This is a genomic window from Candidatus Amarobacter glycogenicus (assembly GCF_016704105.1).
GTDB classification, from domain to species: Bacteria; Chloroflexota; Dehalococcoidia; order Tepidiformales; family Tepidiformaceae; genus Amarobacter; species Amarobacter glycogenicus.
The window spans coordinates 1-115343 of record NZ_JADJAT010000001.1 but is presented as its reverse complement, the minus strand read 5'-3'; the positions used below and the strand labels follow the sequence as shown (position 1 = coordinate 115343).

Here is a 115343-nt window from a genome sequence, read left to right as displayed (position 1 = left end):
GACGGCGATCGCCGGTTGGACCGCCGCGAAGAACCATGACGCAGTTGTTTTGGAACCGTGGTGCGGCACCTTCAGGACGTCCGCAGGGAGATCCCCGGAATCGCGCAGTGCAGCGTGGACGGGTTCCTCGGAATCCCCCGTGAACAGGATCGAGCGGTTGCGATAGGTCACCCGGATGACCAGGGACGTGTCGTTGAGTTCTTCGGCGATGAACCCCGCCGGCGGCCAGAGTACCTCGAACCGGACTCCGTCGAACTCGAGTACGTCACCCTGCCCGAGCAGACCAGCCCCGGGCGCTTGGGCGGCGAGTGCCTGGTAGCTTGCCGTGGCGTTGGTCCGGCCGTTGCCGTACGCGTTACCGACCCGGAACCGCGAGTAAGCGGCCGGCAATCCCGCGATGTGGTCCTCCTGTGGGTGTGTCGCGATGACGGCATCGATCGTCCGGTCCCAATGCGGCATGACCTGGCCGAGCTCGCGGGCCAGCTCCGTCCCGCTCGGGCCGCCGTCGATCAGGATTTGTCGGCCGTTGGGCGTGGTCACCAGGGCGGCATCGCCCTGCCCCACATCCAGGAAGGTGACAACCAGGGCGCCCGGCCCGCCTTGCGGCAGTATCGAGATAGGGATCACTGCAACGGCCGTGACTCCAATCGCGCCGCCGATGGAGAACCGTGACCAGCGGGCACGCCTGCGTGTAACCGCCAGCGGTTCCACCCCGCCGGGCGGTCGGTAGCGGTAGGCCGCCATGGCGGCCGTTCCCAGCGCCGCATAGGCCGCCAGGGCGGCCGGCGCACCCCATGATGGAGAGTCCGCTGCGGCCCAGCGCGGGCTGCCCAGCGCCTCCGCCGACGTCGTGATGAACGCAAGCGGGTAGTACGCCACGGTTCCTGAGATCTCACCGAGGTCCCGCGAGACGATCCCGAGTACCGAGGTCACCATGCTCGCCCAGAACGCGAGGGCGAAGGCCGGCTGGACGATGGCGTTGGCGACGGGCGAGACGATCGAGAAGCGGTCGAACGTCACCCACATCACCGGTGCCGTCGCCAGACTTGCGGCAACCGTGAGCGCAAGGGACTCGCAAAGCCAGTGTGGAAGCGCAAGCCAGCTCGGCCTTCCGGTGGCGCGAAGCAGCCAGTGCGAGAGCCACGGTGAGAAGGTGAGGAGCCCTGCTGTGGCGGTGGCGCTGAGCTGGAAGCCCGCTTCGTAAGCAAGTGCTGGGGCGACCGCCGTCATGCAAATGATGGCCGCGAAGAGGGCCGGTAACCCGCTCTGCGGTCGTCCGACGACGCTCCCGCCGAGCAGAACCCCGGCCATGATGCCCGAACGCATGACACTCGCCGAAAGTCCGGCCGCCCCGAGATACGCGGCGAGTGTCAACGCCGCCGGGAGCCATGCCCAGCGCCGGCCGATGGTCGGAATCGCCACTGCGTATGTGAGTGCAACCACGAGAGACACGTTCGAGCCGGAAACGGCGACGAGGTGGCGGAGCCCGGAGCGGTTGAACTGCTCCTTCGCCTCGCGCGAGAGGCCATCGTCCCGCCCGAAGGCGATCCCGGCAGCGAGCGAAGCTTCTGGTTCCGGCAGTGATCTCTGCAGCGACCGGTCGAGCCGGAGCCGCTGCGCCGTGAGCCAGCGCCCGACGGAGGGTTCGCCGCCCTCCTGCTTCAGCAGGCGGGGCCGGAACATGGTCGCTGAAATGCCGCGTTGCGCGAGATACGCGCGGTAGTCGAAGCCCTCGAAGACCGGGGGCTCGCCTACTGCTCCTTCGACGGTGATGGTGTCGCCGGGAAGGAGCTCGGTGTACTGCGAGAGGTAGACCAGCACGCGGCCCCCGGCCGGGAGGACCTCGCCCTCCAACTCCACGGAGGCCACGCTGACCACGTAGGCCGTGGTTGTCTCGCCCCGGTCCGGTTCCGAATGGACGACCCCCGTGAGCACGACCTCATGCTCGATGCCCTCCAGCCACGAAGTGGCGGGCTCGTTGGTGCTTCCGAGCCGCCAGCCGGCCGTCAGGGCCGCCACGACACATGCCGCCACAAGGAGATATCGCCCCTTCAAAGGCCCGGCGAGTACCAGCGCGGGCGCGGCCGCAATCGTCCAGGCGCCGCCCGTCCACCATGGGCCGCCCAGTGCCGCGCCCGCAGCCAGTCCGGCCACCCATGCGATCCCGACAACGATCAGCGCCACGGCTGCGGACGCTACCAGAATCCTGGCGACAAACGGAAAAGGGGCGGGACCATAGTCCCACCCCTCGCCTGGTTGAATGGCCCGGCGCGCTCTACGCCTTGATCTTCTGGATGATCCCCTGGATATCCGTGAACTGGTCCGCGGCGTTGCGCAGGTTCACCGCCGTGCTGGAACCCACCGCAATGATCTCTACCCGGACGCCCTTCGCCTGGATGACTTCGACCAGGCGCTGGAAGTCGCCGTCGCCGGAAGCGAGGCAGACCACGTCGAGGCGATCGAGCATCTCGATGATGTCGCACGCCATTTCGATATCGACATTCGCTTTGATCGTCCCGTCGGCGAAGCGCTTCAGGGGTTTCGTGACGACCTTGTAACCCTTCCCAAGGAACGGTTCCGCGAAGCGTTGGGTTTCGATGCTCACGCCCGGGTCATCGTGGACCGGGGAGTATGCGATCGCACGGACGACGGTCCGTCCTTCACTGACGAGGTTCAGTACCTTCCGCCAGTCCACGCGGGTTCGGAGCCGGTCGATCGCAAGTTCGACGTTGGCGGCATCCACAAAGATGCCGACGCGGGCCATGGCCGCAACGGGCGAAGAGGGCCCACGCCGTGCGAGTTCTTCTTGGGCACGGACAAGAGACTCAATCTGCTTGCCCTGTGCCTCGACAACCTTGATGAGCGCGGCAAGGTCCGCCGGCGCGGCGGGTGCCGCCGGTGCCGCCGGTTCGCTCCTCCGGCTCGTCGTTCGCCTGGGCGCTTCGACCGGGACCGGCACTTCTTCCGCTGCCGCAGCTGCGGCTTCGGGCTTGGGGGTGCGCGTCCGTCGAGCGGCCGGCGCCTTCGGCTTGGGGGCCTCGGGCTCGGCGGCTTCAGTCGTGTCGGCTGCCTCGCTCGATACTTCGGTCAGTTCGCCGGCCGGCTTGCGCCGGCCACGGCCGCCGCGGGTACCGCGGCGGGCCGTCTTCTTGACGCCGTCGAGCGCCTCGATGGAGGGTTCGGGCAGAGTGGGTTCAGGTTCGGGGGCGGTTTCGGCTGCTGCCTTCTCCCGCCGGGGAAAAATGTTTAAGACCATGATTTGGGTTTACCTACCCATCCTTTGTAAAACGCTGATACGGGCTGCGACGTTCTTCGCGATCCGGTCGATGGCTTTTGCCGATTCCGAATCCGGGGCGCCATAGACGACCGGGATCCCCCGGTCGGCGCCTTCCCGGACGGCTGGCTCGATAGGGATCTCTCCGAGGAAGTCGATGCCCAGTTCGTCGGCGGCTTTGGCAGCCCCGCCGTGGCCGAAGATGTCGTAGCGCGTCCCGGTGTCCGGCGCCACGAAATAGCTGAAGTTCTCGACCATGCCGAAGACTGGCACGTCGAGCTTTTCGAACATCGCTACTGCCTTCATCGCGTCTTCCACAGAGACGTCCTGGGGGCTTGAAACGATGACGACCCCCGCGATCGGAGCCTCCTGCGCCATGCTCATGGCGGCATCGCTGGTCCCGGGTGGGAGGTCGATAATGAGGTAGTCCAGGTCGCCCCAGGGTACATCGTGGAGGAGCTGGCGGACGGCACTGCCGATCATCGGACCTCGCCAGACGACCGGCGTCCCCTTCGGCAGCAGGAACCCGATGGAGACCACTTTCACGCCGTACCGCTCGACCGGGCGAAGTCCCTCGCTGGACCCGGCCTGGAGCCCCTGCGGCAGGCCGAACATCGTCGGAAGGTTCGGGCCAGTGATGTCTGCATCCACGAGCCCGACGCTCGCGCCCGTTTTCGCCAGGGCCACGGCGATGTTCGATGCGAGCGTGGATTTGCCGACGCCGCCCTTGTTGCTGGCGACCGCGATGATGTTCCGGACGCCTTCCACGGCCTTCTGTCCCTCTTTCGGGTTGGAAGACCGAACGTTGGCGCCCCAGGTGAGCACGACCTCATCCGTGCCGGCCATCCCCGCCAGCGCCGCGCGGATGTCAGCCTCGATCGTCTCCTTCAGCGGGCATGCCGGCGTTGTGAGTTCGACTGTGATAGCCACGCGGTTCTCTTCCACGGCGATGTCTTTGATCATGCCGAGGCGGACGATGGAGGCGTGCAATTCCGGGTCTTGCACGCCATCCAGGGCAGCGAGAATCTCATCGCGGTTAGCGGTCGAAACAGGCGTCATGGAGAGCAAGTGCCTTCCTGGCAACGAATACCACGCTCCGCGCAGAGTCTCGCGGGCGCGAATGCCGCCGGGACGTGGCCCCGGTAAAGCGATCGTAGCGCCTCTACCACCGCCCGGGCAAACCGTTTACCCCGGTTTTCGGTACCGCCCCCTACGGTGGGATGAGCCACACATCGCTGTGATAGACTGGTTTACCGTACGGTAAGTTTCCAAAGGAGTTCGAATGACAGAAACGAAAGCGCGTGAGGCGATCGCTTCGACGCTCTGCCACCACCACTGGGTTATCGAGACGCCGAACGGCGCTGTGAGCAGCGGACGCTGTAAGCGCTGCGGGCTTGGCAAGGAGTTCCGAAACTCTTCCGAAGACCCGATGTGGGACAACGACAGCTTCAGCCTCAACGGCTCGCGGTATCGGGGCCGCCGCGCTTCTTCGGATTCCTGAGGTTCGATCGCGGATGGAACAACTCGCTCGCCGGCCCGTCAGGGCCGGTGTCGTTTGTGGGGCAGCGAGCGGGTAGGATTAGCCTCCAGTGATGCCAAACCTCACGGTCGATATCGCTCCGGGGCGGAAGAATAGCCTTGTCCTGAAGAACCCCGTCATGCCGGCGAGCGGTACGTTCAGCTGGGGTATCGAGTTCGCCCGTCACTTCGAGATCGAAGCCCTCGGCGCAGTCGTTTCCAAGGGTGTGACAATGGCTCCCCGCGGCGGAAACCAGCAACCGCGTGTCGCCGAGACACCGGCGGGAATGCTGAACTCCATCGGCCTGCAAAACATCGGTATCGAGGCCTGCATCTCCGAGATGGCTCCGCTATGGGCTCGCTGGGATGTCCCGGTCCTGGTCAACATCGCCGCCGATACAGTCGAGGAATTCGGCGAGATGGCACGAATGCTCGATGGAGTCCCCGGCATTTCCGGGCTCGAGCTGAACATCAGCTGCCCGAACGTGGACCAGGGTGGCATCGAAATCGGGCAGGATGTCGGCGCCTCGGCCAGGGCCACCCGGGCCGCCGTGCGTAACACGGACCTCCCGGTCATCGTCAAGATCACCCCGAACGTCACGGATCCCGTCGCCCTCGCGCTCGCCTGCGAATCGGAAGGCGCCGCCGCCATTTGCGCGATCAACACCGTCCTCGGGCTGGCGATCGATTCTCGCCGCCGGAAGGCCATCCTGCCGCGCGCCCGCGGAGGACTGAGCGGCCCCGCGATCAAGCCGATCGCGCTCAGGATCGTTTACGACATCGCGAAGGCCGTCCGTGTGCCGGTCATCGGCTGTGGCGGCATCAGCAGCGGCGAGGATGCGGTTGAGTTCCTCATGGCCGGGGCGACCGCCGTCCAGGTCGGCACCGCGACATTCGCCAACCCGCGGGCCTTGCTCGATACCATCGAGGGACTTGAGGCATGGCTCCGGGCCAACGGTGTTGCCGACGTGAACGAGATCGTCGGGTGCGCCCTTCCGGCGCCCACCGTCGCCGGTACCGCCTGACCTTGCAGCCCTGCCGCGAAGACTCCCGGTCCGTCGCCCGGGACGCAGGTTGGTTGTACGCTGGCACTCCTCGGGGTGTAGCTCAGCCTGGTCAGAGTGCTTGCTTTGGGAGCAAGAGGTCCCGCGTTCGAATCGCGGCACCCCGACCATCCGCTCCAGTGTCTTTGCCCACGTTCGGGGCCTGACCTACCATGCATCCATAACGTGGTGTCGCACGCACGGGTAAGTCCCCAATGAGTGAAGAATTCGGCATTGACCTGGATCAAGTGTTCAAGGTCATCGACTCAGCCGATGTCCTCGTCGTCCGTTTCCATCTCATCGACAAGCGGCTGCTCGTCGATTTCCGGATCTCGCAGAACTCGGGGCCGTTCATCGGCGTCGTTGCCCGCGCGGAATCCCTTGAAGACCGGTTTCGATCGATCAAGCGCATCAGGCCCGACTTCCCGGTGCCCGAGCGCGTGCAGCACTTCCCCTGGCCAAGGTCCGTGCCAGTCCTCCTGAACGCCGGCGTGTGGCAACGGATCGTCGACCGCGTTTCCGCCCTGGGCGACGACGAAACCACAGACGCCTGCGGACGCGTCATGGAGGAACTCCTGTTGCTCGAACGGACCGAAGTCGTTGGCGCTATTCGCGGCGCGGACCACTACCAGACGCTCTGGGAGCGTCAGCGGGCATGACACGGGTCATCGATCTGCGAAGCGATACGGTCACGAGACCGTCAGAAGGTATGCGCCAGGCTATGGCAGCGGCCGAGGTTGGCGACGACGTCTTCGGCGACGACCCGACCGTCATCGAGCTCGAACGGCGAGCGGCTGGGCTATCCGGCAAGGCGGCCGCTCTCTTCCTCCCCAGCGGCACAATGGCGAACCTCGTCGCCGTCATGTCGCACACCCGGCCGGGCGACGAGATTCTTCTCGGCGATCAGTCCCACATCTTCCAGTACGAACTCGGCGGCGCAGCTCGGCTCGCAGGGACGATGACGAGGACGTTGACAAACTTCGACGATGGTTCGTTGGACCCGGATCAGGTGCTTGCAGCAGCACGGACGGAAAACCTGCATTCCCCGGGGTCGACGCTCCTTTGCCTCGAGAACACCCATAACCGCTGCGGCGGAGCCGCCGTCTCGAAGAAGGCCACCGACTCGCTGGCTGAAGCGGCGCACAGCAGAGGATTGTCGGTGCACCTCGATGGCGCCCGCATTTTCAACGCCGCGGCCGCGCTCGGCATTTCTGCCGCGGCGCTCGCCGAGAACTGCGACAGCGTCTCGTTTTGCCTGTCCAAGGGTCTCGGATGTCCGGTCGGATCGGTGCTCTGCGGGTCGCCGGAATTCATCTCCATCGCGCGGCGTAACCGGAAGATGCTTGGCGGAGGGATGCGCCAGGCAGGGATTCTGGCCGCCGCGGGCATCTACGCCATCGACCGAAACCTCCAGCGCCTCGCAGCCGACCACGAGAACGCCCGCCTGCTGGCGGATGGCCTCCGGGAACTGGGGCCTTTCCGGCCGAACACGCCGCAGACCAACATTGTGGTCGCCGACGTAGTGGCGGGGAGGCTGAACGACTGGCTCGCCGCCTTCGAGCGCGAAGGAATCCTGGCAGTGGCGTTTGGTCCCCAGCGGATGCGCCTCGTGACTCACCTGGATGTCGCGCGAGCGGATATCGACGAGGCGCTCAGTCGCATCCAGCGAATGATTGGAGCAGTGCCGGTTTGAGCCGAATAGTCCTGATCCTGGCTTCGGCCGTCTTGTTCGCCGGGGCAGTCGCTGGCTGTGGCGGCGGCGAGGACAAGGTGCTCACGAAGGTGTTCGTCGCCCCCCCGTGGGCCACCGACGAGACGAATGAGTACAACCTGGTCATCGAAGACGGCAGCGTCTATGGGACCTGTGTGCTTGAGACCAGGTTGAAGTCCGACGGGACAAACACCCGCCTGAACAAGTTGTGCGGCGATGGCGAGAACCGGGATGACGGGACCGTCCTTGTGGACCCGGCTACCTTGCGGCCGCTCTCCGCCAACCGGAGCCAGGTCCAACCGGAAAAGGACCAGCGCCTCTCTTTCAGCAGCTTCTACGAATTCCCCATCGTGAAGTTCGTCGCCGACGAGAACGGCAAGCAACGGGAAACCACACGCGAACTTCCTCAGCCCGACGACACGAGCCCTGACCCGGGTTACTACGATGACGAGTCGCTGTTGTGGCTTGTCAGAGGAATCGACCTGAGGGAAGGTTACGAAGCGTCCTACCAGAACGTGAGCGCGGGGACGGGCCAGACCTTCACGGTCGACATTCTTGTCGAAGGGCAGGAACAGGTCCGCGTCCCGTTGGGAGAGTTCGCAGCCTGGAAGGTCCGTATCCATACCGCTTCGGTGACGCAGTACGTCTGGATCGAGACCGAAGGCGCCCACCGGCTCATCCAGGCGCGCATCAAGGGCATCCAGGACGTGACCTACAAAATGACGCGCTCGGAGTAGTCCTCCGGCAACCCCGACCATGGCGGTCCATTTGCACGAAGGCCACGCCCCCGGCCGATTTCGTGGCCCGTTCCGCCTCCTGTGCATGCCGTCCACGGCAAACTTCACGTGCTTATGTTTCGAGGGGGCCCCGAAATTGCTTGACACCGTTCGCCCACGTCACGAAGATCCCACAACGCTTCGCCCCACACCGATCTCCGGACGTGAAATGACATCCGTTTTCGTTATCAGTCGAGAACCACGAATGCGGGCTACAGTGACGGAGTACCTCCGAGACCGGGGGTACGACACCGCGACGGCGGGGACGTACGATGCTGCCATCGCACATCTCTCCGATTACCGTCACGACGCCATTGTGACCGACGTTCAGGGTCTTCCCCGTGGGGAAGAGGGCGCCAACTTCGCCCAGTTCAACCAGTGGGTAGCGACCGCCTACCGCTCGAGCGCGCCGGCCATGGTCTACCTGCTGCACAAGGGAGCGCGCCGCCCCCACTTCCGTCTCGAAGGCGCCGTTATCAAAAAGCCGTTCCCGATCGAAGCTCTTGGCGAGGCCCTGCGCGAACGCATTGGCCACCCCCGGCGCGAAGGCCGTGAGCCCGGAATCGACCTGGACCTCTCGTCGAACACCCTCCGCTCGGGTCTCAAGGAAGCTCACCTGACGAATATCGAGGCGACGCTCCTCGCTTACCTCATGGAGCACGAAGGTGAGATCCTGCATCCGCGGGACCTCCTCGTCGATGTGTGGCAGTACCACGACGCGGCCGGGGCGAGCACCCTGGTGCGTGCCCACGTCAGCAACCTTCGGCGTAAACTTCGAGACGTGCTGGGAACCTCGGATCAGATTCAGACGATCCGCGGCAAGGGCTACCGGTTTTCCGCCTAGTCCTAAACACAACAGCTAAGGGACCGTCTCAAATGAAACTCGCAACCGGCATCGGCTATTCGGGTGCCTCCATGCGCATCGATATGGACTTCGTCCTCGATGTGGAACGCCTCGGCTACGACTCGATCTGGACTGCCGAAGCTTACGGCTCCGATGCGGTCACCCCGCTCGCCTACATCGCGGCCCTGACGACCACGATCAAGCTCGGGACAAGCATCATGCAGATTCCCGGGCGCACGCCCGCCATGTGCGCGATGACGATGTCGACGCTCGATGCCATCTCCGGTGGCCGGGCGCTGGTCGGTCTCGGACTCAGCGGGCCGCAGGTGGTTGAAGGCTGGCACGGGGTGCCTTACGGCAAACCCGCCGCCAGGACGCGCGAATACGTCGAGATCTTGCGGAAGATCTGGGCTCGGGAAGAGCCAGTGAGCTACCACGGCCAGGAGTACCAGCTCCCCTACATGGGCCCAGGCGCCACCGGCCTCGGCAAACCACTGAAAAGCATCCTCCACGGGCGCCAGCTGCCGGTTTACCTGGCCACGATGGGGCCGATCAACATCCGCAACACCGCCGAACTCGCCGATGGCTGGCTGCCGATCTGGTTTTCGCCGCAGCGCATCGGCCTGTTTCGCCCGTCATTGGAAGAGGGGTTCCGTCGCGCGGGGAACGGGAAGTCCTACAAGGACTTCGACATCGCCGCCGGATGTACCGTCGCCATCGGCGATGACGTCAAGGCGTTGCTCGCCATGCAGAAGCCCAACCTCGCGCTCTACATGGGCGGCATGGGCGCGAAAGAGAAGAACTTCCACAACGAGATGGCCGTCAAGTACGGTTACGGCGAAGCCGCCGCGAAGATCCAGGAACTCTACCTCTCCGGCCGGAAGCAAGAGGCGACGGATGCCGTGCCCGACGAACTCGTGGATGAGATGTCGCTGGTTGGTCCGGTGGCGCGAATCAAAGAGCGCTACCGGGCATGGGAAGATGCGGGCGTCACTACGCTCATGGTGCAGACTCGCCAGCGCGCAGCGCTCGAGCTCCTGGCAGACATGACAGGCGCGAGCAAGGGCGCCTAGCACTCCTGCCTACGGGTCGAACACGTGCTTCTTGAACCAGTTCCATGGCTGAGCTTCGGCGAAGTGGAGCAGGTACTCCTGCCCCATCTTCGGAACGAGCAGGACGCCCATCGGTACCGCCACGCCGATCCAGCTGTGCGGCGTCCATGACGGCTTCCAGCGGCGCACCGCGACGATGTAGAGCCACCAGTTCTCGAACATGTTGGGGAACAGGAAGAGCACAATCCGCCGTTCGGTCAGCTCGAAGAGCACGACACCGAGGATGCGGAAACCGAACAGGAGCAGCGCAGGCAGCCGTTCGTACTGGTTCTTCCATCCGAAGGCGATCCACGCCTCTATGCTGAGGTAGTAGGTGTCGAGGACCTTGTCTATCTGGTGGTAGTGCCCGCTGAAGCCCCCCATCTTCAGGAAGTCGATGAGGATCACGTCCGCCCCATCCAGCAGCATCGCGATGATGCCGCCGGTCAGGTTCTTCTTGAAGATCAGCAAGGGCACAAGGATCCTGAGCGCGATCACAATCGCCGCACCAGTCGTCATTGGAGGGTCTGGTGCCCCGGAGAAGACTCCCAGAGCGGTGGGAGTTGGTGGTAGCCGCCCCCCGCCGTCCAGCCTCCATCGACGTAGAGGATGTGCCCGGTGACGAACCGGCTCGCATCGCTCGCAAGGTAGACGATGGCGCCCTCCAGGTCCTCTGGCTGGCCAAGCCGACCCATTGGAGTGCGCGAAATGCTGTGCTCGCGGGTGGCCGGGTTCGCCGCGAAGACTTTGTCCATAAGCTCTGTGCCATCGAAGTAGGACGGCGCGATGGCGTTTACACGGATGCCTTCCCGGGCGTACTCCAGTGCCAGGACTCGCGTGAGAGCGTCCACCCCACCCTTCGCCGCGTGGTAGCTTGCCGCCCGGTACTCGCTGCCGACGCGCCCCAGGATCGAACTCACGTTAATCATGACTCCACCGGTCCCCTGCGAGAGCATCTGCTGGCCCGCCAGCCTGCACCCGTTGATGGTGGCGAGCAGGTCGAGTTCCACGATCGAGCGCATCCGCTTGAAGCTGCCCAGGTCGTGCCGAAGTCCCGAGCGGTCGGTGTAGCCCGCGTTGTTGACGAGAATATCCAGCTTGCCGAACTCCTCCACGGTGCGAGCGAAGACTCCTTCGATCTGGGCTTCGTCAGTGATGTCGGCGGAGAGGGCCAGTGCCTTTCCTCCGTAAGATCGAACCATGTCGGCCGTCTGGTCGATCAATTCCTGGCGTCGGGCGGTGACCACCACATTGGCGCCCGCACGAGCGAGACCCCGCGTGAAAGCCACCCCGAGCCCACTCGAAGCGCCGGTTACGAGGGCAACCTTGTCCTTCAGGCTGAAGAGTTCGACCAGGCTCGGGTCCATCCGAATCCCCAGAAGTGATTGGCGGGAATCCTACAGGGGAGGCTGAATAGCTGCCTAACCGATGAGCCGGGCGGCGGGTCGCGACGGGTTGCGCCGCTCGCGTTCGATGATCCCTTCGATCTCCCGCACTGCCTCTGCAAGTTCACCGTGACGGTTGTAGACGATGTAGTCGTTGTTCTCGATGTCGTCGAGTTCCGCTTCGAGTTCGGCGATCCGCCGCTCGATCGACACACTGTCTTCGCTTCCTCGGCCGATGAGGCGGGCGCGGAGTGCTTCGCGGTCTTCCGCCATCAGAAACACGAAGATGGCGCCCTCCAGCCGCTTCCGCCAGGTTTGGGCGCCCTGGACATCCGTCCGGATGATGACGTCCTCGCCGCGCGCGAGCGGCCCTTCGAGTTCGGCTCGTTCAAGGCCCTTGTAATCGCTGTAAACCTTCGCCCACTCGGCGAACGCGCCGGCGTTGATCTTGCGTTCGAATTCGATAGCGGAAAGGAAGTGGTAGTGGTTGCCGTCGCGTTCGTTCTCGCGCGGCCGCCGGCTCGTCGAACTCGTGGCCCGGTGTATCCCGGTGCGTTCCCGCAGCAGGTCGATCACCGAGTCCTTCCCAACGCCGGAGGGCCCATGAAGGACGATGACCAGGGGGCGGGTTTTCACGCCTTGATCATCCCGCCCTCCGCGGCCCGCGCAAGATCCTGCCAGAAGTTGGGGTAGGAGACACCGACCGCGTCGTTCTCTATCCGCGTTTCACCTTCGGCCAACGCCCCCGCGATCGCGCCGAGCATGCCAATCCGATGGTCGCTGTGGCCGTCGACTCGCGCCCCGTGCAGGCGAGCTGGACCGTGGACAACGAATCCATCCGGACGGGGCGTGATCCGCGCGCCCATGCGGGTCAGCAGGTCGACGGTGGACTGCACGCGGTCGGACTCTTTGACCACGAGCTCCTGGGCGTCCTTGACCACGGTTTCGCCTTCAGCGAAGCAGGCGAGTACCGCCACCAGCGGAAGCTCGTCGATTGCGCGCGGCACGAGGCTCCCGGACACAACCGTTCCTCGCAGTTGGGATGAGCGCACCACGAGGTCGGCTGCAGGTTCGCCGCCGCTCGTCCGCTCCTCCAGCCGTTCCACCGAAGCCCCCATCTGCCGGAGGATGTCGAGCAGGCCGGTTCGTGTGGGATTGACGTTGACTCCCTCGAGCAGGAGTTCGGCGTCTGGGTGAGCCGCGGCGAGGACAAGCCACGGCGCCGCGCTCGAAATATCGCCCGGCACGCGCAACGAGAGCGGGCTCAGCCGGCTGGCCGGGCGGATGCGAGTGATGGCTCCATCCTCCGCGATCTCCGCGCCCATGGCGCTGAGCATGCGCTCCGTGTGGTCTCGGCTCTTGTCGGGCTCGATCACGGAACTGGGACCGTTGGCGTAAAGGCCCGCGAGCATGATGGCGGACTTCACCTGGGCGCTGGCCATCGGGCTCTCGTAGTCGATGGCCCTGAGTGAACCACCCCGCACGACGACGGGCGCCAGCGTATCGCCCTTCCGGGCGCTGATCTGTGCTCCCATTGACCGAAGCGGCCCGATCACGCGCGCCATAGGGCGAGAGCGGAGCGAGGCATCGCCCGTCAGGATTGAAAGGATCGGATGCCCCGCCAGCAGACCGAGCAGGAGCCGCATGCTGGTGCCGCTGTTGCCGCAATCCAGCGTGTCGTCGGCCTCAAAGAGCGAGTGCATGCCGTTCCCGCGGATGTGGGCCACCGGTGCACCGCTCGGCCAGTCGATTTCGACCCCGAGGGCGGAAAGGCACGCGGCGGTAGATCGGACATCTTCCGAATCGAGAATTCGCTCGACTGTCGCCGGCCCGTCGGCAATGGCGTTGAAGATGAGCGAACGGTGGGAAATAGACTTATCGGAGGGGATCTCGATGCGGGCGCGAATGCGGCCCGCCGAGTTGACGATCACAGCCGATCGTCGATGCCGAGCTCGCGCTTCAGCTTGGCTTCATCGGGCTTCGGCGGATTCGCCGAGAGGCGGTCCGTCGCCTCCTTAAGCTTGTCATAAAGACCCCCGACGAAGAGCCGGCCCATGGCATCCTGGGCAGAAGGCGGTGCCACACCCTCGGGGACCCTTCGTTCGGGTGGATTCGCGATGAAGGTATCGCGGTCGAACTGCGTGCTCCGGAAGAGGTCGTACACCGGTTCGTGACCGGTCTGGATAGCTTCCTTAATCGTGGTCAACTCGGTCTGCAGCCGGGTTATCCAGTGCAGCACCGCCTCGCGGTTCGTGATCATGATGTCCCGTGACATCGTCGGGTCGCCGCTTGCGAGCCGCGTGAGGTCGCGGAAGCCCGGCCCCGCGAGCAGCGAAGCGTCTTCCCAACCCTGGCTATCGCGAACCATGCGGAAGAGCGCGACCGACACCACGAGCGGAAGATGGCTCACCGCCGCGGCGTACTGGTCGTGTTCCGAAGGATCGATGTAGAGGGCGGTCGCGCCGAGCGATTCGATCAGCCCAAGGACGACGCCTACGGCACGCTCATCCGCTCGCGGCGAGGGCGTCATCGCCCAGGTCGCCCCCTTGAACAGGTCCGGCGTGGCGGCATCAGGGCCGCTCTTCTCCTTGCCTGCCATCGGGTGTCCACCGATGAAGTTCACGTTCTCCGGCAGAAACTCCTGGGCCCACCGCATGATGTCGGCTTTGGTGCTGCAAACATCGGTAATGACGACGCCTGCAGCGAAGTACTTCGCCGCATCCTGCAGGATCTGGCGGGCAGCCATGACCGGAGTCGCGAGGATGACCAGGCCCGCGCCTTCGACCGCTTCCTCGAGCGAACCGACTTCCTTGTCGATAGCGCCCAGCTTCTTCGCGGTCTTCGCGGAGCTGCGGTCGCGGTCGGCGCCGATGATCTCGTACTGGCGTCCTTCGCGTTTCGCGAGGCCAAGGCCGATGGACGTGCCGATGAGCCCGGTGCCGATGATGGTGATGCGCGATTGAGCCATGGAGTCCCCTGGGGCGAAGGCCCGGAACGTCGATTACCTTCATTTAGGCTAGCACACGTCACGTTCAGACGATGAAGTCGAAGATGTCGTCGTAAACGAAACCGATGATCCAGCGAAGCGGGCTGAGCGCTGGGTTCACCATGCCAATGACGAGTAACGTCATGAGGATGCCAGGCCCATAAGGAGCGAGCTTCTCGAGGTTCTGCGCCAGTTCGCGGGGCAGCAATCCGGTCGCCACCTTGAACCCATCGAGGGGCGGCAGAGGGATGAGATTGAAGATCCCCAGCAGGATATTCAGGCTGATGACGAAGAACAGGAAGAGAAACACGTACTCTTCACCGCTGCCGAAGCGGATCACTGCCTCGATGTTGGTGCCAAAGCGCGATTCGACAAGGCCAGTCCTGATAGGAATCGCCGCCAGGGCGGCGAAGAAGAAGTTCGATGCTGGTCCGGCAAAGGCAACGATCGCGTTGCCACGGCGCGGACCGTTCTTGAGCCGCCATGGGTTGACCGGCGTGGGCTTCGCCCACCCAAAGCCGAACAACAGGAGAAGCACGGACCCCACCGGGTCCAGGTGTGCCAGTGGATTCAGGGTGAGTCTGCCCTGGCGGGCGGCGGTGTCGTCGCCAAGCTCGTTCGCCGTCCAGGCATGGCTAAATTCGTGGAACGCCAGGCCGGTCAGGATTGCGGTCATGAATGCTGCGAGATAAACGAGGAATACGACGGGGTGCTCTGCCAGGCTGTCGAGGTACCAGACCATAGAGCGAAAATGTTAGCACAGGTGCGCGATTTGCCGGCGAAAGCCCGCCGAGAGCGGTTAATCACGATTGACGCAAACCACCACCCGGGTTACGGTCGCCTGCAGCGCGGAGGGTTCGCTCCCCGTGCTGGCTGCTTGGTGGCAGCCTTCGGTACTGCGGGGGTACCGGCATCTTCGATGCGGCCAAGGGCGCGAGCGGGCGTCAGACCAGGGTAGGGAAGCCTGCCCAAAGCGCGAGGTAGCCGAGTGGTTTTCCCCGGTGTTGGCCGGCTTTCGCTCCATGTGCCTCATGCATTCGTGCCTTTCGGCCTTGCCGTCTGTGCCATCTTGCTCACGCTCTTCGGCTGGGTGCTGCTTGCCCCCGCCAACGTCGGCACCGATGTCGTCATCGATGGGCCCGACATCACTTCGATTCGCTCCATTGCTTACACCATCCCCGGCGAACAGTTCGACGAGATCGTCGTTCGCCCCGCGTCCGGCGCGACTTCGCCCCGAGTGATCGCTTCCTTCCCCAGTGGCGGCCCCACCGGTTTCCATGCGCGCGGCTCAGCATCCCCCCTTGGGGACCGCATCGCGGTCTTGTGGCTTCCGCCGTTCGTGACGACGTCGAACCTTTCCATACTCGATGTGGCCTCCGGCCAGGTGCGCGATGTCGAACGATCATTTGACTCGCTGTCGGCACTGGCGTGGTCGCCTGATGGCTCCCGCATCACCGCGACGGCAACCACCGAGCTTGACGGAGTGAAGCGCACCGAGGTCGTCGAAGTCGACATCGTGTCGATGCAGGCGCGGCCAGTCGCCGAATTCGAGAGCGCGATCGAGGTCGTGCCGGTTGGCTACAGCTTCGATAGTTCGAGGCTGTTTATCGTCGTTGTCGACGCGCGGGGCACCAACCTGCTTGTCGAACGCGGCGGGAAGACGCAGCCAGTCGCCGAACTGAGCCCGGGCAGGACTCGAGACTGGGCGCTCAGCCCCGACGGCTCGCGCCTCGCGTACGTTGATGTCCTGAGCGGTGGGTCGCGCACGTATGTGGGCCGCTCGCTGATGATTGCCACGGGCGCGATAACAACCTTGCCCGCGGGCAAGAACCAGCTCGGCGCCAGCTGGATGCCCGGGTCACCCATTCCTGCCTTCGGCGGGCCCGGGGGCGAATGGCAACTGACAGACCCCGCCTCTGCCTACCTCGTCCCGGAGGACTGGTCGCCCGACGGTGCCTTCCTCGTCGCCACCGTGCACTCCGCCGGTAACGAGAAGTCGACCCGGCCCACGACCGCGCTTGAACTGATCTCGCGCCAGACCAGCACAACCCAGTCCAGCCGCTTACGCATCTCCGAGGCCGTCGGGGCTGCGTTCCTTGGCTGGGTACACGACCTGACCTGACCCGTAACCAACCCCAAGGAGCCATCATGGCCGTTTCCAGCCGACACATGACTCGCCACCACGACTATTCGCGGCTCTTCATTGCCCTCGGCGTGATCGCCGGAGTGATGGCGCTCGCCCCGATTGTCGCCGCTATCGCAGGATTGAGCGGTACGGGTGTCGGGCCGCGCACGGCCTTCGCCAGCGCGCCTTCAGGCGAGTACGTCGTCTTCGGCCGGAACGAAGGCGCCGTTGATGTCATTTCGGTCGCCCGGCCGGAAGACCCCGGTGCCCTGACCGAAATCACGCGCGTCCCCCACATCGATGGCTTCACCTCGACGGGTGCGGTCTCCCCCGATGGAAGGCGCCTGGCGCTGATTTCTGTCGACGGTGGGACAGCCTCCCATCCGGTGGCCTCGTTGAACGTCATCGACATGGAGACCGGCCGGATCACCCGTGCGGCCGCCAACGTGACTCCGGGCCAGGTCCCGCTGTGGTCGCCGGATGGCGACGATCTCGTGTTCACGCGGATGCCTTCCGGCAACGAGGTCCAGGGCCCGATCCACTTGCTCCGTGTCTCACGCAACGGCGACGACGGGCGCACCCTGAGAGAGTTCGCCAACGTTCTAGGGGTGTATCCCTCGGGTTACGACTTCGAGGGCCGGCTCGTGACCGTCGTGCTCGATGGCTCGGGCAGCGCTGTCGACCGCGACGGAGTGGGCAGGACCGCACTCTCCTCTAGCCTCACCCGCGACTGGAAGGTGAGCCCCGACGGCCGCCAGATCGCCTTTGTGGAGGTCCAAACAGCAAGTGGAGTCGCCTACCTCGCCCGGACCGCCCGTCTCGATGGCCGAGCCGTCGAAGCACTCTCCGCCGCGGTTTCGGCGTTGGGGACGGCGTGGGACCCGGCGACGAACAGCGCCAGTTTCGGTGTCGAACCGGCGGGCGCGGACCCGACGGGCCGGATCCAGTCGCTAACGGCGCCTGGGTTCGATGTTCCGCTTGGGTATTCGGCCAGCGGCAAAGCACTCATCGTCAACCACTGGAGTGGTGCGTCATTCGCTGAGCCGGGCCGGCCGCAACTCCAGGTCCTTGCTGGCGGCGGCCGCGAGACCTACGAAGATCAGACGAGGTTTTACGGTTGGGCCTCAAGATAGAGCGAATCATCCTCGCGCTCGCGATAGGCGCGTTCGCGCTGGCGGCGGCACTCGCTGGCCCGGGGTCCGCGCGCGCTGATCACTATGCCTGCCACCCGCCCGCAGCCGGCTGGGGTTTCGATACTTACGAGTACGAGGACTATGTCGGCAAGTACAACACGGCGATCGACCTGGCCGTGCGGGGTTGGGCGGTGCCAGGGGCTTACGCCGTCGGCGATGAAACCGTGAACGTCAGCTACCAGGGAGTCGAAACGGGCTCCAGGGCCGCGAGGACGGTCGCCTCGCCGGCCAATGGCATTCCTCCCACCGTCTACAAGGCGATCGCACACATCGAAGCCGATTGGTCGAACGCTGCCAGCCAGGTTCCCTACGGCGGAGTCGGTCCGACATTGCTCTCGATGGACTGCGGATATGGGATTGGCCAGATCACGAGCGGGATGGGCCACCTCGGCGGTGGAGCTCTCGAACCCGGCGTGGCAGCGGCCCGCCAGGCCGTGATCGGCACGCACCCGCTCTTCAACATCGCCGAAGGCGTGCGGATCCTCGCGGACAAGTGGAACAGCGCACCGAATTACCGGCCGATCGCCGGCGTAGGCGACCCCGCGGCCATCGAAGATTGGTACTACGCGATCTGGAGCTACAACGGGTTCGCCTTCGTGAACCACCCACTGAACCCCACGAAAGACCCGTTGCGTGGAAGCGTCTGGAATTGTGGAGACCCGCACGCTCCCGGGTATGGCGTGTTCAACCGCGGTGACTACACCTACGTGGAGGACGTCTACGGTTGCGTGCGCTTCCCGCCGATGCCGAAGGGCGTGCCCTACCCGCCACCCCTGGCAGGGAACGGTACGCCGCCGCCGCCCCCCCCGAACCCGGGTGGCGCGAAGTTCGCCGCTGGCGACGAGGTCGTTGTCTTCGGCACCGGGTCGGGTCTCAACATCCGCCCCGTTCCGGCCGGCGACCCTCCGCTCACCGTCGTGCCCGATGGCACCCACCTGACGATCCTGGGCGGTCCACAGACGGCGAACGGGCTTACCTGGTGGAACGTCCAGCTCGGTGCGATCTCCGGGTGGGCCGCGGAACAGTACTTGTCGGCGCCCCAGGCCGAGCCGGCGCCGGACGCGCCCGTGAACCCTGCTGGTCGAATGTGGCCGCCCCAGGCCTTCTCAATGCCGAACCCCGCCTCGCCTGAGGTGGCTTCTGCCTTCACGGTCGCGGCATTCAGCACCTGCGAAGATGCCGGTTTTGCCGGCGGATGCCCGCTGATGGACTTCCCTACCACGCCGCATTACGACTCATCGCTGCCGCCGAATCCGTCCGATGCAGCCTATTTCCTCGGGGCGCCGGTCCTCCAAATCGTCGGAGAAACGAACGTGAAGCTGAGCGCCGGCGCCACTTCTGCTTCGTCTTCGCCGTTGACCATAAAGAACCTCGGCAGCGCCCTCGCGCCCTTCCGGATTCGCACGTCGGCCGGCTGGCTCGTCGTGAAACACCCGGTCGAATCGCGACGCCTGGACGGTGGCATCGCAATAGGTGCGAACTATCAGGTCGTCGACCAGAAGTCGCCGCGAATCGCCACAGCCGGCCGTGATAGCTCGCTCATCATTACGGTCGACCCAACCTATCTGACGGCCGGGACCCACACCGGGACGGTCACGATAGACTCGCTCCTCGGCCCCGCAACGAAGACGGTCTTCACCGTGACCGTCGTTTCCACCGGCGGCAGCGGCGGGACCGGGGCCGGCTCCGGTTCGCCTTCTCCCGTCCCCCAGCCCACTCCGTACTACCGTGCGATAGTGCCCAACCTCACCGCGGACCAGTAGGAGCGCAACCCCTACCGGTCCGCAGCAGCGTATCAGTGTGCGGCGTGGGCCTCTTCCACTGCCTTCTTGTGTTCTTCGATGACTTTCTGGGCGAGCTGGTGAGGGACCTCACCGTAGTGATCGAAGTCCAGTTCGAACGCCCCACGCCCTTGGGTGATCGAACGCAGGTCCGCCGCGTAACGCTGCACCTCCGCGAGCGGCACTTCAGCTTCCACAACGCTCATGCCGCCGTCCGGATTGATGCCGTGGATCTTGGCCCGCTTGGTGTTCAAGTCGCTCACCACGTCACCCGCATGTGCTTCCGGAGCGAACACCCGGATCGTCATAACTGGCTCCAGAAGCGTCCCGCCTGAGCCGTGGATGGCCTCCTTGAGGGCCTGCGCTGCCGCGAGCTTGAAGGCCATCTCGCTCGAGTCGACCGGGTGGTGTTTTCCGTCGAGGAGGGTGACCTGGCAGTCGGTCAACTCGTAGCCAGCGAGCACGCCATGGACTGCGGTCTCGTGGACTCCCTTCTCGACGGCGGGGATGAACTCCTTGGGCACCGAGCCGCCGACGACCTTCTCGCCAAAGACCAGTCCCGCCCCACGAGGCAGCGGCTCGACGTCGAGGATGACCCTCGCATACTGGCCGTGGCCCCCGGTCTGTTTCTTGTGGGTGTAATCCGCATGGGCCTTCTTCGAAACCGTTTCACGGTAGGGGACGCGCGGCAGGGTCAGTTCGACGTCGATGTTGAACTTGCGCTTCAACCGCTCCATGGTCACTTCCAGGTGCGCTTCGCCGAGACCTGCAAGGATGATCTCGCCGGAAGACTGGTCGCGGCTGAGCCGCAGGCCGGGGTCCTCTTCGACAAGGCGCTGGAGGCTCGTCCCGAGCTTGTCGACGGCGCCCTTGGAAGTAGGGTGGACTGCCATGCTGAACACCGGACTTGGGAACTGGATCGGCTCGAAGCGGGCGCCAAGTTCCTTCGCGCAAAGCGTGTCGCCCGTTTCGGTGTGGGCCAGCTTGGCCACAACACCGATGTCGCCCGCCTGGAGTTCCGGCGTCGCGGTCTGTTCCTTCCCTCGCTGGACGTAGATGGTGCCCAGGCGTTCGTCCGCCTCCCGGTTCGCATTCCAAAGGTGGCTGTCGCCCTTCACCACGCCGGTGACGACTCGCATGTACGTCAGGCGCCCGACGTACGGGTCCGCCGAGGTCTTGAAAACGCGTGCCGCTGGAGCCCCCTTGGGGTCCGCCGAGAGCGACTTCTCTCCAGCCGCGATGGGGTCGCGGTCCAGCGGTGATGGGCCGCTGAACGCGATGTTGTGGAGGGCCTGGCGCACGCCGATGAGCTTCGTCGCCGAGGCGCAGATCACCGGAATAATCAGATTGTGGTCGAGCCCGCCGTGGAGGACTTTTCGAAGTTCGTCCTCGGTCAGTTCCTCATCGGCGAAGTACTTCGTCATCAGCTCTTCATCGGTTTCGACGATGCCTTCGATGAGTTGGGCGCGCAGCGTCGCCGCCTGCTCGGCGAGGTCCGCGGGGACCTCGGTCTCTTCGGCCTCTTCGCCCGTGTAGGCGCGCATGTGCAGGAGATCCACGATCCCCCGGAATGAATCGTGCGCACCGATGGGGAGTTGGAGCGGCATCACCCGGTGGCCCCAGCGCGCCTGTAGCTGCGCCAGCACATTGCCGAAATCGGCGTTCTCCCGGTCCATCCGGTTGATCACGATCATCTTGGGCAGGCCGAGTTTCTCGGTGATGCTCCAGGTGCGGTCGGTGCCCACTTCCGGGCCCGAGACGGCATCCACCACAACGAGGGCCAGGTCGGCGGCGTTTGCTCCGCAAATCACCTCGGAGATGAAGTCGGCATAGCCGGGCGTGTCGATCAGATTGATCTTCCGGCCCTCCCACTCCACCGGGACGATGGAGAGGTTGAGACTGAACTTCCGTTTGTGTTCGTCTTCGTCGTAGTCGCTGACGGTGTTTTGGTCCTGGATGGTCCCGAGACGGGTAGAGCCCCCACTTTCGTAAAGGGCTGCTTCGGCGAACATCGTCTTACCGACGCTGCCGTGGCCAACCAGGACCACATTACGGATGTCTTCGGTGGCATACACCTTCATAGATCCGAACCTCCACAGCTATAGATGAAACCAGGGTCTGGCCGGGATTCTACCCGCGCCGCGCCACGGCTCTCAATCTCCGTCCCGGTGCGCTGACGCGGCGCCGGAAGCCGACATCTGAAGTCGGGTTTGGCGGACGGTATCGCTCACGACCTCCACCCGCCGTAGACTGGGATAGACCCGCACGAATGTTCGCATTATGACTTCTACCTACGTCGCACTTGACCTGGAAACGACGGGGCTCGACCCCGAGCGCGACCGAATTATCGAAGTTGGCGCAGTGCGTTTCGACCCCGATGGGAACGAACTCGATACCCTTTCGTACATAGTCAACCCGGGCCGCGAGGTCCCCGCATTCATCGAACGCTTCACCGGCGTAACCAACGAGATGACTATCCGAGCGCCGAAACTGGCATCCATCCGGCTCGACATCGAGCGGTTCGTCGGCGATGCAGTGGTCGTCGGACATAACATCGGGTTCGACCTTCACTTCCTCGCCCGAGAAGGAATCCGTGTATCCCCCAAGGCGGTCGACACGGCCGGATTGGCGCGATACCTGCTTCCGGCGCTCCAGGGGCACGGGCTGATGGAGGTCGCCGGCGCCCTCGGAGTCGAGGCCGGAGACCACCATCGGGCGCTGAACGATGCCCGTACCGCGGCCGCCGTATTCGTCGGCCTGCTGCGGAACGCCGAGGGCCTCCCCGAGTCGCAGCGGTTCCAGCTCGCCCGTTTCGTCTCGATGCACGAACCCCTTCTGGCCCAGGTCATCGCGGGGGATGAGTGGGACAAGCGCTCCGGCGGCGGCCATATCCCGGTCCTTCGCCCGGCCCGCGAGCATCCCCCGCTCGAGCCCCGGGAGCCACGTATCCCCATCCTGGTGGAAGACCTGCGCCGGGCTTTCGAAGCGGCGCCAGCAGGCTTCGAACGGTTCGAGCAGCGCCCCGAACAGCTTGAGATGGCCGAAGCAGTGCGGTCGGCCTTCCATCGCGGCGGGCACTGGCTCATCGAGGCGGGCACGGGCGTCGGCAAGTCGTTGGCCTATCTCCTCCCGGCTGCGCTCCACGCGATCCAGAACGGCGAGCGGGTCGTCATTTCGACCAATACCATCGCGCTCCAGGAACAGTTGCTCTCGAAGGACATTCCCGCACTCCGCGAGGTACTCTTGAGCGCCGGAGCCATCAAGGCGCCGGATGAGTTCCGCGCAGCGCTCCTGAAGGGACGCTCCAACTATCTCTGCATGAAGCGGTGGGTCGGAAACTACGCTGCTGGCCTTGGCGACCCCGACTTCGCCCGCCTCAGTTCGGCAATGCTGGTGTGGCTTTCGGAAACCGAAACCGGCGATCGTTCGGAACTAAACCTCGATCCGTCCGAGTGGGTGACCTGGCAGCGGTTTTCGGCCCAGGACACCGACTGCCTCGCCCGCCAGGACCGCCACGTGCGCGAAGGCAACTGTTTTCTCCTCCGCGCCCGCCAGGCGGCGGAATCGGCGCACATCCTGGTGGTCAACCACGCGCTCCTGCTCGCCGATCTCGTCGCCGGGGGAAGCGCAATCCCGGACTTCGATCACCTCATCATCGACGAGGCCCACAACCTGGAGGACGCCGCCACGAACCAGTTCGGTGGCAGCGTCAGCATGCGCAAGACGGTCGACGTGCTTGACGGCATCTACCGCCGGCCAAGCCGTGACCACCGCGAAGGCGGGGTCGTCACGCTGGTCCGAGCCCTTCCAGAGGCAGCGTTCGGCCCGGTCGCCAAGTCGCTGGAGGAGGCCGTCGCCCGCTGCACCGAAAAGGCCCGGCCGTTCTTCGATGCGCTTGCCATGCTGCTCCCGCCGACGGGAGAGGATGACCGCGTCCTGATTACCGGAGGCATTCGCCACAGCGACGTCTGGGGCAGAGTCGAGTCGGCGTGGCATGATTTCGAGATCGGTCTCCGCGATGTTGAAGCACGTGTGTCCACCGCCCGAAAACTCATCTCCGAGGCCGCCATCGAGAGTGCCGAAGTGCTCGCCGGCGAGGTCGATTCCGCCCTCCGCAAAGTCTCGGACCTCCACCTTCAGGCCGCCCAGCTCCTCGGGGCGACCGCGGACGATCTTATCCTCTGGGCCGGCCGGGACCGTGACACGACGGGCACGCTCAACGTCGCTCCGCTGGAAGTTGGCCCGCGGCTCTGGGAGGAATTGCTCTCCAGGCGACGCGTCGTCGTGGCGACGAGCGCCACGCTGAGTGCCAACAACGACATGAGCTTCGCCTCGAAGCGCCTCGGTTTCGAAGACCCCCAGGTACTCCAGCTCGGTTCCCCCTTCGATTACCCCAACGCGACGCTTCTCTGCGCGGTCGAAGACGTGCCCGATCCCTCTGAGCGCGGGTACCTTGAGGGCGTTGCCCGCGCCGTCGTGGAACTCACCCTTGCTTCCGACGGCCGGGCGCTGGCGCTGTTCACGTCGAACGCGGCCCTCCGGCGAGTAGCGGACCTCGTCCGCCCGGAACTTGAGGCCGCGGGCATCATCGCCCTTGCCCAGGGCGTCGACGGCTCGCCCAAGCAGCTCACCGACCAGTTGCGGAACAACCCGCGGACGCTCGTCCTTGGCACTTCGAGCTTCTGGGAAGGCGTGGACATCCGCGGCGACGCGCTCTCGATGCTCATGATCGCGCGCCTGCCCTTCGGTGTGCCGAGCGACCCCGTCTTCAAGGCCCGTTCCGAACAGTACGACGACCCTTTCGGGCAATACTCGCTCCCGGCGGCCATTCTGAAGTTCCGCCAGGGCTTCGGGCGCCTCATCCGCGACAAGGACGACCGCGGTGTCGTCGCCCTCCTCGACCGTCGAATCTGGGAGAAGCGCTACGGCAAGCAGTTCGTCGACTCGCTGCCGGACTGCACACGCCTGAAAGCGCCGATGGACGTCGTCGCCCGCCACGCGATGGAGTGGCTCGAACGGTGAGGGTCGACGATCTGCCGCTACCGATCATCGGCGAACGGTTCCGCCTGGAGAACAGGGGAGACGAGATGACGATTGTGAGGCTCGCCGATGGCGCGGAAGTGGGTCGAATCAGAATCGAGGGCACGGAGGGTGCCGTGCTGGTCCGCTCACTCTGCATCGACGAACCGCACCGCAGCTACGGTGCCGGCTCCGAAGCCGCCCGCCTCTTCAACCAGGCCTGCCAAGCCGCCAAAGTCCCACTCGTCCGCACCTGGGCGCCGCGAGACCTCGGGCTCTCCGTGTACTTCTGGATCCGCATGGGCTACAGCCCGGTCCCCGGTGAAGGGCCGGACGGTGGCATCTGGTTCGAGCGGAGGCTGGAGTAAGGGAAGGTGAGTTCGTGTCGCAATTCACCGCAGCGCGCCTGGCCTCCCGGTGCCGGACTCCGGTCGACGTCACCCTGACGGACCAATGACTAATCCGGTTGGGCCAGGAATTCCCTGTGCCCCTCTCCCGCCGCGGCGGGAGAGGGATCGGCCTTAGCCCTACCAGGCAGCCATCTTCTTTTGCAGGTTGCGGTCGAGCGCATCAAGGAAGTCCTCGGTGCTCAGCCACGGCGCATCCGGGGCAACGAGCAGCGAAAGGTCCTTCGTCATCTGCCCGCTTTCTACGGTTTCGACGCAGACCCTCTCCAGTGTTTCGGCGAACTTGCCGACCTCCGGCGTCCCATCGAGCTTGGCACGGAACGAGAGGCCCTGGGTCCAGGCGAAGATCGATGCGATCGGGTTCGTCGAGGTTTTCTCGCCACGCTGGTGCGCCCGGTAGTGCCGGGTGACGGTGCCGTGGGCCGCTTCCGCTTCGCAGGTCTTCCCATCGGGAGTCAGGAGGACTGACGTCATGAGTCCGAGAGAGCCGTACCCCTGGGCGACCGTGTCTGACTGGACGTCTCCATCGTAGTTCTTGCACGCCCAGACATAACCGCCCTCCCACTTCATTGCCGCAGCCACCATGTCGTCGATGAGCCGGTGCTCGTAGGTCAGCCCGTTCGCCTTGAAGTCGGCCGCGAACTCCGCATCGAAGACTTCCTGGAAGATGTCCTTAAATCGGCCGTCGTAAGCCTTGAGGATGGTGTTCTTCGTCGAGAGGTACACCGGGTACTTGCGATCCAGGCCGTAGCGGAGGGAGGCGCGAGCGAAATCGCGGATCGAGTCATCGAAGTTGTACATGCCCATGGCAATGCCCGGGCCCGTGAACTTTGCGACCTCGAGGTTAATCGGCGCACCGCCGCCCTCTGGGACGTAGTTGATGGTCACCGTCCCCGGTCCGGGGACGCGGAAGTCGGTGGCCTTGTACTGGTCGCCGTGGGCGTGACGCCCGATCACAATCGGCTTCGTCCATCCGGGGACCAGCCGGGGGATGTTCGAGCAGATGATCGGCTCGCGGAAGACAACTCCGCCGAGGATGTTCCGGACGGTCCCGTTCGGGGATTTCCACATCTGCTTGAGCTTGAACTCTTCCACGCGGGCTTCATCGGGGGTGATCGTCGCGCACTTCACCCCGACTCCGTGCTTCTTGATGGCATTGGCGGCGTCGATCGTCACCTGGTCGTTGGTTTGATCGCGGTACTCGATGCCGAGGTCGTAGTACAGCAGTTCGACATCGAGGTAAGGGAGGATCAGCTTGTCCTTGATGAACTGCCAGATGATGCGCGTCATTTCATCGCCATCGAGTTCGACAACCGGGTTGGTGACCTTGATCTTCGCCATGAGTACGTGCTCCTGCTTCGGGTGAATGGTCAGGGGCGGACTTCCCACCCCTGCTTGGTGGTTCCGGTTACTCGGCACTCGCCAGTTGGCGGAGGACGAACTGGAGGATGCCGCCGTGCTTGTAGTAGTCGAGCTCGACGGGGGTATCGATGCGGCAAACAACTTCGAACGCCGTCGTCGCGCCGTCATCCGCTCTCGCAGTGACCGCCAGCCTCTTGCCCGGCGCGAGGTCAGCCGCCACCCCTTCGATGGCGTAACTTTCGCGCCCGCTCAGGCCGAGGGAGTCGCGGGTCTGTCCGGGGAGGTATTGCAGCGGCAAGACGCCCATGCCGACGAGGTTGCTGCGGTGGATTCGCTCGTAGCTCTCCGCGATGGCTGCTTTCACGCCGAGGAGGTTCACTCCCTTGGCCGCCCAGTCGCGCGATGAGCCCGTGCCGTACTCCTTGCCCGCGAGGATGATGAGCGGCACGCCTTCCGACCGGTAACGGACGGAGGCGTCGAATATGGGCATCTCGTCGCCGTCGGGCAGGTGCTGGGTCACACCCCCTTCGGTCCCCGGTGCGAGTTGGTTGCGCAGCCGGATGTTCGCGAACGTCCCCCGGACCATGACCTCATCGTGGCCACGCCGCGCGCCGTACTGGTTGAAGTCCTCGCGCGCCACGCCCATTTCGCGGAGGTAGATGCCTGCCGGGCTGTTGATGCTAATGTTGCCGGCCGGGGAGATGTGGTCCGTCGTGACCGAGTCGGCCACCATCGCCAGGACGCGGGCCCCCTTGATGTCACCGATCGGCGCCGGCGTCATCGTGAGACCTTCGAAGTACGGCGGCTTCTTGATGTAGGTGGACCATTCGTCCCATTTGAAGAGGTCCCCGGTTGGTGTCTCGAGATTGCGCCAGCGTTCTTCGCCCTTGAACACCTCGGCGTAGCGCTCGCGGAACATCTCTGAGCGCACGGACGTGCGGATGGCTTCGTTCACTTCCGCCTGTGTCGGCCAGATGTCGCGGAGGTAGACGTCGCCGTCGCTCCCTCTCCCGATCGGTTCGTTGTACGGGTCGAAGTCCATTCGGCCGGCGAGCGCATAGGCCACCACCAGTGGCGGCGATGCGAGGTAGTTCGCTCGCGTGTCCGGGTTCACACGCCCTTCGAAGTTGCGGTTTCCGCTCAGGATCGCCGCGGCAACCAGGTCGCCGTCCTTGATCGCCGAGGTGATCTTCTCGTCGAGCGGACCCGAGTTTCCGATGCAGGTAGTGCAACCGTAACCAACCAGGTTGAACCCGAGTTGGTCGAGATACGGCGTCACTCCGGCAGCGTTCAAGTAGTCCGTGACGACCTGCGAACCGGGAGCGAGGCTGGTCTTCACCCACGGCGGTGTCTTGAGGCCCCTCTCGACGGCCTTCCGGGCGACAAGCCCGGCGCCGAGCATCACCTCCGGGTTCGACGTGTTCGTGCAGCTCGTGATCGCTGCGATGACCACCGAACCGTGCTTGAGGTCGAAAGCCACACCGCTTTCGATGTGGACGGAGGCGTCCGCCTTTGTGGGGTCGATGGCTTCGGCCAGCATCTTGTCCCAATTCGCCTTCGATGACTTCAGCGGGATTCGATCCTGTGGTCGCTTGGGGCCGGCCATCGCCGGCTCTACTTCACTGAGGTCCAGGGACAGCGTGTCGCTGAAGACCGGGTCTGGCGTTGCGTCCGTCCTAAAGATGCCCTGGGCCTTGCTGTATGCCTCGACGAGTTCCACGAGCGACTCTTCGCGGCCGCTGAAGCGCAGGTAGTTGAGCGTCTCCTCGTCGACTGGGAAGAAGCCCATGGTTGCGCCGTACTCGGGCGCCATGTTCGCGATCGTCGCACGTGCCGCGAGCGGCAGTGACGAGAGCCCGGTGCCGTAGAATTCGACGAACTTCCCGACGACGCCTTTCGCGCGCAGCAGCTCTGTCACGCGGAGGACCAGGTCAGTGCCTGTCGCGCCCTCCGGCAGCTTGCCCGTCAGCTTGAAGCCGACGACTTCCGGGATGAGCATAGCGACTGGCTGGCCGAGCATCGCCGCTTCGGCTTCGATGCCGCCGACGCCCCATCCAAGGACGCCGAGACCGTTGATCATCGTCGTATGCGAATCCGTACCCACGAGCGTGTCTGGGTAGACCTGCATCTCGCCTTCGACCTCGCGAGTGAACGCGACTGAGGCCAGGTACTCGAGGTTGACCTGGTGGACGATGCCCGTGCCGGGTGGGACGACGCGGAAGTTTGCGAACGCCTGCTGGCCCCAGCGCAGGAACTGGTACCGCTCGCGATTGCGTTCGAACTCGAGTTCCACGTTCCGGCCGAACGCCGCCGAGCTGCCGAAATTGTCGACCTGGACCGAGTGGTCGATCACCAGGTCGACCCGTTGCAGAGGGTTGATGCGTGAAGGGCTACCGCCGAGGGCCTGGATGGCGTCGCGCATCGCGGCGAGGTCAACGACCACGGGTACGCCGGTGAAGTCCTGCAGGAGAACGCGTGCTGGGGTGAACGCGATCTCCCGGTCCTCGCCGGAATTCGGGACCCAGGAAGCCAGCGCTTCGATATCGTCCCGGGTCACGGCTCGGCCATCTTCGAGCCGAAGCAGGTTTTCGAGCAGGATTCGAAGGGAGATCGGCAGGCGGCCAACTCCCGGGAGCTGTGCGCGGAGGGTCTCGAGTGAGAACCATGTGTAGGTCGCTCCGCCGGAGGTCAGCGATGAGCGAGTTCCGAAGCTATTTGGGTGCATCTGTCAGTCCTTGTGATTGACGGCCGGACGACGCCGGCGCGGGCGGGCCTGCGGCGTTCGCTACAAGGTCGGTGATGAGCGGGGCGGAATGAATCCCATGTCCCAAGCCTCCTTCCACGTTCGCGTGGGGGTACTTGGGCCCTCTCCGGAGAGGTCTCTCCGGTTTCGCCGTCTCGCCAGGTGTCCGCGACTTCCCCGAATGGTGGGGGACCGTTGGGCCCGGGCCTGGCATTTCGTGGGACGGCCATGGCGAGTATAGCATCGCCGGGTCGCGCAGTGGCGAGCAAAACGGACGCAATAATTGATGACAATCCGATTGGGCGCATGTAATCTGATTCCGGTACCCGCGTTCGTCGGCCTCACGGAGAGGCTTACACATCCTGTCGGCGCTCGATTGACCGTAGGTCCAAGAAAAATTCTCAGGTTTGGTTAGTCCAGGAGGTCTATCGGGTGTCTTACACCGACAAGACGCTCGTCTGCAGCGACTGCAGCGAGTCGTTCGTGTTCACAGCGGGTGAACAAGAGTTTCACGCATCAAAGGGATTCACGCGCGAGCCGCGGCGGTGCCCGAACTGTCGACGGCTGAAGAAGCAGCAAAGCGGTGAAGGTGGCGGCAGTTTTGGCGCCCCTCGCGCACCGCGCCAGCTTTTCGATGCCGTCTGCGCATCGTGCGGCAAAGAAGCAAAGGTCCCCTTCGAACCACGGGGCGACCGCCCCGTCTACTGTAGTGATTGCTTCCAGCCTCAGCCCCGCACGCTTTCGAGTGGCGGTGGTGGCGGCTTCGGCGGCGGACGCCCCAGCGGCGGCTTCGGTGGCGGCGGTGGCTTCGGCGGTGGACGCCCCGGCGGCGGCGGTTACCGCGACAGCGGCTTCGGTGGCGGAGGTGGTGGCCGCAGCAGCAGCAGCGGCGGTGGCGGCGGCGGTTTCGATAGCGGCTTCGGCAGCTTCGAAGGTGGTCGCGGCGGCCCGGCTGGTGGGCGCGGCGGCTGGAACGACCGCAACCGCGAACGCGGCGGCGGCAAGGGTCGCCGGTAGCAGTCCAACCCCACAAATCGGAACGAGTAAGAGGCCGGGAGCATCCCGGCCTCTTGTTTTCCCGGCCCGCCTCGCTTGTGCTGGGCTATACTCTCTCCGTGGGGCCCATAGCTCAGCGGTGAGAGCGGCCGGCTCATAACCGGTTGGTCCTGGGTTCGAATCCCGGTGGGCCCACCAAGATTGACTTGCGTCATACTTCCTCGGTGCCTTGTCCGTTCAGGGTGCCGGGCGCGCTTGGCGCCTCTCAACCAGTGGGTGACTCGCCGATCTCGTGGGGCTCGAACGTTTGACACCGCTGCAAGACCCGCTCGCGTTCTCAGATCCTTCCGAGCTGATCGTCGGGCCACACCGGGCCTTCAGACTCTCAGCCGCGGAAGTGAGCGCCGCCAGAGTCATGGCGACCGAAATAGTGGGGTCTTCCGATCCGGCGTCCGCCATTGTGAAATTTGTACATCTGAATGTACGCGAGACCTATGGGCTCAGCCGCTACAAGAGAGGCCCGCTCGCCGTGCTGGAATCCGGACGCGGGGACTGTCTTGAGGCCCACGTGGTCGCCACAATGCTCCTGCGGGCGTTGGGCATCCCGTGCCGCTTTGTGTCAGAAATCGCCGCAGCACAGTTCGAACCCGGACAAGCGCTCGCTGCCCTTCTCCGCAAGAGTGCGGCAGGACCGTGGACCAACAGCCACGTTTGGGCAGAAAACTGGGACGGTGATGCCTGGCGGCCTCTCGACGCCACCTTCGGGGGAGTGTCAGGATTCAGAGACTGGATCGCCGAGCGACTGCGCCCAGATGGGGGCCGTTTCGGCTGGCGTTTCCCGCTGCAATTGCGCAGTCGCGACGCCGACGGTGGAGTTGGGGAGGACCTTTCCGAGCGTTACTTGATTGAGCCGTTTGCCGAACAGCGAGAAAGTGCCGCGTTCCGCGAGTGGGAGGGCGACATCGCATACTTCCGGCAGTTGCGCCGCGAAAGTCCGTACCTCGGTGCGCGCCTCACATTCCAGGGCGCCCGGCTCAGGCGAATGACAGGTGACCTGAAGTTGCTCCTCGCCGGACGGCGACAGCTTGCGCCAGCTTCGGATTCATGACCTTCGGCTGACGTCCGGCCGTTATGGTAGAGTAGGCGTCCGGCTCTGCTCGGAATGCCGCGCTCCCCGCGCGCCGGAGGTTCTGCATGGCTCGTGCTCTCTGGAGAGGCACCATCAGCTTCGGGATGGTCACCATCCCGGTGAAGCTGTTCACCGCTACCGAATCCCAGGACGTTTCGTTCCGGCAGCTTCATGCTGCCGACAACAGTCCCATCAAGCTCGTCCGCCGGTGTGCCGCCGACGGCACGGACCTCGATCCCGACGAAATCGTCAAAGGCTACGAATACGCGAAGGACCACTACGTCCTCGTCGACGAGTCGGACCTCGAAAAGCTGCCGATCCCCAGCAAGCGCACCATCGAACTTACGGGCTTCGTAGCCTCCGAGGAGATCGACCCCGTCTTCTACGAGAAGAGCTACCACGTGGAACCGGAGGAGCTCGGCCGGAAGCCGTTCACCTTGCTCGTCAAGGCGCTCGAAGAGAAGAAGCTGAACGCGGTCGGCAAGATTGCCATCCGGACCAAAGAACGCCTCTGTTCGCTCCGTCCGCGCAACGGTTCGCTCATGCTTGAGACGCTCTTCTACGCCGACGAAATCAAGCCACCTGACTTCGAAATGCCCGAGGTGAAGATTTCCGAGGCCGAGATGAAAGTCGCCTACGCGCTCATCGACCTGCTCCATGAACCGTTCGACCCGGCGAAGTACCGCGACGAATACCGTGACTCGTTGATGACCATCATCGAAGCGAAGCTCGAAGGCCATGAGTATGTTGCCCCGGCCGAGCCTGCCGCCTTGGCGCCCGCTGTCGACCTGATGGCGGCACTGCGAGCCAGCGTCGAGGCTGCGAAGAAGCGGAAGGCGGAGTCCAGCGTTTCCCCCGCACCGGCTGTGGAAACGCCGCCTCCTGCTCGTGCTCGCAAGAAGACGCCCGCGGGCGTCAGCTAGCCTGACGTGCCGGGCGATTCGCTTGCCGAGTATCGGCGCAAACGCGACTTCTCGAAAACGTCCGAGCCAGATGCCGGCGCCCCGGTCCAGGTGGACGGTCCCCTCCGGTTCATGGTGCACAAGCACGCAGCGACCCGGTTGCACTATGACCTGCGCCTCGAACTCGACGGTGTGCTGAAGAGCTGGGCGCTCCCGAAGGGCCCAGCCGCCGCCACCGGTGAGAAACGCTTCGCCGCAACGACGGAGGACCATCCCCTTTCCTACGCCTCGTTTGAAGGTGTCATTCCGAAAGGCCAGTACGGTGCGGGCCCGAGCCTCATCTGGGATGCCGGGACCTTCGCACCGGATGAGAAGATCGTCCCGCCGTTCGCCGATCGCCGCCTGGCCGAGACGGAATTGAAGAAGGCCCTCGCGAACGGCAAAGTGGGGATAACGTTGCGCGGCAAAAAGCTGAAGGGGTCCTGGGCACTCGTCCGCATGCAGGGCGGCCAGTGGCTCATGCTCAAGCACAAGGACGCCGCCTGCGATCCGCCGGACGATATCCTCGCCGACGAGAGCTCTGTCGCCTCGGGACTCACCCTCGACGACCTGCGCTCCGGCGTCCTGTCCCGGACCGACATGACTGACTGGTCGTTCAATCCGGCTACGCTTAACGGCAGCAGGCCAGCCCCCCTGGGACGCATCGAGCCGATGCTCGCCGCCGCCACGCCGATCCCTGGCGCGGGTGACTTCGTATTCGAACCCAAGCTTGACGGCGTCCGGATCGTCGCGACGGTTGATGCCGGAGAAGTCATGCTCCGTTCTCGCAATGGGCACGACGTCACGCAGGCATACCCAGGCATCGCCGCTTGCTTGCAGCAGCAGCCCGTCTCGGCGGCGGCATTCGACTGTGAGATCGTCGCGATCGACGCAGGCGGGCGCCCCTCTTTCGAACTGCTCCAGCAGCGGATGAACCTTCAGGAAGCCGCCGCGATCGCCAGCGCGGAGAAGACCATCCCGACGATGTGCTACGTCTTCGACGTGATGCACCTCGACGGATATGACCTGACCCGGGTCCAACTGAGGGCTCGGCGTGAGGTCCTGTCACGGGTCCTGTTGCCACTCGGGCAGGTCGCCCAGGTTTTTGCGATTCCCGCCTCTGCCGAGGATGCCTACCAGGCCGCCGTGGCGGCCGGCTTCGAGGGACTGATGGCGAAACGGGCCGACAGCCGCTACGAGCCCGGCAAGCGCAGCGGCGCCTGGTTGAAACGAAAGAAGCTGGACACCGAAGCGTTCCTCGTGGGTGGTTACACCCCCGGCACCGGGCACCGCCGGGAAAGCTTCGGCGGGCTCCTGCTGGGCGAACCTGTCGACGGCCGCCTCGAATACCGCGGCAAAGTCGGAAGTGGATTCTCGGATCGGGATGTGGCGGCCTTGCGCAAGTCGCTCGGGTCACTAGTGACTCCCGAAAGCCCGTTCTCAAGCCCTACGCCCGACGACCGCACGGCCACCTGGGTGAAGCCCCAGATAGAGGTCCGGATCGAGTATGCCAACCGGACGGCGGCGAATCTCCTGAGGACCCCGGTCTTCAAGGGCCTGGCGAATGCCAGGCAGATCGCGAACTCCTCGGTCTCGAGCGAAGTTGCCGCCGGGGGCGGCGTGCTCGATCAGATCAAGGAGGCGAAGGCGAAGACGCTGCTGCGCGGGGACGGCTGGGAACTGGCAGTCACCAACCTCGACAAAGTGCTCTGGCCCGGCTCCCCGGCACACACCAAGCGAGACCTCTTTGCCTACGGCGTCCGGATCTGGCCCGCACTGGAGCGGCACGTGCGCGACCGGCCGCTCACCCTGCTGCGATATCCAAACGGAATCGACGGCAAGAAGTTCTACCAGAAGCACTGGGACGCGGAACTACCGGCCTTCGTCGAAACGGTCAGCATGTACTCGGACGGGGAGGGCGGCGACCAGCGCTTTCTCTTCTGCAACAACCTGCCGACGCTCCTGTGGCTGTGTCAGCTGGCGGACATTGAGTGGCACGCCCACCTCGCCCGCGCCGTCAGCGGCGGTGACGCGGGGGCGCTTCCCGTGACGTTCACCGGCTCGACATCGGATCTGGAGGAGTCGGTCTTGAACTACCCCGACTTCATCCTCTTCGACCTGGACCCGTACATCTACGCCGGGAGCGAGAAGCGTGGCGATGAGCCGCAGCCCAACCAGGCCGCACTTTCGCGGACATCAGAAGTCGCCCTATCACTCAAGGAACTGCTGGATTCGCTGGGACTGGAGTCCTTCGTGAAGACTTCGGGGGCGACCGGTATGCACATTTATGTGCCGATCGTTCGGAACCTCCCCTACAGCGTCGTCCGCGCCGCAGCGAACACCGTCTGCCTGGAGTTGCTCTCGCGGCGCCCGAAGGAGGTGACGATGGAGTGGGATACGACGAAGCGGACAGGAAAAGTGTTCCTCGATGCGAACCAGAATGCTCGGCACAAGAACCTGGCCGTCGCCTACTCGCCGCGCGCGAAGCCTGGCGCGACCGTCTCGATGCCCCTCCGATGGGACGAGGTCGGCCGGGTCAAGGCGACGGACTTCACGCTCGGCACCGTCCCCGACCTGGTGTCGGCGCGCGGCGACGTCTGGGCGCGGATTTTCGATGCAAAACAAGACCTCCATGAGATCCTTGGCCTGTGAAGTAAACGCGACACGGATTGTCGCGATGAGCGGGGATACTCAGCTTCGCGAACTCGCGACCCGCGCAGCGACAATTGATAAGGGACTATATCGGGTTCGCCGATGGTGGTAGCATGCACACGGCAGGGATTTGGGGCCGATCGATGGACAGGACGCAGTACGCAGCCGCCCGGGCGAGCGCTCTCGCCCGCATGCTGGCGAACGCCGAAGACGTATCCACAGGCCAGCTGAGCACGCTCGTTTGCAGCCTGCTCGATGTCGCCGGGCTTTCGCCCGAGCAACGGCTCGACGTGCTTGGCGGAGCCTTTGTTTCCGAAGCCGTCAGGCGCCACTGGGCCACAGACGCCACCGCTGAGCGTGCCCACGCCGCGCTGCGCGGAGGTGACGCCGAACTGGCCGACGCGGTTGAGGCAGTCGCCCAGGTCCTGCTCGGCCGCGCCGAGAGCCGCGAGGATGCGCGCGCTGCTCTCGCCGAACTGGAGAAACTCCTGGCCGGTAAATGAGTGGTCGCCTCGGACGTGCGGCCGCAGCGCCCTCGCGCGTGACTGAGGCCCGGCTCGACGCATGATCGGGATCATCCACTGGCGGCGGGCGGGATCCATAGAGTCTCGGAATGCGTGAGTACGGCGAAGATCGCGTCTATTCCGGCTGGCAAGACCTTTACCGTGATCGGTGGAAGTGGGATGCGGTCTACTGGGGTACGCACTGCGTCGATTGTTACCCCGGCAATTGCCCCATGCGCGTCTATGTCCGCAACGGCCTCGTCTGGCGCGAAGAGCAGTCGGGGACCGTTGGCTCGGTCGAATCCGGAGTGCCGGATTGGAACCCGATGGGATGCATGCAGGGAGTCTCGTGGAGCCAATCGCTCTACGGCCCCGATCGGGTGCTCTACCCGCTGAAACGCGCCGGTGAACGCGGTGAGGGCAAGTGGAACCGCATCAGTTGGGATCAGGCGTTGTCGGAGATCGCCGATGGCTTGATCGACGCGATCCAGGAATCCGGGGCCCCGTTCGATCATGCATGAGGGTTCGCCCGAAGTGGTGACCGCCGTGCCTACGAGTCGCTTCATCGAGGCGATCGGCGGCCTCGGTACCGACGTGAACGGGTCCATCAACGACTTCACCATTGGGATGTACGAGACATTCGGCAAGTTCAGCCCGGAGTCGTCGTCCGACGACTGGTTCCACAGCGAACTGGTGCTCCTCTGGCACACGAATGTCGTCTACACGCGCATCCCGTTCTACCACTTCATCGCTGAAGCGCGGTACAACGGGGCGGAAGTCGTGAATATCTCCCCCGACATCAATCCCACGCATCTCCACGCCGACATCCAGATTCCCGTCAAGGGCACCAGCGACGCCGCTTTCGCCCTCAGTCTGGTGCAGGTGATGTTCGCCGAGAATATCGCCGACTGGAAGTTCCTGAAGGAGCAGACCGACTTCAGTTTGCTCGTGCGAAAGGACACCCGCCGCTACCTGCGCCAGCCTGACCTCGATGGGGCGGGACGGGAAGACCAGCTCTACCAGTGGGAGCCCCTGTCGGGCCTGCGCCCGGCAAATCGCGGCGACCTGCGCCTCAGCGGGTTCGATGTTGCGCTCGAAGGTGAGTTCGAAGTCGTGCTGGCGGATGGATCGAGCGTGACGGTGACACCCGTCTTCGAGCTCCTCCGCGCAAAACTCGATTCTGAGTTCACGCCCGAAAAACAGCAGCCGGTCACGGGCGTCCACCCGGATGTCGTGCGGGACCTGGCGCGCAAAATGACCAGCCGCCGCACGAACGTCATCACTGGTGCCAACGCCTGCAAGATGTACCACGGCGACCTGATGGAACGGGCGATATGCCTGGCCCTGGCTGCCAGCGGCAACTGGGGCAAGAAGGGGACCGGGATCCGCGGATGGTCCGCAGGTCTCCACGACGGAATGGGACTTGCGATGGCGAAGCCCGGGCCCGGTGCGGCGAACACCGAGATCGTGCTCGCTGCCCGCGACGCGGCGATCGCCATGGTCAAGCAGCTCGACCCAACGATGACCACCGAGATGGCTGTGCGCGAAATGGGCCGGGGCCCCCGCGGTGCCCTCCGGGAATTCGCGTCGATGCTGGACCGGGGAGCGGGAAAGGTCACCGGGGCGAGCGTGCCTCCGGCCTTCGGATGGTATCGCCACGCCGGTTACGACAAGCGCTGGAACGTCCGCGAGTGGGGTGACGAGTCGCTTCCGCGCACGTTCGACGAGTACTTCAACGAGGCCCTCGAAAGAGGCTGGTGGGACGGCGTTGACGGACCGGCGGCGGATGAGCCGCCCCGCGTCTTGATCGAGTGCGGCGGCAACACGCTCCGCCGGACTCGCGGCGGCAAGAATGCCCTGCTCCCCACCCTCTGGGAGAAACTCAAACTCATCGTCATGATCGACTTCCGGATGAACGAGACGGCGCTCTACGCCGACTATTTCCTTCCGGCCGCCCAGCACTACGAAAAAATCGCTTTCGCCCTCCCTGGCGCCCACGTCTTGAACCTGACGTTCTCCGATCAGGCAGCGAAACCCGCCGGAGAGGCAAAGAGCGAGTGGGACCTCTTTTCGGCGCTCCTGGCGAAAATGGCCGAACGGGCGGCAGCCCGCGGGATAGCTGAAATCCGGGATGCCCGTGGCAACACCAAGCGCTACGACGCTCTTGTGGATGAGTACACGATGAACGGCCATTTCGTGAACGCAGAGCGTTTGGCCGACGAGCAGGTTCGTGATTCGGCGCTGGCGGGGACCTTGCCGCCCCGGACGACTCTGGAGACTTTTCGCGAGAAGGGCCATGTGCGCTTCATCGACTGGGGCCTGACGCCCCTTGCCCTCTCCCAGGCTTCGCCCCTGAAAGCGGATGAAACGCACTCCCCGTTTCGCGACCACGTGGAACGCGGAGTGCCCTATCCAACCTACTGTCGCCGGGCACAGTTCTACATCGACCATGAGTGGTTCCTCGAAGCCGGCGAGGAGATGCCGACGCACAAGCCGAACCCTCGGATGGGTGGCGACTATCCGCTGGGCTTAAGCAGCGGCCACAGCCGTTGGTCGGTCCACTCCATGAATCACACCAACGAGGTCGTTCTCGGCACCCATCGCGGCGAACCGACGGCACTGGTCAACCCGGATGACGCGAAAGCACGGCGCGTTGCCGATGGTGATCTGATCCGGATATTCAACGACCTCGGCTCATTCCCTGTGCGAGCCCGCCTGGCGCCGTCGGTGCGGCCGGGTCAGATCGTCTCCTACAACGGTTGGGATGGGTCGCAGTACCGGGGCTGGGGTGGCGCCAACGAGATCGAGCCCGGCATGGTCAAGTGGATCGGCTTCGCCGGCGGCTACGGCCATCTGGCTTATCTCTCAACGAACTGGCAGCCCGTTCCCGCCGACCGTTGGGTGCGTTGCGACTTCGAAAGCGTGTAGTCCCACGTCGGCTCAGGTCGCCGGGCTTCACGACGAAAGGGAGAAACGATGAAGGAATTCGCAGGTCGCGTTGCCGTAATAACAGGGGCGGCAAGCGGCATAGGCTTCGGCCTGGCTCGCCGATTCGCCCAGGACGGCATGCACATCGTCCTCGCCGATATTGAGAGCGAACCACTGGCCATCGCGGAGGCAGCGCTGAATGCGATGGGGACGACCACGCTCGCCGTGCGGACCGATGTCACTAGCCCCGAACAGGTCGAGCGGCTCGCGGAGGCGGCCTTTTCCACGTTCGGGAACGTCCACATTCTTTGCAATAACGCAGGCGTCGCAGGAAAGTTCAGCATGGGCACCGCGGGCTGGGAGATCCCTCTCAGCGAGTGGCAATGGGTCCTGGGCGTCAATCTGATGGGCGTCCTCCACGGTGTACGCGCGTTCATTCCTCGCATGGTCGCGAACGGAGAGGAGGGGCACATCGTCAATACCGCGTCGATTGCCGGCCTGCTCTCCGGTGCCAGCCCCTACCACGTCGCAAAGCACGGGGTGGTCTGCCTGACCGAGGGCCTCTACAAGGATTTCAAGTCGCGGGGGCTGAGGCTTTCGGCCTCGGTTCTCTGTCCGGGCTGGATTCAAACCAACCTCATGGATTCAGAACGAAACCGTCCGCCCGAATTCGGTGCACCGACGGATCGCTCCCTGCTTTCCCCGACGGGCCTACAAGCCTTCGAGGCGGTCCGCAGTGCGGTCGACGATGGCATCTCTCCTGCCGACGTGGCCGAACAGGTCTTCGAAGCCGTCCGTGACGACCGGTTCTACGTGATTCCCGCCCAGCCGGGGATGCGAGAGGCTGTCAAACAACGGATGGACGCGGTTGTCTCCATGAACAACCCCGCTGTTGGCATCACTCCATAACCTGCAAGGCCGACCGGACAGGTGCGCCGATCCGGGAGTCCAGCCTGCTGTGGGCCGGTCCTGTCTTCCGCTCCTCGGTTAAATGACGGTAGGCGGGTGGTACTCACCAAACACGTCCCGCATCGCGCCGCAAATCTCCCCCAGCGTGGCGTACGCACGGACTGCATCCAGGATCGGAGGCATCAGGTTTCCCGCGCCGTGGCAGGTGGCCCGCAGCGCCTCGAGCGTCGCGGCGACCTGTGACTGGTCGCGTTCCCGGCGATGGTGTTCGAGTCGTGTCAGCTGATGTTCTACGAGGCGCTTGTCGACCGAGAAGATGGAAGGCCGCTGCTCCGCGCCTTCGGCGTAGTCGTTCACCCCGACGATGATCTCCCGCTTCTCGTCGACTTCCTGCTGGTACTTCCAGCTCGCTTCAGCGATCTGGCTCTGCATCCATCCGGTCTCGATGGCCCGCACCGATCCGCCCATGGAATCGATCTGGTCCATGTACTCCTGCGCCTGGCGCTCGATCTGGTTGGTCAGGTGCTCCACGAAGTAACTGCCGGCCATCGGGTCGATCGTGTCGGTCACTCCCGTTTCGTGGGCGATGACCTGCTGCGTGCGAAGGGCGATGCGCTGTGCATCGTTCGTCGGCAGCGCCAGCGCTTCGTCGAAACAGCTGAGCGCGATGCTCTGCACGCCGCCGATTACCGCTGCCAGGGACTGGATGGCCGCGCGCACGATGTTGTTCTCCGGCTGCTGCGCCACGAGCGTGCTGCCGCCCGTCTGCGTGTGCGTCCGCAGCATCATCGAACGCGCGTCCTTCGCCCCGTATCGTTCCTTCAGCATCCTCGCCCAGAGCCGGCGGAGGGTGCGGTACTTCGCGATCTCTTCGAAGAAGTTGTTGTGTGTGTTGAATATCCACGAGATTCGGGGCGCGAACTCATCGATGTCCAGCCCGCGCTCGAGCGCTGCTTCGATGTAGGCACGGGCGTTCGCGAACGAAAAGCCGACTTCCTGGGCGGCCGTGGAGCCTGCGTCCCGGATGTGATAACCGCTGACCGAGATGGTATTCCACTGCGGCACGTTCCTGGCGCAGTAGGCCATGATGTCTGCCGCCAGGCGCACGCTCGGGGCCGGCGGAAAGATATACGTCCCGCGCGCGACGTACTCCTTGAGCACATCGTTCTGGACGGTGCCGTTGAGTTTGTCCGCGCTGACCCCCTGCTTCTCCGCAGCGGCAACATACATCGCCAGCATCACCGCTGCCGGGGCGTTGATCGTCATGCTCGTGGAGACCTTGTCCAGCGGGATGTTCTGGAACAGCGTTTCCATGTCGTAGAGCGAATCGATTGCGACGCCGACCTGGCCGACTTCGGCGATGGCCATCGGGTCGTCGGAGTCGTAGCCAAGTTGGCTGGGCAGATCGAACGCAACTGATAGTCCCGTCTGTCCCTGGCTCAAGAGGTAGCGGAATTTTTCGTTCGATTCTTCAGCGGTCCCGAAGCCGGCGTACTGGCGCATCGTCCAGTAACGCCCCCGGTACATCGTCGGCTGGACGCCACGCGTAAAGGGGTACTCGCCCGGGAACCCCAGGTCGCGCTCGTAGTCAAGGTCAGCAATGTCCAGCGGCGTGTATAGCCGTTCGACTGCCTGTGAACTCGTGGCGAAAGCGTCAGCACGCTCGGGCTGTCGCTGGAGCGTCTTCGCCAGGGGCCCCTCCTCCCATCCGTGCAACGAACGGGAAAGGGCCGCGAGGGCCTGGCTCGAGAAAAGGGACGGCTGCTCGGGAGCGAATTCGGGCATGGATGTTCCTCCGGCGCGCGCTGCCGCGGACTGTGTCAGCCAGTATACGAAACGAGGCCGCTCAGTCCTCAGCGGGCTCTGCGAGCCTCCGCTGCTGCCTCGGCAAGCGCCACCACACCCGTCTCGCCAGTCCTGCGGTCCCGCACTTCGATCCCGCCCTTTTCCAACGAACGAGGCCCGAGGGTGAAGCGCACCGGGATGCCGATGAGGTCGGCATCTTTGAACTTGATCCCAGCCGAGTCCGGCCGGTCGTCTACGAGCGCCGTGAGGTTGGCCCGCGCGAGGTCCGCCTCGAGTTCGTCCAGCGCCGTCGCGACGGCTTCCTGGTCCCCGTTTAGCACGACCACGTGGACATCGTAGGGAGCGACTGTGGCCGGCCAGATGATGCCGTTCGCATCGTGATTCGCCTCGATGATGGCCGCCACCATCCTCTCGACTCCGATGCCGTAACACCCCATGACGCACGGGCGGCGCTCACCCGACTCATCCAGGTAGTTGACCCCGATCGATTCGGAGTAGAGCGTCCCGAGTTTGAAGACGTGGCCCATCTCCATGCCACGGCGGACTTCCAGTGCCGCACCGCACGTTGCGCAGGCGTCTCCGGCACGTGCGAGACCGATGTTCACGACCAGGTCCGCCTTCCAGTCTCGACCGTGATTGGTGTGAAGCAGGTGGAAGCCCTCTTCATTTGCACCTGCAACCAGGTTGGCCGCCTCGGTGGCGCTTGGGTCGGCAACGATTTTCATGCCAGTCATGCCAACCGCGGAGGCCGATCCTGCGACTAGCCCAAGCCGTTTGACCGTCGCCTCGTCCATCGGGTCGACGTCCTGGGCTTTCAAGGCGTTCTTGAGCTTGACCTCGTTGACATCCAGGTCGCCTCGAATAGCGACGAACACCGGTTGGTTGTCGGCGACGTAGAAGACCGCTTTCACCGTCTGCCGTTCCTCGATACCCAGGAATTGCGCAAGGCCGGCGATGGTCTTCTGGCCCGGTGTTGCTACGCGTTCCATCGGGAGTGCGTTCGCGGGGACCGCGGCCGGCGCCGCAAATTCGGCCTTTTCGGCGTTGGCTGCATAGCCGCACTGCGGGCAGAGGAGAATTTCGTCCTCGCCGTCGTCCGTCAGGAAGACGAACTCCTGGCTCTCCTTGCCGCCAATCGCCCCTGAGTCGGCCGCGACCGGGATAACGGGCACGCCTGCCCTGGCGAAGATACGGACGTAAGCGTCGTATGCAGCGGCGTACGAGGCGTCCAGTGCCTCCCAGCCTGCGTCGAAGCTGTACGCGTCCTTCATCGTGAACTCGCGCAATCGGACGAGACCACCGCGCGGGCGGGGCTCATCCCGGAACTTGGTCTCGATCTGGTAGAGCGTCACCGGGAGGTCCCGGTAGCTTTGAATGTGGCGGGACGCGAGGTAGCTCATGCCCTCCTCATGGGTCGGGCCCAGGACGAAGCCGCGCTCCTTCCGGTCGGCCAGGCGAAAGAGTGTTTGGCCCATCGTCCCCGCGCGGCCGGATTGTTCCCAGAGCTCGATCGGGTTGAGTTCCGGCAGGCGGACTTCCTGGGCGCCGATCCCGTCCATTTCGTCGCGGATGATGCCCTCGACCTTCCGCAGCACGCGCCAGCCAAGCGGGGTGAATGCATAAAGGCCGGCAGCCAACGAAGTGACCAGGCCGGCGCGGAGCAGCAGCTTGTGACTTTCGAGTTCCGCTTCCGACGGTGCTTCACGCAACGTCTTCAGCATCAGTTTGCTCATGCGCATCGAGGAGGCTCCGCGAAGAAGTGTGTGGACGAACGTTGCCGGTGTGGCCGCGTTGCGGTCAAGCGCGCCGCGGCTGGTCGAGGTCGGCAGTATCGATTACGAGCGTGACCGGACCGTCGTTCACGAGTTCCACCGCCATCTCCGCCCCAAAGCGCCCGCGCTTGCAGGCCAGCCCGCTCGACTCGATGGCGGCGCAAAAGGCGCTGTACAACGGCTCCGCGACGGGGCCGGGTGCTGCGCGGTCAAATGACGGGCGGTTCCCACGCCGTACATCGGCGTGCAGTGTGAACTGGCTGACGCAGAGGACTTCGCAGCCCGCCGAAGCAAGGTCCAGGTTCATCTTCCCGTCGCCGTCTTCGAAGATGCGCAGGCCGCAGACCTTGCGTGCCAGCCGCAACGCGTCTGCTGGTGTGTCGTCGGTTCCAACGCCGAGAAAGACCAGGAGCCCGGGCCCGATCTTGCCGACCACCTCCGTCCCGGCGATCACTTGTGCGCGGGAAACTCGCTGCACGACGGCACGCAAATCAGCAAGCCTCGTGGTCGTCGAGTCGGGCCAGCGCCCGTACCCACCGGCGCGTTCGCTCTCGATACACCCGCACGTCCACATCCGCCGGGAAGCTTGGCCCTGCGGAAAGCTGGGTCTTCATGCTCGTGCCCGTGAGAAGCGCGATGATGGCTTCGGTCTTGATTTCGGCCTCCTCGGCCTCGTGGGTGGTGAGCAGGTGCGCCCGCAGGGCTCGTCGCATCACCGCGCGGCTTTGCAGACGCAATGCGAGCGCCGTCTGGTCGCCAGCGAGGATTTCCCGGGCCATGAGTCGCAGAAGTCGGTCGTTCCCGATGGTGAAGTCGAGCGAGGCATCGACCAGCCCGTCGAGCTGCTCGTTCGAGAAGGCGCCATCCGGCCGGCGTCGGCCAACACCGCCGTCAAGGGGGAGGTCCCAGATAGCAGTGAGGATCTCTCGCTTGCTCTTGAAGTGGTAGTAGAGCGCCGCGTCTGTGATGCCTACGGCACTGGCGATCTGGCGGACCGTCGTGCAGTCGAAGCCTTCGGTCCCGAACAGCTCCCGGGCAGCCTCGAGGATGCGCCTGCGCGTGTCATCCCGCCCGCGCCCGGGGGAGGAACTCGAAGGGCTGCTCACGCCTCTTCCTCAAGTGGGCCGGGGATCGCGAGCTGGACCATCGCCCGGAGTCGCCGCTGAAATGCATCCTCAAGCGTCATCTCCGTGAACCGGTCTCCGTGCGAAAGGATCCCGTCCCAGAAGATGCCGCACATCATGTCGTAAAGCATTTCCGAGGCGTCGACCCCACCGATACCGAGGAGGACACCGAGCGGGCGCTCCACCTCGCGGCGCCACGGCTCGTAGCTCGTTTCCATAAAGGCCATGCTGGCTTCCTGGCCCGTGAGCTGTTCGCGCAAGAGCATCCGCCCAAATTCGGGGCGGGCGGCCCACCAGCCGAAGAGGTGCACAACCTGCTCGACGAGGTTCTCACGCGTCAGTGGCAGGCGGTCGAGAGGTAGCTCGCCGTATTCGGGCTCAATAAGGAGGGATCGGTAAAGCGCCTGCTTCGTGGGGAAGTGGTAATAGACCGCGGGGTCGCTCATCCCAAGTGTGCGGGCGATTAGCCGGACCGACGTGCCAGGGTAACCATGCTCGGCGAAGAGGACGCGCGCTGTGTCCAGGATCCGGCGGCGGGTGCTGCCCTCCCCGGTCGGCGCCGATGTCCATGGCAAAGCCCGTGGCATGGCCCGGAGTATAGGTGGGCGGGATCCTTCCGAACAGCCTTCGGGTCTAGGCCCCGTCAGGGCGCGGGAGCAGTCTCCGACGTCGAGGCGCTGGTCTCGGTCTTGGCCGCTGGAGCGTCAGTGGCGGCCGGTGCTGCGTCGCTCTTGGAATCCGAGTCGGAGACTGCCGAAGTCTTGTTCCGGCTGTCCGTCGCATACCATCCGCTGCCCTTGAACAGGACCGGCGGTGCGTGCAACACGCGCTTCGCCGTCCCCTTGCCGCACTCCTCGCACTTGTGCGTGGTCTCTGCATCGAAACCCTGCCGCAGTTCATAGACTGCCTTGCAGGAGTTGCACTGGTATTCGTAGGTCGGCACAAGTACCTCGGGGTGCGCCCGTTGCGGGCATGGTGCTAGCCGTTATGGTGCCGGTGTTAGCACTCAGGCGTCAAGAGTGCTAACTGCGTCGTTGGTCGCCGGCGGGTAAACTCGCACGTGGAGAGGTGGCAGAGTGGTTTAATGCAGCCGTCTTGAAAACGGCCGTGGCGAAAGTCACCGGGAGTTCGAATCTCCCCCTCTCCGCCAATCGCGCTATCTGGTAAGGCACGTCCGCGCTACATTGCTCGGCGCACAACCGTTCCGGAGCACACCCATGAAACTGCACGAATACCAGGCGCGTGATCTGCTGGCCGCAAACGGCGTCGCGACGACTCGCGGCCGCGTGGCCTCCACCCCGGCCGAAGCCCGCGCCATCGCCCAGGAACTGGGCGGCAAGGTGGTCGTGAAGGCCCAGATCCATGCCGGTGGCCGCGGCAAGGGCCGGCTCGTCGCACAGTCTGAGACCGCCGCCATGTACCACAACCTCACTACCGACCCCGATAACTACTCCGGCAAGGTGAAGGGCGACCGGGTCGGTGGCGTCCGCCTCGCGGATACCGTCGATGAGGCCGAAGCCGCCGCCTCAGCGATCCTCGGGAAGCACCTCGTCTCCATCCAGACCGGCCCCGAGGGCAAACTCGTGAAGAACGTGCTCGTCGCCGAGCAGACGGACATCGCGAAAGAGTATTACCTCGCTGCGATCATCGATGGGATGCAGGGTTCCCCGCTGATCATGGCCTCTGCCGAAGGCGGGCAGGAGATCGAGGTCGTCGCCCACAACAACCCCGAAGCAATCGTCCGTCTCCCCGTCAGTGCCGCAGCCGGTTACGACCCGTACGTCGGGCGCACCCTCGCAGCGCGCCTTGGCCTCGCCGGCGACCACGCGGATCAGTTCGGGAAGATCGTCCAGGGCCTCTACAAGACGCTCCTCGCCACCGATGCCAGCCTCGTCGAGATCAACCCCCTGGCCCTCACGGAGGATGGCCGGGTCGTCGCCGTAGATGCCAAGCTGACCGTCGACGACAACGCCCTCTTCCGCCACAAGGACCTCGAGGCACTTCGCGACAAAGACGAAGAGGACCCGCTCGAGATCAAGGCGCAGGAGCTCGGCGTCGCCAACTTCATCAAGCTCGAGGGGAACATCGGCTGCGTGGTGAACGGCGCCGGACTCGCCATGGCGACCATGGATACCATCAAGCTCGCTGGCGGCCAACCCGCGAACTTCCTCGATATCGGCACCGTCAACGACCCGCAGCGCGTCGTCAGCGCTCTCTCCGTCATCCTCGACGACCCCTCGGTGAAGGCCATCCTCGTCAACATCTTCGGCGGCATGGCCCGCGTCGACATCATCGCGCAGGGCGTCATCGACGCTCACCGGCAGATGAAGATCGACGTTCCGGTGGTCATGCGCCTCATCGGCACGAACCTGGCCGAAGGCGAAAAGCTTGTCGAGGAGAGCGGCCTGCCGCTGATCCGCGCGAACGGTCTTGCCGAAGCTGCCCAGAAAGCGGTCGCGGCAGCCGGCGCTCGCTAACACCGTGGCCAACGCAGTCATTCGAAGGGCGTCCATGGGAGACCTGGATGCCCTTCTTCGCCTCTACGTCCAGCTCAGCGCGGGCAACGCCACGACGATTCGCGAACGCGCCGAAACCGGCCTGCGCGACATCCTTGCCAGTTCAAACATGACCCTGCTCGTCGCCGAAACCGATCACCTGGTGGGCACTGTCACGCTGGTCATCGTCCCGAATCTGACACACAACGCCGAGCCGTGGGCACAGGTCGAGAACATGGTCACCGACGAATCAGTCCGAGGTGCTGGCGTGGGCCGCCTCCTCATCGAAGAGTGCCTCCGCCTCGCCCGGGAAGCCGGCTGTTACAAAGTCCAGCTTCAGAGCGGCAACCAGCGCAGCACCGCCGAAAACGATGCCCACGGCTTCTACCGCCACCTGGGCTTCGAAGCATCTTCCGCCGGCTTCCGTTACTACTTCCGGTAGCTGTGCGAGGTCATTCGTCTAGTAAACAGCGCGTCGCTAGACGTACTGCCTGAACCACGCCAGCGTCCGCCGCGTCATGCGGCCTTCGGTGTACTCATCGGCGAACGCTTCGATTCAGGTAGCGCTGGTACTCGTTCATGTTCCGTTCCTGGCCGCGGCGTGGATGGGAAGGCGTCAACGCACCCGCGTCTGGAGCCCGTCGATCGCCATTCCGGTCCCCCACGCGACGAACGCTCCCGCGGCAGCGATGACCGAAGCAACGATCAGGCCGAGGAACACTCCGGCCTGTCCCATATCTCCGGATTCTGTCGAGGGCAGCGCGAAGAGCGCGACGAATACCGGTGGTCCAACCGCTGCGGCGAGGCCGCTTCTTACCATATCCCTCCGGTGGACCCTGGGCAGCGCCGCGAATACCCCGGCAACCGCGGGCCCGAACAGCACGATCAGGAACCAGACGAGCAAGAACGACTCGCCCAGTTCAAAGGTCTTGCCCGAGTAGTAGGAGAGCCACCAGGCCGTGCCGTTGATCGCCATCGCTGCGGCGATCCGTATCCCGCTCATGTGCTGGCACCTATTCCTTCGCCTGTTCCTGCTGCTTCGCCAGCGCCTTGCCAAGCGCCCGGCCCTTGTCCGGCGTCGGGTCTGTCACCAGCCCGTAGATCTCGCGGCCCTCGTGGCCTTCCGGCAGGTGCTCGGTGATGGGCAGGCCTTCTTCGTTAACGAACAGAAGGCAATGGCAGTACTTGAAGATCTGCATCTCGTCGCAGGCGCAGATCCAGTCGCGCCGCTTCACTTCCTCTTCGCGGGGGAGGTAGAGCCCCTCGGGCCAGTTCCCGTTTTCGTCCTTCGAGGGGTAGAAGTTGCAGGGGCAGAGCGGGCGGCCGTACTTGTCGATGTTCGAGGCCAGGCCGAGGACGACGCCCTCGGTGATGAACCGGTCGGGATGGAGGTGCGTGCCGGACTTCTCCGCGAACTTCTCCGCGTAATTCCACATCTTCTTCACCGAGGCCTCGGTTGGTTCGTCCACGTGCACACCCCTCTGGTCGTCTCGCGACATTATCCGCGAAACCGGCACACGGTGCGTTTCGCAGCCGGTAGCATTGCCAGATGACCTTCGCTCCGTCGCTGGATGAAATGCACGCGCTGTACTGTCTTGCGCTCGGGCGGGTCGCGGCGCTTGGTCCCGAAGGCTGTGCGGAAAGAGTCGGGCCATGGCTCTGCATCGATGCCGGGCTTGGCATCTCGAAGTTCAATGTCGCTGCCGTCGTCGACTCGGTTACCCGGCCAAGGTCGGCGTTGCGCGAGGCGATGGACTGGTTCGAGGCGCGGGGCATCAACGCCCGGCTGGACCTGCGCGGGTCGGCCGATGGAGCCATCCTCGCTGCAGCGATGGTCGAAGGGTTCAACTTCTGGGGCCGCGAGCCGGCCATGGTGCTGCACCCGCTTCCCCGCGAGCTGCGCCCGCCACCGCCGGAGCTAACAATGGTCGAGGTGCGCACCGATGCGGAGATCGACCTTTACTGCGCCACCGACCGCGAGGAATTCGGCGATCAGGACTTTCAGATGGCAATGGCTGCCCGCGCCGCCGAGATACCGGGCGTCTCGATGCACCTGGGGCTGCTCGACGGCCGGCCTGTCGCACGCTCGATGGGCATCGTTTCGGGCACGCTAGCCGGTGTGTACAACGTGTACGTGGCGCCATCTGAACGCGGCCGGGGCTTCGGAAAGGCCCTGACCAGTGCGGCGGTCGCGGCAGGTGTTGCGGTGGGAGCAACAGCGGCGTGCCTGGAATCGACCGAGCTCGCCTTCCCGTTGTACGAGTCGCTCGGCTTCCGCCGGGTTGATGACTACATCGTGGTTGGGACGGAGGACCCGGTCGGCGGGCGCTGAGCATGAGCGACGACCTCTTTCACGGTGTCCTGCTTGATGTGAACCGCACCGTCCGATCATCCGGGATACCCGGCAAACTTGCCGAGTTCGATGGCTGGATGGTGGCTGATAGCGGCACCGGGATCGATGGACTGAACCAGGCGATGGTTTTGGAGGCGGACGGGGCCGTTCGCTCGCTCGAATCCGTCGAGCAGTGGTTTAACGCGCGCGGCGCGGGCTTCCACCTGGTGCTGCGCATCCCCGGCGATGAGGCGGTGTTCGAGCTGGCAAAGGCTCGCGGCTACGCTCAGACGCGGTCTCAGCCGCTGATGGCGGCGCTGATGCCGCTCTCTTCGTACCCGTTGGCAGCCGGTGTGACCGCGGCCATCGTTCGCGATGCCGAGGACATCAGGAACTATCTGAGCGTCCGGGGATCTGGCCCCGGCCGCCCACCGCACGACGAGGAAGCGAAAGTGATCGCCGCGCTTGTCGCGACTGGCAAACTCCACTACTTCGTGGCGATGGACGATGGTGTGCCGATTGCGACCGCTTCCTCGGCGGTTTCCGGCGCGGTCGTGTCGATCAGTAACGTCTGGGTCGCGGAAACTGCACGGAAGCGAGGCCTTGGCACCGCGATGACCGCCATCGCCGCCGCGTCGCATCGCGAGGCCGAGTGGGCCATCCTGGAGGCATCGGCGATGGGTGACCCTGTCTACCGGCGAATGGGCTTCGAAGAGCGCTTCCGGTATGTGCGGCTCGCGCCGCCGCAAGCCAGCGCCGTCTCCTAGATAGTCAGCCCGCCGAGGCCCTGCACTCCTCGGACGTACTCGATCTCGCCGACATGGCGATAGCCGTGACTCAGGCAGACGCCGTAAATCCCGTCCCAAAGCGACATGGGCCCGAGCGGCTTGATCGTCACCGTGCGTTCGTCGAATTCGGCCGGCGACATTGCCGCCAGGTACGCATCGGTGGCGGCCCAGACTCTCTCCTGGTACTCATGCCACTTCGCAACGTCATGGATCTGGACGGCGTTGGCCTCAGCTTCAGTCATCCCCGTGCCCTGGCTGTTTCGTGGCAGGGCGAAAGTGTCGTTGTAGCCGCCTTCGAGCCAGACAGTCGGCTTCCCCTGGCTGACGAAGTTGATGATGTTGTCCTCGGTGCGGACGTAGTGCCAGAGGCTGAAGAACGCGCTCACGCCGCCCTCCTGCGGGCGAAAGTTGAAGTGGTCGGCCGTCATGTCCTCGACCGCCTTGTCGAGCAGCGCGTGCATCGACTTGAGTGAGCTGCGGAGAATGCTGTGTGGTGTCTTCGACAAAGGAATCGGCCCCCGACGTTGGTGTTGGGGGCCGATTGTGTCGAGGATCGGGAGGCGCGTCTACCCGGCGCGTGCCGCTGCCCGGCGCGGCTCATCAAGCGAATAGCCGGAACCCCAGCGGTTGACGATGTACACGGGATTGCTGGGGTCGTCTTCCAGCTTCTGGCGCAGGTAGCGCACGTAGAGCCGAAGGTAGTGCGTTTCTCCGGCGTACTGGTTGCCCCAGACGCGTGCGATAAGTGCCTTGGAAGGGATGACCTCGCCCGGGTGCTCGGCGAGCGTGGCAAGCAGCCGGAACTCCGTTGGCGAAAGCGCCACCAGGACTCCGTTCTTGGTAACGGTCTGGCTTGCAGGGTCGATTTCGATCGAACCCACGCGAAGGACGGCAGGCAGCCCCTGCCGCCGGTCTTCCGGCGCCGCCATCTCCATCCGCCGGAACATCGCCCTCAGGCGGAGGTCGATTTCCTCGGTCGCGGACTTCGGGCGGCAGTAGTCATCGGCGCCCGCCTCGTAGCAGCGCAGCATCTCCGCGAAGGTGCCCGCACAACCGACGACCACCACCGGCGCGGGGGAGTCGGCGCGCACGCGGGCGACCACGTCACCGGGAAATGCGAGATCCCTTCCGAGGTCGATGACGATGGCGTCCGCCTGGTCCAGGCTCGCTCCAAGCGCCTGTCCCGCCGGGTCGCCAAGCGGCGAAACGCGGTAGCCGAATTCTTCAAGCCCGCGAGCCCGATCATGCGATCGCTCCAGACCGAGAGAGATCACGACGACGCGTGTGCCAACGAGCGGCGGGAGTCCGGGAGAGTGCGTGCTCGTGGTCGGCTGCATGCGGAATGTCCCCCCATTAGTGGCATCCCCCAATGTTCCGGCTGGCGGGAGCCGTCGACATTGAAGGTATGCCGCATTCGAAGCCGTTCACCTGGCTCGTTGCAGCGGGCATGCTCTGCTCGCTTGCGGGGCTCGTCTTCGCCGAATTGCCGGTTTCCACCAGTGCCGCCGAACGAGACTCCGCACCAGTAACATCGGCAACCGCCGGTGCTTCCTCCGCCACTTCCAACGCCGTCCCAACAGTTGTCACCGAAGCGCCACTGGATGCGCCGCCTCCAGCGGCCGTCGCGACTGAAACCCCGGGCCTGGCTCTGGCAGTCGCTCAACTTGCGGCAACGCCGACTCCTTCGCTCGAACCGGCCCCTGCCGTAACCGTCCAGTCGATGCCGTCGCGCGTCGAACAGCCCGTGGAAGTGCCCCGCGTCCACGAGAAGGCGCGCGCGCTGTTCGATGCAATGAACGACGCTCGTCGAGCCGAGGGGCTCACGCCGCTGGATTGGGACGCTTCCCTGGAAGACGTCGCCTACGCCCGCGCCGCGAATCTCGTAGCCAATGGCTATTTCGACCACTACGCGCCCGACGGAGAAAGCGCCTTTTCGGAGTTGTCCGCGCGGGGCATCCGCTACCGCCTGGCCGGCGAGAACCTCGCCCGCAATAACTACCCCGAGACTAAGACGGTGTCGGCCGCGTTCGACGGCCTGATGAACAGCCCCGGCCACCGCGCGAACATCCTCGAGGCACGGTTCAGTTCCGTCGGCGTCGCCGCGGTTCGCGACGGCAAGATGTGGATCTATGTGACGGTCTTCCTGAACTGACCCGTGGCCTTGCCCGTGCGGCTAGAATGCGCCGATGGAATGGCAAGAAGGCGAACTGGACGCGAATGGTGTCCGCATCCACTACTACCGGCGCGGCGTCGGACGGGCGCTGGTTCTGGCTCACGGGATGACCGATAACGGCAAGTGCTGGAGCCGCCTCGCGACGGTGCTCGAAGACCGGTTCGACATCGTTGCCTATGACGCGCGTTACCACGGGCTGTCCGAAGCTCCCGCCGCCGGCGGCTTCGGTGGCGGCGAGGACCTCGTCGCGGTGGTCACCGCACTCGGCCTGGAGAAGCCCGCCCTGCTGGGACATTCGATGGGTGCGGCAACCGTCGCCCACGCGGCCGGATTGCGGCCCGAGTTGTTCTCCTGCGTCATCCTTGAGGATCCGCCTTGGCGCGACGATTGGTCGGCCATCCGGCAGCAGCCTCAAACCCCGGCGCCGGACTGGAGAGCACTCTCCATCGAGCAGATCGTCGCTGCCGGGCGCGCCCAGAGCCCTCTTTGGCACCCTGACGAATTCCCCGCATGGGCAGAATCCAAGCGGCAGTTCCGCGGCCCCGCCGACTGGCGTGCCCGCGCCATTCCCGGCATCGTGGATTGGCGCGAGACAGTCGCGGCGATCGGCGTCCCGGCATTGCTCCTGCGTGGCGGAAGCTCGGAACGCGGGGCGATAGTCAGCGCCGAAATCGCGGCCGAGGCGCAGCGTCTGAACTCACGGGTCCAGACGGCCTGCTTCGCCCAGGCCGGGCACAACGTCCGCCGCGAGGCGTTCGCCCCATACGTTGCCGCGGTGAGTTCGTTTCTTGCGCGCTACTGAGGTGCTGGTGGGCGATGAGGGGCTCGAACCCCCGACCCCCTCGGTGTAAACGAGGTGCTCTGACCAACTGAGCTAATCGCCCCGAGGCTCGATTGTCACCGCCCCGCGCGAAACTGTCGATCCTCAACCTGCGGCGATGTGTTCCATGCAACGGACAGCAGATTCGATTTCGAGGGCCGAAATGCGCTGGTCCTTCACCCAGGCCCTGAAAGACGTTTCGTCCCACGATCCCTGCCGCCGGTACTCGTCCAGGGAAGAGTAGTTCCGGGCAGCCAGCCGCAGGTCCATGAGTTCCCGGTTTCTGTGGATGGTCTCGGCCGCTTCGCTGCTCGCAAAAGCAGCATCGATCCGGGCACTCTTGCGCCCGAGCACGCTGGTTATCCGCGCAGGTTCCGCGAGGTACTCGTCGATCGGCGCCGCCGCCACGAGCTTGGCCGCAGTCAGTGTCCCCACGCCCGGGATGCCCGGGAGGTTGTCACTCGCGTCCCCGCTCGCAATCCGATAGTCGAGGTACCGTTCGCGGGGAAACGGCGTCGCCGTACCGTCTGAGGACTTGGGCGCCGTCGCCTCGCCGAAGTTCCGAGGCGTGATCACAAGTCGCTTCACCGGCGAATAGATAGTGATGCGATCGTCGACGAGTTGGAGAAAGTCCCGGTCGGTCGAGCAAATGCGGACTTCGGCGGCACCGGACTGCAGCACAGCGGCCGCGATCAGGTCGTCGGCCTCGGTGTTTGCGCCCCGCAGTAGCTGCAACGGAAGCCAGGCGGCCATCTCCGAGAACTGGCGGATGCCCTCAACGACGTGCTTCTCGTACTCCATGAACGAGCCGTCCGACTCACGTCCGGTCTGGTAGGGCGGATACAGCCCGCGCCGTCTAAGCGGCCGGCCAGCGTCGAACGCGACGATCAGGCCGCTCGTCCTCTGTCGCGGCTCGTCGAAGAGACCCTGCTGCCCTGCCGGCCGCGAGGGTGCAGCGTCGGGCGGCTCGCCTGCACGGACGGCGAAACCGATGACACTCTGCGTGAGCCCGAGGAGCGCGGCCCGCACCAGTTTCTCCGGCGTGTCGGCGCCCATGGGCCGGCGCAGGGCGTGAAAACCGGCCCAGGCCACGTTGTTTCCATCGACGACGAGGAGCATGTCTGGAGTATTGGGCATCCGGTGGCTCGACGCGACACGGTTTCTTGTACCGCGGGATCGGTCGTCGCCGGGCTCGATGATGTGTCGCTCATTTCACCGTTGGGACGATGTACGTCCAGTGATCCTGTTGGGAGTACCGGAGCGTCCCACCCTCCTCGACGGCCCGGCGCAAGTCGGAGGTGTAACTCTCCATCGCCACGCCGTAGGGATTGAGCGCGAGCGCCTGGTCGATGCTTCGCCGTGCTCCTGCGCCGTCGCCGAGCATGATTTTGATCGCCGCGACGTCCAGGGCATCACCGGATGCCAGGCCGAAACGGGTGGCAAGGTCCGCATAAGCGGCATCCGCGGGCGTGAGGTGCAGTCCCGGTTGGGCTACCGCGGCGGCAAGCAACGCGCGCGCACGCATCGAGGCGTGCTGGCGTTCGAAGGGGACGATCTCCCCGGCCGACTCGTACAGCGTGGCCGCCTGCTCGAACCGCTGCGCATCGAAATCCTCCCAGGCGCGGTTCGCTTCCATGTCTGCCCTCGGAAGTTGGACAGCGAGGTAGAGCGCCCCGGCGACGAATGGTGCGGCCAGGGCGGCGCCTCCGGCCGGCGGCAGCCGTCTCGTGCTTCCCCGGACCGGTTCGCCGCGAGAAACAGTGACTGCCAGCGTCCCCCAGAACAGGATGTGTGCAGCCAGCGAAATCGGGTTGAGGAGTGTTAGCGCCCCGTACGCCGTCAGCGCCGCCCAGGCGAACGGCAGGGGGCTGGACTCCGTCCCGCGAGTTGGTCGCTGCCGTGCGTGTCGGACCGAAGAAACGGCGACGACGGAAACCAGCGCGAAAAGACTGGCGAGGCCCGGCAGTCCGAAGTTCGCCGCGGTGTCGAGTACGTAGTTGTGGCTGCTTTGGGCGACGAGGTCGTAGCTCTCGAACGCGCCACCCAGGTCAGCGGGCCGTTCCACCGGGAACCCAAGGTAGAGACCGTCCGGGCCAGCCCCGGTGAACGGGTGCCCCTTGATGACTTCGAATGCTCCTTGCCACAGGCTGAAGCGGGTTGATCCGCCCGGATCCTGTCCGTCGATGCCATCGTGGACGCGGTCCGCGCTTCCTGCCAGGCCTCCGGCGGCCGCGCTCATCACAGCGCCGCAAGCCAGGCCGGCGGCAAGGGCGGCTGCCGGCCGGACAAGAGCGCGGAACGGGTTCTTCGCAACCCACCAGGCGGCCACCAGGGCCAGGAAGAACACTCCCAGCGCTCCCAGTCCCGACCGGCTCTCCGCTTCCAGGACGATGAAGCCGACGACGCCCCCAATCACCGCGACTGCGCCGAATCGCCACCGCCAGGTGGTTGCGAGGACGCCCGCACAGGCCGCAAGTGACATAACCGCAAAGGCCGCGAGTTCGTTCGCGTTGCCGATGGTTCCGATCGCTCGGTCCGATGTGTCGACCCACCAGGCGACCGGGTCGTTTCCCGTCGCCTGGATCGCGGTGTACGCGAAGGCGCCACCCAGACCGACGAGCGGGAGCAGCAGCGTCACGCGCGGCTGCCCGGACGCCGAGAAGTGGAGTGCTCCGGCGAAAACCACAACATAACTGAGCTGCGTCAGGAACCCCTGCCGGTACTGGTACACGCCCAGCAGGCTGCCGGCGCGGTCGATGGCGGCGAGTTCGCCCACGATCAACGCCGCGACCCAGAGGCCGAGTGTGATGCCGATTGGCCGCCCACCGGCGAACGAAAAGCCATCGATCCCCAGGCCGAGCAGGATGAGCGCCGCCGCGACGAAGACCGCGCTCTGTTTGGGGAGGGTGAAGTCGTCGTACAGGCCGGGGACGAACACAACGGGCGCGATAGAAAGCGCAACGGCGAGCCCCGCGAAGACCAGGTAGCGGGCTAACCTGCTGGACCCCGTTGATTCAGCCCGCAGAGAGGACGCCACGTTGGCGGATGGTACCGCCGGACTCCCGCAAGCGCATGGCGGCGGTTCAGCTTCGAGGCCGGGCCCACGCGATGCGAGAGTCAATGATGCGCTCCATCGTGTGTTCGACCGGGACGAAACCGTGGCCCAGCCAGAACGGCGCGCCGGACGGATTCGCGGGAGCGAAGTGGAGCGTGCAAGTCTCGTGTCCCGCCAGGCGTGCCCAATCCATGCTGTGGCGAAGGAGGGCTCCACCAATCCCGCCTCCGCGGATGCCGCTGGTGACGATGCCCTCGAAGAGGTAAACGTCGCTTGATTGGCGGATGATCGGTGGAGTGAAGCCGGGACGGAGAAACGACTGCATCGCGATTGGCCGGCCATCTTCGTAGGCGACGAAGTAGGGCGTTTCGCTGCTTCGCAGCGCGTTGAGGTTGAACTCGCGCACCGCCTCCGCCGTCACGTGGAGGACTGGCCAGAACATCGGCGAATTCCAGTGCCAGGCCATCAAGTCGTCGGAGAGTGCGAGTACGTCCTCGATGTCTTCCGCCGACGCGCGCTCCACGGTGATCGCCCGCCCGCGGTCGAGGAGGACCGGGTCCGCAACCCGGCGTGTCGCCGCGGTGAGGAAACGTCCGAATCCGAGGGTGACCCAGATGTCCTGGAGTTCGGGGTCACCCGCCGGGATGGCGGCGCGATGGTGGAAGAAGCCGTCGGCCGCCCACGTTGCCGCGAGGTCGGCATAGAGGGCCACGTACACGGGCAGCGCGTCGATGCCGGCGGCGACCGCGTGGCCTTCGACCGGGATCGAAATCGACTGCGGCGGCACGAACTGCGATGCGAAATCGTTCGGTGGCAGCGACATCCGTGCCCCGATGAGGAACCCGGCGAGTTTGCCGTCGATTTCAGCGACGCGACTATCGCCGCGGGGGTTTCCGAGGAGGTACTGGATCAGCGGTTGGCAGCCCGAAGCTTCGAGCAGGGAGGGCTCGATCGCGGGCAATCGCTTCGCGTGGTCGCGGTAGCGGGCGGCGAGGAGTTCGGCGCAAGCGGGGAGGTCGGAACGGTCGGCAGGTCGCACCTGGATAGTAGGCACGCGCTCTCTCTCTTTCTGAAAACGGGTCCGAAAAGATTGGGGGCAGCCCCTCGATCGCGGCGTTTCCGGTTTGTTTCGTGTATGTTACGATCGTATTAATTCTGGAGCAGGCAGGAGCAATGAGTACACCGACTATGGCCGACCCCGAAGCCGCCGTGAAACAAGCAAGTGCGCACCTTTACGAGGCAATGACCCACCACTATGGTCCGTTGGACCTGGCGGCGCACCAGCCCCTCGTGAAAGCGATCTCCGAGTACGGACAGTTCAGCCGCGCCCACGACGAGGACGGCGTCACGAAGGCCAGCACGCACGTCTACGAAGCGCTGACCAAGCACTTCGGCCCGCGCGACCTCTCCGCCGATGACCCGGTGGTGAAAGCCCTGGCCGAGTACGGCAAGGCCTGCCGGGATGCCGGCCTCAAGTAATCCCCGTTCGGATAAGAATGAAACGAGGGCAGTCGAATCGACTGCCCTCGTTTCGTGCGGCCGAACCGGACTCTGCTAGCAGCCGGGGAGGCGGTCCCGGAGGGCTTCGAGGAGCCCGCTGATCGGGACGCGCACCTGGACCTGCGAGTCGCGTTCGCGGATGGTGACCGCGTCGTCGCCGGGGGTGCCGTCTTCGCCGACGGTCTGGAAGTCGACGGTGATACAGAGCGGGGTGCCGATTTCATCCTGGCGGCGGTAGCGGCGGCCGATCGACTGCGTCTCGTCGTATTGGGCCATGTACGTAGAGCGGACCATTTCGTAAACGCGGCGAGCCGCGGGCCTAAGCGCCTCGTTCTTCGAAAGCGGGAGGACGGCCACTTTGATCGGCGCGATAGCGGGCTTGAACTTCAGCACGACCCGGGTTTCGCCTTTCTCGTCGAGTTCTTCGTTGTAGGCCTCGAGCATCGCTACTGCCAGCGTTCGCGTCAGGCCAGCCGCGGGTTCGATAACCCAGGGGACGACGTGCTGTTTCGTGTCCTCGTCGAAGTAGGTCAGCGGGTGGCCGCTGGCGTTTCCGTGGGCAGTCAGGTCGAAGTCGGTGCGGGCGGCGATTCCTTCGAGTTCGCCCCAACCCCAGGGGAAAAGGTATTCGACGTCGGCGGTGCCGGCGCTGTAGTGCGAGAGTTCGGCCTTTTCGTGGTCGCGGATGCGCAGGCGCGAGGCATCGATGCCGATGGTGTCGCGGTACCAGGCCAGGCGGGTGTTTATCCACTCCTGGTGGAGTGCGAGGTATTCGACCGGGTTGTTGCGGTCGGCCGGGGGTTGGCAGAAGTACTCCATCTCCATCTGCTCGAATTCGAGTGTGCGGAAGATGAACTTGCCGGGCGTGATTTCGTTGCGGAAGCTGACCCGGCTCTGGGCGATGCCGAACGGGAGCTTGCGACGCATCGAGGCGACCACGTTTTCGAAGTTCGGGAAGATGCCCTGGGCGGTCTCTGGCGGCAGGTAGGCAATGCTCGCTTCGTCTGCCACGGTGCCGACCTGGGTCTTGAACATCATGTTGAACTGGCGCGGCTCAGTGAGTTCTCCGCCGTCGTTCGGGCAGGTGACATCGCCGGCAGCGTTGCGCTTCACCTCGCCGTACTGGCCCTCTTCGATGTGGTCCAGGCGCCAGCGCATCTGGCACTTCTTGCAGTCGACGAGAGGGTCGTTGAAGTTTGAAACATGCCCGGAGGCGACCCAGACCCTGGGGTTCGTGATAAGCGCGGCATCGATGCCGACGACGTCGTCGCGGTCACGGACCATGGACTTCCACCAGGCTTCGCGGATGTTCCGCTTCAGCTCGACGCCGAGCGGGCCGTAGTCGTAGGTGTTGGCGAAGCCGCCGTAAATCTCGGCGGCAGGGAAAACGAACCCCCGCCGCTTGGCTAGCGACACGATGGTTTCGAGGTCTTTAGCAGGCACTGCTGGCGTTCCTTGAAGACGGTGTCGGCGCGCCTGGCAGGCGCGCCGCAGAGAAGCCAGACTACCACTCGTGCCGCTAACGCTTCTTCCTGGCGGCGTCCAATCGGCTCGCCAGCGCTTCCTGGTCCACAGGGATTTCGAAAGTCTTCGTTCGCGAGGTCGCTCCGGCTATCAGCACGATGTCGCGCTGGGGCAGGTCCAGCGCTTTCGCGAGTAGCCGGACGACGGCCGCATTCGCTGCGCCATCGGCCGGTGGCGCTGTCACCCGCACGGCGAGCTGTCCCGAAGCGTCCAGCATCCCTACTGCGTCGCCCGACGCGCGTGGCGTGACTCGAACCGTTAGCCTCATTCCAGGAGTGTACGTTCCCTCCCCCTTTCGGCGGCAGGCGCCACAGTTCCAACAAGCGCATGTCACAGGGACTAGAACATTTGTTTGCCACCCGCTATTATCCGTCCGACGGCCACCGGGGTCCCCCTTGGTCAGCCGTACTTAGTTGATGCGGGTGACCCATGGCAGATACCGACCGCGCGCGAGCGCTCGACCTCGCGCTCTCCCAGATCGAGAAGCAGTTCGGCCGTGGCGCCGTCATCAAATTGGGCGACGGTACGCCGCCTCCCATCGAGGTTATCTCCACCGGCTCGCTCGCCCTCGATATCGCGCTTGGGATCGGTGGCATCCCCCGCGGACGGGTCACCGAGATCTTCGGGCCCGAATCCGCGGGCAAGAGCACGCTCGCTCAACACATCATGGCTGAGGCCCAGAAGGCTGGAGGCACGGCCGCCTACATCGATGTCGAGCACGCGATGGACCCTGGCTACGCACGAGATCTCGGCATTCGCCTCGAGGACCTTCTCGTCAGCCAGCCCGATACCGGCGAACAAGCGCTCGAGATTTGCGAAGCGCTCGTCCGATCGAACGCCGTCGACGTCATCGTGGTGGACTCCGTCGCGGCCCTCGTCCCTCGCGCTGAGATCGAAGGCGATATGGGCGATGCCCACGTGGGCCTGCAAGCTCGTCTCATGTCGCAGGCGCTCCGCAAGCTGACCGCGACGATTTCGCGGACCAGTACGTCCGTCATTTTCATCAACCAGCTTCGCGAGAAGGTGGGAATCGTGTTCGGGAACCCGGAAGTCACGCCCGGCGGCCGTGCGCTCAAGTTCTACTCGTCGGTGCGAATCGATATCCGGCCGGTCGAGTCCATCAAACGGGGGACCGACGTCGTCGGGCGCCGCGTGAAAGCAAAAGTCGTCAAGAACAAGGTGGCTGCGCCGTTCCGCCAGGCAGAATTCGACATCATGTTCCAGACACCACGTGGCATCAGCCGCTCCGGCGACATCATTGACCTTGGCGTCGAGTATGGCGTACTGAACAAGAGCGGCGCCTTCTACAGCTTCGGCGATATGCGCCTGGGTCAGGGTCGGGAGAACTCGAAACAGTTCCTCGACGATAACCCTGAACTTGCCTCGACGATTGAAGGCGACATCCGCCGCGAGGCTGGTCTTTCCGTGCCCGCCGCCGCACAATCCGGGGCAGAACCCGTCGGGGCACGCTAACCGGAACCTATGGACGATCCTCCCAGTCCGGCGATCATCGAAGTCCGCGTGATTTCTCACGGCCGGCAGCGGCTCTTGTCGCTCTCCGACGGCCGCGAAGTGCTCTTCAGCGATGAAGCGTGCGAGCGCTGTGGCATCGCCGAGGGCATGGCAGCGACACCCGAACTGCTCAAACAACTCGAGCGCGCCGAACGGCGCGTCAGCGCCCATGAGGCTGCCCTCCGCCTCCTCTCCAGCCGCGCGCGAAGTGAAACCGAGATGCGCACCCGCCTGGCCATGCGGGGATTCGATCCCGCCGCGATAGACGACGAGATCGGCCGCCTCCACGGGTCCGGCCTGTTGGACGACCAGAAGTTCGCCGAGGCCTGGGTTGAAGACCGCAAGCGCGTCTCGCCCCGCGGTCGGCGCATGCTCCGGTATGAATTGCTCGGACGGGGTATCGACCCGTCGGCCGTCGAGCAGGCGGTGGACGGCATCGACGACCGGGAGACCGCGCTCCAGCTCGCCCGCGGCCGCGCACGGAAGGGTCCCCGAGGGACTTACGAAGCGTTCTACGCAAAGGTTGGAGGATTCCTGCGGCGCCGTGGCTTTGACTACGAGGTGACTGCCGCCGCCACCCGGGCGGCATGGCAGGAACTGCTAGCCGAGACTCCCGACGTGGCCGATGAGCCCGCGACCTCGGAGACGCCCTGATTTCCCACCTCATGTACGTTCTGGCAGAATCAATTGGCACGAAGATTCACGGCGGCTAGCCACCAAGGGAGCCGGCCAGGAGGTTGCATGGAACTGCGTTTCGGTGAGAAGGAAGAGAAGCTCCGTCTGGAGGTTCGTTCGTTCCTTCTTGAAAACAACGGGCGGGGCGGCGAGGCGAGCGGGGCCGAACTCGGCAGCCGCAGCGACGACGAATTCGAGTTCGCCAAGGGCTTCAACCAGAAGCTTGCACAACGCGGCTGGATTGCTCCCGCGTGGCCGAAGGAGTACGGCGGCCTGGGCGCTTCGATCTACGAGCAGATGGTCTTCAACGAAGAGTTCGGCTACTGGGGTGCCCCCGATACCGGCACCCGCGGCTTCGGCGTTGGCATGATTGGCCCCACCCTCATCATTCACGGCAACGAAGAACAGAAGAAGAACTACCTTCCGAAGATCACGAGCGGCGAGCACATCTGGTGCCAGGGGTACAGCGAGCCGGGAGCCGGTTCGGACCTCGCCAGTTTGCAGACCAGGGCGACTCGGGATGGCGACGATTTCATCATCAACGGCCAGAAGATCTGGACGTCCGGTGGTCACCGCTCGAACCAGATGTTTTGCCTCGTTCGAACCGATCCGGAAGCGCCGAAACATCGAGGCATCAGCTTCCTCTTGATCGATGACATCAAGAACACCCCTGGCCTGACTGTTCGCCCGCTCATCAACATGGCGAACCGCCATCACTTCAACGAGGTCTTCTTCGAAGATGTTCGCGTGCCCGCGCGTAACCTCATCGGGGAAGAGAACCGCGGCTGGTACGTCGGCATGACGCTCCTGGACTTCGAGCGGTCGGGCATCGGCACCACCGCCTCCCAGAAGCGGACGCTCGAAGAACTGGCCAGGGATCTGCGCGAGGGTTCTAAGGACAGACGGGAGCAGTACCGCACCCGCCTCGCAGACCACGTCGTTTCGAACAACGTCGGGCGCTTCCTTGGCTACCGCATCGGCTACATCCAGGCCAACGGCATGGTGCCGAACTACGAAGCCTCCGTGGTCAAGATCTTCCAGTCGGAACTCGGCCAGAAGATCTACAACTTCGGAGTCAACATGCTCGGCTTGAGCGGACAGATGATGCCGGAAGAGCCGCGTGCCCCGATGCATGGTGCTCTCCCTGAGTCCCATCTGATGGCCGTCCCGTCGACCATCTACAGCGGCAGCAACGAAATCCAGCGGAATATCATCTCCACCCGGGGACTTGGCCTGCCTCGCGGTTAGGTTCAATGTTCCAGGCATGAAAGTGGGCGCCCTCGGGGCGTCCATTTTCGTTTCCAGGATGTCCGGTACCGCTAGAATCGCTCCTGTGATCGCGCTGAACGGGTTCGCACGGCGCCTCTCGGCTACTGGCACAGCATCACTCGCCGTGCTGCTGGTGTTTTTCTGCGCGCTGGCCTACTGGCAGGTGTTCCGGACGGACCTCGCTGGCGACGACCGCAACCCCCGCGTCCTGTCTGCCTTCTACGACCCGGGCCGGGGGAGCATCCTGGATCGCGACGGCAACATCCTCGCCGAGACTTTGGGCGACGGCACGAGGCAGTACTACGACGCTTCGACCGCTCACCTCGTCGGGTACCTCGATCCTCGGTTCGGCTCGCAAGGGGTAGAGCTCGCGTTCCACAGCGTGCTTTCCGGCGCGGTGCCTTCCGGCTGGGCCGGTGCTTTTCGTGCCGAGTTCGATCGCAGTCGCCCCAAAGGGAGCGATGTCGTACTCACGATAGCCCCCGATGTGCAGGCGGCAGCTGCCATCGCTCTTGGTGCACGGAGCGGAGCTGTCGTCGCGCTCGATCCGCGAAATGGCGAAGTCCTCGCCATGGTGAGTGTGCCGACTTACGATCCGGGAGCGCTCGCAATCCATGGTGATGGGCTTTTCGCCGACGCAACATCGCCGCTGCTGAACCGGGCGACGCAGGGCCTCTATCCCCCTGGTTCCACTTTTAAGACGGTGACAGCTGCGGGGATCCTCGAAAGAGGCATCGCCACGCCGGAGACGATCGTTACGTGCCCCGGCGAAATCGTGATCGACGGTTTCCCGATCTCATGCAAGAACACACCGCAAGGGGTGGGCACGTACCCGTTTAAGTCGGCATTCACCTTCTCCGTCAACGCGATCTTCGCCCAGTTGGGTGTGAAGCTCGGTTGGGCGGGTTTGACGGATATCGCACGACGGTTCGGGTTCGACTCACAGATCCCGTTCACGCTCGAAACCGCGAAGAGCCAGATCCACGGCCCGGATGCCGAGACAACGACGGTCCTTCTCGCGACGACCGCCTTCGGACAAGGCGAACTGCTAGCGACGCCCTTGCAGATGGCAGAGATAGCGGCCGTTGTTGCGAACGGCGGCACGCTGGCACAGCCGCGGCTGACCCTGCGCGAACAGCGAGATGGCCGGTCGCTCGGTTCCCTTGAGCCCGCCGTCTCTCGCCGCGTGATCAGCGCCGAGTTAGCGTCGATTCTCCGAGAGTTCATGGTGTCGGTCGTGCAGAACGGACAGGCGGCCGGGGTGAACCTCCCTGGCGTGGTCGTCGGCGGCAAGACGGGGACTGCCGAGGCCGGCGACGGCACCTCCCACGCCTGGTTTATCGCGTTCGCGCCGGCCGAGGCGCCTCGCATCGCTGTCGCCGTCGTTGTCGAGCATGGAGGCCAGGGCGGGAGCGTTGCCTCTCCTATCGCTGGCCAGGTCATCCGGGCGGCCCTCGCTCGATGACAGATTCAGGCGAGCGTCTGGACCGGTTCATCGAGCGAGTGGCGAGCCTCGGCGCGGCGACCGGTCTGCATCCCTCGGCGCTCCTGCAGGAGGTCCACGATGCCGCCGTCGCGGCAGTCCGCGACCACTCCGTTCCCAATTCGTATTTGTTGCTGCTCGCCCCGGCAGACATTCGGGCGCTTGAAGCCCACACGGATGAACTCAGGGCCGGTATCACGCGAATGCTTGAGGAACTGGTAGCTTCGCGCGGGCTTCGGACACTGGGGCCGTGGCAGGTCGAGCTCGAGGAGGCGCCCACGATGAGTACGGGAGGAATTGCCGTGCGTGTGGCCTTTCGCAACCCGGCGTCGCCGAATGTCGTTCCGGCACAGTCGACCGAGACAATCCGACGCCACCGGGGCGTTTTCCTGGTCATCGATGGGGCCGACCGCGTGCCACTTACGCACACGCCTTTCACGATTGGTCGGGCACCGGGTTGTGACCTCGTTCTTCACGACCTCGCCGTCTCGCGCCGCCATGCGCGCATCGAATCCGGCCCGGATGGGTCGCTTTCCGTCCGGGATCTGGGCAGCCGCAACAAGCTGGGCAGGGCTGGCCGGGCCTTCGATGAACTGCCGTTCGCACCGGGCGAAACGGTGCGCCTGGGATCGATCCAGCTCACGCTGGAGGTTCTCCCGTGAGTGGTTCTGACGAACTGCTCGTGCTTCGCCTCGGGCTGATAGCGGTAATCTTCGTCTTCGCGCTAGCGGTGGCCGTGAGCCTCCGTTCGAGCCTGGGAGTGCGGGAGCCAGCGCAGCGCGGTGCGCCGGGACAGAAAGCGTGGCGACTCGTCGTGCTCGTCCCCGGCGACGGTGGCCTCGTTCGTGGCGCCCGCTTCTCGCTCGCCGGGATGATGGTCCTGGGCCGGGACAGTCGTGCCGGGATCGTGCTGCCGGATGCTTCGGTTTCGGCAAGCCACGCATCGGTCGAACGAGTTGGAGGCGAGTGGAGAGTCGTCGACCTCGGTAGCACGAACGGCACGTTCATCGATGGCCGGCGCGTCGGGGATAGCGGTGCGTTCTTGCGCATGGGACAGAGACTCGCGCTCGGGAGCGTGGTCCTTCAGCTCGAGTTGGAGTGACCGCGGCCCGCGATGCCGCAAACCAGGCCGACCAGCGCGAAGTTCACGACCAGGCTCGAACCGCCGTAGCTCACGAAGGGAAGCGTTATGCCGGTCGTGGGGATCAGGCGCAGATTGCCGGCGATGATCACCGCGGCCTGGATCGCTAGCAGCAGCGCGATACCGGCGCACACCAGCCTTCCGTAGTTCGTCGATGCCTTGAGCGACGCCTGGAGCCCTGCGTGAAGGAGTACGACGTATAACAGGACGATGCCGAATGCACCGGCAAGGCCGAGCTCCTCTGCGATCGCACTGAAGACATAATCCGTCGCCACCGCGGGAATTGCGTCCGGCTGTCCCATCCCGAGACCCGTTCCCGTGACCCCGCCCGCCTGGATGGCATACGTCGCCTGCATTGCCTGGTAACCGGTCCCGCCCGGGTCCGTTCCAGGGTGAAGCCACGCATCGACTCGCACCTGTGCATGGTCGAAGGCGAAGTAACCTGCGAAGCCCGTGAGTGACAGCAGGACCAGGCCCCCGGCAAGGTACCAGAGCCGCCCGGTTGCCACGTAGAGCAGGCTCACCGTTAGCAGGACCAGCAAGGCGATCGAGCCCAGGTCTCGCAGGAGGGCGAGGGCCGCCGTTGTAGAGAGCACCAGCGCGAGCAACGGCACGAGATAGGGGAGGCTGGAATAGGTGCGGTTGCCGAGTCTAATCGACGGTGCAGCGAGTGCCGCTCCCCGCTCGCTCAGGAATCCGGCGAGGAAGAGGACGAGCAGTAGCTTGATGAACTCCGTTGTCTGGACGCTTTGTCCTCCGACGTTCACCCACAACCGCGCGCCATTGATCGTCTGGCCGAAGAGCCCCGTCGCGACAAGCAGCGTCAGCGCCAGCGCGCCAGAGGTGTACGTGTACCGGCGCAAAACTTCGTGTCTGGTGCCCAGGTAGGTGCACGCACCGAAGGCGACGATGCCGGCAGAGACCCAGTTCGCCTGGTCGGAGGCCGAATCCGGAGCCAGCCGCAGGGCGAACGCGAGTCCGACGGCGGCGAGGAAGCTCGAAACTGCATACAGTTCGGCCGGCGCACGCGGAGCCATGAGCCGAAGCGCGACGTTCCCGGCGAGCGCCGAAAGCGCGAACTGCGCTACGATCCGGGCCGTGTTACTCGGAATGATCACCGCTGCCGCTGTCAGGGAACGCCACGCAACGGCCAGGAACGCCAGCGCGCCCAGGAGCAGGAAGAATTCCACGTTGCGCTCGCGGGAGAACACCTCGCCAGGTTTCATTACGCGTTGAACGCCTCCGACGTCATCGACGGACGATACCGGCTGGAGCGCTTGCTCGGAACTGGCGGCATGGCCGAGGTGTGGCTGGCGGAAGACCAGCGTCTCCGTCGATGGGTCGCGGTGAAGGTCCTCCACGAGCAGTTCTCCGGGACCGGCTCAGAGCTTGTCGCCGCCTTCGAACGCGAGGCAACGGTCATCGCCCGGATGCAGCACCAGAACATCGTGGGTGTCTACGATGCCGGCTCCCATGACGGCCGCCGCTACATCGTGATGGAATACGTCCATGGGTACTCGTTGCGGCAGTTGCTGGAGACCCAGGGGCGGATGACCGAAGCCGAAGCGATCCGGTACGGCGTTCAAATTGCCTCGGCGCTGCATTACGCGCATGGCCAGGGGGTCGTCCACTGCGACATCAAGCCCGAGAACGTTTTGATCAACGAGGCCGGAGTAGCGAAGGTTGCCGACTTCGGCGTGGCCGAAACGCTCACCCGGACCATGGCGCCCGGACAGGCGCAGGACCTTCTCGGGACGATTGCCTACCTTGCACCCGAAATTATCGAGGGCTCGGACCCGTCTCCGTCATCCGATATCTACTCCCTCGGCCTCACGTTATTCGAACTGGTCGCCGGACGGACTCCGTTTTCCAGCGCCAGCGCCGGCGCGGCACTCGGTCAGCGCCTCGCGACGCCGGCTCCGCCGCTGCGCACGTTTGCTCGTGGGGCGAGCATCGAACTGGAATCAACGCTGGCCCGTGCCCTGGCCCTGTCTCCCGTGGACCGTTACCCAAACGCGGCCGTCTTCGGCGCTGCGTTGCAGCGCGTTCCTCGTACCTCAGGAACCCCGGTTGCTCCCATCGCCGCCCCTCCCGGGCGGCCGCCCCAGGTCCCTCGCCGTCACGACACGGCCCGTGTCGTCCGTGCTCCCGCCCCGAGCCGGGATGGCCCCGGCATGGCGGCAGTGATGCTCGCGGTTGGTCTGGTCGGCGCGGCGATTGTGGTGGGTGTTGCGGCTGCCCTCTGGCTCTCCCGCGATGGCGGTGATGATGGCGGCACAATTGTCCCGTCGCCAACACCTACCCTGACTGCTCAACCGGCCACGAAGACGCCACAGCCTTCCCCGACAGGCACCCCGACTGCCTCGCCGAGCCCTACACGCACGGTGCAACCAACGGCCACCGCGACTCCGCCCCAGGTCGCCACCGCAACTCGGACACCGACTAAAACGCCAGCCGCCTCCGCAACGTCGACCGCTACGGCCCCGGCGCCCACACAGACACTGTCTCCAACGACCGCGCCAACAGCCACGGCCACCCCGTAGGACGAAACAGCAAAGGGCCCGGCGCACGCGCCGGGCCCTTTGCTGTTGCTGCGTTGTGGACAGCGGGTTAGTTGGAAGCCTTCGACATGCCTGTCGTCATTCCGGCGCCGGCATCCACGCGATGGCACCAGACCCAGTGCTCCTTCTCCGCCGTGCCGACGTTCCGCCAGTCTGGTTGGCGGGTCCGGCATTCGTCGATGGCGATAGGGCAGCGGGTGTTGAAGACGCAGCCTGGAGGCGGGCGTAGCGGGCTGGGCACATCCCCGAGGAGGATGATCCGCTCGCGCTTTCGCTCGACGTCCGGGTCCGGGATCGGCACTGCCGAAAGGAGGGCCTTCGTGTATGGATGGAGCGGGTTTTCGAAAATCGAGTCCCGGTCCGTGAGCTCCATGATGTGGCCGAGATACATGACGGCCACTCGGTCGCTGATGTGGCGCACGACGGAGAGGTCGTGCGCGATGAAGAGGTAGGTGAGGTTGAACTGATCCTGGAGGTCCTGGAGCAGGTTGATGATCTGCGCCTGGATCGACACGTCGAGCGCCGAGACCGGTTCATCGCAGACGATGAAGTCCGGTTCGACCGCGAGCGCTCGGGCGATGCCGATGCGCTGGCGCTGGCCGCCGGAGAACTCGTGAGGGAAACGGTTGGCAAAGTACGGGTTGAGCCCCACCGTCTGGAGGAGGTTCTGGACCCGTTCCTTCTTCTCCTTGCCGCTCGCGAGCTTATGAATCGCGAGCGGTTCGCTGATGATGCTGCCGACCGACATGCGCGGGTTCAGGCTCGCGTACGGGTCCTGGAAGATCATCTGCATCTTGCGCCGGAAACGGCGCAGCTCTCCGCCCTTGATCTTCGTAAGGTCGGTACCCTCGAACATGACGTTGCCCGCGGTTGGCCGGGTGAGCTGGAGGACGGCCTTGCCGGTCGTGCTCTTGCCACATCCGGACTCGCCGACGAGTCCGAGCGTTTCGCCCCGCTTGACGCCGAAGCTGACGCCGTCGACGGCGCGGACATCCGCCACTTTGCGCTGGAAGATGACGCCGGCCGTCACCGGGAAGTAGACCTTCAGGTCATTGACTTCGACCAGCGTTTCGCCGAGCGTGCCGACTCGCTGCCTGGTTGAGCTAGCTTGCTGCGCCAACTGGCACCTCCCGACGGACGCGATCAGATTCCCAACACGCCGCGTAGTGCTTCTCCGCGACGAGTTTGAACGGTGGATACTCTTCCTTGCAGCGGTCGACGCGCCACGCGCACCGCGGGAAGAAGGGGCACCCGGGTGGCAAATGAGCGAGGTCCGGCGGCAAGCCTTCGATGGGCACGAGCTTCTCTTTCCGCGTCTCATCGAGGCGAGGCACGGAATTGAGGAGGCCCACCGTATAGGGGTGCTTCGGATTGTTGTACAGCTCGGCCGCGGATGCGGTCTCGATCACCTTACCCGCATACATCACGTTTACGCGGTCTGCATAGCGGGCAACCACGCCGAGGTTGTGGGTGATGATGATGACCGCTGTGCCGAACTCGCGGCTCAGGCGGCTCATGACCTCCAGGATCTGGGCCTGGATGGTCACGTCGAGAGCGGTTGTGGGCTCGTCCGCGAGCAAGAGCTTCGGGTTGCAGCTCATGGCCATCGCGATCATGACGCGCTGGCGCATCCCTCCCGAGAACTGGTGGGGGTAGTCGTCGAGGCGGTTTCGCGCCTCGGGGATGCCCACCATCTCGAGCAATTCGGCAGCGCGGTCGCGCGCGGCTTTGCCATGGAGGTCCATGTGCAACTCGAGCGCTTCGGTCATCTGTCGCCCAATCGTCAACACAGGGTTGAGCGATGTCATCGGCTCCTGGAAGACCATGGCGATTTCGTTGCCGCGGACCTTGCGAATCTCGTCCTCATCGAGTTTGAGGATGTCCCGCCCCTGGAAGAGGATTTCGCCCGAGACAATCTTACCTGGCGGCTGGGGGATGAGACGGAGGATGGACAGCGCCGAAACGCTCTTTCCACAACCCGATTCACCCACGAGCCCTAGCGTCTCGCCTTCTTCCACGACATAAGAGGTTCCGTCAACGGCCTTGACGACCCCCTCCTGCGTGTAGAAGTACGTTCGCAGGTCTTTGACCTCGAGTAGCGCCATCCCTTCTCCTTTCGCCCACCCGTCCCACCGGATGGTGCGGCGACGCCGCGTTGACTCCCGTGTTCGAGTGTGTGGGGAAGGGGAGACTCGAACTCCCACGCCTTTCGGCACATGATCCTAAGTCATGCTCGTCTGCCAGTTCCGACACTTCCCCACGCGAGCGGTCCGGGCCTGCTCGCGCGGGCCCGTTCGGAACAGGGAGGTGGTGAGCCGCGAAGGACTTGAACCTTCAACCGGCTGATTAAGAGTCAGCTGCTCTGCCAATTGAGCTAGCGGCCCCCCTCAGGACGCGCGGGAGTATATCACGCTCTATTTGCTTGGCTGCAAATCCTGGGTACTTAACGATAATAGCGAGAATGACAGTATGCGTCACCGATGACCCTGGTGATGCGTGATTCCCGTGACACCGATTACGCGCTCGTGTTGGCCGCAGCCTCTTTGCCGAAAGCCCGGACAGAACTTTCCCCCGCCAATGTGGATAATCCCGTCGTGAACGACCTTTCCCGCACACTGCAACCGGTCATCGCAGGACGAAGGCGCGCCATCTGCTGCCATAGCGGGACACTGTCGGGCCGGTTTCCACCGAACTCACTCGCAAACGTCGCGGAGTGCGTCGAAGCCAGCGCTCCGCGAGTCGAGGTTGATGTCCGCTTCATGGCCGACGATGCCATGCTCATCTTCCACGACGCCGGGCTGGATCCGTCCACGTCCGGGTCCGGCAAAGTCGCGAACCTCACGCGGGCGGACCTCGCCGACGTCAGTTATAGATGGGGTAGTCCACATGGCCTGTGCTTCCTCGAAGACGTCGTCGACCTGGTCCGAGGAAGCGCCACCATGCTCCAGGTCGACCTGAAGCTGATGCGGCCGATCACGGACCGGCGCGCTGAGGCCTTGCAGACTGCACTCAAGCCTCTCTCGGGCAACGTCATCGTGGGGTCCCAGGCGCATTGGAACCTGCGAAGTCTGGTCCGGGTGCCGATCGCTTTCGACCCCACCCTGCAGTGGCACTACGACCCGGAGCGAACATTCGCCGAAGCCTTGCCAAGGACTCTTGGCATACACGGGCTCTGGGATGACGCGCCGATTGCGGTCATCCGGCACGCGACGCCCGAAACGTACGCAGAGTCTCGTATTCGAGACATTCGCGCCCTGCTTCCCGCTGCCGTCGAATGGATGGTCGACTTTGCCACGATTTTCCGCCTGGCCGAGTTCGGTGTGGCGCTGGGCGACCGCCTGAGGGAGGAAGGTTGCGCCCTGGCCGCATGGACCGTCCGCGAGGACACTCCTTCACGCCGCGATGTCGTCCAGCGGCTCTACGCCCTCGGGACGGAGACGATCATCACTGACGCACCGCTCCTCGTAGCGGAAGACGCCGCCGCAGCTCTGTAAACAGGCTGTAAATTCGTCACCAACGGGCAACGCAATAGCACCCGCGTAAGGCGGTTGGAATCGAGCGGCCCGGTCGAAACTGGGGATAGGGAGAGAAATCGGGCAGGGAGTAAAGAAGTATGAAGCGGCTTATGACCACGCTGCTTGCACGCCGCTGCAGCGCAGGCGAATCCGACGAGGCCGGCCAGGGCCTCGCCGAGTACGCGCTGATCCTCGGGCTCATCGCCGTTGTATGCATCGGCGCCTTGTCCGGCCTCGGGTCCGCAATCGTGAACTCCGCTGGCTTCACGGTCCTGCCCGGAGCGCTTTAGGCAGAGCTCGGGGCGACGGAATCTGAAATGGCGCCAACCAGGATTTCAGGTTGGCGCCATTTCGCGTGCCTGCGGGGAGCTTCCGTCCGGTCGTCAGTCCCTCGACAGCAGTGAGAACCAGGAGCGGTAGACGGACGGAGTCGGTGTTGAGGTAGGAGTAGGACTTGGGGTCGTCGTCGGCGTTGTCTGGGTCGAACCCCCGCCCGTGCCCCCGGGACAGGCGCCTGAAGATGCGAAAATCAGCGTCACCCATGCGACCTTTTTCCCGTCGGCCGAGACGGCCTTTGCCACCCCGACGCATCGCACAGGGAGCCCGACATTCGATGGGACCCACACGCCACCGCCCCCCTCGGACGTCATGGTATTGAGCGCCTGCTGGGGACTCACCGAGACGGGATTGGAGGACTGCACGACCGCGAGACCTTCGCCTCCAGCAGCCTGGTTCGCCGGATAGCCGCAGTTCATCGCCCGTGCTGCCCAGGGATACCCGGTCGTTCCGTCTGCGTAATGGCCCGAAGCTCCCGGGGTGTTCGCCAGGAACTGCGCGTAGCCGGCAGCGGCGGCGTTCAGCGCGCCAGACTGGGAAAGCGGGTAAGACCCGGCGATGTTGGTGTTGCGCCAGCTTTGCAGGAGCCCCAGGAATGTGGTCTCTTCGGCGGACGGCGAGTGCGCGACACAAGGGGCGATGGCGTGCACATCGCCGGCTCTGGGGCTCAGGCTGGCGAACACGGTCGCGATGACCCCGGCCATGGCAAGAGCCACCGCCGTCCAGCCCGGGAATAGCCTGAATACAGCTCTTTGCATAACACCAACCGCGGGGGCGCTGGGTCCGAAACGACCATAACACGCACCAACTTGCGATGGTCAAGCCCTCTTGCATGGTGCCCGCCGCCACAAAGCGTTACCATGCAGGCGACAAACGCAGTCATTGAGAAGGGGCGGCCCGGTTCATGGCAGTCAGCGGCCGGACATCGATTCCCAGGCTTTCACGGCGGACGATAGTCCGCGAGCGCCTGCTGTCGCGACTGCATGCGGGGATCGGCAACGGCGTCACCGTCCTTGAAGCCCCTGCTGGATACGGCAAGACCACCCTCCTCGCGCAGTTCGTCGGAGATGTGGATTACGCCTGCAAGTGGCTCTCGCTCGATTCGACATCCGGCTCCCCTGAAATCCTCGCGCACCAACTCGGGGTTGCCCTGACCGGCAATCTCGATATCGAACCGCCTGCGACCGCGGCCAAAGTGAGCGATCTCCAGGCGTACGTCGGCGCGGTCATGTCCCAGGCACTCGGCGACTCGGACCGTCCGGTTCTCTTGGTGATCGACAACACCCATGAGCTCGCTGAAAACCGGGAAGCGGCGAACTTGCTCGGCTGGCTCATCGTCTTCCTCCCCGAAGGCAACGAGGTGGTCCTCGCCGGCCGTGAGCGGCCGTTCCTCCCCGCTCTGAACGCCGGGATCGCTACCGGCGAAATCGTTGTGCTCGAAGGCACGGATCTCGGCTTCACGCTCGAAGAAGTGCGTATGGCGGCCGCTGAGAGCGGCGCCAGCGCCGCGGCCACCGATGTCCTCGCCGCGACCGGCGGGTGGCCAGTCGGCGTCATGGCGGCGCTCTCCGGGGGGGCTTCGCCTGACGGCCCGGGGGCAGTCGCCTTCGAAGCGTACTTGAAGTGTGAGGTTTGGGAGCACGTCCCGGCGAACCTCCAGGTGGCGTTTCGCCGGCTGTCGCTGCAACCATCAATCAGCCGCGCCTGTGTCGAAGCTGCATTCGGCCCGGCAATGTGGCGCTCAATGACCGCATGGCTCTCCTCGCGCGATTTCCTTTGCGAGCAGCTCTCTCCGGTGGAGTTCCGGCTAAATCCGCTCCTCCGCCAGTTCATCATCAGCGAGTTTGACGAACTCGATCCGGACGGATACGCCGAAACGTTCCAGGCCGTCGTCGACGAGATGGTGATGGCCGGGAACATCGCCGAGGCGATCGAGTTCACACGCTCGGGCGGGAACGAGGCCCAGCTTGCCGTGCTCCTCGAAGAGTACAGCCCCCGCCTGCTCATCCAGGGGAGCTTCACGTTGCTTCGGCGCGCTTTCGATTGCATCAGCGAGCCGACGCTGCGGCGGCGTCCGTTGCTCCGCGGAATGGCTTCGCGGTTGCTGGCTCACACCGGCGATCCCGAGGACGCGATGCGGCGCGCCAATACCATGCTGCAGGATTCACGCACGCCAGTGGCGCCTCAGGCGCACGCGTTACTCGCGAGGGTCCGGGCCTTACGGTTGTTGGGCCGCCTGGAAGATGCCCGTGCTACCGCCCTGCAACTCTCCGAACTCGAACCACAACTTGAACCCGAGTTCCTGGCCGAGGTGCGCTATCACCTGGCCGAATTCGAACTGTCTGTCACACGTGACTTCGTCAAGGCCGAAGCCCTCCTTCGCATGGTCATCGATGATTGCGAGCGGCGCGGCGTCGAGCCGCTGGGCCTCCTCGCCCGTTCGACACTCGGGCAGTCGCTCGCGATGCGAGGCGATGCGCCGGCAGCCGTGACCGTGCTGACGCGCGCCGCGCAGGGATGGCGCTCGCTCGGGCGCTCTTCCAACCTCGGCTGGGTGCTGAACAACCTGGGCATGGCCCATGTCCAGGCCGGCGACTTCACAAGCGCCTCGACCGTGCTTCAAGAAGCCGTGGAGGAAGGCGAAAACTGCGCCAACCAGCGCAACGTCGCCTACGCTACCGCCTCGCTCGGTGATGCCGAACTCGCCCTTGGCCACTTCGAGACCGCCAAGCGGCACTACGAGGAAGCTATCCGCATCTGCGCGACTGACGCCCTGGACGAGTCACTGGCCGCGCTGTCCATCGCAGGTCTCTCGGCCGCCCTCCTCGGCACCGGAGACATCAGCCAGGCGGACTTCTTCTCGCGCCGGGCGCTGCTCGTCGCGGTGAGTTCTGCCAACTCCTACGAAATCGCGATGTGCAAATTGCAACAGGCCGCTGTCGAGGTCGCTGCCGGGAACCATGTGGTGAGCGTCAGCGAGGCCGCCGAAGCAGTTGAGCGATTCTCCCAGATGGAAGTCCTGCCGATGGTCGCCACCGCGGAATACCGCGTCGCGATGGCGAGCTTCAAGGCCGGGAAGCGCAACGAAGCCGAAGACGCGCTTGGCCGTGCCGCCGTCGCCCTGAAGGAGCCATGGATGGTCGGCTCGCTCGTGCCACTCGTGCGCGAAAATCCGATGTTCGCCCAGTGGGCGGCCACCCGAAAATCCGCCGGAGCCGCCTTCCGTGACCTCCTGGAGCGGCATTCCTTCGAATCTGCCCGCATCGCCGCCGAAACCCCCGACGGCGCCCGGAGCCGCTTCCCGCTGGTGCGCGCCCACAGTTTCGGACGTGTCGTAGTCGAGGTTGGCGGCCGCGAACTCTGCGATGAGGATTGGGCGAGCGCCCGTGCCAAGGAGATGTTCTTCCTGCTGCTTGTCGAGCCGCGATGGCATTCGCAAGGAAGAAGCAGTCGAACAGCTCTACCCTGAGCTTCCCCGCGAAAAGACCAACAGCGCCTTCCATTCCAACCTCTATCGCGTCCGTCGTGCCCTCTACAAGACGTGCGTCGTTGCCGACGACGATGGCATCTACCGGTTGAACCCCGAGGGCGTGTTCGAATGGGACGTCGATGAGTTCGAACGCGCCATCGAACAGGCCCGCAGCGCTCCATCCGGGTCAAAGGAGAGGGCCCTCTCCCTCCAGCAGGCCCTGGAGCTGTACGCCGGTCCGTTTGCGTCGGCATTCCAGTCCGAATGGGCAGCGGCAATGCGCGAACGCCTCGAAGGCGATGCCCACGAGTCCCTCGCCACCCTCGCGGGTTACTTCGCCGGTCGCGAGGATTTCGACTCCGCGGCGCTCTGCATGGAACGCGTGCTGAGGGCCAACCGCTACAACGAAGAGGCCGCCTATCTGCTGGCGCGTTATCGAAGCCGGGCCGGAGAAGCGGTCCAGGCGTTGAAGTTCATCGACGATTTCAGCTCGAGCTATCTGGATGAGTTTGGCGAGCGGCCGCCCGTCCGTTTTGGCGAGCTCCGGGCAGCTATCGCGGCCGGGGTGGCTGTCTAGACAGACTCGCGAGAGTTTCGCGAGAACCCGGGGCCTACTCTCCGCGCAGTTGAAACACTGCTGGAGGGACTCCGCCATGACTCGTCTTCTTTCCTCACTCGTCGCCGTTGCCGCACTCGCCACCATCGCCCTTGCCGGCGCCGCGCCGTTCCAGTCCTGGTAGGCAAAAAGCCGGCCATGTTGCCGGTTGGTCAAACACCCCGAAGAATCGCCCGCATGGCAAGCCGCGCGGGCGATTCCGTTGTCCTGGCGATCGCTGCCCTCATCTTCGTCGCTCAACAGGTAGCGATCAGCAATCTCGGAACTGATGGTTCGAGCGGGATCTTCCGGCAGGTGCTGTTCTTCACCACCACCGTGGCACTCGCTCTGCTCGCCCTGAAGCTGAGACGGTACTGGGGCGCCTGGCTCGTCGCACTCGGCATCCTTCTCAACCTCGTCCCGATGGCAGCCCACCGCGGCTCCATGCCGATCGACTACGCGATCATCGAACGGTCGGGCGCCTTTCCGGAAGTCACGCGCGACGACATCGGCCGGCAGACGAACCACGGCAAAGACATCGTCCTGGAGCGAGACGACATCCACTTCTTCGCACTCTCCGATCGCTATGTGATCACGCTTCCGGTGTACGGGCCTAACATCTACTCGCTCGGCGATTTCGTGCTTTTTGCCGGGCTCGGCGCGGTCGTAACCCAGGCGGTGGCTATGGCCGTCGTATCCGGCCGACGCGCGACCCAGTCAGGCGAGGCGACCGCTTCGCGCTGAGGACGGCCTGGCCGTGGTAGGCTCTTGGCCATTCTGAAAACCCCGGAGCAGGGATCAGTGCGCATCATCATCTACGGCGCCGGCGGCATCGGCGGTGGCATCGGCGCAAGGCTCGCCCTTGCTGGACACGAGGTCGTGCTGATCTGCCGCGGCCAACACCTTCAAGCGATCAACTCCCGCGGACTCCTGCTGAAGGCGCCCGAAGGCGAGTTTTGTGTGCCGGTGCCAGCGGTGGGTCACCCGCGAGAGGTCGACTGGCGCGAAGGTGACGTCGTGCTCCTCGCCATGAAGACGCAGGATACCGAGACGGCTCTGCGCGACCTGGAGCAGGCCGCAGGGACGGCTGTTCCCGTCTTCTGCGCCCAGAACGGCGTCGAGAACGAACGCCTGGCGAGCCGCCGATTCGAAAACGTCTACGCCACGCTGGTCGCGATGCCTGCGACTTTCCTCGTTCCGGGTGAAGTCATCGCGTCGGCCGCTCCGCTGAGCGGCTGCCTGCACTCGGGGCGTTACCCGGGCGGCTCCGATGTGACCGTGGCGCAGGTGTGTGACGCCCTGGCCGGTTCGCACTTCCACGCCCAGCCGAGTACCGATGCTATGGCCCTGAAATACCGGAAACTCATCCTCAACCTGGGGAATGGTGTCGAGGTCATCGTTGGCCGGAGCGCATGGTCGGCCGGGGGCGAACTCGGCGAGTTCGTCGAGCACGTCCGCGAGGAGGCTCTCGAGTGCTATCAGGCGGCCGGCATAGTCCCAGTCTCGTCGGCGGAGTATGCGGAACGGGTGACGAGCCACTACCGCGCACAGGATGTCGGCGGCGAGTCCCGTTCGGCCAGTTCGACTCTCCAGAGCATCCTCCGGGGCCACGAAACGACCGAGGTCGACTATCTCAACGGGGAGATCGAGTTGATCGGGCATCTCCACGGCGTCCCGACTCCGTACAACTCGGTCGTTCGCGAAGTCGCAACGCGGATGGCGGCCGCACGGGCCCAGCCGGGGTCGGTGACACTGGAAGAACTCCGGGCCATGGTGGCCGCCACGGTCAATCGACGAGCAGCCCGGCCCTGAGCAGTTGCTCGAGTGCCTCATCGACGAGCCTGGCGAGTTGCTCCGGCCCCAGATCGCCACGGCCACTGGCGGCCGGCATGTCGGCAGAGTCCGCGGCCGCGATGGACCCCATCGCCGCCGCCAGAGCGTCGCGATCACGCGAGCCATCAACGAGCGGCAACATTCGGCAGATGAACGGGTCCAGCACCACGCTGTTGTGGAACGGCACGGGCACGTCACGCTTCCCCGCTTGCGCTGCCATCCGGGCCGGGAGGAATGCCTCGGCTCGCTCGGGGACAGCCATCCCCACCGGCGGCGCCCAGGACCGAAATTCGACTGCATCGAGTGCGTAAAGCGACAGCAGGATCGCCGGCAGGTCTTCCGCCGCCACGCCATCGTCCCCGCTTAGGAGCGCGCTGAGTTCCGCGAAACTCGGGGCGGCCGGCTCCGCGGCGTCAAGGGCCTCGATGACTGCCGTGACGCGCGGGTCGCTCACGCGCGCCACGAGCCCCCCGGTCTTCGGGATCAGCCATGGCGGTTCGGCGTTCCGCGCGAGCCGAGCCCGAAAAGACAGCGACCGTATGGCTTCTTCAGAGATATGACGCTCCAGTGCCACATCGTCGCGGCACAACAGGGACTTCCGGAACATCCGGTTTACGACGAAGTCGCGGTACTGCTCGAGCGCCACCTGGTTTGGCGAGATGCGGTTCAAGTCCGCTGCAATCGCCTCGGGTAGATCCCGCACCAGCATCGTGTGGAAGGCCGCATCGCCGAGGTACTGGAGTCCCCGGGCTCTGGCGGCGTCCACGAACTCGTGGAGGTAGAACCCCTTCCCAAGGTCTTCGAGGTGCTCGTGCATGAGGTAGGAGGGTGGCGCACCGTCGAGCAGTTCCTTCTCGCGCTTGAGCATTCGGTGGTAAATGCCAAGCACCTCGTCGCTTTCGGCAAAAGTGCCGGAAGACTCAACAAGGAACTTCAAGAGCGCCCCCGCCTGGTCCGTCCGCTCTCCGGGCTCCGGGAAATTTCGGGAGTGAAAGCGAAGCATCTCGCCCACCGGGGCGCGCATGTGGAAGCCGGGGAGGGTGTTGTAGCTGATGAACGCAATCCCTTGCGGCGCCAGCAGGCGGCGGCACGCGGCAAGGATCGCTTCTTGAACATCCGGCGCGACCCACGAGAAGACACCGTGGCAGACGATGTAGTCGAACTCGCGTTGCCACTCGACCGCTTCGCGGACGTCCGTTGTGGCCAATTCGACGTTGGTGATCCCGTATTCCGCAAGCGCCTTGCGTCCCAGCTCGATCTGGCGCCCCGAAGGGTCGATGCCCACGAACTCGCATCCGGGAAGCGAGTAGGCCATCGCCAGAAGGTTCATACCGGTCGCGCAGCCGATTTCGAGCACGCGGCAGCGCTCGATCGGGGCGGGAGTCATGCCGAAGAGGCGGCCGACGGTCGCCAGGTGCTCGGGGTGGCTGCCGACGACGAGTCCGCCCTCGTAGGGCATCTCGTCATAACTGGCGTGGGCGGCAGCCGTGACCATCAACGCCCATTCTGAGGCGCGGAGCCCCGCGTCGCAATCTGGCCCGGTCGCCGGGGAGGGGGCTTTCTCGGCGACTATCTGGGGTTAGAATGTGCTCGCATCGCCGGTCCCCGCTGGCGGTGGCGAAGGAGGTAAAGATGACGAAGATCATCGAGATCGAAGGAATCGGCGAAAAGTACGCCGCGGCGCTCGAAGGCGCTGGTGTTGCCACCGTCGAGGCGTTGCTCGACACAGCCGGCTCGGCCTCGGGTCGCCAGGCACTCGCCGAGAAGACGGGCGTCACCCCCCAGCGCGTGCTCGAGTGGGTCAACCGCGCCGACCTCATGCGAATCAAGGGTGTCGGTTCGGAGTATTCCGACCTGCTCGAAGCAGCCGGCGTCGACACAGTGAAGGAACTTGCCACCCGTCGCCCCGACAACCTCCACGCGAAGCTGGAGGAGGTGAACACGGCGAAGAGCCTCGTCCGTCGAACACCGACCGCCGCCGAAGTGGAGAAGTGGGTCGCAGAGGCGAAGACACTCCCTCAGAAGGTCACGCACTAGCCCGGGAGGACTCATGGAAGACCAGATAGCGAAAGTTATCGCCGAAAAAGCCGGGATCGATCCCGCCGCTGCCCAGAAGGCGGCTGCGGCCGTCATCGGGTTCATCAAAGAGAACCCTGACAAGATTACGGCCCTTCTCGGAGGGCCGAAAGCTGGGATCGTCTCCAGGCTTTTCGGGAAGTAACTCCCGAACACTTCCACTGAGTGCCCGCCGGGCCCCGGCGGGCACTCCCCTTTCTGGTGCCGGCGAAGGAGTTCCGAATGCCCGTTCGAGAGGACTTTCTCGCTAGCAGCGACTGGCTGGCCGGCCATCTCGATGATGAGCACCTCCGGGTGCTCGATTGCACGGTATTCCTGAGGGCCAGACCAGAGGGTGGCCCCGGCTACCTTGTGGAAACCGGCGAAGCGGAATGGCTCGGGAGCCATATCCCCGGTTCGATTTACGCCGACCTCCACAACGACTTGAGCGACAGGTCGAGCGCCCTTCGGTTCATGATGCCCCCGGCTGCCCAGTTCGAGACGGCGATGGGTAGCTATGGCGTGGGAAACGACTCGAAGGTCGTGCTCTACGACAGGGCCGGGAACATGTGGGCCGCACGCGTTTGGTGGATGCTGCGGGCCTTCGGATTTGACAACGCGCGAGTCCTCGAGGGGGGCTGGAAGCGCTGGACGGACGACGGGCATCCAGTGGAGACCGGGCCGGTCGGACGCGCACCAGGCAGATTCACGGTCGTTCCTCGGCCCAGGTTGATCGCTAGCCGGGATGAGGTCCTCGAGCTTGTGCGTTCGGGAGACGCCTGCATCGTGAACGCCCTCAACGGTGCGCAGTTTCGGGGTGAGGTCGCGCCCTATGGCCGGCCGGGGCGAATCGCTGGCAGTGTCCACGTCCCTGCAATCGGCGATGCCGGGGTGGTGGACCCTCGGACCCAGACTTTCGGCAGCGTCGAGGAGATCCGGGCCCGCTTCATTAAGGCAGGGGCCGAACCCGACCGGCGGTTGATCGCCTACTGCGGTGGTGGGATCGCGGCCAGCAGTACAGCATTCGCCGCGGTCATGGCGGGCTTCCGCGATGTGGCGGTCTACGACGCTTCGCTATCCGAATGGGCGGCCGACCCAACCCTGCCTATGGAGACCGGCTGAACCGGCAGATAGCGGCCCGACGAGGTGGATATCACCTTCAGTGTGACTTTTGTTCACTCCGGGACGGCCAGAGAGGGTGATCCTTGCTGCCATGGCAACGCAGGAACTCGATAACCGCGGGTTGTCTCCGCCCGAGCCGATGGTTCGCATCCTCGAAGCCATCGGCTCACTGGGACGAGAGGACAGTCTGCGCGTCTTCATGGATCGTGAGCCCCTCCTCCTTTACCCGGAACTTGAGCGCAGAGGCTTCGTCTGGGAGTTCGGCCAAGAGGCGGGCGAATCCATCCTGACCATCCGGCGGGCATGACGTGACGGTAGTGTCTCCGAAGGAGAGCCCGCCGCTTGGCGTGATCATGCCCTTCTTCGTAGTGGCTCCGCTCGGCCTCGCCGCTGCCGGGCTCATGCTTCTGCTCGCCGGCCACGACGCCTTCCTCGCCGTCAACGTGCCCAGGGTAGTTGCGGCCACCCACGCCGCAGTGCTCGGTTGGCTCACGCTCACGATCATGGGCGCCATCTACCAGCTTGGTCCCGCCGTTTTCGGCGGCCGGCTCATCTCGCTGCGATTGGTTCGCCTCCAATTCGCCACCCATGTGATTTCGGTGGTTGGTTTCATCCTCGTTCTCGAACGATGGAACGTGATGGCGATGAGTGTGTTCGGCAGCGGAATCGTCATTTCGTTCATCTTGTTTCTGGTAAGTGCGATACCGGCCGTCCAAGCCTTCCGGCGAGGGTCGGTAGTCCGGGCCTATGTTTCCACCGGAATGGTCTTCCTTGTCGCCGTCGCATGCGTAGGTGCCACGTACCTCGGGACATTGGAGCATCTCTGGTTCCCGGTGACGCAGGGGCGCCTTTCCGGGCACGCCCATCTGGGCCTGTTGGGCTGGCTCGGCATCATGGTGATGGGTGTCTCCTACCAACTAGTCCCGATGTTCCAGGTCGTGCCCAAAGGCACTCCGCGATTTGCCCTCGCGGCCCTCGCAACAACCGCCGTCGCCACGAGCGCCGGCGCCATAGCGCTCATGACTGACCCGGCGATGCCCGTGAGAGTGGCTGTCGCGGTCGCCATGGCCGCCGGGCCGGCCCTCTGGTTCTACGACGTCGCCCGAATGCTCAGGACGCGTTCGCGAAGGGTGGCCGACATCCACACCCGTGCGACGGTGCTCGCCCTCGCTTTCCTGGTCCTCGCCGCCATACTCGGTGTCCTCGCAGCCATTGGCGAACCGGTGAGCCCGGGGGGGGACCCCGCTCGCCTGCAGCTCGCATACGGCATCGTCGCAATCGGCGGCTGGGCAGGTACGTCCGCGATCGGCAACAGCTTCAAAATCGTGCCGTTCCTCGTTTGGAATGCTCGTTACCGCGAACGCGCGGGACTCGAACCGGTGCCGCTTGTGGCGGCGCTTGTCAGCGAAACATGGACACACGCCACCCTCGTGATTCACGCCCTGGCGGTGGTCCTTCTGGCAGGTGCGGCACTCCTCGGCCAGCTGACCCTGTTCCGCGCTGGCGGGCTTCTCCTTGCGCTTGGGGGTTTGAGTGAGTGCCGGGTGTTGCTTTCGATTCTCATTCAGCGGCCGGCCGTGCAACGCGGTTCGGCGCAGGCAGGGCAGGTGACCAGGTGAACCCTTCAGATCTAGCAGCAGCTCTTGGCGAAGTCCTCGATCCCGAACTCGGGATAGATGTCGTTTCCCTCGGCCTCATCTACAACATCCAGGTCGACGAAGACGTTGTGGCGGTGGAAATGACGATGACCACCCCGGACTGCCCGATGGGCAGCACTATTGCCGGGATGGCTGCGTCCCGCCTAAACCGCGCCGCCGGCGGACGCCAGGTCAAGCTCGACCTGGTATTCGAGCCCGAATGGAACATTCGCATGGCGAGTCCGGCTGCGCTGCGACATCTCGGGTTGCCGGTGGGCTAGAGCATCTGGCGAAGAGCGCGGAGATCGCGCACCAGGATTTCCTTGCGGCGGACTTCGACGATGCCGTCAGTCTCCATGACGTGAAGGGTCCGGCTTACAACCTCCCGCACGCTGCCGACCAGCGCCGCAAGGTCGTGAAGGGTGACAGTCCGCGAGACGAGGATCCCTTCGGGTGTCTCTCGGCCCTCCTCGCGGGCCGTGAGATAGATGTAGCGCGCGACCCGTTGCTGCACCGTCTGCAGGCTGATCTGCTCCACCAGCTCCGTGAACGACCGGAGCCGCTTCGCAAAATGGTTCAGCACGTCGAGTGCGATCGCTGGCCGCGTGTCTACCAGTCTGCGGAAGACCGCGGAAGGCACCAGGACGATCTGCGACTCTTCCAGCGTCTCGACATGCGCCGGGTTCGGTCCACCGTCAAAGACGGGCACTTCCCCAAAAGTATCGCCGGCCTGGAGGAGGCGCATGATCTGTTCGCGTCCTTCAGGTCCGGTGCGAAAGAGCCTCGCACGTCCGTGCAACAACTGGTAGAAGCCCCTGCAGGGTTCGCCTTCTACGGTGACCATCTCGCGCGGCTGGTACGAGCGCACCACGAGCTCTCCGGAAAGCTTCTCTGCGTCGGCGAGGGTGAGGGTCGCCAGGTGAGGGATATTGAGGACGTCGTGTCCCGTGAATGCGGCCATCTGGACATGAGTATGCACCCGTTCGGGCCTTGGCCGCACATCTCGTGATGAATGTCACATTCCCTGAGATCGAACGCGCTCAGTCTGTGCGCATGGATGCCGCCCAAACGTTTCCGGCCGACGAGACCAACGACTGGGCAGGGCGTCCAAGAGGTCTCCAGATTCGGTACGAATGGCCATCGACTCAGGCTGTCCGGATCGCGAGTCTTCGCCGAGTAAAGGCAGGAGCAGCGTAACCGTGACCACCAGTTCGCAAGCTCAGGTCCGCCCCTCCGAGATCCGCGCGCCGCGGCCGTTTGTCGGCCCTGCCGTCATCGCCGTGCGTGGCCCCTCCCGTTCGGGTAAGACCACCATGTGCGAACGGCTCATCCCCGCCCTCACGGCAGAAGGTCTCCGTGTAGCGTGGTTCAAGCGGACACACCACACCGTGGATCTTCCGGGAAAAGCATCGGATCGTGTCTGGCTATCGAGTCCCGCAGCCAGCGTCGTCCGCGCAACGGACCGGCTGCTGCTGACCTTGCCGCCTGGCGGCTCGCAACCACAGGACATGCTCGCCCAGCTCCCGCCAGGTATCGATGTCGTCCTGTTCGAGACGCACGAGCCGCTCCCCTACCCGACGATTCTCTCCAGCCAGCTCGACCCTGAGCCATCCGAGAATGTGCTCGGTCGCTGGTCGCTTTACCACGAAGACGCCGCCGTGCTCACGGCGATGCCTGAGATCCGTAAGTGGCTCCCGGCTGATCGCGAACTGGATATGGCCATGCGAGCTGCGCTGAAGCTCCATGGCGGTCACGGCTGCGCCGGGCTGATCCTCGGCACCCGCCTGGCCCTTACCGGCGCCGCCGCGCTGGGCATCGAAGTGCCGGATACGAAGAAGCGACTTATCGTCGTGAGCGAAACCGACCGCTGCGCGGTCGATGGTATTCAGGCTGTCACGGGCTGCCGCCCGGGCAAACGAACGCTCCGTTTACTCGACTTCGGGAAGCTTGCGGCAAGCTTTCTCGACGAGCACACGGGACGTTCGGTCCGGGTGGCAGCCCGTGGCGACCTTCGCGAGCGCGTTGGCGCTACCGGCGAAGGTCGCCATGAGATTCAGCGGGCGGCGTATGCGGCCTGGCCCACTGAAGATCTGTTCACTGTCCGCGACACCCCGCTTTCCTTGTCCCAGTACGATCGCCCCGGCCCTCCGAGGGCGCGGGTGCTGTGCGTAACGTGTGGCGAGGAAGTCTCGGACGGCCGCCACCTTCAAACCGAACTTGGTCCACAGTGCCGCCCCTGCAGGGCAGGCCTTGAGACCCGGAACAAAGGAGCCCTGTTGTGATGGATCGAAGAGGATTCCTGAAACTCACTTCGGGCGTCGCCGCGGCAGGCACCGCGGTGTACGTCGAGCGGAAAATGGCGTTCTTGCAGGCGGCGCCGGGGATCACCCAGCCGCTGCAGTACTACCCCAATCGCGGCTGGGAGCGCATCTATCGCGACCAGTACAAGTACGACAGTTCCTTCACCTTCGTCTGTGCGCCGAACTGCACCCATAACTGCCGGCTGCGCGCATTCGTCCGGAACGGCGTCGTCATTCGCACCGAGCAGAACTACGACGGTCAGGCCGTAGGCGACCTGGATGGGAAGTTCTCGACCAATGCCTGGAACCCTCGCGGCTGCAACAAGGGCGCGACCCTCACCCGCCGCGTCTACGGCCCTTACCGCTTGAAGGGGCCGATGATCCGGGCCGGCTGGAAGAAGTGGGCCGATGACGGCTTCCCGGGGCTCACTCCCGAGCTCCGAACGAAATACAAGTTCGATTCCCGCGGCACCGACACCTTCGTCAAGATGAACTGGGACGACACGTTCAAGTACGCCGCTCGGGGACTTCAAGCTGTTGCGAAACGCTACTCCGGCGAGGAAGGCAAGAAGGTCCTCCTCTCCGAGGGCTACCAGCCGGAGATGGTCGACGCCGTCGAAGGCGCCGGGACCCGCACGTTCAAGCTGCGCGGCGGCATGGGCCTGCTCGGTGTCATGGGCAAGTACGGCATGTACCGCAACTCCAACATGATGGCCCTGCTCGATGTCCACGTCCGCGGGGTCAAGCCCGAGGACTCGAAGGGCGGCCGCAACTGGTCCAACTACACCTGGCACGGCGACCAGGCCCCCGGCGTCCCGTTTGTGACCGGCCTTCAGAACCCCGACTGCGACTTCAACGACATGCGCAACGCCAAACTCCATGTTGGCGTCGGGAAGAACCTCGTCGAGAACAAGATGGCCGACGCCCACTTCTTCATCGAGATGATGGAACGCGGCGGCAAGATTGTGACGATCACGCCCGAGTACAGCCCGCCGGCGACGAAGGCCGACTACTGGATGCCCTGCCGTCCGGGCCTCGGCGACCTCGCGATCTTCCTCGCGGTCACCAAGCTCCTCATGGACCGCAACCTGTACGACGCTCCGTTCGTCAAGCAGTTCACGGACTTTCCGCTGATCTTGCGCGCGGACACGTTGAAGCGGCTCGATCCCAAGGACGTGTTCGCCGGTTACACCCCGTCGCTCGACCCCAACGGCCCGAGCTACAAGATTCAGGGCATCACCAAGGAGCAGTACGCCAAGCTCCAGGACTACGTCGTGTACGACGCAAACACCAAGTCCCTCAAAGCCCTGAACCGGGACGATGTGGGGGCCAACCTCGACAAGAAGGGCATCGACCCCGACCTCGAGTACAAGGGAACAGTGAAGACGCTCGACGGAAAGACGGTCGAGGTCCTGACCCTCTGGCAGGCGTATCGCCAGCATCTGGCCGATTACGACGTCGCCACCGCTGCCGAAATCAGCGGCTCACCCGCGAACCTGATCGAACAGCTCGCCATCGACCTCGCAACAATCAAGCCGGCAGCTATCCACGTCGGTGAAGGCATCAACCACTGGTTCCACGCGACCATGCACAACCGCGCCGTCCACCTGCCGCTCATGCTCACGGGCAACATCGGCAAGCCGGGCGCGGGTGTCTACTCCTGGGCCGGCAACTACAAGGCTGCGCTCTTCCAGGGTACCCCGGCGACAGGTCCCGGATTCAAGGGCTGGATCGCCGAGGACCCGTTCGAGATGAACCTCGACGATACGGCGAAGGGCAAGGATATCCACGCCCACGCGTACACGAAGGATGAAGAGCCGGCCTACTGGGACCACGGCGACCAGGCGCTCATCGTCGAAACGCCGAAGTTCGGCCGCAAGAACTTCACCGGCAAGTCGCACATGCCTTCGCCCACGAAGGTCCTGTGGACGACGAACGTCAACATCATCAACAACGCCAAGTGGCTCTACGGCATCCTCTTCAACACCCTGCCGCGCATGGACATGATCATGACGCAGGACATCGAGATGACGCTCTCCTGCGAGTACTCCGACTTCATCCTTCCCGCCAACTCCTGGCTGGAGATGGAACAGGTCGAAGTCACCGCATCGTGCCAGAACCCCTTCCTCCAGATCTGGAGGGGCGGCGTGAAGCCGATGTTCGATACCAAGGACGACATCTCAATCATGGCCGGTGTCGCCAAGGCGCTCGCCGAACTCACCGGCGATAAGCGCTTCTCCGATTACTGGAAGTTCGCTCTCGAAGGCCGCACAGAGGTCTACATGCAGCGCCTGCTGGACAGTTCGGGCACGACGAACGGCTACTCCGTGGACGACATTATGGACGGCAAGTACGGTGAGCCCGGCTCAGCCCTCCTGATGTTCCAAACGTACCCGCGCATCCCGTACTGGGAGCAGGTCCACAGCAACATGCCGTTCCACACCGATACGGGGCGCATGAACTCGTACTGCGACATCCCCGAGGCCATCGACTACGGCGAGAACTTCATCGTCCACCGTGAAGGCCCGGAAGCAACGCCCTACCTCCCGAACGTCATCGTGAGTTCGAACCCGCTCATTCGGCCGAACGACTACGGTATTCCGGAGAACGACATGGACCCCGAACGCCGCACGGTGCGGAACATCCGGAAGCCATGGGCCGAGGTGAAGAAGACGAAGAACCCGCTCTGGGAAGCCGGGTACAACTTCTACTTCCTCACGCCCAAGTCACGTCACACCGTCCACTCATCCTGGGCCGTGACTGACTGGATGAACCTCTGGTCGAACAACTTCGCAGACCCCTACCGGGCAGACAAACGGATGGCGAGCGTCGGCGACCAGCAGTTGCACATGAACCCGACGGACGCAGCCAAGCTCGGCCTCGTCGACGGCGACTACGTATGGGTCGATGCCAACCCGGCCGACCGGCCGTACATCGGCTGGAAAGCCGACGACCCGCACTACAAAGTCGCCAGGCTCATGCTCCGGGTGAAGTTCAACCCGGCGTACCCGCCCGGGGTTGTCATGACGAAGCACGGCGGATTCGGCGCCACGGAAAAAACGGTGCTCGCGCACGAAACGCGTGCGGATGGCCGTGCGACTTCCGCCGACACCGGCTACCAGTCCAACTTCCGATACGGCTCTCAACAGAGCGTGACCAAGGACTGGGCTATGCCGATGCACCAGACCGACACGCTCTTCCACAAGGCGAAGGTCGCCCAGGCATTCCTCTTCGGGGGCGAAGCCGACAACCACGGCATCAACACCGTGCCCAAGGAGACGCTCGTCAAGATCACCAAGGCTGAATCCGGTGGCCTCAACGGCGAAGGCGCCTGGGCGCCCGGTACCACCGGCATGACCCCCGGGACCGAAAGCGCCCTCATGAAGAAGTACATCAGTGGTGGGCTCACCACGGTGAAGAAGGCCTGAAGTGGCTGAAAAAGACTTCGAATCCGATGACCCGTACGAGTTCGTCGGCGTGCGCTACCCGGCCGAGCCCGGCACCGACCCCGACGAAATCATGGCCCGGTGTTTCATCGAGGAATATGCCCTGATGGGCATGCCTCGCGACCGGATCATGCGAATGTTCGCCTCGCCCGCTTTCAACGGGACACATTCAATCCTGCAACGGCGTGGCGTGGAGTTCATCCGCGCTATCGCCGAAGGGGTGTATGGCCGGCCGGCCGCGGAGGAAAGCCATGCCTGATGTCTACAACTGGCAACTGGGCCGCAACATGTCGTACCGCTTCCAAACCGGTGCGCAAAAGCGCCAGTTCGCCGCCGTCTTCAACATCAACCGCTGTATCGCCTGTCAAACCTGCACGATGGCGTGCAAGTCCACCTGGACGTTCTCGCCCGGGCAGGAACTGATGTGGTGGAACAACGTCGAGACGAAGCCGTACGGCGGATACCCCCAGCACTGGGACGCCAAGATCCTGGACCTCCAGGAACAGGCGAATCCCGGTAAGCAAGTCTGGGATCCCAATAAGAAGGATGCGAAGAAGGCTCCCTACGGGACGTTCGAAGGGAAGACCATCTTCGAAACGGCCGACGGCGTGAACCAGCAAGCCACCGGCTACATCCCCTCGGAAGACGAGTGGAAGGCGCCGAACATCTTCGAAGACACCGCCACGAAGTATTCCAAGGAAGGCGTCACCCTTCCTGAGCACTCCGGCTGGTTCTTCTACCTTCAGCGCATCTGCAACCACTGCACCTACCCCGCTTGCGTCGCCGCTTGCCCGCGCAACGCCGCCTACAAGCGCGAGGAAGACGGCATCGTCCTCATCGACCAGCAGCGTTGCCGCGGCTACCGCAAGTGCGTAGAGGCCTGCCCCTACAAGAAGTCCATGTACCGCCCGAGCACGCGGACCTCGGAAAAGTGCATCGGCTGTTACCCGCGCGTCGAAGGCACAGACCCGCTGACCGATGGACTCCCGATGGAAACGCGTTGCATGACGGCCTGCATCGGCAAGATCCGGCTTCAGGGTGTCGTGAACGTCGGCGCCGACGGGCAGTGGGTGGAAGACCGGCAGAACCCGCTCTACTACCTGGTCCACGTCGCGAAGATTGCGCTGCCGCTGTATCCGCAGTTCGGCACGCAGCCGAACGTGTACTACATCCCGCCGCGCTGGGTGCCGCGCGCCCACCTCGAGCAGATGTTCGGCCCGGGCGTCCAGGCAGCTATCGATGCCTACACGAACCCCAGCCGCGAGACCCTCGCCGTGCTACAGCTGTTCCGGGCGACCCAGGAGATCATCTTCTCCTACAAGATCGAACAGGGCCCGAAGACGGCGGAACTGACCATCGCTGGCCAGAAGCGGGAAATCTACAACGACACGATCATCGGCTACAGCAGCAACGGCAAGGAAGTTGTCCGTGTGACAGTGGACGAGCCGCTCATCGAGCGTCCCGACCGCTTCGCGATGAATACGATTTAGGGAGGGATACCGATGGCCAGGCCAACAACGGACCAACGCATCGAATCCGCCCTGACCAGGGCGGCCTTCTGGGAATTCCTCGCGCACGCCTTTGCCTATCCGAACGATGAGCGCATCGCGGCGCTTCATGAATCGGCAGCGGAAGTCCTGGCGGGGGATGCAAGCGTGCCCGCGCTCCGCATGGCAGCAGTCGCGAAGGAGGCGAGCCGCGACTACCTCGAGACCGTTTACATTTCGCTCACGACCTTCAGCTCGTCGCCGGACGCCCCCGCCTTTGAGAGCGCCTACTTCGGGGGCGACGCTCAGCAGCAAACCCAGCGCATGGCCGACATCGCCGGGTTCTATCGCGCCTTCGGCGTGGACTCGACGGATGGAGGGTTCCGCCCCGACGAGCTCCCGGTCGAACTCGAATTCATGGCGTACCTCTGCCGCAAGGAGGCCTACGCCGAGGAACATCTCGGTGCTCCCCGCGCCGGGCAGACGCGGAAGGCCCAGCGGCTCTTTCTCGAAGAGCACCTCGGTCGATGGGGCGCTGCCTTCGGCCGACGGGTCGCCTCCCAGGCGCCGGCCGGCCACTTCTACCAGCTGGCGGGAGAGACCCTCTCATATTGGGTCCTGCAAGAATGCTCGTCTGCCGGAGTAACGCCCGTCGAAGTCTCTGGTGACACATCCCGGCATTGGCCACAGCCGATTAGCCATGGTCCCGAATTCGCTGGCGACGCCAGTTTCGTGCCCATGGAAGAGCTCGCAGTGAGGTGATGAAGATGTTGCATCGCTTGGCAAATCATCGAAGGGCAGTGGTGGTACTGGTGGCCGCGTTGGCTGTCGGTGGCCTCTTGCAGCTCACCAACACGAACCCGGCGGTCTCCCAGTCTCAGTACATCAACGCGTATGAGGTCTCGGAAAGCCCGGGCATGGACCCCGATGCCGGGGTCTGGTCGAAAATAGGCAGCGTCAGCATCCCGCTGACGGCCCAGGCCGGGCAATACATCGCTGGCGGCAGCGTCACCGCGGTCAAGGCCCAGGCCGTCCACCATGAAGGCCGGCTTTACGTCCGCGTGAGCTGGAGTGATTCCACGAAGGACGAAGCCACCCTGAGAGCGCAAGACTTCTCGGACGCCGTCGCCCTCGAGTTCCCGGCCAGCGGCGAGACTGCCGTCCCTGCCATTTGCATGGGGCAGGCCGATGCCGCCGTCAACATCTGGCACTGGCGTGCCGATTCGAACGCGGGCCTCAAGGATCCCAATCAGGTCTACACTTCCGCGCAGATCGACGGATACCCCTACACCGACTCGCTCTTCTACACGGCGAGAGAAGCAGGGAATCCCTTCGCGAACCCCGACCTCGGAGCCGTGCAGTCCCTCTATTCCCGCGCTTTCGGTGAACTCACCACGCTCGCGAATCAGGATGTCCAGGGCATGGGCAAGCACACCGACGACGGGTGGAGCGTGGTCTTTGCGCGGGACTTCGCAAGCATCAATCCCGGCCACGCCTCGTTCGCTGCCAGCACGACCGTCGACATGGCATTCGCCGTTTGGGATGGCGACAAGGACGAGCGGAACGGCCGAAAAGCCGTCTCGCAGCTCGTCACGATGAATATCGGTGCGGCGGACGCCTTCGAAGACGGCGGCAGCAACCTTTCCATCATGCTCATCGCTGGCGCACTGCTGCTCGTAGTCGCCGGGCTTGGTGCTGGACTCGCCGTCTATGGCTACCGGGAGAAGGGCCGCTAAACATGGCCGTCACGATGCGCCGCTCCTCGAACGAGAGTTCATGGTCCGATCTGTCTCTCCTCGTTGGCGGGTTGGCGGTAGCATCGGCCATCGAACTGGCCATCCTCCGGACGTTCACGCGCACGGCGATCCATATCCCGGCCTTGAACAGCCTCCAGGAACCGTACGCGGTCGTGAGCCGTGGTGGTCGCTACGCGTACTTCGTTGCGATCGCCCTGATGGTCCCGGCTCTCGCGATGCTCGCGCTCCGCTTTGGCCGCCAGGGGATTGCCGCAACGTTCGCAATCCTCCTCTTCGCCGTCGTGGCAACAGGAGCCGCAACGGGCCTTGTCGACCGCCTGCTGCTCGATTGGGCGACGTTGATCGCTGTTGTGACACTCGCCACGGCTCTCGCTTCGAGCTCTCCGCGACGCCTGGCATCAATTCCCATTGCGAGTTTTGGCATTGCCTTCGCGCTCAGTGGAGCCTTCACCGCGGCTCCGGACTTCGCGGAAGTGGACATCACGTTCGAGTTGCCGGCCCGTGTGCTCGATGGTGCGGAGATTTTCGGCATCGCCTTCGCCCTGTCCACTCCACTCTTGGCGAGCCGCGGCAAGGATCGTGCAGCGCGCTGGGCCGGAGCGGCGGTCGCCCTTCTCGCCTTGGCCTTCTTTCTTGGAAACGGGTCGACTTCTCGGTTCCTCTTGCTCTGGAACGTTGGCCTATCGGGGATCCTTCCAGGCTTCGCTTATGCGGTTGCCGCCGGGGCGCTCGCGTTCGCCCTTGTCCGCCTGGTCAGGGCCGGTCGCGGTCTCGAAGCCGCCGGCCTGGCGCTGCTCATCACCGGTGGGATCGGCCTGCACAGCACATACCAGTCCGGATTGGTCGTCGCCGGCCTCGCCGCGCTCTCCGTGGGGATGCTTTCCACGAGGCGAGCGGATGCCGCGGACGGTCTGCCCGCGGAACCCGCTGTGTGACCCGCTGAGCTAGCTGCCCAGGACTTCTCGAAGCGACTTCGCCGTCCCTTCGGGGTGCGGCAAGGACAGCCGGAGGAGTTCTCCCGCGAGTAAGCGGTAGAGGGCCAGTAGTTCCGGCTCCCCCTGTAGCGCTCGGAGGTGGGCCGTTACGGTTGCCAGGTCTCCCCGCGCGATCGGCCCGGTGAGCGCATCGACGAGTTCGAGTTTCCCGATGTTGGCTGCGGCCGCCTGCAGCAGAGGGGAAAGCGCGGGCCGGCCCAGGTCTGGCGGCAACCCGGCGAGTGCCCAGAGGCGGCTCGCCGCCGCGGCAAGCGCCACCGCATTGTTGCTCATCATCACTGCTGCCGCGTGGTAGAGGGCACGGTTGCTTCCTTCCAACCTCACCACGCTCGCTCCAAGCGCGGCGGCCATGCGTTCCAGGGTCTCACCCAGTCCGGTAGTTCCTTCGACCCCGCAGAAGATCCCATGGAACCGGTCGGGCTCCGGTAGCCGGGAGGGAAATGTCTGGAGTGGATGAAGGCAACCCACGGCCGCCACGGACGCGGCGCTTTTCAGGGCATCCAGCGTGAGCGCTCCGCTGCAGTGGACGACCATGTGGCGCGGGGTCCATCGGACCGTATCGCAGGAGCTTTCGACCGCGGAGTCAGGTACAGTGAAGAAGACGAGGTCGCAGACGGCAGCGACGCGCGTTACGTCAGCCGTGGCCTCGGCGACACCGCCAATCGCCTCCGCGACCGCACTTGCCGAGGCGATTCGGGTGCTCCCGATTGCTCCGATCCGGTAGCCCGCCCGCGAAAGTCCCACCGCGAGTGCGCCGCCAAGTCGCCCAGCACCCACGATGCCCACCAACGGGAATCAGTTGTCATCCAGGGTAGCAACGCACGCCGCTGGGCGGCCCGTCAAATCCACCGCTGACCGGCGCTGGTTCGCCCCGGGATACTCGGTCGCCCAGGGAGGTCGCTCGCACAGGACTGTCCAGGCGCGAGCCGTTTCGCGGCTTCGCCGAAGGCGTTCAAAGGCGGGACGCAGGCTCGAGCTGGGGCGTAACATCGGCAGCGAGACCCACAGTTGACGGATTCAAGACAGATTGCCGGGCTCTTGGGGCCGATCAGAGTCGTCGTGACCCTCTCCGGAGATGGTGAACCTCGACATTTGGGAAGAGAACCTCGCTCCGGTGACCTACCTGAACGGGCACTCCTTTTCGCGGCAGGCCTGGCGATAATCAGGACTCACAACATCTGGAAGCCGAACTGGACGCTGCTCGTGACGCTGACGGGGTGGGGCATCGAGTCCTCGGACTCTGGCGATTGTTTCTTCCCGAAGCGGACCAGGCTGGCGAAAACGTCGCGGCCTACCTGGGCGTGGGCGTCCTCTGTGCGCTCGGCTGCTTTCTTGACTTTCAAGGTTACTGGCCGCTGAAGCCGTCCAACGGGCCGCCGAATTGACCGCCCGGGAAGCACGAAACCCGCCTCATTGGGCGGGTTGTCGTAATGAACGAGACTGGCGACCCCGAGCAGATCGAGGTCAGATTACCCTTCCACTCTTTTACGTACCGGGCTTCGACCGATTCAGCCCCAAGGTTTGGGCAGTCTTCGAGGTCAGTACCGAACGTCCAGAGGGATCCGATACTCCCGGCGCGCCGCTATGTTCTCTTCTCTCCGCTGGATCATGAGTTCGCAGGCTCGAACGATTGCGTTAGCCTCCGGCGTGCCTTCCTCTTCGTAAATGCCGACGAAGACGTTCCAGATGTCACGAGCGTCGGCAATAGTGTTGCCGATGTGTCGGTCGCCCTCACAGACGAATTTGAACAGGACGAGACGGGCCTTCGAGGCGTTCAAACTTGCCGAGCACGTGGATAGGTAACCGTTTCCGGTGATTTGGTCGCGCTTTTTCTCAGCATCACCTTCTGCGACGAAGACGGGGTATTGGCCAGCGGCGAGGCCATCCCGAACAAGCGTGGTGAGCCTCGTACCAGTTCTGACCCAAGACTGTTTCCGAATCTCACCGTTGGCAACGTAAAGGTGCAGCGCCCGAATGGAGGCAGAAGATCCTCTTCGCCTCCGACGCGTTCGTGAAATTCGAGATACGGGCATCAGGTTTCTTGCCGAGCCCGAAGTCCATCTCGGTGACCCTTCCAGCACGTCGAGTCCGTGCATCTCCGCCCAGTAGAGAAAGGAATCGTAATTCGTCGTGAACACTTTGTACGTAAAGCGGTGTGATGAACTCGACTACGCAGCCTTCTTCTCGTCTTGAACGTCAGAAGGAAGGTCAAGGTGGCGACCGGCGACCGCCGACACCAAGACTCGCTTTATCTGTTCGGCGTCGTCGGTGATCGTCGGCGTGGGCTCGGCGCCGGGAGCAAGACCGTAGACCTCCGCTACGAACGCAGTGTCGTCGAGCGCCCGAAGAACACCTTCGAAGTTGTTGGTCCCGAGTCGTTCGAACACGGCCTGTGCGCGCCCGGACAGCCCCTCCTCCTTCGCGTACGCATAGAGGCTGTCGTACCTAAATCGGGCGTCGCAGCCGATGCTGAATCCGTTGCCAAGGAGGAGATGCTTCCGGCCGTTGCCCGCCGCTTCGAGAACTTCCTGATATGTAAGAAATGCCATCCTCGGGATTGTAGCTAGCTCAGAACCTGGCGTCTGATGTCAGTGTCGCTCGTCTGGTATGACTTCGACCCGAACCATCACGGAGAGACGAGAAGCGTATGATCCCGTTCCAACCGTCGGGCGCGAGGTTGCCTACGAGTCCCAGGGCCGGCCCCGAAAAGTCTGGAGCGTTCTGCCGTGGCCATCAAGAAATCCGAACTCTACTCATCCCTCTGGGAGAGCTGCGACGAGCTGCGCGGCGGCATGGACGCCAGCCAGTACAAGGACTACGTCCTTTCGCTCCTCTTCATCAAGTACGTCAGCGACAAGTACGCGGGCCAGCCTTATGCCCCGATCACGGTCCCCGACGGCGCAAGCTTCAAGGACATGGTCGCCCTCAAGGGCAAGAGCGATATTGGCGACCAGATCAACAAGCGAATCATCGCCCCGTTGAAGGACGCCAATAAGCTCTCCGACTTCCCCGACTTCAACGACCCCAGCAAGCTTGGCAGCGGCAAGGAGATGGTGGACAAACTCACCAAGCTCATCGCCATCTTCGAGGACCCGAGGCTCGACTTCTCCAGGAACCGCGCCGATGGCGACGACATCCTCGGTGACGCATACGAGTTTCTCATGCGCCACTTCGCCACGCAGAGCGGCAAGAGCAAGGGCCAGTTCTACACGCCCGCCGAGGTCAGCCGCATCATGGCCCAGATCATCGGCATCAACAGCGCGAAGACGACGCCCTCTACGAGCGTGTACGACCCGACCTGCGGCTCCGGCTCGCTGCTGCTCAAGGTTGCCGACGAGGCCGGTACGGCCGTCACCCTGTACGGCCAGGAGAAGGACGTGGCGACGGCGGGCCTCGCCCGCATGAACATGGTCCTCCGCAACAACCCCGGCGCACTCATCCATCCCGGCCCACCTTCGACTTCGTCGTCGCGAATCCACCGTTCTCAGACAAGAGCTGGACCACCGGTGTGGACCTGTCAGATCCCTTCAGCCGGTTCAAGCCTTTCGGCACACCGCCGTCAAAGCAGGGCGATTACGCCTACCTTCTCCACATCGTCCGTTCGCTCAAAAGCACCGGGAAGGGCGCGTGCATCCTCCCTCACGGCGTCCTCTTCCGCGGCAATGCGGAGGGCGACATCCGCCGCAACCTCGTCCGCCGGGGCTACATCAAGGGCATCATCGGGCTGCCGCCGAACCTCTTCTACGGCACTGGCATCCCCGCCTGCATCGTCGTTATCGATAAGGAGGACGCGCCCGCCCGAAAGGGCATCTTCATGATCGACGCGAGTGGGGGCTTTGAAAGATGGCCCGAAGAACCGCCTACGTGCCCAAGACATCCATAGGATCGTCGACGTCTTCAACCGCCGCATCGACGTCCCGAAATACGCGCGCATGGTGTCCTTCGACGAGATCGAGAAAAACGACTTCAACCTCAACCTTCCGCGTTACATCGACAGTCAGCCGGCCGAGAATCTCCAGGACATCGAGTCACCTTAGGGCGGTGTGCCCTGCGCCGATATCGAAGCGCTTCCAACGCTACTGGGCTGTATGCCCAGCGCTTCGCCACACCTTGTTCAAGGAGAATCGCCCCGGCTACGTCGACCTTGCCGTGGACAAGCCGGCCATCACGTCCACCGTCTACGACCACCCTGAGTTCACGGCCTTCATCTCGGACATGAACGCCCACTTTGCCTCCTGGCGCACAGGGGCCGCCTCCACCCTCAAGGCATTGCAACCCGGCTGCCGCCCGAAAGAGGTCATCGCCGAGCTGTCCGAGGGCCTGCTGTCCCACTACGCGAACAAGCATTTGATCGACCCCTATGACATGTATCAGCATCTCCTGGATTACTGGGCGGCGGGGGCGATGCAGGACGACTGCTACATCGTCGCCGCCGATGGTTGGAAGGCGGAAACCTCCCGCGTCGTCGTAAAGGACAAGGCCGGCAAGGAGAAGGACAAAGGCTGGACCTGCGACCTCGTTCCCAAGGCGCTTGTCGTCGCGCGCTACTTCGCGGGCGAACAGGCGGCCATCGACGACTTAAACGCCAGAGTGGAAGCAGTCACCGCGCGTATCGCCGACCTGGAGGAAGAACAGGGCGGAGACGACGGAGTCTTGGCCGACTTCGGTGCCGTGAACCACGTCACGGCCACCGCGCGGTTGAAGGAGATCAAAGGCGACAAGGATGCCGAAGACGAAGCCGCCGTCCTCAACGATTGGCTCAAACTCAAGGCGGAAGAGAGCCCTCAAGAAGGCCATCAAGGCGTCCGAGACCTCGCTCGACGTCCAGGCGCTCGCGCGCTATCCGAAGCTTACCGAGTCCGAGGTCAAGGCGCTGGTCGTGGATGACAAGTGGCTCGCCGCACTCGAAGCCACCGTCCGCGGCGAAATGGATCGCGTGAGCCAACACCTTACGCGGCGCGTTCATGCTCTTGCCGAGCGCTACGAGACACCGCTGCCGCGGCTGGCCGCGCGCGTGGCGGCGCTGGAGGCCACCGTGAACTGCCATCTGGAAAGGATGGGGTTCTCATGGGAAGTGACGCCGGGCTACAAGCGGAGCGACATAGGAGTGATTCCGCAGGAGTGGGAGGTTGTCCGGTTCTCAAAACTGTTCGAATTCCGCAACGGCGTCAATGCCGACAAGGACGCTTACGGAAGAGGGACTCCCTTCGTCAATGTTCTGGAGATCATCACCAAGGGCCATCTCAAGGCGTCGGATGTTCCGGGCAAAGTATCGCTGCCCAGGAGTGCGGTCGTCTCGTACGCGGTTCGCCGTGGCGACTTGGTGTTCAACCGGACATCAGAAACACAGGCGGAAGTTGGTCTCGCGGCGGTCTATCTCGACGATGTACCCGTCGTGTTCGGTGGCTTCGTTATTCGAGGCCGACCAACAACTGCGGACGTGGATGCCATCTTTCCCGGTTACGCATTTCGTGCGCCGTCCGTCCGGTCTCAGATCATCGCGCGCGGTCGGGGTGCGATCCGTGCCAACGTCGGACAAGGCGATCTTCCGGCAAATCGTGGCTGCGTTGCCGCCCGCGTCCCGAACAAGAAGCCATCGCCGAGGCGCTGAGCGACGCGGACGCCTGATTGAATCCCTAGAGCAGCTCATCGCCAAGAAGCTTACACCTCAAGCAAGGCGCCATGCAGGAGTTGCTCACCGGCCGCCGTCGGCTACCCGGCTTCAGCGCGGACTGGGAGACGAAGCGGCTCGGGGAGTTGGGCGGATTCTTGAAAGGGCGAGGAGTAACGAGGGATGACTCGACCGGAGGCGACCTGCCATGCGTGCGTTACGGCGAGCTTTACACGAAGCACGCTGACCATGTCAGGGCGTTTCACTCGTGGATATCGCCCGCCGTCGCCGCCGCGGCCACGCGCCTCAAGTATGGGGACATCCTCTTTGCCGGCTCGGGCGAAACCAAGGAGGAGATTGGCAAGTGCGCCGCATTCCTGTTCTCCGGCGAAGCGTATGCGGGCGGCGACATCGTGGTACTTCCAGGCGCGCAGGCGTCTCCCATCTTCCTCGGCTACTACCTCAACACCGGTCCAATCAATCGCCAGAAGGCCGCCAATGGACAAGGCGACGCCGTTGTCCACATCAGCGCAGCGGCGCTCGCCGGCATTCAAGGCCAATTTCCGTCTGTGCCCGAACAAACCGCCATCGCCGCCGTCCTCTTCGACATGGACGCGGAAATCGACGCGCTGGCGGCGAAGCTGGCTAAGGCCCGTGACATCAAGCGGGGCATGATGCAGGAGCTGCTCACCGGGAGAGTTCGCCTCTGTATGACTATTGTGGGCCAACCCGAACGCGCGACACAGAACCGCGTCCTCGACCTCTTCCGTGATGAGCTGGCTACCGCTACCTCGGCGACTGGACGGACCGCGCCAGCAACCAATGTCGAGGAGAGCGTTCTCTCGCCTGGCTCGCCTCGCGGGTCACACACCGGGCGAATCAACGCCGCGCTCTATCGGCTCCGCACCGAGGCTGACAACCACGCGCGTGGCCTCTACGGCAACAACCAGGCCGTCTACAGCCTCCTCCGCTACGGCGTCCCCGTGAAGATCGAGGCGGGCAAGGTGACCGAGACCGTCCACCTGATCGACTGGGACCACGCCGGGCGAGAACGATTTCGCCATCGCCGAGGAAGTGACGTTGCGAGGGGCGATTTCGAGCGTCGCCCCGACCTTGTCCTCTACATCAACGGCATCGCCGTCGGCATGGTCGAGTTGAAGAACAGCCGCGTGAGCATCGGCGACGGCATCCGGCAGCTCTCGAACCAGATGCCAATGTTCCACGAATGGTTCTTCTCCAAGATCAGATCGTCTTTGCTGGCAACGACTCCGAAGGGCTTGCGCTACGGCACCGTCGGGACGCCGAGAAGTACTTCCTGAAGTGGGAAGGAGGACGAGGAGGACAACACTCGGTTCAAGCTGGATAAGTACCTCCTGAAGATGTGTGAAGGGCCGCTTCTCCGAGCTGATCCACGACTTCGTGCTCTTCGACGGCGGCATCAAGAAACTGCCGCGCTCACCAGTACTTCGGCGTCAGGGCCGCGCAGGCATATGCCCGCGAGCGCCAGGGCGGAATCATCTGGCACACGCAGGGAGTGGCAAAAGCATCGTCATGGTCCTTCTCGCAAAGTGGATCCTTGAGAACAACCCCCACGCGCGCGTCGCCATCATCACCGACCGCGACGAACTCGATAAGCAGATCGAGGGAGTGTTCGCAAGCGCGGGCGAGGAGATGTACCGCACGACTAGTGGACGTGACCTGATGAGCCAGCTGGGGCAGGCCCGGCCGCGCCTGCTCTGCTCGCTCATCCACAAGTTCGGCCGCAGGGATGTGGATGACTTCGAGGCCTTCATCAAGGAGTTGGAGGCGCAGCCAAGCCCAACCGTGGGCGAAGTCTTCGTGTTCGTGGACGACTGCCACCGCACGCAGAGCGGCAAGCTCCGGCGTGTGATGAAGGCGATGATGCCCAACGCGGTGTTCGTCGGCTTCACCGGCACTCTCCTGCTCAAGGCCGACGCCAAGACCAGCATCGAAGTGTTCGGCCGCTACATCCACACCTACAAGTGGCGGGAGGGCGTGGAAGACGGCGTCGTACTGGACCTCGTGTACGAGGCGCGGGACATCGATCAACGGCTCGGCTCGCCCGCGAAGATCGACGCGTGGTTTGAGGCCAAGACCCGCGGGTTGAACGACTGGCAGAAGGATGAACTTCGGAAGACGTGGGCGACGATGCAGAGCGTCCTCAGCTCGCGGGCGCGAATGGACCAGGTCGTGAATGACATCGTCCTCGACTTCGCCGTGAAGCCGCGTCTATCCAGTGAGCGTGGCAACGCGATTCTGGTTGCCCGCAACATCTACGAGGCGTGCAAATACTTCGCGCTCTTGCAGAAGACGCCGTTTAAGGGCAAGTGCGCCGTGATCACCTCGTACAACTCCCGGGTGGCGAGGGACGCTGACGCTGGAGAAACGGCGCCAACACCGAGACCGACCGGCAGTTCATCTTCAACACCTATACGGAACTCCTGAGGAACGTCCAGGCGCGTCCGGGTACGAGCAAGACTGATACCTATGAGGATGACGCGAAGGCGCTCTTCGTAGCCGAACCTGCAAGCATGAAGCTGCTCGTCGTCGTGGATAAGTTACTTACCGGCTTCGACGCGCCGCCGTGCACCTACCTCTACATCGACAAGTCCATGCAGGACCACGGCCTCTTTCGGGCCATCTGCCGCACGAACCGTCTCGACGGCGACGACAAGGTTTCGGGCTTCGTCGTCGACTACAAGGATCTCTTCACGAAAGGTCGAGAACGCGCTCGCCGTGACAGTTCCAAACTCGATCAGACCGCCAACGGCGTGCCGGAAATCCTCCTCCAGGACCGCCTCGCCAAGGGCAAGAACTCCTCGACCGGGCAATCGAAGCCCCGGTCTTGCTCTGCGAAGCCCGTCGATCCGCCCGGCGGTGAACTCGAACATATCCACTACGCTGCACAACACGGAGATTGAGTCCGACCTGGAGGTGACCGCTCCACGACGGTGGCCCTCTACAAGGCGACGGTCGCCCTTGTGCGCGCGTGTCCAATATCGCCGACGAACTCGACGGCGCGGGCTACAACGCCGCCGACGTTGCGCGGCTCCAGCGTCAGCTCGCTCATTACCTCAACGTCCGCGAAATCATCCGCAGGGCGAGCGGCGAGAGCCTTGATCTGAAGGCCTACGAAGCCGACATGCGGCACCTTATCGACACCTACATCGCGGCCGACGAGGCAAGGGTGATCTCGCCCAGCGGTGGCATGAGTCTCATGGAGCTCATCGTGAAGACCGGCATCGCCGATGCCATCGCGCAGCAACTCGGCACCATGAAGGGCAACACCAATGCCATCGCCGAGACGATCGAGAACAACGTCCGCAGCACGATCATTAAGGCGCATCTAAGCGACCCGGCCTACTTCGAGGAGATGTCTGCGCTGCTTGCCGGATCATCGCCGATCGCAGGGCGAAGGCAATCGACTACGAGGAGTACCTTCGACGAATCGGCGCGCTCGCGAACCAGGTCCAAGCAGGCCAGTCCGCCGGTACGCCCTCAACCCTCACGACCGCCGGCAAGCGCGCTCTCTGGAACAACCTCGGCCGTGATGAACTGTTGGCCTTGCAAGTGGACGCCGCCGTCCTGCGGCTCGCCCGACGACTGGCGCGGCATCCTTGCGCGTGAACAGATCGTCAAACGAGCGCTCTACAACGTTCTGCAGGACCACGGCGAGGTCGAACGCATCTTCCTAATCATCAAGGCGCAGGTCGAGTACTGATGGCCGCTCAGCTCACTCTTGGCGACATCGATGTGGACGTGGTGTTTAAAGACATCAAGAACGTCCACCTCAGCGTCCATCCTCCGACTGGGCGCGTCCGAATCGCCGCGCCCGCGCGAATGAACCTAGACACCGTCCGTGTCTTCGCGCTTTCGAAGCTCGACTGGATTAAGAGGAATCAATCGAAGCTCCAGGACCAGGATCGTGAATCCCCCCGCGAGTACCTGGAGCGTGAGAGCCACTACCTTTGGGGTACGCGCTACCTCCTATCGGTGCTTGAGGGCAACAGCGCCCCATCGGTTAAGACCGACCACAACCGGCTCCTGCTGCGCGTCCGCCGGGGCTCGGCAGAAGGCGCAAGGCAGTCCGCCATTGCCGCGTGGTATCGGTCCGCGCTGCGGCAGGCAATCCCCCCACTGATCGCCCGGTGGGAACCCGTCATTGGCGTCAAGGTCGAGCGGTTCTTCGTCCAGCGCATGAAGACGAAGTGGGGAAGCTGCAACGCCGGCGCCAGCACCATCCGTCTCAACACGGAGCTGGCCAAGAAGCCCCGCGAGTGTCTCGAATACGTTGTTGTCCACGAAATGGCCCACATCCTGAGAAGCCTTCCCACAACGCGAGGTTCACGTCGCTCATGGATCAGTTCATGCCAGGTTGGCGTTTTCGCCGCCAGCAGCTCAACGAGCTGCCATTGGCTCACGAAGACTGGCTGTTGTGAAGGTGACTCTGCGACCTCCCTGCTGCAGTCAGGCGACGAACCGGGCGGTCGGCCCTCGCGCGTCCGACGTCGGGAACGCGAAGCACGGCTTCGGGCTGATCGGAGTTCGACGGCCGGAGCATTCGAGAGTTCGGTCTGCGTTGATTGTCATGCATCACGGAGCCGTTGAATGGACACGATAAGAACTTCGACCGCCTCCTATCGTAAGTCGGCCTATGCCAATGAAGCTGATCTCGAAGCGGCGATTCTCTCGCTTCAGCTCGACTTGTTCGGCCCTTCGCGAATCTACCTCGATATCAAAAAAGATTTGGTACCAAGGGCGGACTAAGGAACATTCCGGACGGCTACCTCATCGATCTGAGCGGACCTACCGCGCGACTCTTCGTTGTCGAGAACGAGCTGGCCTCGCACGACCATTTGCGTCACATTGCCGTTCAGATTCTTCAGTTCTCCCTATCGTTCGAAGACGAGCCGCGGACTGTTCACCGGATCCTGATCGAAGCGATCCTCGCGCAAACTCCGGCACGAACGCTCTGCGAACAGTATGTCGCCGATCACCCCGAGCTGCGGAGTCTAGACCACCTTGTTTCGACGCTGGTCTCAGAGTCGCCGTTCACCGCGCTGGTCATCATCGATGAGATTCCAGACAACCTAGAGCGTGTGCTCGCGGACCGTTTTCAGTTCGGCGTCGAAGTGATGGTTGTCGCTCGGTACCGCAGCGAGAGTGGAGAAGACATCTATCAGTTCGAGCCCTTCCTGGATGACATTGCAGCCCCACGGGGCGAACGTCTGGTCCCAAATGTGGTCACGCCGGTCGATTCGACTTTGATTGACACGATAGTTGTGCCGGCGAGGGAAGATGGATTTCAGGAAACTTTCCTCGGTGAGCAGCGCTGGCATCACGTGAGAATCCATGGCAGTATGCGCCCGCAAATCAAGTACATTGCGGCGTATCGAACGGCCACTAGCTCCGCGATTACTCATATCGCACCCGTGTCCTCCATTGAACCTTGGGAACGTACCGGGAAGTACGTCCTCAATTTTGCGGAGCCTGCGCGGGAGATCGGCCCGGTCAAGGTTGGCAATCGAGTGAAGCCCTTGCAGAACCTTCGCTACACGAATCACGAGCGTCTCGAACGAGCCTCCACGCTCGACGAGGTTTGGGCAGACCGGTGGTCGGCGGTGGAATCTTCGTTGTGAACGGCGACCTCAGCGGCAACTCGAGCTGCTTGAAATGGTCGAGACGCCCTACGCGAGTGAGGACGTGCTTCAGTCGCTCATCGAGAGATACCCGAATCTGTTGGCGGGCGACCAGGTCAATCCCGACGCGCCCGCCGCTGGCTTCTCGTCCGGCGCGAGCAATCGGTTCCGGACAAGCTCGACGGAAACCAGCGATGGTCGCTGGATCACCTCCTTGACCGGGACGGCTACCGACGCTCGTCGAGGTGAAGCGAAGTACTGACTGCACGCGGATACGACGCGAGGTCGTCGGTCAGATGTTGGACTACGCTGCCAATGGCGCGGTCTATTGGCCGGTCGCCACCTTGCGAGCGGCGTTCGAAGCCGTAGCAGACGATCCCGACGGTCAGATCGCAAGCGCGCTGGGGCCGGGCATCACCTCGGACTCTCTATGGATGAACGTGGAAACCAACCTCCGCGCCGGAAAGCTCCGCCTCGTCTTTCTTGCCGATGAAATCCCAACGGAGCTTCGGCGGGTTGTCGAGTTTCTCAACGGCCAGATGAAAGCCGAGGTCCTCGCCGTGGAGGTGAAGCAATACGCGAGCCCAACTAACGCAGTGCTCAGAACGTTAGTCGCTCGGGTCTACGGCCGAACCGAGGAGTCCGCCGATGCGAAAGGCACGACCGCGTCGAAGCAGTGGACCGAAGAGATGTTCTTCGCGGACATGGCTGACAAGTACCCTCAAGGGGTCGACACGGCAAAACGCCTTCTGACGTGGGCGCGGGAGAACGGCCTGAATGTCCTCTGGGGCAAGGGGCACAGGGATCGTTTAATCTCTGGGTCCGACAAACGGCCAGCGGAAGTAAGGGGCCTACCTCGTGTCAGCTCGCTCGAGCGGTCGCGTGGAGCTCGGGTTCGCTACCTCCAAGAACTCCGACCAATTCGCAGACGACAGTGCGCGTTTAGAGCTGTTGCTGAGGTTCAGGTTGGTGCCGGGTTTCGAGTGGCTTCAACCCGACCAAATCGGCCGCTATCCAACATTTTGGTTGGACAGGCTTATCCCGGAAGAGACTTATGAAGGCTTCATCGCCGAGTTAGGTTGGGCCGCAAACAAATTCTCCGCCGTTGGCAACGCGTGACGAGAATCGAGTTCACCGTCGAAGGCGACCTTCCACCGAAGAAAGACGGTGCCAACTCTGTGTGGAACAAGCCGTCCGAATTTAGACGCTTAGTCCGCCTTCGCAGCGTGGCACTTCAAGCAATGGACGGGCGAACACCACTTGCAAGCGACATTGTCCTTGGCTCGAAATTCGTTGTGGTTGTAGCGACGGCGATTTAGACAACTTCATAACTGGAGTATGTGACGGGCTCCAAGCTGCTTCCCGCGGGACACCAACTGGCGAACTTTGGGAGTCTGAGAGCCCGACGATCCGGCCGGACAGAACCATCGCAATTCAGGACGACGCCTACGTGCTACGTATCGTGGCGTCGAAAAGCACCGCGGCCCATGCAGAGAACGATTACTCGGTCGTCTTGGAGGGCCGCAGCGCGTAAGAAGGAGGGGGAACGGAGCGTCCTGCACCCGCGATTTCATCGTCGGTGACCGATCGGTCGTCGGCGTTGCAAAGGCGTCGCGAGTTGATACGCTGGTGGCATGCTTCACCGGGTCAAGACGTTCGGCACCGAAGACAACTACCGCGAATGGGTGGAATTTCCGAGCTACGCCCGTTTTTGCAAAGCAGAAGATTACTGCCTTGCCGCACGCGTCCTCTGTGGGACGTTCGGTTGCGGTGAAAATCTGGGGTTCCTCTTCTTCGAACCTCCCGAGCCGCCCGGCTGGGAGCCAGGGCCGACCGTTTCCGGGTTGGCGCTATGCCGCGCCGCCCGAGTTCATCGCCGAACTGATTGCCTCCGGCGGCCCTGGACCAGCGCGACGGCGCTTCCGCGTGAGCCAACGCAAGCTGCGGGGCATGACGCGGATAGCTTCGCCCGAGCCCGTCACGGCAGACCGGTCGTGCGAAGTAATCTGCCCGGTACATCGTGAGCCCCGGACAATCGCCGTGCCTGATTGGCCGGACATTCGCAAAGCGGCGCCGCTGCCAGAGGTAGGATTGTCACAACGCCGCGCACTGTACTAAGGTGATGATGTTCCATTAACGCGAGCTCCCGCCGAAGGTAATTTCGACCAATAGGCGTCTTGGCCCGCTTTTCCGCTTCCAGTCTCTTCGGGGCTCGGTAGCGAGAAAGGCTGGCCTTTTTTGTTGCCCCTTGATTCGCTTCAACAACCTGACGAATCCGTTTCCCTCTCGCCAAACGCCGACACATGTTGCGCTATGTCACCGCTCACTTCGCGTCGGACGACGTGATCGAAGTACGTGCCTTCCATGTCCGTCTGCCGGGCGCAAATTCGGTGTCACGGTTTCGGGTTCCCTTCGACAACGCATCTGCGCTGGTCGCGAGCGTGTTAGATATCGCGAACTACGCAAATGGCGTGTTCGTGACCTTGAATCCTGTTTTCCGAACTTCAGCAGGCGCACGCGAACCGTCTTGGGACCTTCGCTCGGGACGATGCGGCGGCGCGGGCTCAGAAATCTCTTGCCGCAAAGCGTTCTTGGTGGATTGCGATCCGAGCCGGCCTTCAGGGATCGCGTCCACAGACGAACAACACGTCGTTGCGATTGAGCGGGCCGTGATGATCAAGAACTGGGGGTTGGAAAGGGGATGGCCGAGGCCCACTTTCGTGGACTCTGGAAACGGCGCGCACCTGGTTTACGCGCGGACTTGCCCTCTGACGATGGCGGCATCATCAGGTCGGTGCTTCGGGAACTCGGCCACCGGTTCGACGACGATGTCGTGCACGTGGACCAGGTGGTCCACAACGCGGCGCGGTTGGTTCGGCTTCCGGGAACCATTAACCGCAAAGGCGACTCGACACCCGAGCGGCCACACCGCCTCGCGCGCCTCCTGGAGGTTCACGAATGACCTCGCTGGTGTCGACGGAACAACTTTGCGTATTGATCGCCGAGGCACCGCCCGCCGAAAGGCGGTAGCGCACCTCGCCCAAAACGACCTCGATTTGGCGGCATGGGTTAAGTCTCACGCCATCGAAGGCGAAATGGAAGGAGTGGCAACATGGAAGCCTCTTCGTTCTGAAGCGATGTCCGTGGAACCACGAGGCATGTCGCGACGGCGCGCGTTGGACAACTCACGGACGGCGGACTTTTCGCCGGTTGTTTTCACAACTCTTGTGGTGGGAAGGGTGGTCAGACTTCCGAGAAGTCTTCGATCCAGGAAGTTCGAAGCAGCGCCGCGGCGACTCTCAAACCAAACGTTTGGTCGGCTATGTGGAGGAATCCGGAGCGGAGTTGTGGAAGACGCGTTGGCGCCAAGCCTCGATCAGCTTTCCGCTAGGGAACGGCACTGCCAACGTCCCACTGGATGCCAGCGAAGCGGAGGACTACCTGCGGCTGTCGCTGTGGCAGAAGGAGCGCATCCCTGCCACCGCCACGGTCATCCGTGATGTCCTAGCGACGCTGCGGGCTAAGGCCATCTACGAAGGCGAGACCTATGAAGCGCCAGTCAGGGTAGCTGCCGTGGGAGAGGAGCGATGGCTCGATCCTTGGCGATGACACAGGCCGCGCCATCCTCATTAAGAGTTCTGGATGGGAAGTTCGTGGTGATGTCCCTATTCGTTTCTTCCGCTCTCCGGGAACAAGACCGTTGCCGCTTCCCATGCGGGGAGGTTCGATCGACGCTCTCCGCCCGTTCATCAATGTCTCCGATGAAAGGGAAGTCAAGCTCCTCGTCACCTTCTTGACGTGGGCGATAGCCACGAATGGCCCGTGCCCGGTATTGATCCTGATCGGAGAAAAAGGATCTGCTAAGTCGACCCTCCAGAAGCTCCTCGTTGAGATCGTCGACCCACGGACAGCCGCAATCACTGGCCCACCACGCAATGAGCAGGATCTCATCATCGCTGCCGCAACTCAGGCGTTCCTGGCGCTTAGACAACTTAACCGGTCTTCAGCGATGGCTGTCCAACGCACTTTGCCGGATCTCGACGGGAGGGGCCGTTTCAACACGGAAGCTCTACACGGGTCGCGAACTTGAGATGTTCGAGAGTCGCCTTCCGATAATCCTCACCGGAATCGGCGAACCTGCGACCCAGGCCGATCTGCTGGACCGTTCGATTGGCATCACCTTGGAGCCCATATTCGAGGATCGCCGGCGCACGGATAAGGATTTTTGGGACGGGTTCGGCACCACGCACGCGGAGGTCCTTGGGGCATTGCTCGACCTCATCGTCGGCGCCCTAAAGCACCTTCCGTCAGTTCCAACGACCGGCCTTCCACGTATGGCCGACTTCGCCCGCTTCGGCATCGCCGTCGAACGAGCGGCCGGTTGGCCCGCTGGCTCCTTCATGGAGGCATACGCGGCCAACAGGAAATCGTCGCACGCCGTTGCACTTTCGGGAGACCCGGTGGCCACCGCCATCCTGAGGTTCATGGCGAGTCGCGATATGTGGGACGACACAGCGACCAAACTGATGGCCGCGTTGCTTGAAATCACCTCGGAAGCGGAGCGAGGCAAATGGTGGCCGACGACGCCTAACCACTTCTCGAAGCGCTTGCGGGAGGCGGCGCCAGTGATTCGAGAATACGGCGTTGAGGTCCACCAGGGAGACCGGGAGGGAATCGACGGCACGCGCGTGATACGCCTTTGGCGGATAGCCGGTGACCGACGATGACCGACGATGATTTCGCGGCTCTTCGCGAAGGACCGCGCGGAGATCCGGTTGTAGCCGGCGTCGACCGGCAACGGACTCTTCCTATTGACATAAAAGGATCGTATAGTATTGCTAGGACTGATGATCAGTTCGAGGTCAGCGGGGAGATCGAAACTCTCGCGCGAATAGTGAGCGGAGTTCTGAAGCGACTAGGCATCACGAGTGTCACTGACAAAAGCTAAGTCCCACATCGTCTCAATCATCATCGCGATCTATGTGCGGGTCTCGACGACAGAACAGACCCTCGGGCACTCTCTGGTGACCCAGGAAGACGCCTGCCGAAAGTTTGCTGAAACGCTTGGGCTGGGTGACATCGTCGTCTATTCGGACGCGGGGTTCAGTGCAAAGACTTCGAACCGGCCTGCTTTCCAGCGGCTCCTAGATGATGCCGACGCTGGCCGCATCGGTGCTGTGATTGTATGGAAGGGTGACCGTTTCGCCCGCAACCGTCTGGATGCCTTGCTGGCCAAAGAGCGCTGCGAAAGGCCGGCGTGAAGTTCTACAACGTCACGGAGCCGTTCGATGACTCACCTGCCGGGCTCATCGGTGAAGGGATGCTCCAGCTCATCGCGGAGTGGTATTCGAAGGACTTGCAGCACAAGGTCACTGCCGGCTTAAGGAAACGCGCTGAGAAGGGCTTAATGAACGGCATGCCCCCATTCGGCTATAGGCAGTCCGACAGCCCCGCCTCCGAACCGCCTCTGATCATTCCGGAGGAAGCCTGTCACGTCCGCGAGGCGTTCGAACGCTTCGCCACGGGAACCGCTAGCTATCGGGAGATTGCTTCTGATTGGAATAAACGTGGGCTTCGCACACGACACCGCCCGCAATCCGGAAGGCCTGAAGATGGTCCGCGGTTATGGACTGGAGACTCGGTACGCAAGCTGTTACAGAACCCGGTCTGAAGGTGCGGTGACACAAAAAGGTGAAGAACTTCCAGGACGACACGAAGCGATGGTTTCCGCCGATCTATGGCAACGAGCGAACTGAATCGGCGAGCGCCTCAGAGGAACGGCCACTTCGGTTCACCCAGAGTCGGCGGTTCTATCCGCTTTCAGGAATCATCAAGTGCGCTGGCTGCGGCAGGCCGCTTCAAGGCAACCACACCGAATCAGGCCAGGCCTACCGCTACTACAGGGAGGTCGCCCATCGTCGTGGCGTGGCGTGTTCTCAGCCTCAGATCGCCGCCCGTGCCGACCGCGTTGAGGCGATGGTGGACGAGATCGTGAAGCGGTTCCGGGCGCCGAAACAACTCCGGAAACGAGTCGTCGAAATGTTGGCGGACGGCGCCAGCGGCGAAGACCCGTCCATCCAGATCGCGCGGCTAAAGGAAAGGCTGCGAAGAATTGCGCGCCTCTACGCTGACCTCCGAAGTCGATGAGCAAAACTACTGCCGAGCGCCGGAAAATAGAGGCCGAAATCGACCGCCTGGAAATTCCGAAAAGAAACAGCCACGGTGGCCATAAGGATTTCTGACGTTTTGCAGCTGGCATGGAAAAAGGCGACGCCTGGTAGAGAAACGTTCCCCTCGGGCTAGCGCCTTTCAGGGATCTACTTCTCCTAGAGACAATGGAAATCACCGAAGTCGTCGTCAATCCCGGCCTTCCGGCCATGGCTTTAGGCTTCCGGAAACTCCAGAAATAGGACTGGATCAAATTCCGCGTGCCTCACGCCTGCTCGACATAATTTCTGCCAAGAATCGTCGTCGGTGTCCTTTTATTCCGAAGCTACCGGCACGACCATTTCAGCCGCCGGGCTACAGGAATTGTGGGTTCGGCCGGCCAGTAACACGGGCGGAAATGTCATCGAAGCGAGGAAACTCGTCAATAAATGTCGAGACGGCCGTGAAAAATGTCTAGGAAACTACGTCGACGGTGAGATTTATTCGCCAAGGGTTTTCGCTTCGACCCCTTCAACGCCTCCGAGGAGGTCCGCCGGCTGGCAATTCAGTGCCTGCGCCAGGCGGCAAATGTTGAGCAACGCAACATTTCTTTCGCCGCGTTCGAGTGCCCCGACGTAGTTTCGATGCAGGCCGCACTTAGCCGCGAGCGTTTCCGTGAGAGCTCTACCACGCGGCGAGCCCCCGGTTCTGACCAAAGCGCTGGCGGGGATCCACGCACTGAAGCTGAAAGGTTTGATGCCCGGCGAGCTACCCAATTATAAGGCGGTATTCCAACACAGGAAGGTGATGACAGTGTCGATATACGAGAACTGCGCGAATGGGGTAAAAGCGCCAACGGACCAAGCTCGCGCGATGGAAGTGGACAGCTCAGGTTTTGTTGGTTGGTTTCGCACTGCCGATATGCCTGGGAGTCGTCGCGTGGCGGTTCCAAAGCGGGAACTAGGTCCGACTCGATGGACCAGGCGACGACGCTCCAATCGCCCGCTTCGGGCACGCCTGAAGTCGTCGAACAATTGAGGTCGGCCGTCGAGGCGTACAGCAAGGCGTTCCTAACGGGAGACGGTCGGGCTTATGACATGCTCACGGCTCGATGTCAGCAACGGGTGAAGCGGTCAGAGTTCGAACTCATCCTCGCAGCCGCGAAGAAGCAATACGGCACGAACCTACCCATTCGCAGCTACGACGCCAAGGTGTCAGGGATCCGGGCTAGGGGTTCCTACTTCACGTTATGTCGCTGAAATTAATCAGACGATGGAGCCTTGGGCTCGCGAGAACGGGTCGTGGAAAGAAGACGACTGCTAGTCGGCGATGCTTTCCTGCGCAGTTTACCCCGGTGTCTGGACGACCCAGCCCCAGCCTTCGGGACAATTCCGAAACCAGATACTCCAGCTCCCGACCTCGAGTCCAGTCGAGGTGGACATACCCCGCTTGCCCGGTTCCACGTCCTATCGGTCCCTCCTCCGTGCCGCTTCTGGCTGCTTCGATGAGGCAAGGTCCGTACTCAACGCTCTTTCGCTTGGCGTTTAAACGGGGCACGGGCCTCTTTTCTAGGAGGGGTGGGGGCTTCTCCGGGAGCTTGCCGTTCAAGCTACGACCCTCTCGCGACGCCCAAAGGCCGAGACGGCCACTAGGCGTGGCGAGAACCGCACTTTCAACTCAGGAGGTTGACTACGAACGACGACACAATCTATGAAACCGAAGGCATCCTGCCCGACCGCCGACGCTACCAGGCCGAACTATGGCAACTCGGACCTTCCTACCACATGACCATCTTCACGCCGCAGACCGATGGTGAATCGGCCGACGACGTTGCTCAGAAAATCGAGGCGGCGCTCATTCAGTTTTGTGGAACGCAATACCGCCGCGTGGAGCCGGTTTTCCGAGCGAGTGACCCGTTCTGGTCCTACAACGTCGTCGTCTGCGATGACCATGACCAGTTCGTCTCTCATCTACCGATCATCAGTCGGACCGAATCCTTCAGTGTTTGGTACGGCGACCGTCGTGTCGAGCTACTAACGCCACGGCCTCGTCACCAGTAAGGGAAGTCAGCGACGGACGTGTTGCGCATTTGCCGGACTGCCCGAACGCGCGCGCGAATCCCCTCCGTACTAGCATTTCGCGCGAGAGGACCATCGACCTATGGCTAAGAAGCCCTTGAGTCTAGTCACGCTGTATCACTTCACCGGGGCAGTGCACATCGGGTCTATTAGGACTGACGGCTTCCTGCGTACGACTGAGTCCAACCTTAGCCGCACTCAGTCCCGGCCAGATCACGTCGTTTGGCTCACGAGCTCCGCCGAGTGGTCCGAACAGGGCGGCTCTTAGAGGCGTCGCCGGATCTCCGGCGACCACGGCCGATAAACGCGAATTCCGGAATCACCGTCGAACTTCCCATTGCCGATACCACCACTGGTAGGCTGGGCGAAACGCCATCGTATCGCCCGGCGACCGGCTAGCGACGCTAATGAATACAGCAGGTTCGGAACCCGCATGCGGCTTTTGGGTCGTGGAGAGAGCGGTCCCAAAATCCGAGTGGCGCCGTGGCTGGGAACGGCACGGCCTGGAGCCGGAGCTGATCCGACTCCAGTCGCGAATCGTAATTCGCTCGCGAATGCGCCGGACCAGTCGAACACGGGGAGCTTCATGGAGTTCAAGGCCATTGAGGCAGGAAAAGAATACGCAGTAAGAACAAAGGTCGCCGTCGGTGAACCGTTGCTTCGGGTCGCTGCGATCGAAAAGGTCCTTCGGAATCACCAAGTGAAGGTTCGGTGATGTCGACGAACCGCATGCTGGAATGGAAGAGTTCCTTCCGCAGCGCAACTTCATCGTTCCGTGGAGAGAGGTGAAGGCGTTTCTCCGTGATGAACAACGGATGACGGCGGTCTATAACCGTTCGGCTGAGATTTGGCGACTCACCGGTCCGGATGCGTACTCTTTGTTGATTTTCGAGTCGTCCGGCGAGACTGACATTAACGTCCATTCGGGCGGTCGGGGGGACTGGCGGCAAACCCGGCCATGGAACGTTTCGCCCGAGCAGGGCCTCTCGTCCGCCGTTTGATGGGCTCGACGGAACGGCGTTTCTCGATTTGGCACGGCGTATCATCACGGCTGAGCTTGGTCGGCGGGGAGAAGCTTGCTCGCGCCTTTGCTGCGGCGGAACCGAATAGCGTCACGCTGGACATCGAAGCCGAAGAGGAAAAACTCCTTGCCCAAGGATATGGCCCTGGCGATCGGTTCTGGCATGACTATCTTAGAAAAAAGCGCCCTGCCTTCGCCCTCGCTCGCCAATGGGCTGGCACCGAACATGAACGCGCCAGACTGAATAAAGAAATCGTGCGCCTGCAGAACCTGTTAGATGAAGGTCTCGGACTTGAGGACCGCTGGTTCAGTGCGGGAACGGAATCGGCTGGAGGGATGATCGGGGAAATAAGTTACCGTCTCGACTTAACGGGAGCGGAAGAGGTGCGGTGCCTGCCTTCCTCTTCTTACACAGAGCAGATACAGCCCTGTCGCCGCTCGGCGGTGCCCAAAGTCTTCGCGCATCCCCATCAGACCGTCCACAACGTATCCCACGAGGAGCCGATCAGCGTCGTCGTCCAGTGACCCGAGCATGCCGCACGCGAGAAGCCCCGCGGCAAGCACAGTGAGAGCCCCAACGCTGGGCTCGACTTCCGCTGATCCAACGACGTAGCCCTCACGCTCGAGTTCGACGCGTTGTTCAGGAGGGAGGTTCTCCTCTCGGACTTTCGCGGCGTCCAACGTCCCAGTGCACCACGCGCACGGGATGCCTGGTCCGTGAAATCGGACTTCAGCAGCCAGTCCTTCAAGTCCGCGTGGCCCGCGGCCAACCCGAACTCCGCCGTCGATCAGCGGGATGTGGAATGCGTAAGCCACCGCCGTCAATGCCGCTCGACTGGAGTGAGAGTCGGTGGCGCAGATGATGATGTCGGTGTCGAGTAGTCTTGGGAGCGTTGCAGCGAACCGCACGTCGGCCGTCACCGCCAGCGCTTTGTTCGGCAGGCCGATTTCGCGACACGCGTCCACAGCGATCCAGCCTCGGCGGATAAGTGCCAACCATTTGCCCGAGGCGCGTTAAACGTGCGCCGAACGTTGGACGTCGTATCAAAGAACCCGGAGTCCAGGACGGTGAGTGATTTCGGCCCCATCCGAAACAGTGTCTCAGCTAGCGGGGATCCTATTCCGCCGGCGCCTACGAGGGTCACATCGCAGGCCCCAAGGCGGTGATGGATGTCACCCAGAGCAGGCTCTTGGCGTGAATCCATTTCGCTCGTCGCGGTAGCGCGCAAGGGCTGCAGAAAACGAAGTCCCCGACCGGCAGCGGTGAGGTGCTCGATCTCTTCGAACCCGCCGTCGATCCAGACACGGGCGACTCCAGCCGGCGTGGTCCGGCGACAGCCGCCGCGAATGGTCCGTTCAGGACGTCATCCGGAAAAGGGCGCCAGAGAATAAAGTGCGGCGTCGTCGGTTGACTGGAAGGCAGTCGGGTGTCGGGATCGGGGTGCGAATGAATGAACAGCAGGCCCGCTCCCGCCATGTTCCGCCCGGCTGACCTGGAGTGGGATACGAGGCGCGCGCTGGGAACGAGTTGGTGTTCTGCCAGAATGTCCCACTCTCGCGGACCGGAAAGTACGGGTTTGAGGCGACGTATCGATACCCACTTGACGTCCTTGCCCGTCTGAGGAGGAAGAAGGCACCGTAGCTCCATAGGGCCGAATTCGCGAGCACTCGTTCGGTCTTTTCAACGTCAGAGCTCTTAAACGCTAGCCGGTTCACGTGACCACCCTTGGCCCAGCAGGATTCCACGAAGGCCCAGTGGCCGAGAAGGTCATCGACTCCCGGCGTCCAGACGCCATTGCGATGATGCCAGCTCCAGCGCCTCCAACGGCGCCTGACGTAAGTTTCAATGCTCGACTGGTGGCTGGGACCGGTGCCGTCAGCGAGCTTCACCGGTTCTTCCATCCAGAACATATCCATTGCCGAGACGGGGTACTGCACGTCCGAAATGAGGAGGACGTCCGAGCGGGTCGTGGTGTAGGTGGCGGGAGGAAGCTGGGCTGCCTTGACGACGGCGAACAGCTGGGCGCCGGACCTCGCCACTTGAACTTCGCGCTCGATGTTGGAGCCGAGGCGCGTCGCATCGGCGCGCCAGATCGCAGGAATGTCGTCGTTGCCGAAGGTGCGATTGCCAGGAATGGCTCGGAAGTGCATCCCAGGCCGGATATCGACGATCTGGTCGGCAAGGATAACCTGACCGCCTGTAGGGTCCCCTTCTCCGGTGAGAAGGAAGAGATCGTAACCTTCGCCAAGACCCGCGATCGCGAGGACCTGGCGACCGGTGGCCGGGCCGACTTCAGCGTCGAATTTGCGACGGTTGATGGAAATTGGGACCGACCCATCGCGGGAACTCATGAGACCACTCCGGAGCTAATATGCTCATTGCTACATGCAGTGGAGAGGTGATTTCTGACAGGGATCAAGACGCTCATCGGCCGTCGCACGATGGAGATTCTGGCCGAACACGGGACCGAGTCTGCGCCGGTCGATGTGGAAGAAATTGCCAGATGGCTTGGGCTCAGTGTAGTCCGAGTGTCAGCCGCGGCGAGCTTCTCCGGGCGACTCGTGCGGGACCGACTCCTGCTGGAAGTTAACAGAGGCCATCACCCTCGACAGACAGCGGTTCACAATCGGCCACGAAATCGGCCACTTGGTCTAACCACAGCGCAGTGAATTGCGTGTTCGACGACCGATCGTGGGGCGACCCGACGATGGAAAATGAGTCACAGGCTCAGTCGTTCAGTGGCCCTGTTGATGCCTGAGCCGTGGATCCGCAGCAAATTTAGACCCGGCATGAACTACAAGACGTTGGCGATCGAATTCGAAACGAGCCCGGAGGCCATGTGGAGGCGGCTGGACGAGCTTGATTTGTTGGGCCTCGAGCGACCTATCCGTCAAGCTCGCGTACGAGATGAGCCATAAAGGCGGCAATCTGT

General features: G+C 63.8%; 108 protein-coding genes, 6 tRNA genes and 2 pseudogenes (1 of these 116 running past the window's edge). 75 read left to right on the top strand and 41 right to left on the bottom strand.

The features are described 5' to 3' along the window. The 3 genes from IPG14_RS00580 to IPG14_RS00570 form a co-directional block, all read right to left on the bottom strand. A protein-coding gene (locus tag IPG14_RS00580) for a ComEC/Rec2 family competence protein (RefSeq protein WP_343390584.1) crosses the window boundary here: on the bottom strand, nt 1-2184 show its 5' portion. The gene continues 150 nt to the left of window position 1, outside the view; only the first 2184 of its 2334 coding nucleotides appear in the window; its start codon is at nt 2182-2184; its stop codon lies beyond the left edge, outside the window. A 91-nt stretch (nt 2185-2275) separates the two neighbouring features. After that, nucleotides 2276-3256 (bottom strand): NYN domain-containing protein, encoded by a 981-nt coding sequence (locus IPG14_RS00575; protein WP_343390583.1) that lies wholly within the window; start codon nt 3254-3256, stop codon nt 2276-2278. Nucleotides 3257-3265: 9 nt separating this feature from the next. Further along, nucleotides 3266-4333: an Mrp/NBP35 family ATP-binding protein gene (locus IPG14_RS00570; RefSeq protein WP_343389721.1), complete on the bottom strand. Its 1068-nt coding sequence runs from the start codon at nt 4331-4333 to the stop codon at nt 3266-3268. Nucleotides 4334-4556: 223 nt separating this feature from the next. Between IPG14_RS00570 and IPG14_RS00565 the strand changes: the two genes are divergently transcribed. From IPG14_RS00565 to IPG14_RS00530, 8 genes are all read left to right on the top strand, one after another. Continuing rightward, on the top strand, nt 4557-4775 hold the full coding sequence (locus IPG14_RS00565) for a hypothetical protein (RefSeq protein ID WP_343384593.1): 219 nt from the start codon (nt 4557-4559) through the stop codon (nt 4773-4775). Between the two features lie 91 nt (nt 4776-4866). Next, nucleotides 4867-5817: a dihydroorotate dehydrogenase gene (locus tag IPG14_RS00560; protein ID WP_343384592.1), complete on the top strand. Its 951-nt coding sequence runs from the start codon at nt 4867-4869 to the stop codon at nt 5815-5817. A gap of 71 nt (nt 5818-5888) precedes the next feature. Further along, nucleotides 5889-5966 (top strand) — tRNA-Pro (locus tag IPG14_RS00555). An 84-nt stretch (nt 5967-6050) separates the two neighbouring features. Further along, a complete protein-coding gene (locus IPG14_RS00550) occupies nt 6051-6494 on the top strand; it encodes a hypothetical protein (protein ID WP_343384591.1) in 444 nt (147 codons plus the stop codon). Continuing rightward, complete coding sequence (gene ltaE / locus IPG14_RS00545) at nt 6491-7528, top strand: low-specificity L-threonine aldolase (protein WP_343390582.1); 1038 nt, start codon at nt 6491-6493, stop codon at nt 7526-7528. Before IPG14_RS00550 ends, ltaE begins: the two co-directional genes overlap by 4 nt. Then, on the top strand, nt 7525-8283 hold the full coding sequence (locus tag IPG14_RS00540) for a DUF3108 domain-containing protein (protein ID WP_343389718.1): 759 nt from the start codon (nt 7525-7527) through the stop codon (nt 8281-8283). Before ltaE ends, IPG14_RS00540 begins: the two co-directional genes overlap by 4 nt. A gap of 244 nt (nt 8284-8527) precedes the next feature. Then, a complete protein-coding gene (locus IPG14_RS00535) occupies nt 8528-9166 on the top strand; it encodes a response regulator transcription factor (protein ID WP_343384588.1) in 639 nt (212 codons plus the stop codon). A 32-nt stretch (nt 9167-9198) separates the two neighbouring features. Then, nucleotides 9199-10239: an LLM class F420-dependent oxidoreductase gene (locus tag IPG14_RS00530; protein ID WP_343390581.1), complete on the top strand. Its 1041-nt coding sequence runs from the start codon at nt 9199-9201 to the stop codon at nt 10237-10239. 9 nt (nt 10240-10248) lie between these two features. Here IPG14_RS00530 and IPG14_RS00525 read toward each other — a convergent pair whose 3' ends face one another. The 6 genes from IPG14_RS00525 to IPG14_RS00500 form a co-directional block, all read right to left on the bottom strand. Continuing rightward, nucleotides 10249-10776, bottom strand: coding sequence for a hypothetical protein (locus tag IPG14_RS00525; protein ID WP_343390580.1), 528 nt, complete (start codon nt 10774-10776; stop codon nt 10249-10251). Next, nucleotides 10773-11624 carry a glucose 1-dehydrogenase gene (locus IPG14_RS00520; protein WP_343390579.1) on the bottom strand — a complete coding sequence of 284 codons (852 nt, stop codon included), beginning with the start codon at nt 11622-11624 and terminating at the stop codon, nt 10773-10775. The genes IPG14_RS00525 and IPG14_RS00520 overlap by 4 nt, the downstream gene beginning before the upstream one ends. Nucleotides 11625-11678: 54 nt before the next feature. Then, nucleotides 11679-12278, bottom strand: a complete 600-nt coding sequence (gene gmk / locus IPG14_RS00515) for a guanylate kinase (RefSeq protein ID WP_343390578.1) — start codon at nt 12276-12278, stop codon at nt 11679-11681. Next, a complete protein-coding gene (gene aroA, locus IPG14_RS00510; protein ID WP_343390577.1) occupies nt 12275-13573 on the bottom strand; it encodes a 3-phosphoshikimate 1-carboxyvinyltransferase in 1299 nt (432 codons plus the stop codon). The genes gmk and aroA overlap by 4 nt, the downstream gene beginning before the upstream one ends. Continuing rightward, nucleotides 13570-14610 carry a prephenate dehydrogenase/arogenate dehydrogenase family protein gene (locus IPG14_RS00505; RefSeq protein WP_343389713.1) on the bottom strand — a complete coding sequence of 347 codons (1041 nt, stop codon included), beginning with the start codon at nt 14608-14610 and terminating at the stop codon, nt 13570-13572. The genes aroA and IPG14_RS00505 overlap by 4 nt, the downstream gene beginning before the upstream one ends. A 64-nt stretch (nt 14611-14674) precedes the next feature. Further along, on the bottom strand, nt 14675-15370 hold the full coding sequence (locus IPG14_RS00500) for a site-2 protease family protein (RefSeq protein ID WP_343384581.1): 696 nt from the start codon (nt 15368-15370) through the stop codon (nt 14675-14677). Nucleotides 15371-15616: 246 nt separating this feature from the next. Between IPG14_RS00500 and IPG14_RS00495 the strand changes: the two genes are divergently transcribed. Genes IPG14_RS00495 through IPG14_RS00485 form a run of 3 tightly spaced genes read left to right on the top strand, consistent with a single transcriptional unit; the run spans nt 15617 to nt 19709 of the window. Continuing rightward, nucleotides 15617-16750, top strand: a complete 1134-nt coding sequence (locus IPG14_RS00495) for a hypothetical protein (protein WP_343390576.1) — start codon at nt 15617-15619, stop codon at nt 16748-16750. A 26-nt stretch (nt 16751-16776) separates the two neighbouring features. Next, on the top strand, nt 16777-17886 hold the full coding sequence (locus IPG14_RS00490; protein WP_343390575.1) for a hypothetical protein: 1110 nt from the start codon (nt 16777-16779) through the stop codon (nt 17884-17886). Continuing rightward, entirely contained in the window at nt 17871-19709 is a 1839-nt protein-coding gene (locus IPG14_RS00485; RefSeq protein ID WP_343390574.1) for a hypothetical protein, read from the top strand. Before IPG14_RS00490 ends, IPG14_RS00485 begins: the two co-directional genes overlap by 16 nt. Before the next feature lie 32 nt (nt 19710-19741). Here the strand turns inward: IPG14_RS00485 and fusA are convergent, their stop codons facing one another. Continuing rightward, a complete protein-coding gene (gene fusA, locus IPG14_RS00480; protein ID WP_343384577.1) occupies nt 19742-21808 on the bottom strand; it encodes an elongation factor G in 2067 nt (688 codons plus the stop codon). 199 nt (nt 21809-22007) lie between these two features. On the opposite strand from fusA, the gene IPG14_RS00475 reads away from it, so the two are divergent. Next, entirely contained in the window at nt 22008-24749 is a 2742-nt protein-coding gene (locus IPG14_RS00475; RefSeq protein WP_343390573.1) for a helicase C-terminal domain-containing protein, read from the top strand. Further along, nucleotides 24746-25114 carry a hypothetical protein gene (locus tag IPG14_RS00470; protein ID WP_343390572.1) on the top strand — a complete coding sequence of 123 codons (369 nt, stop codon included), beginning with the start codon at nt 24746-24748 and terminating at the stop codon, nt 25112-25114. Before IPG14_RS00475 ends, IPG14_RS00470 begins: the two co-directional genes overlap by 4 nt. Before the next feature lie 159 nt (nt 25115-25273). On the opposite strand, the gene IPG14_RS00465 is transcribed toward IPG14_RS00470, so the two are convergent. Next, nucleotides 25274-26494 (bottom strand): NADP-dependent isocitrate dehydrogenase, encoded by a 1221-nt coding sequence (locus IPG14_RS00465; protein WP_343390571.1) that lies wholly within the window; start codon nt 26492-26494, stop codon nt 25274-25276. Between the two features lie 67 nt (nt 26495-26561). Then, nucleotides 26562-29240 carry an aconitate hydratase AcnA gene (acnA, locus tag IPG14_RS00460; RefSeq protein ID WP_343390570.1) on the bottom strand — a complete coding sequence of 893 codons (2679 nt, stop codon included), beginning with the start codon at nt 29238-29240 and terminating at the stop codon, nt 26562-26564. Between the two features lie 450 nt (nt 29241-29690). Between acnA and IPG14_RS00455 the strand changes: the two genes are divergently transcribed. The 9 genes from IPG14_RS00455 (at nt 29691) to IPG14_RS00415 (ending at nt 39316) form a co-directional block, all read left to right on the top strand. Then, nucleotides 29691-30275: a zinc-ribbon domain containing protein gene (locus IPG14_RS00455; protein WP_343390569.1), complete on the top strand. Its 585-nt coding sequence runs from the start codon at nt 29691-29693 to the stop codon at nt 30273-30275. A 101-nt stretch (nt 30276-30376) separates the two neighbouring features. Beyond that, nucleotides 30377-30452, top strand: a tRNA-Ile gene (locus tag IPG14_RS00450). 217 nt (nt 30453-30669) lie between these two features. After that, complete coding sequence (locus tag IPG14_RS00445; protein ID WP_343390568.1) at nt 30670-31362, top strand: transglutaminase-like domain-containing protein; 693 nt, start codon at nt 30670-30672, stop codon at nt 31360-31362. An 86-nt stretch (nt 31363-31448) separates the two neighbouring features. After that, nucleotides 31449-32306 carry a Ku protein gene (locus IPG14_RS00440; protein ID WP_343390567.1) on the top strand — a complete coding sequence of 286 codons (858 nt, stop codon included), beginning with the start codon at nt 31449-31451 and terminating at the stop codon, nt 32304-32306. A gap of 6 nt (nt 32307-32312) precedes the next feature. Further along, entirely contained in the window at nt 32313-34976 is a 2664-nt protein-coding gene (gene ligD / locus IPG14_RS00435) for a non-homologous end-joining DNA ligase (protein ID WP_343390566.1), read from the top strand. Between the two features lie 143 nt (nt 34977-35119). Further along, nucleotides 35120-35479 carry a hypothetical protein gene (locus IPG14_RS00430; RefSeq protein ID WP_343390565.1) on the top strand — a complete coding sequence of 120 codons (360 nt, stop codon included), beginning with the start codon at nt 35120-35122 and terminating at the stop codon, nt 35477-35479. Between the two features lie 110 nt (nt 35480-35589). Continuing rightward, nucleotides 35590-36000, top strand: coding sequence for a molybdopterin-dependent oxidoreductase (locus IPG14_RS00425; RefSeq protein WP_343390564.1), 411 nt, complete (start codon nt 35590-35592; stop codon nt 35998-36000). Then, nucleotides 35993-38407 carry a molybdopterin-dependent oxidoreductase gene (locus tag IPG14_RS00420; protein WP_343390563.1) on the top strand — a complete coding sequence of 805 codons (2415 nt, stop codon included), beginning with the start codon at nt 35993-35995 and terminating at the stop codon, nt 38405-38407. The genes IPG14_RS00425 and IPG14_RS00420 overlap by 8 nt, the downstream gene beginning before the upstream one ends. Before the next feature lie 48 nt (nt 38408-38455). Continuing rightward, nucleotides 38456-39316, top strand: a complete 861-nt coding sequence (locus IPG14_RS00415; protein ID WP_343390562.1) for an SDR family NAD(P)-dependent oxidoreductase — start codon at nt 38456-38458, stop codon at nt 39314-39316. A gap of 78 nt (nt 39317-39394) precedes the next feature. Here the strand turns inward: IPG14_RS00415 and IPG14_RS00410 are convergent, their stop codons facing one another. The 6 genes from IPG14_RS00410 to IPG14_RS00385 all read right to left on the bottom strand — a co-directional run bounded on the left by IPG14_RS00410 (nt 39395) and on the right by IPG14_RS00385 (nt 44961). Continuing rightward, nucleotides 39395-41101, bottom strand: a complete 1707-nt coding sequence (locus IPG14_RS00410) for a methylmalonyl-CoA mutase family protein (RefSeq protein ID WP_343390561.1) — start codon at nt 41099-41101, stop codon at nt 39395-39397. Between the two features lie 68 nt (nt 41102-41169). Continuing rightward, nucleotides 41170-42855 carry a proline--tRNA ligase gene (locus IPG14_RS00405; protein WP_343390560.1) on the bottom strand — a complete coding sequence of 562 codons (1686 nt, stop codon included), beginning with the start codon at nt 42853-42855 and terminating at the stop codon, nt 41170-41172. 64 nt (nt 42856-42919) lie between these two features. Further along, entirely contained in the window at nt 42920-43384 is a 465-nt protein-coding gene (dtd, locus tag IPG14_RS00400) for a D-aminoacyl-tRNA deacylase (RefSeq protein ID WP_343390559.1), read from the bottom strand. Between the two features lies 1 nt (nt 43385). Next, entirely contained in the window at nt 43386-44000 is a 615-nt protein-coding gene (locus IPG14_RS00395) for a helix-turn-helix domain-containing protein (RefSeq protein WP_343390558.1), read from the bottom strand. Then, complete coding sequence (locus IPG14_RS00390) at nt 43997-44605, bottom strand: helix-turn-helix domain-containing protein (RefSeq protein ID WP_343390557.1); 609 nt, start codon at nt 44603-44605, stop codon at nt 43997-43999. The genes IPG14_RS00395 and IPG14_RS00390 overlap by 4 nt, the downstream gene beginning before the upstream one ends. Nucleotides 44606-44661: 56 nt before the next feature. Then, complete coding sequence (locus tag IPG14_RS00385; RefSeq protein WP_343384560.1) at nt 44662-44961, bottom strand: zinc ribbon domain-containing protein; 300 nt, start codon at nt 44959-44961, stop codon at nt 44662-44664. A gap of 119 nt (nt 44962-45080) precedes the next feature. On the opposite strand from IPG14_RS00385, the gene IPG14_RS00380 reads away from it, so the two are divergent. The 3 genes from IPG14_RS00380 (at nt 45081) to IPG14_RS00370 (ending at nt 46955) form a co-directional block, all read left to right on the top strand. Next, nucleotides 45081-45168, top strand: a tRNA-Ser gene (locus IPG14_RS00380). A 67-nt stretch (nt 45169-45235) separates the two neighbouring features. Beyond that, the gene (gene sucC / locus IPG14_RS00375) at nt 45236-46495 is read left to right on the top strand and encodes an ADP-forming succinate--CoA ligase subunit beta (RefSeq protein ID WP_343390556.1); all 1260 of its coding nucleotides are present in this window, start codon (nt 45236-45238) and stop codon (nt 46493-46495) included. A 34-nt stretch (nt 46496-46529) separates the two neighbouring features. Then, nucleotides 46530-46955, top strand: a complete 426-nt coding sequence (locus IPG14_RS00370; RefSeq protein ID WP_343390555.1) for a GNAT family N-acetyltransferase — start codon at nt 46530-46532, stop codon at nt 46953-46955. A 174-nt stretch (nt 46956-47129) separates the two neighbouring features. Here the strand turns inward: IPG14_RS00370 and IPG14_RS00365 are convergent, their stop codons facing one another. Together IPG14_RS00365 and IPG14_RS00360 are read right to left on the bottom strand one after the other, a co-directional pair. Beyond that, nucleotides 47130-47516 (bottom strand): hypothetical protein, encoded by a 387-nt coding sequence (locus IPG14_RS00365; RefSeq protein WP_343390554.1) that lies wholly within the window; start codon nt 47514-47516, stop codon nt 47130-47132. A 10-nt stretch (nt 47517-47526) separates the two neighbouring features. After that, on the bottom strand, nt 47527-47982 hold the full coding sequence (locus IPG14_RS00360; protein WP_343384554.1) for a ferredoxin-thioredoxin reductase catalytic domain-containing protein: 456 nt from the start codon (nt 47980-47982) through the stop codon (nt 47527-47529). Between the two features lie 80 nt (nt 47983-48062). Between IPG14_RS00360 and IPG14_RS00355 the strand changes: the two genes are divergently transcribed. Beyond that, complete coding sequence (locus IPG14_RS00355; protein ID WP_343390553.1) at nt 48063-48845, top strand: GNAT family N-acetyltransferase; 783 nt, start codon at nt 48063-48065, stop codon at nt 48843-48845. Nucleotides 48846-48847: 2 nt separating this feature from the next. Beyond that, entirely contained in the window at nt 48848-49612 is a 765-nt protein-coding gene (locus tag IPG14_RS00350; protein WP_343390552.1) for a GNAT family N-acetyltransferase, read from the top strand. Here IPG14_RS00350 and IPG14_RS00345 read toward each other — a convergent pair. Continuing rightward, nucleotides 49609-50139, bottom strand: a complete 531-nt coding sequence (locus IPG14_RS00345) for a DinB family protein (protein WP_343390551.1) — start codon at nt 50137-50139, stop codon at nt 49609-49611. The two genes, IPG14_RS00350 and IPG14_RS00345, sit on opposite strands and share 4 nt — an antisense overlap. A gap of 60 nt (nt 50140-50199) precedes the next feature. Beyond that, a complete protein-coding gene (locus IPG14_RS00340) occupies nt 50200-50970 on the bottom strand; it encodes a response regulator transcription factor (RefSeq protein ID WP_343384550.1) in 771 nt (256 codons plus the stop codon). A 68-nt stretch (nt 50971-51038) separates the two neighbouring features. Here IPG14_RS00340 and IPG14_RS00335 point away from each other — a divergent pair, with 68 nt between their 5' ends. After that, nucleotides 51039-51785: a CAP domain-containing protein gene (locus tag IPG14_RS00335; protein ID WP_343384549.1), complete on the top strand. Its 747-nt coding sequence runs from the start codon at nt 51039-51041 to the stop codon at nt 51783-51785. Between the two features lie 34 nt (nt 51786-51819). After that, nucleotides 51820-52608, top strand: a complete 789-nt coding sequence (locus tag IPG14_RS00330) for an alpha/beta hydrolase (protein WP_343389686.1) — start codon at nt 51820-51822, stop codon at nt 52606-52608. 5 nt (nt 52609-52613) lie between these two features. Here IPG14_RS00330 and IPG14_RS00325 read toward each other — a convergent pair. The 4 genes from IPG14_RS00325 to IPG14_RS00310 form a co-directional block, all read right to left on the bottom strand. Continuing rightward, a tRNA-Val gene (locus IPG14_RS00325) sits at nt 52614-52690 on the bottom strand. A gap of 41 nt (nt 52691-52731) precedes the next feature. Then, entirely contained in the window at nt 52732-53763 is a 1032-nt protein-coding gene (locus IPG14_RS00320; RefSeq protein ID WP_343390550.1) for a hypothetical protein, read from the bottom strand. 70 nt (nt 53764-53833) lie between these two features. Further along, nucleotides 53834-55663, bottom strand: coding sequence for an O-antigen ligase family protein (locus tag IPG14_RS00315; protein ID WP_343390549.1), 1830 nt, complete (start codon nt 55661-55663; stop codon nt 53834-53836). A 46-nt stretch (nt 55664-55709) separates the two neighbouring features. Beyond that, nucleotides 55710-56735 carry a GNAT family N-acetyltransferase gene (locus IPG14_RS00310; RefSeq protein ID WP_343390548.1) on the bottom strand — a complete coding sequence of 342 codons (1026 nt, stop codon included), beginning with the start codon at nt 56733-56735 and terminating at the stop codon, nt 55710-55712. A gap of 119 nt (nt 56736-56854) precedes the next feature. Between IPG14_RS00310 and IPG14_RS00305 the strand changes: the two genes are divergently transcribed. Beyond that, nucleotides 56855-57160, top strand: coding sequence for a hypothetical protein (locus IPG14_RS00305; protein WP_343384544.1), 306 nt, complete (start codon nt 56855-56857; stop codon nt 57158-57160). 75 nt (nt 57161-57235) lie between these two features. Here the strand turns inward: IPG14_RS00305 and IPG14_RS00300 are convergent, their stop codons facing one another. Both IPG14_RS00300 and IPG14_RS00295 read right to left on the bottom strand, forming a co-directional pair. Continuing rightward, on the bottom strand, nt 57236-58624 hold the full coding sequence (locus tag IPG14_RS00300; RefSeq protein WP_343390547.1) for a glycine--tRNA ligase: 1389 nt from the start codon (nt 58622-58624) through the stop codon (nt 57236-57238). A gap of 76 nt (nt 58625-58700) precedes the next feature. Beyond that, the gene (locus IPG14_RS00295; protein WP_343384542.1) at nt 58701-58973 is read right to left on the bottom strand and encodes a DUF167 domain-containing protein; all 273 of its coding nucleotides are present in this window, start codon (nt 58971-58973) and stop codon (nt 58701-58703) included. Between the two features lie 161 nt (nt 58974-59134). On the opposite strand from IPG14_RS00295, the gene recA reads away from it, so the two are divergent. The 6 genes from recA (at nt 59135) to IPG14_RS00265 (ending at nt 64746) form a co-directional block, all read left to right on the top strand. Next, complete coding sequence (recA, locus tag IPG14_RS00290; RefSeq protein ID WP_343384541.1) at nt 59135-60178, top strand: recombinase RecA; 1044 nt, start codon at nt 59135-59137, stop codon at nt 60176-60178. Nucleotides 60179-60187: 9 nt separating this feature from the next. Then, on the top strand, nt 60188-60871 hold the full coding sequence (locus IPG14_RS00285; RefSeq protein ID WP_343390546.1) for a regulatory protein RecX: 684 nt from the start codon (nt 60188-60190) through the stop codon (nt 60869-60871). Nucleotides 60872-60958: 87 nt separating this feature from the next. Then, nucleotides 60959-62140: an acyl-CoA dehydrogenase family protein gene (locus tag IPG14_RS00280; protein WP_343384539.1), complete on the top strand. Its 1182-nt coding sequence runs from the start codon at nt 60959-60961 to the stop codon at nt 62138-62140. An 85-nt stretch (nt 62141-62225) separates the two neighbouring features. After that, nucleotides 62226-63626, top strand: coding sequence for a penicillin-binding protein 2 (locus IPG14_RS00275; RefSeq protein WP_343390545.1), 1401 nt, complete (start codon nt 62226-62228; stop codon nt 63624-63626). Next, nucleotides 63623-64306, top strand: coding sequence for an FhaA domain-containing protein (locus IPG14_RS00270; protein WP_343384537.1), 684 nt, complete (start codon nt 63623-63625; stop codon nt 64304-64306). Before IPG14_RS00275 ends, IPG14_RS00270 begins: the two co-directional genes overlap by 4 nt. Beyond that, nucleotides 64303-64746: an FHA domain-containing protein gene (locus tag IPG14_RS00265; protein ID WP_343384536.1), complete on the top strand. Its 444-nt coding sequence runs from the start codon at nt 64303-64305 to the stop codon at nt 64744-64746. Before IPG14_RS00270 ends, IPG14_RS00265 begins: the two co-directional genes overlap by 4 nt. Here IPG14_RS00265 and IPG14_RS00260 read toward each other — a convergent pair. Continuing rightward, complete coding sequence (locus tag IPG14_RS00260; RefSeq protein WP_343390544.1) at nt 64728-66011, bottom strand: FtsW/RodA/SpoVE family cell cycle protein; 1284 nt, start codon at nt 66009-66011, stop codon at nt 64728-64730. The genes IPG14_RS00265 and IPG14_RS00260 overlap by 19 nt on opposite strands. A gap of 6 nt (nt 66012-66017) precedes the next feature. Here IPG14_RS00260 and IPG14_RS00255 point away from each other — a divergent pair, with 6 nt between their 5' ends. Further along, nucleotides 66018-67328 carry a protein kinase gene (locus IPG14_RS00255; RefSeq protein WP_343390543.1) on the top strand — a complete coding sequence of 437 codons (1311 nt, stop codon included), beginning with the start codon at nt 66018-66020 and terminating at the stop codon, nt 67326-67328. Between the two features lie 67 nt (nt 67329-67395). Here the strand turns inward: IPG14_RS00255 and IPG14_RS00250 are convergent, their stop codons facing one another. From IPG14_RS00250 to IPG14_RS00235, 4 genes are all read right to left on the bottom strand, one after another. Continuing rightward, the gene (locus tag IPG14_RS00250) at nt 67396-68466 is read right to left on the bottom strand and encodes a dipeptide ABC transporter ATP-binding protein (protein WP_343384533.1); all 1071 of its coding nucleotides are present in this window, start codon (nt 68464-68466) and stop codon (nt 67396-67398) included. Then, complete coding sequence (locus IPG14_RS00245) at nt 68450-69451, bottom strand: ABC transporter ATP-binding protein (RefSeq protein ID WP_343384532.1); 1002 nt, start codon at nt 69449-69451, stop codon at nt 68450-68452. The genes IPG14_RS00250 and IPG14_RS00245 overlap by 17 nt, the downstream gene beginning before the upstream one ends. 72 nt (nt 69452-69523) lie before the next feature. Further along, nucleotides 69524-69605, bottom strand: a tRNA-Leu gene (locus IPG14_RS00240). Nucleotides 69606-69654: 49 nt separating this feature from the next. Beyond that, a tRNA-Lys gene (locus IPG14_RS00235) sits at nt 69655-69730 on the bottom strand. A 210-nt stretch (nt 69731-69940) separates the two neighbouring features. Here IPG14_RS00235 and IPG14_RS00230 point away from each other — a divergent pair. Together IPG14_RS00230 and IPG14_RS00225 are read left to right on the top strand one after the other, a co-directional pair. Continuing rightward, a complete protein-coding gene (locus IPG14_RS00230; RefSeq protein WP_343390542.1) occupies nt 69941-70840 on the top strand; it encodes a glycerophosphodiester phosphodiesterase family protein in 900 nt (299 codons plus the stop codon). Nucleotides 70841-70971: 131 nt separating this feature from the next. After that, complete coding sequence (locus IPG14_RS00225; RefSeq protein WP_343385227.1) at nt 70972-71151, top strand: Flp family type IVb pilin; 180 nt, start codon at nt 70972-70974, stop codon at nt 71149-71151. Nucleotides 71152-71244: 93 nt separating this feature from the next. On the opposite strand, the gene IPG14_RS00220 is transcribed toward IPG14_RS00225, so the two are convergent. Further along, nucleotides 71245-71901: a hypothetical protein gene (locus tag IPG14_RS00220; protein ID WP_343390541.1), complete on the bottom strand. Its 657-nt coding sequence runs from the start codon at nt 71899-71901 to the stop codon at nt 71245-71247. 200 nt (nt 71902-72101) lie between these two features. Between IPG14_RS00220 and IPG14_RS00215 the strand changes: the two genes are divergently transcribed. The 4 genes from IPG14_RS00215 (at nt 72102) to IPG14_RS00200 (ending at nt 77073) form a co-directional block, all read left to right on the top strand. Beyond that, the gene (locus tag IPG14_RS00215; protein WP_343390540.1) at nt 72102-74666 is read left to right on the top strand and encodes a tetratricopeptide repeat protein; all 2565 of its coding nucleotides are present in this window, start codon (nt 72102-72104) and stop codon (nt 74664-74666) included. Continuing rightward, the gene (locus tag IPG14_RS00210) at nt 74611-75243 is read left to right on the top strand and encodes a BTAD domain-containing putative transcriptional regulator (RefSeq protein ID WP_343390539.1); all 633 of its coding nucleotides are present in this window, start codon (nt 74611-74613) and stop codon (nt 75241-75243) included. The genes IPG14_RS00215 and IPG14_RS00210 overlap by 56 nt, the downstream gene beginning before the upstream one ends. Before the next feature lie 216 nt (nt 75244-75459). Beyond that, a complete protein-coding gene (locus IPG14_RS00205) occupies nt 75460-76005 on the top strand; it encodes a DUF5317 family protein (RefSeq protein ID WP_343390538.1) in 546 nt (181 codons plus the stop codon). A gap of 57 nt (nt 76006-76062) precedes the next feature. Continuing rightward, on the top strand, nt 76063-77073 hold the full coding sequence (locus IPG14_RS00200; RefSeq protein WP_343390537.1) for a 2-dehydropantoate 2-reductase: 1011 nt from the start codon (nt 76063-76065) through the stop codon (nt 77071-77073). On the opposite strand, the gene IPG14_RS00195 is transcribed toward IPG14_RS00200, so the two are convergent. Continuing rightward, nucleotides 77048-78589: a class I SAM-dependent methyltransferase gene (locus IPG14_RS00195; protein ID WP_343384526.1), complete on the bottom strand. Its 1542-nt coding sequence runs from the start codon at nt 78587-78589 to the stop codon at nt 77048-77050. The two genes, IPG14_RS00200 and IPG14_RS00195, sit on opposite strands and share 26 nt — an antisense overlap. Nucleotides 78590-78726: 137 nt before the next feature. Here IPG14_RS00195 and IPG14_RS00190 point away from each other — a divergent pair, with 137 nt between their 5' ends. The 6 genes from IPG14_RS00190 to IPG14_RS00165 all read left to right on the top strand — a co-directional run bounded on the left by IPG14_RS00190 (nt 78727) and on the right by IPG14_RS00165 (nt 82189). Next, entirely contained in the window at nt 78727-79131 is a 405-nt protein-coding gene (locus IPG14_RS00190; protein WP_343384525.1) for a DUF4332 domain-containing protein, read from the top strand. 13 nt (nt 79132-79144) lie between these two features. Further along, nucleotides 79145-79315 carry a hypothetical protein gene (locus tag IPG14_RS00185; protein ID WP_343384524.1) on the top strand — a complete coding sequence of 57 codons (171 nt, stop codon included), beginning with the start codon at nt 79145-79147 and terminating at the stop codon, nt 79313-79315. A 77-nt stretch (nt 79316-79392) separates the two neighbouring features. Next, nucleotides 79393-80271 carry a sulfurtransferase gene (locus IPG14_RS00180; protein WP_343390536.1) on the top strand — a complete coding sequence of 293 codons (879 nt, stop codon included), beginning with the start codon at nt 79393-79395 and terminating at the stop codon, nt 80269-80271. A gap of 91 nt (nt 80272-80362) precedes the next feature. After that, on the top strand, nt 80363-80578 hold the full coding sequence (locus tag IPG14_RS00175) for a DUF2249 domain-containing protein (protein WP_343384522.1): 216 nt from the start codon (nt 80363-80365) through the stop codon (nt 80576-80578). Nucleotide 80579: 1 nt separating this feature from the next. After that, nucleotides 80580-81890 carry a hypothetical protein gene (locus tag IPG14_RS00170; protein ID WP_343390535.1) on the top strand — a complete coding sequence of 437 codons (1311 nt, stop codon included), beginning with the start codon at nt 80580-80582 and terminating at the stop codon, nt 81888-81890. After that, complete coding sequence (locus tag IPG14_RS00165; protein WP_343384520.1) at nt 81887-82189, top strand: metal-sulfur cluster assembly factor; 303 nt, start codon at nt 81887-81889, stop codon at nt 82187-82189. The genes IPG14_RS00170 and IPG14_RS00165 overlap by 4 nt, the downstream gene beginning before the upstream one ends. Here IPG14_RS00165 and IPG14_RS00160 read toward each other — a convergent pair. Continuing rightward, nucleotides 82186-82869 (bottom strand): Crp/Fnr family transcriptional regulator, encoded by a 684-nt coding sequence (locus IPG14_RS00160; protein ID WP_343384519.1) that lies wholly within the window; start codon nt 82867-82869, stop codon nt 82186-82188. The two genes, IPG14_RS00165 and IPG14_RS00160, sit on opposite strands and share 4 nt — an antisense overlap. A gap of 238 nt (nt 82870-83107) precedes the next feature. On the opposite strand from IPG14_RS00160, the gene IPG14_RS00155 reads away from it, so the two are divergent. The 7 genes from IPG14_RS00155 to IPG14_RS00125 are packed head-to-tail and all read left to right on the top strand — an operon-like array spanning nt 83108 to nt 91833. Continuing rightward, the gene (locus IPG14_RS00155; RefSeq protein WP_343390534.1) at nt 83108-84190 is read left to right on the top strand and encodes a molybdopterin-guanine dinucleotide biosynthesis protein MobB; all 1083 of its coding nucleotides are present in this window, start codon (nt 83108-83110) and stop codon (nt 84188-84190) included. Then, on the top strand, nt 84190-87636 hold the full coding sequence (locus IPG14_RS00150) for a molybdopterin-dependent oxidoreductase (protein WP_343390533.1): 3447 nt from the start codon (nt 84190-84192) through the stop codon (nt 87634-87636). The genes IPG14_RS00155 and IPG14_RS00150 overlap by 1 nt, the downstream gene beginning before the upstream one ends. 1 nt (nt 87637) lies before the next feature. Further along, nucleotides 87638-87913 (top strand): hypothetical protein, encoded by a 276-nt coding sequence (locus tag IPG14_RS00145; RefSeq protein WP_343384516.1) that lies wholly within the window; start codon nt 87638-87640, stop codon nt 87911-87913. Then, the gene (locus tag IPG14_RS00140; RefSeq protein WP_343390532.1) at nt 87906-89144 is read left to right on the top strand and encodes a 4Fe-4S dicluster domain-containing protein; all 1239 of its coding nucleotides are present in this window, start codon (nt 87906-87908) and stop codon (nt 89142-89144) included. Before IPG14_RS00145 ends, IPG14_RS00140 begins: the two co-directional genes overlap by 8 nt. Nucleotides 89145-89156: 12 nt before the next feature. After that, nucleotides 89157-89903 (top strand): molecular chaperone TorD family protein, encoded by a 747-nt coding sequence (locus IPG14_RS00135; RefSeq protein ID WP_343389620.1) that lies wholly within the window; start codon nt 89157-89159, stop codon nt 89901-89903. Between the two features lie 5 nt (nt 89904-89908). Continuing rightward, nucleotides 89909-90877, top strand: coding sequence for an ethylbenzene dehydrogenase-related protein (locus tag IPG14_RS00130; RefSeq protein ID WP_343389619.1), 969 nt, complete (start codon nt 89909-89911; stop codon nt 90875-90877). 2 nt (nt 90878-90879) lie between these two features. Beyond that, on the top strand, nt 90880-91833 hold the full coding sequence (locus tag IPG14_RS00125) for a hypothetical protein (protein WP_343384512.1): 954 nt from the start codon (nt 90880-90882) through the stop codon (nt 91831-91833). A 9-nt stretch (nt 91834-91842) separates the two neighbouring features. On the opposite strand, the gene IPG14_RS00120 is transcribed toward IPG14_RS00125, so the two are convergent. The 3 genes and pseudogenes from IPG14_RS00120 to IPG14_RS00110 all read right to left on the bottom strand — a co-directional run bounded on the left by IPG14_RS00120 (nt 91843) and on the right by IPG14_RS00110 (nt 94442). After that, complete coding sequence (locus IPG14_RS00120; protein WP_343390531.1) at nt 91843-92670, bottom strand: DUF2520 domain-containing protein; 828 nt, start codon at nt 92668-92670, stop codon at nt 91843-91845. A 392-nt stretch (nt 92671-93062) separates the two neighbouring features. Then, nucleotides 93063-93236, bottom strand: coding sequence for a hypothetical protein (locus tag IPG14_RS00115; RefSeq protein WP_343390530.1), 174 nt, complete (start codon nt 93234-93236; stop codon nt 93063-93065). A gap of 195 nt (nt 93237-93431) precedes the next feature. Continuing rightward, nucleotides 93432-94442, bottom strand: a pseudogene (locus tag IPG14_RS00110) (DUF4917 family protein). A gap of 177 nt (nt 94443-94619) precedes the next feature. Between IPG14_RS00110 and IPG14_RS00105 the strand changes: the two are divergent. The 15 genes and pseudogenes from IPG14_RS00105 to IPG14_RS00035 form a co-directional block, all read left to right on the top strand. Beyond that, a pseudogene (locus tag IPG14_RS00105) lies at nt 94620-96964 on the top strand (class I SAM-dependent DNA methyltransferase); the annotation flags it as partial. A gap of 611 nt (nt 96965-97575) precedes the next feature. Then, nucleotides 97576-98823, top strand: coding sequence for a type I restriction endonuclease (locus tag IPG14_RS00100; protein WP_343390529.1), 1248 nt, complete (start codon nt 97576-97578; stop codon nt 98821-98823). Between the two features lie 232 nt (nt 98824-99055). Continuing rightward, entirely contained in the window at nt 99056-99970 is a 915-nt protein-coding gene (locus tag IPG14_RS00095; RefSeq protein WP_343390528.1) for a DEAD/DEAH box helicase family protein, read from the top strand. Nucleotides 99971-100056: 86 nt separating this feature from the next. Further along, nucleotides 100057-100446, top strand: a complete 390-nt coding sequence (locus IPG14_RS00090) for a hypothetical protein (RefSeq protein WP_343390527.1) — start codon at nt 100057-100059, stop codon at nt 100444-100446. A gap of 68 nt (nt 100447-100514) precedes the next feature. Beyond that, entirely contained in the window at nt 100515-101246 is a 732-nt protein-coding gene (locus IPG14_RS00085) for a hypothetical protein (RefSeq protein WP_343390526.1), read from the top strand. Further along, nucleotides 101246-102133, top strand: a complete 888-nt coding sequence (locus IPG14_RS00080; protein ID WP_343390525.1) for a SprT family zinc-dependent metalloprotease — start codon at nt 101246-101248, stop codon at nt 102131-102133. Before IPG14_RS00085 ends, IPG14_RS00080 begins: the two co-directional genes overlap by 1 nt. 248 nt (nt 102134-102381) lie before the next feature. Beyond that, the gene (locus IPG14_RS00075) at nt 102382-103164 is read left to right on the top strand and encodes a hypothetical protein (protein ID WP_343390524.1); all 783 of its coding nucleotides are present in this window, start codon (nt 102382-102384) and stop codon (nt 103162-103164) included. A gap of 34 nt (nt 103165-103198) precedes the next feature. Further along, nucleotides 103199-103426 (top strand): hypothetical protein, encoded by a 228-nt coding sequence (locus tag IPG14_RS00070; protein WP_343390523.1) that lies wholly within the window; start codon nt 103199-103201, stop codon nt 103424-103426. Between the two features lie 34 nt (nt 103427-103460). After that, nucleotides 103461-104222 (top strand): hypothetical protein, encoded by a 762-nt coding sequence (locus IPG14_RS00065; RefSeq protein WP_343390522.1) that lies wholly within the window; start codon nt 103461-103463, stop codon nt 104220-104222. 1703 nt (nt 104223-105925) lie between these two features. Continuing rightward, nucleotides 105926-106126, top strand: coding sequence for a hypothetical protein (locus tag IPG14_RS00060; RefSeq protein ID WP_343390521.1), 201 nt, complete (start codon nt 105926-105928; stop codon nt 106124-106126). A gap of 248 nt (nt 106127-106374) precedes the next feature. Next, nucleotides 106375-106773 (top strand): hypothetical protein, encoded by a 399-nt coding sequence (locus IPG14_RS00055; RefSeq protein ID WP_343390520.1) that lies wholly within the window; start codon nt 106375-106377, stop codon nt 106771-106773. A gap of 482 nt (nt 106774-107255) precedes the next feature. Next, complete coding sequence (locus IPG14_RS00050) at nt 107256-107891, top strand: DNA-binding protein (RefSeq protein ID WP_343390519.1); 636 nt, start codon at nt 107256-107258, stop codon at nt 107889-107891. Between the two features lie 201 nt (nt 107892-108092). Continuing rightward, the gene (locus tag IPG14_RS00045) at nt 108093-108425 is read left to right on the top strand and encodes a recombinase family protein (RefSeq protein ID WP_343390518.1); all 333 of its coding nucleotides are present in this window, start codon (nt 108093-108095) and stop codon (nt 108423-108425) included. Next, nucleotides 108422-108835: a recombinase family protein gene (locus IPG14_RS00040; protein ID WP_343390517.1), complete on the top strand. Its 414-nt coding sequence runs from the start codon at nt 108422-108424 to the stop codon at nt 108833-108835. The genes IPG14_RS00045 and IPG14_RS00040 overlap by 4 nt, the downstream gene beginning before the upstream one ends. A 20-nt stretch (nt 108836-108855) precedes the next feature. Next, nucleotides 108856-109311 (top strand): zinc ribbon domain-containing protein, encoded by a 456-nt coding sequence (locus tag IPG14_RS00035; protein ID WP_343390516.1) that lies wholly within the window; start codon nt 108856-108858, stop codon nt 109309-109311. Between the two features lie 500 nt (nt 109312-109811). Here IPG14_RS00035 and IPG14_RS00030 read toward each other — a convergent pair whose 3' ends face one another. Further along, entirely contained in the window at nt 109812-110027 is a 216-nt protein-coding gene (locus tag IPG14_RS00030) for a helix-turn-helix transcriptional regulator (RefSeq protein WP_343390515.1), read from the bottom strand. Between the two features lie 258 nt (nt 110028-110285). Between IPG14_RS00030 and IPG14_RS00025 the strand changes: the two genes are divergently transcribed. The 4 genes from IPG14_RS00025 (at nt 110286) to IPG14_RS00010 (ending at nt 112935) form a co-directional block, all read left to right on the top strand. Next, nucleotides 110286-110570, top strand: coding sequence for a hypothetical protein (locus IPG14_RS00025; protein ID WP_343390514.1), 285 nt, complete (start codon nt 110286-110288; stop codon nt 110568-110570). Nucleotides 110571-110996: 426 nt separating this feature from the next. Next, nucleotides 110997-111371, top strand: coding sequence for a hypothetical protein (locus IPG14_RS00020; protein ID WP_343390513.1), 375 nt, complete (start codon nt 110997-110999; stop codon nt 111369-111371). 755 nt (nt 111372-112126) lie between these two features. Continuing rightward, the gene (locus IPG14_RS00015; RefSeq protein WP_343390512.1) at nt 112127-112390 is read left to right on the top strand and encodes a hypothetical protein; all 264 of its coding nucleotides are present in this window, start codon (nt 112127-112129) and stop codon (nt 112388-112390) included. Between the two features lie 56 nt (nt 112391-112446). Further along, entirely contained in the window at nt 112447-112935 is a 489-nt protein-coding gene (locus tag IPG14_RS00010; RefSeq protein ID WP_343390511.1) for a hypothetical protein, read from the top strand. A gap of 831 nt (nt 112936-113766) precedes the next feature. Here the strand turns inward: IPG14_RS00010 and IPG14_RS00005 are convergent. After that, nucleotides 113767-114762, bottom strand: coding sequence for an E2/UBC family protein (locus IPG14_RS00005; RefSeq protein WP_343390510.1), 996 nt, complete (start codon nt 114760-114762; stop codon nt 113767-113769). Nucleotides 114763-115343: the final 581 nt, after the last annotated feature.

Bases quoted from the DNA above. Each gene is read 5' to 3' on its own strand.
- IPG14_RS00500 (WP_343384581.1), bottom strand. From the start codon at position 15,370: ATGGTCTGGTACCTCGACAGCCTGGCAGAGCACCCCGTCGTATTCCTC.
- IPG14_RS00575 (WP_343390583.1), bottom strand. From the start codon at position 3,256: ATGGTCTTAAACATTTTTCCCCGGCGGGAGAAGGCAGCAGCCGAAACC.
- IPG14_RS00475 (WP_343390573.1), top strand. From the start codon at position 22,008: ATGACTTCTACCTACGTCGCACTTGACCTGGAAACGACGGGGCTCGAC.
- recA (WP_343384541.1), top strand. From the start codon at position 59,135: ATGGCAGATACCGACCGCGCGCGAGCGCTCGACCTCGCGCTCTCCCAG.
- IPG14_RS00295 (WP_343384542.1), bottom strand. From the start codon at position 58,973: ATGAGGCTAACGGTTCGAGTCACGCCACGCGCGTCGGGCGACGCAGTA.
- ltaE (WP_343390582.1), top strand. From the start codon at position 6,491: ATGACACGGGTCATCGATCTGCGAAGCGATACGGTCACGAGACCGTCA.
- IPG14_RS00285 (WP_343390546.1), top strand. From the start codon at position 60,188: ATGGACGATCCTCCCAGTCCGGCGATCATCGAAGTCCGCGTGATTTCT.
- IPG14_RS00065 (WP_343390522.1), top strand. From the start codon at position 103,461: ATGTTGGACTACGCTGCCAATGGCGCGGTCTATTGGCCGGTCGCCACC.
- IPG14_RS00180 (WP_343390536.1), top strand. From the start codon at position 79,393: ATGCCCGTTCGAGAGGACTTTCTCGCTAGCAGCGACTGGCTGGCCGGC.
- IPG14_RS00365 (WP_343390554.1), bottom strand. From the start codon at position 47,516: ATGAGCGGGATACGGATCGCCGCAGCGATGGCGATCAACGGCACGGCC.
- IPG14_RS00445 (WP_343390568.1), top strand. From the start codon at position 30,670: ATGGCGACCGAAATAGTGGGGTCTTCCGATCCGGCGTCCGCCATTGTG.
- IPG14_RS00225 (WP_343385227.1), top strand. From the start codon at position 70,972: ATGACCACGCTGCTTGCACGCCGCTGCAGCGCAGGCGAATCCGACGAG.
- IPG14_RS00215 (WP_343390540.1), top strand. From the start codon at position 72,102: ATGGCAGTCAGCGGCCGGACATCGATTCCCAGGCTTTCACGGCGGACG.
- IPG14_RS00260 (WP_343390544.1), bottom strand. From the start codon at position 66,011: ATGAAACCTGGCGAGGTGTTCTCCCGCGAGCGCAACGTGGAATTCTTC.
- IPG14_RS00025 (WP_343390514.1), top strand. From the start codon at position 110,286: ATGGACCAGGCGACGACGCTCCAATCGCCCGCTTCGGGCACGCCTGAA.
- IPG14_RS00390 (WP_343390557.1), bottom strand. From the start codon at position 44,605: ATGCCACGGGCTTTGCCATGGACATCGGCGCCGACCGGGGAGGGCAGC.
- IPG14_RS00175 (WP_343384522.1), top strand. From the start codon at position 80,363: ATGGCAACGCAGGAACTCGATAACCGCGGGTTGTCTCCGCCCGAGCCG.
- IPG14_RS00425 (WP_343390564.1), top strand. From the start codon at position 35,590: ATGCGTGAGTACGGCGAAGATCGCGTCTATTCCGGCTGGCAAGACCTT.
- IPG14_RS00370 (WP_343390555.1), top strand. From the start codon at position 46,530: ATGGGAGACCTGGATGCCCTTCTTCGCCTCTACGTCCAGCTCAGCGCG.
- IPG14_RS00015 (WP_343390512.1), top strand. From the start codon at position 112,127: ATGGAAGAGTTCCTTCCGCAGCGCAACTTCATCGTTCCGTGGAGAGAG.
- IPG14_RS00570 (WP_343389721.1), bottom strand. From the start codon at position 4,333: ATGACGCCTGTTTCGACCGCTAACCGCGATGAGATTCTCGCTGCCCTG.
- IPG14_RS00135 (WP_343389620.1), top strand. From the start codon at position 89,157: ATGGCCAGGCCAACAACGGACCAACGCATCGAATCCGCCCTGACCAGG.
- IPG14_RS00050 (WP_343390519.1), top strand. From the start codon at position 107,256: ATGTTCGAGAGTCGCCTTCCGATAATCCTCACCGGAATCGGCGAACCT.
- IPG14_RS00150 (WP_343390533.1), top strand. From the start codon at position 84,190: ATGGATCGAAGAGGATTCCTGAAACTCACTTCGGGCGTCGCCGCGGCA.
- IPG14_RS00420 (WP_343390563.1), top strand. From the start codon at position 35,993: ATGCATGAGGGTTCGCCCGAAGTGGTGACCGCCGTGCCTACGAGTCGC.
- IPG14_RS00305 (WP_343384544.1), top strand. From the start codon at position 56,855: ATGAGTACACCGACTATGGCCGACCCCGAAGCCGCCGTGAAACAAGCA.
- IPG14_RS00465 (WP_343390571.1), bottom strand. From the start codon at position 26,494: ATGGCGAAGATCAAGGTCACCAACCCGGTTGTCGAACTCGATGGCGAT.
- IPG14_RS00070 (WP_343390523.1), top strand. From the start codon at position 103,199: ATGGTCGAGACGCCCTACGCGAGTGAGGACGTGCTTCAGTCGCTCATC.
- IPG14_RS00080 (WP_343390525.1), top strand. From the start codon at position 101,246: ATGGCCGCTCAGCTCACTCTTGGCGACATCGATGTGGACGTGGTGTTT.
- IPG14_RS00195 (WP_343384526.1), bottom strand. From the start codon at position 78,589: ATGGTCACGGCTGCCGCCCACGCCAGTTATGACGAGATGCCCTACGAG.
- IPG14_RS00525 (WP_343390580.1), bottom strand. From the start codon at position 10,776: ATGACGACTGGTGCGGCGATTGTGATCGCGCTCAGGATCCTTGTGCCC.
- IPG14_RS00565 (WP_343384593.1), top strand. From the start codon at position 4,557: ATGACAGAAACGAAAGCGCGTGAGGCGATCGCTTCGACGCTCTGCCAC.
- sucC (WP_343390556.1), top strand. From the start codon at position 45,236: ATGAAACTGCACGAATACCAGGCGCGTGATCTGCTGGCCGCAAACGGC.
- IPG14_RS00350 (WP_343390552.1), top strand. From the start codon at position 48,848: ATGAGCGACGACCTCTTTCACGGTGTCCTGCTTGATGTGAACCGCACC.
- IPG14_RS00560 (WP_343384592.1), top strand. From the start codon at position 4,867: ATGCCAAACCTCACGGTCGATATCGCTCCGGGGCGGAAGAATAGCCTT.
- IPG14_RS00140 (WP_343390532.1), top strand. From the start codon at position 87,906: ATGCCTGATGTCTACAACTGGCAACTGGGCCGCAACATGTCGTACCGC.
- IPG14_RS00320 (WP_343390550.1), bottom strand. From the start codon at position 53,763: ATGCCCAATACTCCAGACATGCTCCTCGTCGTCGATGGAAACAACGTG.
- IPG14_RS00415 (WP_343390562.1), top strand. From the start codon at position 38,456: ATGAAGGAATTCGCAGGTCGCGTTGCCGTAATAACAGGGGCGGCAAGC.
- IPG14_RS00125 (WP_343384512.1), top strand. From the start codon at position 90,880: ATGGCCGTCACGATGCGCCGCTCCTCGAACGAGAGTTCATGGTCCGAT.
- IPG14_RS00505 (WP_343389713.1), bottom strand. From the start codon at position 14,610: ATGGCTCAATCGCGCATCACCATCATCGGCACCGGGCTCATCGGCACG.
- IPG14_RS00535 (WP_343384588.1), top strand. From the start codon at position 8,528: ATGCGGGCTACAGTGACGGAGTACCTCCGAGACCGGGGGTACGACACC.
- IPG14_RS00090 (WP_343390527.1), top strand. From the start codon at position 100,057: ATGAAGCTGCTCGTCGTCGTGGATAAGTTACTTACCGGCTTCGACGCG.
- IPG14_RS00335 (WP_343384549.1), top strand. From the start codon at position 51,039: ATGCCGCATTCGAAGCCGTTCACCTGGCTCGTTGCAGCGGGCATGCTC.
- IPG14_RS00330 (WP_343389686.1), top strand. From the start codon at position 51,820: ATGGAATGGCAAGAAGGCGAACTGGACGCGAATGGTGTCCGCATCCAC.
- IPG14_RS00205 (WP_343390538.1), top strand. From the start codon at position 75,460: ATGGCAAGCCGCGCGGGCGATTCCGTTGTCCTGGCGATCGCTGCCCTC.
- IPG14_RS00220 (WP_343390541.1), bottom strand. From the start codon at position 71,901: ATGGCCGGGGTCATCGCGACCGTGTTCGCCAGCCTGAGCCCCAGAGCC.
- IPG14_RS00530 (WP_343390581.1), top strand. From the start codon at position 9,199: ATGAAACTCGCAACCGGCATCGGCTATTCGGGTGCCTCCATGCGCATC.
- IPG14_RS00160 (WP_343384519.1), bottom strand. From the start codon at position 82,869: ATGGCCGCATTCACGGGACACGACGTCCTCAATATCCCTCACCTGGCG.
- IPG14_RS00100 (WP_343390529.1), top strand. From the start codon at position 97,576: ATGCAGGAGTTGCTCACCGGCCGCCGTCGGCTACCCGGCTTCAGCGCG.
- IPG14_RS00270 (WP_343384537.1), top strand. From the start codon at position 63,623: ATGACAGATTCAGGCGAGCGTCTGGACCGGTTCATCGAGCGAGTGGCG.
- fusA (WP_343384577.1), bottom strand. From the start codon at position 21,808: ATGAAGGTGTATGCCACCGAAGACATCCGTAATGTGGTCCTGGTTGGC.
- IPG14_RS00245 (WP_343384532.1), bottom strand. From the start codon at position 69,451: ATGGCGCTACTCGAGGTCAAAGACCTGCGAACGTACTTCTACACGCAG.
- IPG14_RS00440 (WP_343390567.1), top strand. From the start codon at position 31,449: ATGGCTCGTGCTCTCTGGAGAGGCACCATCAGCTTCGGGATGGTCACC.
- IPG14_RS00095 (WP_343390528.1), top strand. From the start codon at position 99,056: ATGGTCCTTCTCGCAAAGTGGATCCTTGAGAACAACCCCCACGCGCGC.
- IPG14_RS00130 (WP_343389619.1), top strand. From the start codon at position 89,909: ATGTTGCATCGCTTGGCAAATCATCGAAGGGCAGTGGTGGTACTGGTG.
- IPG14_RS00005 (WP_343390510.1), bottom strand. From the start codon at position 114,762: ATGAGTTCCCGCGATGGGTCGGTCCCAATTTCCATCAACCGTCGCAAA.
- IPG14_RS00355 (WP_343390553.1), top strand. From the start codon at position 48,063: ATGACCTTCGCTCCGTCGCTGGATGAAATGCACGCGCTGTACTGTCTT.
- IPG14_RS00550 (WP_343384591.1), top strand. From the start codon at position 6,051: ATGAGTGAAGAATTCGGCATTGACCTGGATCAAGTGTTCAAGGTCATC.
- IPG14_RS00190 (WP_343384525.1), top strand. From the start codon at position 78,727: ATGACGAAGATCATCGAGATCGAAGGAATCGGCGAAAAGTACGCCGCG.
- IPG14_RS00405 (WP_343390560.1), bottom strand. From the start codon at position 42,855: ATGAGCAAACTGATGCTGAAGACGTTGCGTGAAGCACCGTCGGAAGCG.
- IPG14_RS00430 (WP_343390565.1), top strand. From the start codon at position 35,120: ATGGACAGGACGCAGTACGCAGCCGCCCGGGCGAGCGCTCTCGCCCGC.
- IPG14_RS00185 (WP_343384524.1), top strand. From the start codon at position 79,145: ATGGAAGACCAGATAGCGAAAGTTATCGCCGAAAAAGCCGGGATCGAT.
- IPG14_RS00520 (WP_343390579.1), bottom strand. From the start codon at position 11,624: ATGGACCCGAGCCTGGTCGAACTCTTCAGCCTGAAGGACAAGGTTGCC.
- acnA (WP_343390570.1), bottom strand. From the start codon at position 29,240: ATGCACCCAAATAGCTTCGGAACTCGCTCATCGCTGACCTCCGGCGGA.
- IPG14_RS00280 (WP_343384539.1), top strand. From the start codon at position 60,959: ATGGAACTGCGTTTCGGTGAGAAGGAAGAGAAGCTCCGTCTGGAGGTT.
- IPG14_RS00490 (WP_343390575.1), top strand. From the start codon at position 16,777: ATGGCCGTTTCCAGCCGACACATGACTCGCCACCACGACTATTCGCGG.
- IPG14_RS00340 (WP_343384550.1), bottom strand. From the start codon at position 50,970: ATGCAGCCGACCACGAGCACGCACTCTCCCGGACTCCCGCCGCTCGTT.
- IPG14_RS00410 (WP_343390561.1), bottom strand. From the start codon at position 41,101: ATGCCCGAATTCGCTCCCGAGCAGCCGTCCCTTTTCTCGAGCCAGGCC.